90 protein-coding genes (1 of these 90 running past the window's edge) are annotated in these 115,343 nt (G+C 74.4%); 56 read left to right on the top strand and 34 right to left on the bottom strand.

Features of this window, described 5'->3' with window-relative positions; translation table 11 throughout:
* From GA0070558_RS00100 to GA0070558_RS00135, 8 genes are all read left to right on the top strand, one after another.
* Positions 1-5,921, top strand: a 5,921-nt coding sequence (locus tag GA0070558_RS00100) for a non-ribosomal peptide synthetase (protein ID WP_176734037.1), incomplete at its 5' end; no start/stop codon positions are given.
* The gene (locus tag GA0070558_RS00105) at positions 5,918-13,735 is read left to right on the top strand and encodes a non-ribosomal peptide synthetase (protein WP_091274099.1); all 7,818 of its coding nucleotides are present in this window, start codon (positions 5,918-5,920) and stop codon (positions 13,733-13,735) included. The genes GA0070558_RS00100 and GA0070558_RS00105, both read left to right, overlap by 4 nt.
* A 5-nt stretch (positions 13,736-13,740) precedes the next feature.
* The gene (locus GA0070558_RS00110; RefSeq protein WP_091274101.1) at positions 13,741-15,564 is read left to right on the top strand and encodes a carbamoyltransferase family protein; all 1,824 of its coding nucleotides are present in this window, start codon (positions 13,741-13,743) and stop codon (positions 15,562-15,564) included.
* A complete protein-coding gene (locus GA0070558_RS00115; protein WP_091274103.1) occupies positions 15,561-19,019 on the top strand; it encodes a non-ribosomal peptide synthetase in 3,459 nt (1,152 codons plus the stop codon). Before GA0070558_RS00110 ends, GA0070558_RS00115 begins: the two co-directional genes overlap by 4 nt.
* Positions 19,000-20,196 (top strand): cytochrome P450, encoded by a 1,197-nt coding sequence (locus GA0070558_RS00120; protein WP_091274106.1) that lies wholly within the window; start codon positions 19,000-19,002, stop codon positions 20,194-20,196. The genes GA0070558_RS00115 and GA0070558_RS00120 overlap by 20 nt, the downstream gene beginning before the upstream one ends.
* A gap of 5 nt (positions 20,197-20,201) precedes the next feature.
* Positions 20,202-21,425: an MFS transporter gene (locus tag GA0070558_RS00125; protein ID WP_091274109.1), complete on the top strand. Its 1,224-nt coding sequence runs from the start codon at positions 20,202-20,204 to the stop codon at positions 21,423-21,425.
* Entirely contained in the window at positions 21,422-23,143 is a 1,722-nt protein-coding gene (locus GA0070558_RS00130) for a condensation domain-containing protein (RefSeq protein ID WP_091274112.1), read from the top strand. Before GA0070558_RS00125 ends, GA0070558_RS00130 begins: the two co-directional genes overlap by 4 nt.
* A 62-nt stretch (positions 23,144-23,205) precedes the next feature.
* Positions 23,206-24,153, top strand: coding sequence for a lytic polysaccharide monooxygenase auxiliary activity family 9 protein (locus GA0070558_RS00135; protein ID WP_091274116.1), 948 nt, complete (start codon positions 23,206-23,208; stop codon positions 24,151-24,153).
* A gap of 6 nt (positions 24,154-24,159) precedes the next feature.
* Here GA0070558_RS00135 and GA0070558_RS00140 read toward each other — a convergent pair whose 3' ends face one another.
* The 3 genes from GA0070558_RS00140 to GA0070558_RS00150 all read right to left on the bottom strand — a co-directional run bounded on the left by GA0070558_RS00140 (position 24,160) and on the right by GA0070558_RS00150 (position 26,298).
* Positions 24,160-24,795: a hypothetical protein gene (locus GA0070558_RS00140; protein WP_091274119.1), complete on the bottom strand. Its 636-nt coding sequence runs from the start codon at positions 24,793-24,795 to the stop codon at positions 24,160-24,162.
* Positions 24,796-24,895: 100 nt separating this feature from the next.
* Complete coding sequence (locus GA0070558_RS00145) at positions 24,896-25,807, bottom strand: DNA-processing protein DprA (protein ID WP_091274711.1); 912 nt, start codon at positions 25,805-25,807, stop codon at positions 24,896-24,898.
* A 152-nt stretch (positions 25,808-25,959) separates the two neighbouring features.
* Complete coding sequence (locus GA0070558_RS00150; protein ID WP_091274123.1) at positions 25,960-26,298, bottom strand: hypothetical protein; 339 nt, start codon at positions 26,296-26,298, stop codon at positions 25,960-25,962.
* Between the two features lie 119 nt (positions 26,299-26,417).
* On the opposite strand from GA0070558_RS00150, the gene GA0070558_RS00155 reads away from it, so the two are divergent.
* Positions 26,418-27,326 (top strand): helix-turn-helix domain-containing protein, encoded by a 909-nt coding sequence (locus GA0070558_RS00155; RefSeq protein ID WP_091274714.1) that lies wholly within the window; start codon positions 26,418-26,420, stop codon positions 27,324-27,326.
* Entirely contained in the window at positions 27,323-27,523 is a 201-nt protein-coding gene (locus tag GA0070558_RS00160; protein ID WP_091274129.1) for a DUF397 domain-containing protein, read from the top strand. Before GA0070558_RS00155 ends, GA0070558_RS00160 begins: the two co-directional genes overlap by 4 nt.
* Before the next feature lie 213 nt (positions 27,524-27,736).
* On the opposite strand, the gene mgrA is transcribed toward GA0070558_RS00160, so the two are convergent.
* Both mgrA and GA0070558_RS00170 read right to left on the bottom strand, forming a co-directional pair.
* Positions 27,737-28,726, bottom strand: coding sequence for an L-glyceraldehyde 3-phosphate reductase (gene mgrA, locus GA0070558_RS00165; protein ID WP_091274133.1), 990 nt, complete (start codon positions 28,724-28,726; stop codon positions 27,737-27,739).
* A gap of 76 nt (positions 28,727-28,802) precedes the next feature.
* Positions 28,803-29,375, bottom strand: coding sequence for a cellulose binding domain-containing protein (locus tag GA0070558_RS00170; protein ID WP_141722145.1), 573 nt, complete (start codon positions 29,373-29,375; stop codon positions 28,803-28,805).
* Between the two features lie 192 nt (positions 29,376-29,567).
* Here GA0070558_RS00170 and GA0070558_RS00175 point away from each other — a divergent pair, with 192 nt between their 5' ends.
* The 3 genes from GA0070558_RS00175 (at position 29,568) to GA0070558_RS00185 (ending at position 33,631) form a co-directional block, all read left to right on the top strand.
* Positions 29,568-31,031: a magnesium chelatase ATPase subunit I gene (locus tag GA0070558_RS00175; RefSeq protein WP_176734038.1), complete on the top strand. Its 1,464-nt coding sequence runs from the start codon at positions 29,568-29,570 to the stop codon at positions 31,029-31,031.
* A gap of 1 nt (position 31,032) precedes the next feature.
* Complete coding sequence (locus tag GA0070558_RS00180; RefSeq protein ID WP_091274145.1) at positions 31,033-32,985, top strand: VWA domain-containing protein; 1,953 nt, start codon at positions 31,033-31,035, stop codon at positions 32,983-32,985.
* A 100-nt stretch (positions 32,986-33,085) separates the two neighbouring features.
* Positions 33,086-33,631 (top strand): hypothetical protein, encoded by a 546-nt coding sequence (locus GA0070558_RS00185; protein ID WP_091274148.1) that lies wholly within the window; start codon positions 33,086-33,088, stop codon positions 33,629-33,631.
* A gap of 424 nt (positions 33,632-34,055) precedes the next feature.
* Here GA0070558_RS00185 and GA0070558_RS00190 read toward each other — a convergent pair whose 3' ends face one another.
* Positions 34,056-35,030 (bottom strand): GlxA family transcriptional regulator, encoded by a 975-nt coding sequence (locus GA0070558_RS00190; protein ID WP_256091644.1) that lies wholly within the window; start codon positions 35,028-35,030, stop codon positions 34,056-34,058.
* Between the two features lie 70 nt (positions 35,031-35,100).
* Between GA0070558_RS00190 and GA0070558_RS00195 the strand changes: the two genes are divergently transcribed.
* Positions 35,101-36,420 carry an MFS transporter gene (locus GA0070558_RS00195; RefSeq protein ID WP_228986462.1) on the top strand — a complete coding sequence of 440 codons (1,320 nt, stop codon included), beginning with the start codon at positions 35,101-35,103 and terminating at the stop codon, positions 36,418-36,420.
* Here the strand turns inward: GA0070558_RS00195 and GA0070558_RS00200 are convergent.
* Positions 36,342-36,626 (bottom strand): DUF427 domain-containing protein, encoded by a 285-nt coding sequence (locus tag GA0070558_RS00200; RefSeq protein ID WP_077936429.1) that lies wholly within the window; start codon positions 36,624-36,626, stop codon positions 36,342-36,344. The two genes, GA0070558_RS00195 and GA0070558_RS00200, sit on opposite strands and share 79 nt — an antisense overlap.
* Before the next feature lie 54 nt (positions 36,627-36,680).
* On the opposite strand from GA0070558_RS00200, the gene GA0070558_RS00205 reads away from it, so the two are divergent.
* The 6 genes from GA0070558_RS00205 to GA0070558_RS00235 all read left to right on the top strand — a co-directional run bounded on the left by GA0070558_RS00205 (position 36,681) and on the right by GA0070558_RS00235 (position 44,172).
* Entirely contained in the window at positions 36,681-38,078 is a 1,398-nt protein-coding gene (locus tag GA0070558_RS00205) for an FAD-binding oxidoreductase (protein ID WP_091274152.1), read from the top strand.
* Positions 38,075-39,418: a class I SAM-dependent methyltransferase gene (locus tag GA0070558_RS00210; RefSeq protein WP_091274156.1), complete on the top strand. Its 1,344-nt coding sequence runs from the start codon at positions 38,075-38,077 to the stop codon at positions 39,416-39,418. The genes GA0070558_RS00205 and GA0070558_RS00210 overlap by 4 nt, the downstream gene beginning before the upstream one ends.
* Positions 39,419-39,529: 111 nt before the next feature.
* A complete protein-coding gene (locus GA0070558_RS00215; protein WP_091274160.1) occupies positions 39,530-39,763 on the top strand; it encodes a zinc-ribbon domain-containing protein in 234 nt (77 codons plus the stop codon).
* Positions 39,764-40,160: 397 nt separating this feature from the next.
* The gene (locus GA0070558_RS00225; RefSeq protein ID WP_439709551.1) at positions 40,161-41,501 is read left to right on the top strand and encodes an MFS transporter; all 1,341 of its coding nucleotides are present in this window, start codon (positions 40,161-40,163) and stop codon (positions 41,499-41,501) included.
* An 11-nt stretch (positions 41,502-41,512) separates the two neighbouring features.
* Positions 41,513-42,640: a hypothetical protein gene (locus tag GA0070558_RS00230; RefSeq protein WP_091274173.1), complete on the top strand. Its 1,128-nt coding sequence runs from the start codon at positions 41,513-41,515 to the stop codon at positions 42,638-42,640.
* Positions 42,637-44,172 (top strand): hypothetical protein, encoded by a 1,536-nt coding sequence (locus tag GA0070558_RS00235; RefSeq protein WP_091274177.1) that lies wholly within the window; start codon positions 42,637-42,639, stop codon positions 44,170-44,172. Before GA0070558_RS00230 ends, GA0070558_RS00235 begins: the two co-directional genes overlap by 4 nt.
* Before the next feature lie 81 nt (positions 44,173-44,253).
* Here GA0070558_RS00235 and GA0070558_RS00240 read toward each other — a convergent pair whose 3' ends face one another.
* Entirely contained in the window at positions 44,254-44,868 is a 615-nt protein-coding gene (locus tag GA0070558_RS00240; RefSeq protein WP_218106940.1) for a winged helix-turn-helix domain-containing protein, read from the bottom strand.
* Positions 44,869-44,925: 57 nt separating this feature from the next.
* Here GA0070558_RS00240 and def point away from each other — a divergent pair, with 57 nt between their 5' ends.
* Together def and GA0070558_RS00250 are read left to right on the top strand one after the other, a co-directional pair.
* Positions 44,926-45,474 carry a peptide deformylase gene (gene def / locus GA0070558_RS00245; RefSeq protein ID WP_091274183.1) on the top strand — a complete coding sequence of 183 codons (549 nt, stop codon included), beginning with the start codon at positions 44,926-44,928 and terminating at the stop codon, positions 45,472-45,474.
* A 146-nt stretch (positions 45,475-45,620) separates the two neighbouring features.
* Positions 45,621-47,915 carry a putative bifunctional diguanylate cyclase/phosphodiesterase gene (locus tag GA0070558_RS00250; protein ID WP_176734040.1) on the top strand — a complete coding sequence of 765 codons (2,295 nt, stop codon included), beginning with the start codon at positions 45,621-45,623 and terminating at the stop codon, positions 47,913-47,915.
* A 385-nt stretch (positions 47,916-48,300) separates the two neighbouring features.
* Here GA0070558_RS00250 and GA0070558_RS00255 read toward each other — a convergent pair whose 3' ends face one another.
* Both GA0070558_RS00255 and GA0070558_RS00260 read right to left on the bottom strand, forming a co-directional pair.
* On the bottom strand, positions 48,301-49,830 hold the full coding sequence (locus tag GA0070558_RS00255; RefSeq protein ID WP_091274187.1) for a GntT/GntP/DsdX family permease: 1,530 nt from the start codon (positions 49,828-49,830) through the stop codon (positions 48,301-48,303).
* 49 nt (positions 49,831-49,879) lie between these two features.
* Positions 49,880-51,433 carry a gluconokinase gene (locus GA0070558_RS00260; protein WP_256091648.1) on the bottom strand — a complete coding sequence of 518 codons (1,554 nt, stop codon included), beginning with the start codon at positions 51,431-51,433 and terminating at the stop codon, positions 49,880-49,882.
* A 247-nt stretch (positions 51,434-51,680) separates the two neighbouring features.
* Between GA0070558_RS00260 and GA0070558_RS00265 the strand changes: the two genes are divergently transcribed.
* Entirely contained in the window at positions 51,681-52,877 is a 1,197-nt protein-coding gene (locus tag GA0070558_RS00265; RefSeq protein WP_091274190.1) for a hypothetical protein, read from the top strand.
* Between the two features lie 45 nt (positions 52,878-52,922).
* Positions 52,923-53,297 carry a membrane protein insertion efficiency factor YidD gene (gene yidD, locus GA0070558_RS34015; RefSeq protein ID WP_077936442.1) on the top strand — a complete coding sequence of 125 codons (375 nt, stop codon included), beginning with the start codon at positions 52,923-52,925 and terminating at the stop codon, positions 53,295-53,297.
* A gap of 115 nt (positions 53,298-53,412) precedes the next feature.
* On the opposite strand, the gene GA0070558_RS00275 is transcribed toward yidD, so the two are convergent.
* Positions 53,413-53,790: a VOC family protein gene (locus GA0070558_RS00275; protein ID WP_091274193.1), complete on the bottom strand. Its 378-nt coding sequence runs from the start codon at positions 53,788-53,790 to the stop codon at positions 53,413-53,415.
* An 80-nt stretch (positions 53,791-53,870) separates the two neighbouring features.
* On the opposite strand from GA0070558_RS00275, the gene GA0070558_RS00280 reads away from it, so the two are divergent.
* Positions 53,871-54,875: a trypsin-like serine peptidase gene (locus tag GA0070558_RS00280; protein WP_091274196.1), complete on the top strand. Its 1,005-nt coding sequence runs from the start codon at positions 53,871-53,873 to the stop codon at positions 54,873-54,875.
* 3 nt (positions 54,876-54,878) lie between these two features.
* Here GA0070558_RS00280 and GA0070558_RS00285 read toward each other — a convergent pair whose 3' ends face one another.
* A complete protein-coding gene (locus GA0070558_RS00285; RefSeq protein WP_091274200.1) occupies positions 54,879-57,941 on the bottom strand; it encodes a DEAD/DEAH box helicase in 3,063 nt (1,020 codons plus the stop codon).
* Between the two features lie 77 nt (positions 57,942-58,018).
* On the bottom strand, positions 58,019-60,475 hold the full coding sequence (locus GA0070558_RS00290; protein WP_091274728.1) for a serine/threonine-protein kinase: 2,457 nt from the start codon (positions 60,473-60,475) through the stop codon (positions 58,019-58,021).
* Between the two features lie 545 nt (positions 60,476-61,020).
* Here GA0070558_RS00290 and GA0070558_RS00295 point away from each other — a divergent pair.
* The 4 genes from GA0070558_RS00295 to GA0070558_RS00310 all read left to right on the top strand — a co-directional run bounded on the left by GA0070558_RS00295 (position 61,021) and on the right by GA0070558_RS00310 (position 64,285).
* Positions 61,021-61,311: an HNH endonuclease gene (locus GA0070558_RS00295; RefSeq protein WP_256091693.1), complete on the top strand. Its 291-nt coding sequence runs from the start codon at positions 61,021-61,023 to the stop codon at positions 61,309-61,311.
* A gap of 136 nt (positions 61,312-61,447) precedes the next feature.
* Positions 61,448-62,050, top strand: a complete 603-nt coding sequence (locus tag GA0070558_RS00300) for a hypothetical protein (protein WP_141722146.1) — start codon at positions 61,448-61,450, stop codon at positions 62,048-62,050.
* Positions 62,051-62,105: 55 nt separating this feature from the next.
* The gene (locus tag GA0070558_RS00305) at positions 62,106-62,954 is read left to right on the top strand and encodes a sugar phosphate isomerase/epimerase family protein (RefSeq protein ID WP_091274209.1); all 849 of its coding nucleotides are present in this window, start codon (positions 62,106-62,108) and stop codon (positions 62,952-62,954) included.
* 17 nt (positions 62,955-62,971) lie between these two features.
* Complete coding sequence (locus tag GA0070558_RS00310; RefSeq protein WP_091274212.1) at positions 62,972-64,285, top strand: AAA domain-containing protein; 1,314 nt, start codon at positions 62,972-62,974, stop codon at positions 64,283-64,285.
* A gap of 293 nt (positions 64,286-64,578) precedes the next feature.
* Here the strand turns inward: GA0070558_RS00310 and GA0070558_RS00320 are convergent, their stop codons facing one another.
* Both GA0070558_RS00320 and GA0070558_RS00325 read right to left on the bottom strand, forming a co-directional pair.
* Complete coding sequence (locus GA0070558_RS00320; RefSeq protein ID WP_091274215.1) at positions 64,579-65,997, bottom strand: hypothetical protein; 1,419 nt, start codon at positions 65,995-65,997, stop codon at positions 64,579-64,581.
* Between the two features lie 142 nt (positions 65,998-66,139).
* Complete coding sequence (locus tag GA0070558_RS00325) at positions 66,140-67,048, bottom strand: cellulose binding domain-containing protein (RefSeq protein WP_256091650.1); 909 nt, start codon at positions 67,046-67,048, stop codon at positions 66,140-66,142.
* A 112-nt stretch (positions 67,049-67,160) separates the two neighbouring features.
* Between GA0070558_RS00325 and GA0070558_RS00330 the strand changes: the two genes are divergently transcribed.
* Positions 67,161-67,730, top strand: coding sequence for a GNAT family N-acetyltransferase (locus tag GA0070558_RS00330; RefSeq protein ID WP_091274221.1), 570 nt, complete (start codon positions 67,161-67,163; stop codon positions 67,728-67,730).
* A gap of 122 nt (positions 67,731-67,852) precedes the next feature.
* Positions 67,853-68,941, top strand: a complete 1,089-nt coding sequence (locus GA0070558_RS00335; RefSeq protein ID WP_091274731.1) for an FAD-binding oxidoreductase — start codon at positions 67,853-67,855, stop codon at positions 68,939-68,941.
* 63 nt (positions 68,942-69,004) lie between these two features.
* Here the strand turns inward: GA0070558_RS00335 and GA0070558_RS00340 are convergent, their stop codons facing one another.
* Positions 69,005-69,856: an aldo/keto reductase gene (locus tag GA0070558_RS00340; protein WP_077936463.1), complete on the bottom strand. Its 852-nt coding sequence runs from the start codon at positions 69,854-69,856 to the stop codon at positions 69,005-69,007.
* A 146-nt stretch (positions 69,857-70,002) separates the two neighbouring features.
* Positions 70,003-71,205 carry an endonuclease gene (locus tag GA0070558_RS00345; RefSeq protein ID WP_091274225.1) on the bottom strand — a complete coding sequence of 401 codons (1,203 nt, stop codon included), beginning with the start codon at positions 71,203-71,205 and terminating at the stop codon, positions 70,003-70,005.
* 271 nt (positions 71,206-71,476) lie between these two features.
* Between GA0070558_RS00345 and GA0070558_RS00350 the strand changes: the two genes are divergently transcribed.
* The 4 genes from GA0070558_RS00350 (at position 71,477) to GA0070558_RS00365 (ending at position 73,934) form a co-directional block, all read left to right on the top strand.
* The gene (locus GA0070558_RS00350; protein WP_369523362.1) at positions 71,477-71,800 is read left to right on the top strand and encodes a hypothetical protein; all 324 of its coding nucleotides are present in this window, start codon (positions 71,477-71,479) and stop codon (positions 71,798-71,800) included.
* A gap of 126 nt (positions 71,801-71,926) precedes the next feature.
* The gene (locus GA0070558_RS34020) at positions 71,927-72,550 is read left to right on the top strand and encodes a ribosomal eL19 family protein (protein ID WP_229403914.1); all 624 of its coding nucleotides are present in this window, start codon (positions 71,927-71,929) and stop codon (positions 72,548-72,550) included.
* A gap of 254 nt (positions 72,551-72,804) precedes the next feature.
* Entirely contained in the window at positions 72,805-73,446 is a 642-nt protein-coding gene (locus GA0070558_RS00360; RefSeq protein WP_091274228.1) for a DUF6642 family protein, read from the top strand.
* Positions 73,447-73,469: 23 nt separating this feature from the next.
* Positions 73,470-73,934, top strand: a complete 465-nt coding sequence (locus GA0070558_RS00365) for a PPOX class F420-dependent oxidoreductase (protein ID WP_091274231.1) — start codon at positions 73,470-73,472, stop codon at positions 73,932-73,934.
* An 11-nt stretch (positions 73,935-73,945) separates the two neighbouring features.
* Here GA0070558_RS00365 and GA0070558_RS00370 read toward each other — a convergent pair whose 3' ends face one another.
* A complete protein-coding gene (locus GA0070558_RS00370; RefSeq protein ID WP_077936466.1) occupies positions 73,946-74,590 on the bottom strand; it encodes an NAD(P)-dependent oxidoreductase in 645 nt (214 codons plus the stop codon).
* Positions 74,591-74,696: 106 nt separating this feature from the next.
* Complete coding sequence (locus GA0070558_RS00375; RefSeq protein ID WP_439709552.1) at positions 74,697-75,923, bottom strand: serine hydrolase domain-containing protein; 1,227 nt, start codon at positions 75,921-75,923, stop codon at positions 74,697-74,699.
* A gap of 72 nt (positions 75,924-75,995) precedes the next feature.
* Here GA0070558_RS00375 and GA0070558_RS00380 point away from each other — a divergent pair, with 72 nt between their 5' ends.
* From GA0070558_RS00380 to GA0070558_RS00390, 3 genes are all read left to right on the top strand, one after another.
* Positions 75,996-76,589, top strand: coding sequence for a pentapeptide repeat-containing protein (locus GA0070558_RS00380; protein ID WP_077936468.1), 594 nt, complete (start codon positions 75,996-75,998; stop codon positions 76,587-76,589).
* A 388-nt stretch (positions 76,590-76,977) separates the two neighbouring features.
* Positions 76,978-77,919: a hypothetical protein gene (locus GA0070558_RS00385; protein ID WP_256091654.1), complete on the top strand. Its 942-nt coding sequence runs from the start codon at positions 76,978-76,980 to the stop codon at positions 77,917-77,919.
* A gap of 121 nt (positions 77,920-78,040) precedes the next feature.
* Positions 78,041-78,379, top strand: coding sequence for a hypothetical protein (locus GA0070558_RS00390; RefSeq protein ID WP_256091655.1), 339 nt, complete (start codon positions 78,041-78,043; stop codon positions 78,377-78,379).
* Positions 78,380-78,635: 256 nt separating this feature from the next.
* Here the strand turns inward: GA0070558_RS00390 and GA0070558_RS00395 are convergent, their stop codons facing one another.
* Positions 78,636-79,361 (bottom strand): MIP/aquaporin family protein, encoded by a 726-nt coding sequence (locus GA0070558_RS00395; protein ID WP_077936470.1) that lies wholly within the window; start codon positions 79,359-79,361, stop codon positions 78,636-78,638.
* 238 nt (positions 79,362-79,599) lie between these two features.
* Between GA0070558_RS00395 and GA0070558_RS00400 the strand changes: the two genes are divergently transcribed.
* Positions 79,600-79,878, top strand: coding sequence for a HesB/IscA family protein (locus GA0070558_RS00400; protein ID WP_043962158.1), 279 nt, complete (start codon positions 79,600-79,602; stop codon positions 79,876-79,878).
* Here the strand turns inward: GA0070558_RS00400 and GA0070558_RS00405 are convergent.
* Positions 79,865-80,938, bottom strand: a complete 1,074-nt coding sequence (locus GA0070558_RS00405; RefSeq protein ID WP_176734042.1) for a beta family protein — start codon at positions 80,936-80,938, stop codon at positions 79,865-79,867. The genes GA0070558_RS00400 and GA0070558_RS00405 overlap by 14 nt on opposite strands.
* A gap of 87 nt (positions 80,939-81,025) precedes the next feature.
* Here GA0070558_RS00405 and GA0070558_RS00410 point away from each other — a divergent pair, with 87 nt between their 5' ends.
* From GA0070558_RS00410 to GA0070558_RS00420, 3 genes are all read left to right on the top strand, one after another.
* On the top strand, positions 81,026-81,919 hold the full coding sequence (locus GA0070558_RS00410) for a sulfotransferase domain-containing protein (RefSeq protein WP_091274237.1): 894 nt from the start codon (positions 81,026-81,028) through the stop codon (positions 81,917-81,919).
* A gap of 302 nt (positions 81,920-82,221) precedes the next feature.
* On the top strand, positions 82,222-82,614 hold the full coding sequence (locus GA0070558_RS00415) for a cupin domain-containing protein (protein WP_007075021.1): 393 nt from the start codon (positions 82,222-82,224) through the stop codon (positions 82,612-82,614).
* Between the two features lie 134 nt (positions 82,615-82,748).
* Entirely contained in the window at positions 82,749-84,533 is a 1,785-nt protein-coding gene (locus GA0070558_RS00420; RefSeq protein WP_091274240.1) for a glycoside hydrolase family 15 protein, read from the top strand.
* 25 nt (positions 84,534-84,558) lie between these two features.
* Here the strand turns inward: GA0070558_RS00420 and GA0070558_RS00425 are convergent, their stop codons facing one another.
* Complete coding sequence (locus GA0070558_RS00425; RefSeq protein ID WP_091274746.1) at positions 84,559-85,749, bottom strand: threonine synthase; 1,191 nt, start codon at positions 85,747-85,749, stop codon at positions 84,559-84,561.
* Positions 85,750-85,910: 161 nt separating this feature from the next.
* Here GA0070558_RS00425 and GA0070558_RS00430 point away from each other — a divergent pair, with 161 nt between their 5' ends.
* Positions 85,911-86,696, top strand: coding sequence for an aldo/keto reductase (locus GA0070558_RS00430; RefSeq protein WP_091274242.1), 786 nt, complete (start codon positions 85,911-85,913; stop codon positions 86,694-86,696).
* An 87-nt stretch (positions 86,697-86,783) separates the two neighbouring features.
* On the opposite strand, the gene GA0070558_RS00435 is transcribed toward GA0070558_RS00430, so the two are convergent.
* Positions 86,784-87,902, bottom strand: a complete 1,119-nt coding sequence (locus GA0070558_RS00435; protein ID WP_077936476.1) for a glycoside hydrolase family 12 protein — start codon at positions 87,900-87,902, stop codon at positions 86,784-86,786.
* Positions 87,903-88,032: 130 nt separating this feature from the next.
* Entirely contained in the window at positions 88,033-88,854 is an 822-nt protein-coding gene (locus GA0070558_RS00440; protein ID WP_256091658.1) for an IclR family transcriptional regulator, read from the bottom strand.
* 229 nt (positions 88,855-89,083) lie between these two features.
* Here GA0070558_RS00440 and GA0070558_RS00445 point away from each other — a divergent pair, with 229 nt between their 5' ends.
* Entirely contained in the window at positions 89,084-90,190 is a 1,107-nt protein-coding gene (locus tag GA0070558_RS00445; RefSeq protein ID WP_091274246.1) for an FAD-dependent monooxygenase, read from the top strand.
* A 204-nt stretch (positions 90,191-90,394) separates the two neighbouring features.
* The gene (gene ctaD / locus GA0070558_RS00450; protein ID WP_043962167.1) at positions 90,395-92,152 is read left to right on the top strand and encodes an aa3-type cytochrome oxidase subunit I; all 1,758 of its coding nucleotides are present in this window, start codon (positions 90,395-90,397) and stop codon (positions 92,150-92,152) included.
* A 527-nt stretch (positions 92,153-92,679) separates the two neighbouring features.
* Here the strand turns inward: ctaD and GA0070558_RS00455 are convergent.
* The 4 genes from GA0070558_RS00455 to GA0070558_RS00470 form a co-directional block, all read right to left on the bottom strand.
* Positions 92,680-94,050 (bottom strand): MFS transporter, encoded by a 1,371-nt coding sequence (locus GA0070558_RS00455; RefSeq protein WP_256091694.1) that lies wholly within the window; start codon positions 94,048-94,050, stop codon positions 92,680-92,682.
* A 72-nt stretch (positions 94,051-94,122) separates the two neighbouring features.
* Positions 94,123-94,704, bottom strand: coding sequence for an isochorismatase family protein (locus tag GA0070558_RS00460; protein WP_091274254.1), 582 nt, complete (start codon positions 94,702-94,704; stop codon positions 94,123-94,125).
* A gap of 44 nt (positions 94,705-94,748) precedes the next feature.
* The gene (locus GA0070558_RS00465; protein WP_091274258.1) at positions 94,749-96,035 is read right to left on the bottom strand and encodes a nicotinate phosphoribosyltransferase; all 1,287 of its coding nucleotides are present in this window, start codon (positions 96,033-96,035) and stop codon (positions 94,749-94,751) included.
* A gap of 16 nt (positions 96,036-96,051) precedes the next feature.
* Complete coding sequence (locus GA0070558_RS00470) at positions 96,052-98,808, bottom strand: LuxR C-terminal-related transcriptional regulator (protein WP_091274261.1); 2,757 nt, start codon at positions 98,806-98,808, stop codon at positions 96,052-96,054.
* Positions 98,809-99,006: 198 nt separating this feature from the next.
* On the opposite strand from GA0070558_RS00470, the gene GA0070558_RS00475 reads away from it, so the two are divergent.
* The 11 genes from GA0070558_RS00475 (at position 99,007) to GA0070558_RS00525 (ending at position 108,175) form a co-directional block, all read left to right on the top strand.
* Positions 99,007-100,566, top strand: a complete 1,560-nt coding sequence (locus GA0070558_RS00475) for a hypothetical protein (protein ID WP_091274266.1) — start codon at positions 99,007-99,009, stop codon at positions 100,564-100,566.
* 127 nt (positions 100,567-100,693) lie between these two features.
* On the top strand, positions 100,694-100,984 hold the full coding sequence (gene clpS / locus GA0070558_RS00480; RefSeq protein WP_043962170.1) for an ATP-dependent Clp protease adapter ClpS: 291 nt from the start codon (positions 100,694-100,696) through the stop codon (positions 100,982-100,984).
* A gap of 2 nt (positions 100,985-100,986) precedes the next feature.
* Positions 100,987-101,481: a DUF2017 domain-containing protein gene (locus tag GA0070558_RS00485; RefSeq protein ID WP_176734059.1), complete on the top strand. Its 495-nt coding sequence runs from the start codon at positions 100,987-100,989 to the stop codon at positions 101,479-101,481.
* A gap of 54 nt (positions 101,482-101,535) precedes the next feature.
* Complete coding sequence (locus GA0070558_RS00490; RefSeq protein WP_091274272.1) at positions 101,536-102,024, top strand: M67 family metallopeptidase; 489 nt, start codon at positions 101,536-101,538, stop codon at positions 102,022-102,024.
* A 76-nt stretch (positions 102,025-102,100) separates the two neighbouring features.
* Positions 102,101-102,469 carry a MoaD family protein gene (locus tag GA0070558_RS00495; RefSeq protein WP_091274276.1) on the top strand — a complete coding sequence of 123 codons (369 nt, stop codon included), beginning with the start codon at positions 102,101-102,103 and terminating at the stop codon, positions 102,467-102,469.
* Positions 102,470-102,480: 11 nt separating this feature from the next.
* Positions 102,481-103,446, top strand: coding sequence for a PLP-dependent cysteine synthase family protein (locus GA0070558_RS00500; protein WP_043962174.1), 966 nt, complete (start codon positions 102,481-102,483; stop codon positions 103,444-103,446).
* Between the two features lie 265 nt (positions 103,447-103,711).
* Positions 103,712-104,458, top strand: coding sequence for an MBL fold metallo-hydrolase (locus GA0070558_RS00505; RefSeq protein WP_091274279.1), 747 nt, complete (start codon positions 103,712-103,714; stop codon positions 104,456-104,458).
* Positions 104,459-104,556: 98 nt separating this feature from the next.
* Positions 104,557-105,705 (top strand): glycosyltransferase family 4 protein, encoded by a 1,149-nt coding sequence (locus GA0070558_RS00510; RefSeq protein ID WP_077936490.1) that lies wholly within the window; start codon positions 104,557-104,559, stop codon positions 105,703-105,705.
* Between the two features lie 175 nt (positions 105,706-105,880).
* A complete protein-coding gene (gene rph, locus GA0070558_RS00515) occupies positions 105,881-106,606 on the top strand; it encodes a ribonuclease PH (RefSeq protein ID WP_077936491.1) in 726 nt (241 codons plus the stop codon).
* Positions 106,603-107,220 carry an RdgB/HAM1 family non-canonical purine NTP pyrophosphatase gene (rdgB, locus tag GA0070558_RS00520; RefSeq protein WP_043962179.1) on the top strand — a complete coding sequence of 206 codons (618 nt, stop codon included), beginning with the start codon at positions 106,603-106,605 and terminating at the stop codon, positions 107,218-107,220. Before rph ends, rdgB begins: the two co-directional genes overlap by 4 nt.
* A 34-nt stretch (positions 107,221-107,254) precedes the next feature.
* Positions 107,255-108,175 carry an AEC family transporter gene (locus GA0070558_RS00525; RefSeq protein WP_091274283.1) on the top strand — a complete coding sequence of 307 codons (921 nt, stop codon included), beginning with the start codon at positions 107,255-107,257 and terminating at the stop codon, positions 108,173-108,175.
* Positions 108,176-108,271: 96 nt separating this feature from the next.
* Here GA0070558_RS00525 and hutH read toward each other — a convergent pair whose 3' ends face one another.
* The 6 genes in view from hutH to GA0070558_RS00555 are tightly spaced (at most 16 nt apart) and all read right to left on the bottom strand, a layout consistent with a single transcriptional unit that may run on beyond the window.
* Positions 108,272-109,810 (bottom strand): histidine ammonia-lyase, encoded by a 1,539-nt coding sequence (hutH, locus tag GA0070558_RS00530; RefSeq protein ID WP_091274285.1) that lies wholly within the window; start codon positions 109,808-109,810, stop codon positions 108,272-108,274.
* On the bottom strand, positions 109,798-110,976 hold the full coding sequence (hutI, locus tag GA0070558_RS00535) for an imidazolonepropionase (protein ID WP_091274749.1): 1,179 nt from the start codon (positions 110,974-110,976) through the stop codon (positions 109,798-109,800). The genes hutH and hutI overlap by 13 nt, the downstream gene beginning before the upstream one ends.
* Positions 110,976-112,364: a formimidoylglutamate deiminase gene (locus GA0070558_RS00540; protein ID WP_091274288.1), complete on the bottom strand. Its 1,389-nt coding sequence runs from the start codon at positions 112,362-112,364 to the stop codon at positions 110,976-110,978. The genes hutI and GA0070558_RS00540 overlap by 1 nt, the downstream gene beginning before the upstream one ends.
* A gap of 16 nt (positions 112,365-112,380) precedes the next feature.
* Complete coding sequence (locus GA0070558_RS00545) at positions 112,381-113,622, bottom strand: allantoate amidohydrolase (protein ID WP_091274291.1); 1,242 nt, start codon at positions 113,620-113,622, stop codon at positions 112,381-112,383.
* A complete protein-coding gene (hutU, locus tag GA0070558_RS00550) occupies positions 113,616-115,313 on the bottom strand; it encodes a urocanate hydratase (protein ID WP_091274293.1) in 1,698 nt (565 codons plus the stop codon). Before hutU ends, GA0070558_RS00545 begins: the two co-directional genes overlap by 7 nt.
* Before the next feature lie 13 nt (positions 115,314-115,326).
* A protein-coding gene (locus tag GA0070558_RS00555) for a MurR/RpiR family transcriptional regulator (RefSeq protein WP_091274296.1) crosses the window boundary here: on the bottom strand, positions 115,327-115,343 show its end. The gene runs 841 nt beyond the window's last position; 17 of the gene's 858 nt are visible here — the last part of the coding sequence; its start codon lies off the right edge, out of view; it ends in the stop codon at positions 115,327-115,329.

Genomic DNA, 115,343 nt, shown 5'->3' on the forward strand with positions numbered 1-115,343 from the left:
CGGTCGGCGAGGTCCCGTCGCCGGTAAAGGTGACTGCGGACAGTGCGGCGTATGTGATCTACACGTCGGGGTCGACCGGCCGCCCCAAGGGCGTCACCGTGACCCACCGCAACGCGGTCCGGCTGTTCGCCTCGGCCGCCCGCGACTTCAGCTTCGGCCCCGACGACGTCTGGTCCATGTTCCACAGCTCGTCGTTCGACGTCTGCGTCTGGGAGACGTGGGGCGCGCTGGGCACCGGCGGCCGGCTGGTCGTGGTGCCCTACTGGGTCTCCCGCAGCCCCGACGACCTGTACGCGCTCGTGCGGGACGCGGGCGTGACCGTGTTCAGCCAGACCCCGTCCGCGTTCGTCCAGTTCGAGGCCGCCGACGCCCGCCTCGCCGACCCGCACCTGCAGTCGCACCCGGAGCCGCTGGCGCTGCGCTACGTCGTCTTCGCCGGTGAGGCCCTGGACCACGGGTCGGTGCGCCGGTGGGCCGCCCGGCACGGCTGGGACCGCCCGCGACTGGTCAACATGTACGGGATCACCGAGACCACCGTGCACAACACGTTCCGCGAGGTCGGGCCGGACGACCTGACCCGCGCCCTCACCCAGATCGGCCGCCCGCTGGCGGACCTGGCGATCCACGTCCTCGACGGGAACCTGCGGCCCTGCCCGGTCGGCGTCACCGGCGAGATGTACGTCGGCGGGCCCGGGGTCGCCCGGGGCTACCTCGGCCAGCCCGGACTGACCGCCGGACGCTTCGTGGCGGACCCGGTCGGCGACGAGCCGGGCGCGCGCCTCTACCGCAGCGGTGACCTGGCCCGGTGGCGTCCCGACGGGACCCTGGAGTACGCCGGCCGCGCCGACAGCCAGATCAAGATCCGGGGCTTCCGGGTGGAGCTGACCGAGATCGAGGCCGTCGCCCACCAGTTCCCCGGCGTCACCGGCACGGCCGTCACCATCCGGCCCGACGACGCGGGGGCCCCACAGCTCATCGCGTACGTGGTGCCGGAGGCCGGGTCGACGGTGCCGGTCGCCGAGCTGCGGCAGTGGCTGGCCGACCGGCTGCCCGACTACATGGTGCCGGCGCGCTTCGTGGAGCTGGCGGCGATCCCGCTGACGCCGAGCGGCAAGACCGACCACCGGCGGCTGCCCGACCCCGTCGAGGAGGCCCGCCCCGCCGGCAGCGGCGACTACGTCCCGCCGCAGGGCCCGGTGGAGCGGCGGCTCGCCGAGATCTGGGTCGACGCGCTCGGCCCCGTCCAGGTGGGCCGGCACGACAACTTCTTCCACCTCGGCGGCGACTCGATCCGCAGCATCCGGGTGCTCGGCGCGGCCCGCGCCAGCGGCATCTCCTTCGAGCTGCAGGAGCTGTTCCACCGCCCCACGATCGCCGAACTCGCCGCCGCCTGCACGGTCGTCGACGTCCCCGACGCGCCGACGCGCCGCCCGTTCGAGCTGGTCGACGCCGCCGACCGGGCCCACCTGCCGGGCGGGCTCGTCGACGCGTACCCGATGACGGCGTTGCAGGTCGGCATGGTCTACGAGATGACCCGCGACCCGGAGCGGCTGCCGTACCACAACGTCGACAGCATGAAGGTGCGCGCGCCGTTCGAGGCCGACGCCTTCTCCCGGGCGGTCGCGCACGTCGTGCGCCGGCACCCGATCCTGCGTACGGCGCTGTCGCTCACCGACTACAGCGAACCGCTGCAGCTCGTGCACGCCGAGGCGGTCCTGCCGGTCGGCTGCGACGACCTGCGCGACCTCGACGAGGCGGCGCAGGACGAGATCGTCCGGGCCTACCTGGAGCACCAGCGGGTCACCCCGTTCGACCACGACCGCCCGCCGCTGCTGCGGATGCACGTGCACCGCCGCTCCGACGACGTGTTCCAGTGGACGCTCACCGAGCACCACGCCGTGTTCGACGGCTGGAGCCTGCACTCCACGCTCAGCGAGATCATGCGGGTCTACCAGGGCCTGCGCGACGGCGTCGAGCCGGCGGACCCGCCGCTGACCGCGCAGTACCGCGACTTCGTCGAGCTGGAACGCGCCGCCCTCACCTCGACCGAGACCGAACGGTTCTGGCGCGAGCGGCTGGCCGAACCGCCGGACACCCGGCTGCTGCGCTGGCCCGACGGGCCCGTGCCGGAGCTGCCCGGCGAGCAGCGCTTCCTGGGCGAGTGGTGGTATGCCACCGACGCCCGCCAGCGCTACGGCTCGGTGGAGACCGTGCTCAGCCCCGAGCTCTGCGCGGCGCTGGGGGACTTGGCCAACCGGTGCGGCACCCCGCTGAAGGCCCTCTTCGTCGCGGCCTGCCTGCGTACGGTCGGCTACGCCACCGGCGCGACGGACGTGCTGGTCGGCGTGACCGCCAACGGCCGGCCGGAGGAGGCCGGCGGCGACGACGTGCGGGGGCTGTTCCTCAACACGCTGCCGTTCCGGCTGGCGCTGCCCGACGGCAGGTGGACGGACCTGATCGCCGCGGTCTTCGCGGCCGAGCGCGACATGCTGCCGCACCGCCGCTTCCCCATGGCCGAGATGCAGCGCCGGCTCGGCATGGACCAGCCGGTCAACGTCAACTTCGTCTACAACCACTTCCACGTGATGGCCGAGATGCTCTCCGGCCGGGGCACCGAGATCCTCGACGGCAAGATCGGCAGCTTCTCCACCGTCCGCGCCGAGCCGACGAACTTCCCGCTCAACATCGGGGTCGTCCGCGACCCGGTCTCCGACCGGGTGCTGCTGGCCATGGACTTCCACACCGACGCCGTCCGGGCCGAGCAGGTCCGGCTGCTGCGCGACTGGTTCGTGGCCGCCCTGTGGGACATGGTGACCGCGCCGGACCGCCGGTACCTGCGCGAGCCGCTGGCCGGTGCGGCGGAGCGGTCCCTGCTCGCCTCCTGGTCGGCGGCGGCCGCGCCGCCCCCGGAGCCCGCCGACCGCGCGCTGCTGGTGCACGAGTTGGTGGGTCGGTGGGTGGATCGGTCGCCGGGTGCGGTGGCGGTGGTGTGTGGGGAGGTGGTGTTGACGTATGGGGAGTTGGGTGCGCGGTCAATCAATTCAGTCGTCCCGCACTCCGCCGTCGCCCGGCTGCTGCACTGGGGCGAGGAGTTCCTGACCGCCGGCCCCGACGACGTCTGGTCCATGTTCCACAGCTCGTCGTTCGACTTCTCCGTGTGGGAGATCTGGGGCGCGCTGAGCACCGGCGGCCGGGTCGTCGTGGTGCCCTACTGGGTCTCCCGCAACCCCGAGGACTTCCACCGCCTGGTCACCGACGCCGGGGTCACCGTGCTCAACCAGACCCCCTCCTCGTTCGCCCAGTTCGAGGACGTGGACTCCCGGTCCGACCGGCCCCACGCGCTGCGCTGGGTGGTCTTCGGCGGCGAGGCCCTGGAGCACGCCTCGGTGCGCCGGTGGGCCGCCCGGCACGGCTGGGACCGCCCGCGACTGGTCAACATGTACGGGATCACCGAGACCACCGTGCACGTCACCGCGCGTACCCTCGGGCCCGACGACGTCGGCGACGGCCTCAGCCGGATCGGCCGCGAGGTGGCCGGCCTGACCGCCCACGTCCTCGACCCGAGGCTCGTGCCCGTGCCGCTCGGCGCGGTCGGCGAACTCTACGTCGGCGGCGCGCGGCTGGCGCGCGGGTACGTGGGGCGGCCCGGACTCACGGCGGAGCGGTTCGTCGCCGACCCGTACGCCCGCCCGCCCGGCGGCCGGCTGTACCGCACCGGCGACCGGGTGCGGCTGCGCCCCGACGGCGACCTGGAGTACGCCGGCCGCGTCGACAACATGGTCAACATCCGGGGCTTCCGGGTCGAACCCGGCGAGGTCGAGGCGACGATCGCCCGGCACCCGGACGTCGGCGCGGCCGTCGTGGTGACCCGCCCCGACGAGGCGGGACGCGCCGGGCTCGTCGGCTACGTCACCCCCGCAGGCTCCGCCACCCTCACGGCGGCGCAGGTCCGCGAGTGGCTGCGCCACCAGCTTCCCGAGTACCTGCTGCCGGCGCGGCTCGTGGTGCTCGACGCGCTGCCGCTGACCCCGACCGGGAAGGTCGACCGGGTGGCGCTGCCCGAGCCCGAACTCGACGGGTCGCTCACCGGCCCGGCCCCCCGCACCCCGGCCGAACGCATCCTGTGCGAGCTGTTCGCCGAGCTGCTCGGCGTGCCCGAGCTGGGCATCGACGGCAGCTTCTTCGGCCTCGGCGGCGACAGCATCATGTCCATCCAGCTCGTCAGCCGGGCCCGGCGCGCCGGCCTGCAGCTCAAGCCGAAGGACGTCTACCAGCAGCGCACCGTGCGCGCCCTGGCCGCCGTGGCGACCACCGTGGACGGTGCCGACGCCGGCCCCGCCGACGACGGCACCGGCACCGTGCCGCTGACGCCGATCATGGCCTGGGCCCGGGAGGAACTCGGCGGCCCGCTGGACGCGTTCAGCCAGTCGATGCTGGTGCGGGTGCCCGCCGGGCAGACCGTCGAGCGGGTCCGCGAGGCCGTGCAGGCGCTGCTCGACCACCATCCCGCGCTGCGGATGCGGGCCCGCACCGGGCCGGGCGACGGGCCGTGGGAGCTGGAGATCCCGCCCGCCGGGGCGGTACGCGCCGACGACTGCCTGCGCGTCGTCGACCTCGCCGACGCCGACGCGGCCGACCGGCCGGCGCTCATCGCCGCGCAGGCGCGGGCCGCCCGCGAGCGGCTGCGCCCCGCCGACGGCGTACTCGTGCAGGCCGTCTGGTTCGCCGCCGGCCCGCCCGTCGGGAACCGGCTGCTGCTGGTCGTGCACCACTTCGCCGTCGACGGGGTGTCGTGGCGGATCCTGCTGACCGACCTGCGCGCGGCCTGCGCCGCGCTCGACGCGGGGCGGCGGCCGGAGCTGGAGCCGGCGGGCACCACGCTGCGCGCCTGGGCGCGGCAGGTCGCGGCGCTGGCCGGGGAGCCGACCCGCGACGGCGTGCCAGACCGCGACGGGGTGCCAGACCGCGACGGCGTGCCAGAGCGCGTCGGGGAGCCGACCCGCGCCGACGAGCTGGCCGCCTGGACGCGGCTGCTGGACCGGCCCGACCCGCCCCTGGGCGACCGGCCCCTCGACCGCCGCGTCGACGTCCACGGGCGGTTGCGCAGCGTCACCCGCACCGCGTCGCCGGCCTGCACCTCCGCCGCGCTCACCACCGCGCCGGCCGCGTACCGGACGGGGGTGGACGAGATCCTGCTCAGCGCGCTGGCGCTGGCGCTGCCGCCCTGGCTGGCCCGGCGGGGCCGGGGCGGCTCCGACGGGGTGCTGGTCGCCCTGGAGGGGCACGGCCGCGACGGGCTCGTGCCCGACGCCGACCTGTCCCGCACCGTCGGCTGGTTCACCCGCATCCACCCCGTCCGGCTCGACCCGGGCCCTGTCGACGGGGCGCAGGCGCGCACCGGCGGCCCGACCGTCAGCGCCGCCGTCAAGCGCGTCAAGGAGCAGCTCAACGCCCTGCCCCCGGCCGGCGGGTACGGCGTGCTGCGCTACCTCGACCCCCGGACCGGCCCCGTGCTCGCCCGGATGCCGGCCCCGCAGGTGGCCTTCAACTATCTCGGCCGGTTCCCCGCCGCCGAGCCGGACGACTGGGGACCGGCGGAGGAGGGCCTCGTGCTGCGGGGCGGGGCCGACCCGGGCGACCCCGTGCCACACGCCCTGGAGATCGGCGCCGTCACCGTCGACGGCCCGGCCGGGCCGCAGTTGCGTACCACCTGGTCGTGGCCGGCGGGGCTGCTGGCCGAGACCGACGTGGCCGACCTGGCCGACGACTGGCACGCCGCCCTGGAGGCCGTCGTGGCCAGCTCGGCGACACCGTCCGCCGGCGGTCACACGCCGGCGGACCTGCCGCTGGTCTCGCTGACCCAGGACGAGATCGACGACCTTGAGCAGGAACTCGCGGCGGAACAGGGAGCGGTGTCATGACGACGTCGAACATCGAGGACATCCTGCCGCTGGCGCCGTTGCAGGCCGGGATGATGTTCCACTCCTGGCAGCGCAGCGCCGGCCCGGAGGTGCAGACCGCGCAGCTCATCCTCGACCTGCACGGCCCCCTGGACGCCGCCGCCCTGCGCGCCGCGGCGGAAGGGCTGCTGCGCCGGCACCCCAACCTGCGGGCCAGCTTCCGGGAACGCCGCTCCGGCGCGCCCGTGCAGGTGATCACCACGGGGGCGGGCCTGTCGTGGACGGAGGTGACCGTCGAGCCGGGGGAGGACCCCGACGCCGCCCTCGCCCGGCACACCGAGGCCGACCAGGGCCGCCGCTTCGACCTGCGCCGGGCCCCGCTGATCGTGTTCCGGCTGATCCGCGTCGACGGCCACCGGCACCGGCTCGTCGTCACGTACCACCACATCCTGCTCGACGGCTGGTCCACGTCCCTGCTGATCCGCGAGCTGTGCGCCCTCTACGAGCACGGGGGCGACGGCGCGGCGCTGCCGCCGCCGGTGCCGTACCGGGACTTCCTCGCCTGGCTCGCCGCGCAGGACCGGCCGCGCGCCGAGGCGGCCTGGCGGGCGGCGCTGGCCGAGCTGGACGGGCCGACCCTCGTCGCCCCCGCCGACCCCACCCGCGCCCCCGTCTGGCCGGGCAGCCTGCCCGGCGAACTCGGGCCGCAGGACACGGCGGACCTCGTCGCGTTCGCCCGCCGGCACGACCTCACCGTCAACACCGTCGTCCAGGCCGCGTGGGCGCTGCTCGTCGGCCAGCTCACCGGGCGCTCCGACGTGACGTTCGGCGCGGCCGTGTCCGGGCGGCCCCCCGAGCTGGCCGGCGCGGAGAGCATGGTCGGCCTGCTGATGAACGTCGTGCCGGTGCGCGTGCGGCTGCGCCGCGACGAACCGCTGTCGGCGCTGCTGACGCGGATCCAGCACGAGCAGGCGCACCTCATCGAACACCACCACCTGGGCCTCGCCGACGTGCAGAAGGTCGCCGGGACGGGCGAGCTGTTCGACACCTGCGTCGCGTTCGAGAACTTCCCCGAGTCCGGGGAGCTGCGCTGCGGGCCCCTGCGCGTCGAGGCGGGCGCGGACGACGCCGCCCACTACCCGCTGAGCCTCAACGCGGCGGCCGGCACCCGGCTGCGGCTGCGGCTGTCGTACCGGCCGGACCTGTTCCCGGCGGCCTTCGCCCGGGGCCTGCTGCGCCGGTTCACCCGGCTGCTGACGGACCTGCCCGCCGCGACGGCGACCCGCACCGGGCGGCTCGACCTGCTCGGTGTCGAGGAGCGGCACCGGCTGTCGACCCAGTCCCGCAACCCCGACCCGGTGCCCGTGGCGACCCTGCCGGCCCTGGTGGAGGCGTGGGCCGCCCGCACCCCCGACGCGGTCGCCGTGCGCTGCGGCGCGCGCAGGCTGACGTACGCCGAACTGAACGCCGCCGCGAACCGGCTCGCCCACGCGCTCGTCGCCCGGGGCATCGGCCCGGAGCGGCTCGTCGCGCTCGCCCTGCCGCGCGGCACCGACCTCGTCACCGCGATCCTCGCCGTCACCAAGGCCGGCGGCGGCTACCTGCCGGTCGACCCGGAATATCCGCGCCCCCGCGTCGAGCAGATGCTCGCCGACGCCGAGCCGGCCTGCGTGGTGTTCGCCGGGGCGGACGCCGCGCCGGTGGCCCGCGCCGCCGCCGAGGCCGCCGGCCTGCCCCGCCTCGACCTGCGCGACCCGGCGCTGGCGGCGGAGCTGGCCGACCGCCCCGACCGCGACCCGACCGACCGGGACCGCCGCGTCCCCCTGCTGCCGACCCACCCCGCGTACGTGATCTTCACGTCGGGGTCCACCGGCCGCCCCAAGGGCGTCGTCGTCACCCACCGGGGCGTCAGCAGCCTCGCCGCCACCCAGGCCGCCCACCTCGGCGTCGACGGGCGGGCCCGGGTCCTCCAATTCGCCTCGCCCAGCTTCGACGCCTCCTTCTGGGAGCTGTGCATGGCGCTGACCTGCGGCGCGGCGCTGGTCGTGCCGACCGAGCGGCTGCTCGTCGGCGAGCCGCTCGCCGAGTGCGTCCGGGCGCACGGGGTCACCCACGCGACGCTGCCCCCGGCGGTGCTCACCCAGCTCGCCGTGCAGCCGCTGCCGACCCTGCGCTCGCTGGTGCTGGCCGGCGAGGCGCTGCCCGCCGAGCTGGTGACCCGCTGGGCGCCGGGCCGCCGCATGGTCAACGCGTACGGCCCGACGGAGACGACGGTGTGCGCCACCATCAGCGCCGACCTGCGCGCCGACCGGGTCGGGGCGGGGGCCGCCGTGCCCATCGGCCGCCCGGTGCGCAACTGCCAGGTGTACGTCCTCGACGACAGCCTCCGGCTCGTCCCCGCCGGGGTGGCCGGCGAGCTGTACGTGTCGGGGCGGGCGCTGGCCCGCGGCTACCTGCGCCGGCCGGGGCTGACCGCGACCCGGTTCGTCGCCGACCCGTACTCGGGGCCGGGCGAGCGGATGTACCGCACCGGCGACCTGGTGCGCTGGCGTCCCGACGGGGAGTTGGAGTTCGTCGGCCGGGTCGACGACCAGGTGAAGGTGCGGGGGCACCGGATCGAGCCCGGCGAGGTGGAGGCGGTGCTGACCCGCCACGACGCCGTCGCCCAGGCGGCGGTGGTCGTCCGCGAGGTCGGCACGGGCGGCCGGCAGCTGGTCGCGTACCTGGTCGGGACGGCGGGCGGACCCGCCCTCGACCCGGCGGCCGTGCGCGCCTTCGTCGCCGCCCACCTGCCCGAGTTCATGGTGCCGAACATCTTCGTGCGGCTCGCCGCCCTGCCGCTGACCCCCAACGGGAAGGTCGACCGGCTGGCCCTGCCCGCGCCCGGCCAGGAGCCCGCGCCCGGCGACGACCTGCCCGGCACGGTCACCGAGAAGCTGCTGTGCGACCTGTTCGCCGAGGTCCTCGGGGTGCCCACCGTCGGCGTGCGGGACAGCTTCTTCGGCCTCGGCGGCGACAGCATCTCGTCGATCCAGCTCGTGAGCCGGGCGCAGAGCGCGGGGCTGGCCATCCGGCCCCGGGACGTCGTCGCCCACCCGACCGTCGCGCGGCTGGCCGCCGCCGCCGACCTCGCCGCCGACGCCGCCGCCGACCGCACCCGCGACGCCGCCGTCGCCCGCGCCGACGACGGGGCCGGCGAGCTGGCCCCGACGCCGATCATGGAGTGGCTGCGGGCGGCCGGCGGGCCGGTGGACGGCTACTACCAGTCGATGGTGGTGCGCGTGCCGGCCGGGCTCACCGAGGCCGACCTGCGCGCCGCCGTGCAGGCGGTCCTCGACCGGCACGACACGCTGCGGATGCGGCTGGACCGGCCGTCCTGCCCCGACGGCCCGTGGCGGCTCGACGTGGCCGCGCCGGGCAGCGTGCCGGCCGCCTCGGTGCTGACCCGGGTGCCCGTCGACCCGGCCGATCCGGAGCCGGCCCTGCGGGCGGTCGTGGCCGCGCACGCCCGCGCGGCGCAGGCCCGGCTCGCGCCGGCCGCGCGGGTCATGCTCCAGGCCGTCTGGTTCGACGCCGGCCCGCACGCCCGGGGCCGGCTGCTGCTGGCCGCGCACCACCTCGCCGTCGACGCCACCTCCTGGGGGATCCTGCTGCCCGACCTGGCCGCCGCGTGGGCCGCCGCGTCGGCGGGCACCCGGCCCGAGCTGGCCCCGGTCACCACCTCGTACCGGCGGTGGTCGGCGCTGCTCGCCGAGGAGGCGACCCGGCCGGCGCGCACCGCCGAGCTGGACCTGTGGCGCGGGGCGCTCGCGACACCCCCGCCGCCCGTCGGCACCCGCCCGGCCGACCCGGCCCGGGACACCGCCCGCACCGCCCGCAGCCTGGCCCAGACCGTGCCGGCGGAGCTGTCGGCGGCGCTGCTGCGCCGCGTCCCCGACGCGTTCCACGCCGGGGTCGACGAGGTGCTGCTGGCCGCGCTGACCATCGCGGTCGCGTCCGCCCGGCCCGGCGGGCTGCTCGTCGACGTCGAGAGCCACGGCCGGCAGCCGCTGACCGAACACGTCGACCTTTCCCGCACCGTCGGCTGGTTCACCAGCCTGTTTCCGCTGCGGGTGGACCCGGCCGGCGTGGACTGGGCGGACGTGTGGGCGGCCGGGGCGGGCGTCGGCACCGTCGTCAGGGAGGTCAAACAGCGGCTGCGGGCCGTGCCCGACAACGGCATCGGGTACGGGCTGCTGCGCCACCTCAACCCGGCCACCGGCCCCGAGCTCGCCGGGCTGGGCCGCCCGCAGCTCGGCTTCAACTATCTCGGCCGGCTCGGCGGCGGCGCGGCGGAGGCCGACTGGACGCCCATCGCGCAGGACGCCCTCGGCGGCGACGTCGACGCGGACATGCCGCTGCCGCACGCCGTGTCGCTGAACGCCGTGACCGTGGACACCGCCGACGGTCCCCACCTGCGGGCCACCTGGACCTGGGCCGGCGACGCCGTGCCGGAGCACCGGGTCCGCGAGCTGGCCGACGCGTGGCTGCGCGCGCTACAGGTGCTGGCCGACAGCGCGGCGGCACCGGCGGCGGGCCGGATCCCGTCGGACTTCGACCTGGTCGACGTCGGGCAGGCCGAACTCGACGCCATCGGGGCCGAGTACCCGCGCCTGACGGACCTGCTGCCGCTCGCGCCGCTGCAGGAGGGCATCCTCTACCACGCCACGTACGCCGGGGCCGGCGCGGACGTCTACACCGCCCAGCTCACCCTGGAGCTGACCGGCCCGCTCGACGCGCAGGCGCTGCGCCGCGCCGCCGGGGACCTGCTCACCCGGCACCCGCACCTCGGCGCGGCGTTCCGGCAGCGGCTCGCCGGCCCGCCGGTGCAGGTCATCGGCGACGGCGTGGAGCTGCCGTGGCAGGAGACCGACCTGTCGGCGCTGCCCGACGCGGAACGCGACGCCGAGGCCGCCCGGATCGCCGACGCCGAACGGCGGCGGCGGTTCGACCCGGCCCGGCCGCCGCTGCTGCGGTTCAGCCTGGTCCGCCTCGACGCCGGGCGGCACCGCCTCGACTTCACCCACCACCACATCCTCCTCGACGGCTGGTCGCTGTCGCTGGTGGTGCGCGATCTCATCGCCGCCTACGAGCACCACCGGGGGGCCGCCGCCCCGCCGCCGCCCGTGCCGTTCCGCAGCTATCTGGCGTGGGTGGCCCGGCAGGACCGGTCCGCCGCCGAGGCGGCGTGGCGGGAGGCGCTGGGCGGGCTGGCCGAGCCGACCCTGCTGGCCGGGCCGGGCGCGGCGCACCCCACGGCGCTGCCGCGCGACGTCGACCTGGAGCTGGACGAGGAGCTGACGGCGGCGCTGACCGCCCTGGCCCGGACGCGCGGCGTGACCGTCAACACCGTGCTCCAGGGGGCCTGGGGCGTGCTGCTCGGCTACCTCACCGGCCGCGCCGACGTCGTGTTCGGCACGCCGGTGGCGGGACGCCCGCCGGACCTGCCGGGCGTCGAGCAGATGGTCGGGCTGTTCCTCAACACGCTGCCGGTGCGGGTGCGCACCGGCCCGGGGGAGACGTTCGGCGACCTGCTGACCCGGCTGCACGGCGAACAGTCGGCCCTCGTGCCGCACCAGCACCTCGGGCTGGGCGCGGTGCAGCGGCTCGCCGGCACCCAGGGCACCCTCTTCGACACCCTGTACGTCTTCGAGAACTACCCCGTCGCGCTCGACGGCGCCCCGGCCGTGGGCGAGGCCCGGATCACCGCCGTGGCGGGCCGCGACGCCACCCACTACCCGCTGGCCGTCGTCGTGCTGCCCGGCGCCCGGATGCGGGTCCGCGTCAGCCACCAGCCCGACCTGGTCGACGCGGCGACGGCGGCGGCGGTGCTGGAGCGGCTGACCGCGCTGCTGCGGGCGGTCGTCGCCGACCCGGGGATCCCGGTGGCCCGGCTCGCCCCGCTGACCGGCGCGGAACTGCGCCTGCTCGCGGACGCCAACGACACCGCCCACCCGGTCGGGGCCGCCGACGACCCGGCCGACCCGGCCGCGCCGCGCACCCTCGCCGGGCTGGTCGAGGCGCAGGCGCGGCGCACCCCCGACGCGGTCGCCGTCCGCTGCGGCGACGAGGAGCTGACCTACGCCGGCCTCGACGCCGCCGCCAACCGGCTGGCCCACCTGCTGATCGCGCGCGGTGCCGGCCCGGAGCGGGTGGTGGCCGTCGGGCTGCCCCGCTCCCCGGCCAGCCTCGTGGCGATCCTCGCCGCCGTGAAGGCGGGCGCGGCGTACCTGCCGGTGGACCCGGACTACCCGGCCGCGCGGCGGGCGCTGATGGTCCGCGACAGCGCGGCCGTCTGCGTCGTCGCGACCCGGGACACCGCCGGGCAGCTGGTCGCCGACGGCTGCCCCGCCGACCGCTGCGTCGCCGTCGACGATCCGGCCGTGGTGGACCTGCTCGACCGGCAACCCGCCACCGCGCCCACCGACCGGGAGCGGCGCGCCCCGCTGCGCCCTCAGCACCCCGCCTACGTCATCTACACGTCCGGCTCGACCGGGCGGCCCAAGGGGGTGGTCGTCCCGCACGCCGGCATCGTCAACCGGCTGCGGTGGATGCAACAGGAGTACGGGCTGACCGCCGCCGACCGGGTCCTGCACAAGACCAGCCTCAGCTTCGACGTGTCCGTGTGGGAGATGTTCTGGCCGCTGTCCACCGGCGCGGCGGTCGTCGTCGCCGACGCCGAGGAGCAGCGCGACCCGACCCGGCTGGCCCGGCTGATCGCCCGGCACGGGGTCACCACCGCACACTTCGTGCCGTCGGTGCTCGCCGCGTTCCTGGCCGAGCCGGTCGCCGCGCACTGCGCCGGCCTGCGCCGGGTGGTCTGCAGCGGCGAGGCCCTCGACCCCGACCTGGCGCACCGCTTCCACGCCACCTGCGGCGCGGAGCTGCACAACCTGTACGGGCCCACCGAGGCGTCCGTGGACGTCACGTACTGGCCCGTGCCGGCCGGCGCGCGCCCGGCGTACGTGCCGATCGGCCGGCCCATCTGGAACACCCGGGTGCACGTGCTCGACGGCTGCCTGCGCCCCGTACCGCCGGGCGTGGTGGGCGACCTCTACCTGTCAGGCGTCGGCCTGGCCCGGGGCTACCTGGGCCGGCCCGCCCTGACCGCCGGGCGGTTCCTGGCCGACCCGTTCGGCGGCCCGGGGGAGCGGATGTACCGCACCGGCGACCGGGCGGCCTGGGACGCCGCCGGCCAGGTGGTGTTCCACGGGCGCGACGACCAGCAGGTGAAGGTGCGGGGCTTCCGCGTCGAGCTGGGCGAGATCGACGCCGCGCTGGCCCGCTGCGCGGGCGTGGCCGCCGCGGCGACGACGGTCCGGGAGGACGTGCCGGGCATCCGCCGCGTCGTCGGCTACGTGGTGCCGCAGCCGGGGACCCCGTTCGACCCGGCCCGGCTGCGCGCCGAGCTGGCGGCGAGCCTGCCGGCGTACCTGGTGCCGGCGGCGCTCGTCGAACTCGCCGCGCTGCCGCTCGCGCCGAACGGCAAGCTCGACCGCGCCGCCCTGCCCGCGCCGCTGCCGCCGGCCCCCGAAGCCGACGCCGACGCCGACGCCGGGGCGGTCACCGCCTGGGAGGCCCGGCTGTGCGCGCTGTTCGGCGAGGTGCTCGGCGTGCCCGCCGGGGTCGACGACGACTTCTTCGACCTCGGCGGGGACTCGCTCACGGCGATGCGGCTGGTGCACGGCGTCGAGGCGCTCGGCGTCGACCTGGAGGTCCTGGAACTGATGCTGCACCCCACCCCCGGCCGACTGGCCGCGCACCTGCCCGAACCCACCCCTGCGAACGAAGGTTGACGACAATGCTGACGCTGGGATTCAGCGGCCTCGACCGCGGCACGGCGCTCAAGCGCGCGATACTCGGCGACGGGTGGCGGCGGGAACAACGGATCGTCCAGGGCCTGGACTCCGCGGCGGCCCTGGTCGACGAGACCGGGGTGATCGCCGCCGCCGCGCAGGAACGCTACGACGGCGACAAGGGCACCGGCCGCTTCCCCCACGACGCGATCGACGCCTGCCTGCGGGCGGCCGGGGCGACGATGCGCGACGTCGAGGTCGTCGCCCACGGCTTCCGGTACGAGCCGTCCCCCGTCTGGCGGCTCGACCACCTCGCCACCCGGTGGTACGAGGAGGTGTACGCCCAGCGCGTCCAGCGGGACACCTTCCGCGCCCACTACCCGCCCGCCGTCGCCGAACCCCGCTTCGTCCACGTGCGCCACCACGTGGCCCACGCCGCCAGCAGCTACTACCTCAGCGGCTTCGACGAGGCGCTGGTGGTCGTGGCCGACGGCATGGGCGAGCAGGAGTCGCTGACCGTGTTCGAGGGCCGGGGCGCGTCGCTCGACCAGTGCGGCAGCTACCCGATCATGAGTTCGCTGGGCATCCTCTACAGCGTCTTCACGCACTACCTGGGCTTCCAGCCCGGCATGGACGAATACAAGGTGATGGGCCTGGCCCCGTACGGGGACCGGCAGCGCTACCGCGGCCCGCTCGACGAGTTCGTCCGGCTCGACGCCGACGGCCGGTTCGCCGTGCCGCTGCTGTCGGCCAACAAGTCCCCGATGGAACGCGAGACGCACCAGGGCGTGCTGCGCCGGCTTGAGGAGAAGCTCGGCCCGGCGCGCGAGCCCGACGTCGAGCTGGCGCAGCACCACATGGACGTGGCCGCCGCCCTCCAGGACGCGCTGGAACGGACGCTGCTGCACGTGCTCACCGAGTACCGCCGCCGCACCGGGTTGCGCCGGCTCTGCCTGGCCGGTGGCGTCGCGCTCAACTGCTCCGCCAACGGGGTGATCCTGCGCAGCGGCCTCTTCGACGAGGTGTTCGTGCAGCCGGCCGCCGGTGACGACGGCACCGCCCTGGGCGCGGCCCTGGCCGCGCTGCGCGAGGCGCGGCCGGCGGCGCCGGCCGGCATGGACATGCCGTACTGGGGGGACGACCTCGCCGACGCCGACGTCGCGGCGGCGCTGCGCGACCTCGGCCCCGGCTTCGCCGTCGCGCGGCACGCCGAGGAGGACCTGGTCCGCGAGACCGTGGCGCTGATCGAGGGCGGTGCCACGGTGGCGCTGTGCCAGGGCCGGATGGAGTTCGGCCCGCGCGCCCTGGGCAACCGCAGCATCCTCGCCGACCCGCGCTCGCCGACGATGCGCGCCCACCTCAACACCGTGGTCAAGCAGCGCGAGGAGTTCCGCCCGTTCGCCCCGGCGGTGCCCGTGGAGGACGCCGCCACCTACTTCGACATCCCGCCGGGGACGCAGGCGGCGTTCCGGCACATGCTGATGGTCACCGGCGTGCGGGAGCCCTACCGGGACCGGCTGCCCGCCGTCACCCACGTCGACGGGTCCGCCCGGGTGCAGGTGGTGCAGCGCGAGTCCGCGCCGCTGTTCTGGGGGCTGCTGCGCGAGATGGGCCGCCGGACGGGGCTGCCGGTGCTGGTCAACACGTCGTTCAACCTGCGGGGCCAGCCGATCGTCCGCACCCCCGCCGAGGCGGTCGCCACGTTCGCCCGGTCCACCCTGGACGCGCTCGTCCTCGGCGACCACCTGGTCCGGCGCACCGGCACGGGTGCCGGGGCGGGTGCCGGCACCGGTGCCGACGCGGGTCACGACGCGGGGAGCGCCGCGTGAGCATCGACAACGAGCCGGCGACGGCCGACGCCGCGCCGTACGCCGAGATCGTGCACGCCGCCTTCGGGCAGGTGCTGCGGCGGGACCGGATCGACCCGTACGCCGACTTCTTCGACCTCGGCGGGCAGTCCCTCCAGGCCGTCGAGGTGGCCCTCGAACTGCGCCGGCGCACCGGCATCGCCGTCGACCTGGACCTGCTGTTCACCTGCCGGCGGCCCGTCGACGTGGCCGCGCACCTCGCCCGGCACGCGCCGTCGGCCCGCGAGACCCCGATGTCGCCCACCGAGGAGCGGCTGCTGTTCTCCGACCGGCTGCACCCGGGCTCGCCGCTGTACTGCGTCCCGGTGCGCTACCGGTTCGCCGGCGACGTCGACGCCGAGGCGCTGCGCGCCGCGCTGCAGGACCTGGTGGACCGGCACGAGGCGCTGCGCACCTGCTTCACGCCGGACGGCCGGCGGCTGGTCCGGTCGGCCGCCGCGCTGCCGTGGACGGTCGTGGACCTGTCCGGGGAGGAGCCCGCGCGGGCCGCCGCCGAGGCCCGCCGGTACGTCGCGGAGGAGGCCCGCCGGCCGGTGCCCACCGACGTGCCGCCCCTGGCGCGGGCCTGCCTCGTCACCGAGCCCGGGGACCGCGCGGTCCTGCTGCTCACCCTGCACCACCTGATCGCCGACCAGCACTCGCTGGACCTGCTCGACCGCCAGCTCCAGCAGTCGTACGGCGACCGCGTCGGCCTGGTCCGGGACCTGCCGCCGCTGCGCCGCCGGGGCCTGGCCGGACGCCCCGACGCGGCGGCGGCGCGCGCCCACTGGCGGGGGCAGCTCGCCGGGCTGGGCGGCCAGATGGCGCTGCCGGCCGACCGGCCGCGTCCCGACGTGGTGGGCCCGGCCGGCGAGGTGGTGACCGCGCCCGTCGACGCGGCGCTGGTGGCCCGCCTCACCGAACTCGCGGCGGCCTGCGCGGCGTCGGAGTTCATGGTGCTGCTCGCCGCGTACGCGGCGTTCCTCGCCCGGGTCGCCGCGCCCGGGGGCGCGGCGCATGCGCCGGAGGTCGTGGTCGGCGCGCCGCTGGGCGGGCGGACGGCCGACGACGAGGACACCGTCGGCATGTTCGTCAACGTCCTGCCGGTCCGGGTGCGCGTCGGGCCCGACACCACGTTCCGGCAGCTCGTCACGCAGGTGCGCGGGCAGGTCAGCGCGGCGCTGGCCTACCAGTGGACGCCCTTGCAGGAGCTGGTGGCCGACGCGACCGCCGCAGCCGGTGCCGCCGGGCACCCGCTGACCCAGGTCAGCATCTCGCACGTCGACGACCGCGCCTGGCACTGGGCCCCGGCCGGGGCCACCGCCGCCCGCGACGTGCTGTCGACCGGCACCGCCAAGTACGAGCTGCTGTGGACGGTCACCACCGGCGCGACGGCGGCGACGTCGGCGCTGGAGGCCGCCGCCGACCTGTTCACCCGGGGCCGGGCCGAGGAGCTGCACGGCCGGCTGCTGGCCGACCTCGCCCGGCTCAGCGCGGCCCCGGACGCCCCCGTCGCGGCGACGCTGTCCATCCCGGAGACCCCGCCCGCGCCGGTCGCGTCGGCCCCGTCGGCCGCGTCGGCCCCGTCCCGGCCCGTCGGCCGGGTCCCCGGCGGGCACACCCGCCAGCCCGCCGACCGGCCGGTGCACGAGCTGGTGGCGCAGCGGGCGCGCGCCTACCCGGAGGCGGTCGCCGTCCGGCACGGCGGAAAGAGCCTGCGCTACGGCGAGCTGGACGCCGCCGCCGCCGGGCTCGCGGGGCACCTGGTCGAGGCGGGTGTACGGCCGGGGGAGCGGGTCGCCGTGGCCGCCGAGCGGGGCGCGGACGCGGTCACCGCATTCCTGGCCGTGCTGCGCGCCGGGGCGGCGTACGTGCCCGTCGACGTCGCCCAGCCGCCCGCCCGCAGCCGGACGATCCTGCGTGACAGCGGCGTGCGGCTCGCCCTGTGCCAGCCCGGCGCGCAGGAGCACGTGCCGACCGGGGTGCCGACCGTCGACCTGGCCGCCGCGCTGGCCGGGGCCGCCGACCGGCCCGCCCCGCCGCCGGTGCCGGTGACCGTCCGGCATCCCGCGTACGTCATGTACACCTCCGGCTCCACCGGGACGCCGAAGGGCGTGGTAGTCCCGCACGAGGCGATCCTGCGGCTGGTGCCGCGCTCCAACTTCCTGAGCCTGCACCCGGAGGACGTCGTCGCGCACCTGTCGAACACCGCCTTCGACGCGGCCACCCTGGAGGTCTGGGGCGCGCTGTGCGCGGGCGCGACGCTGGCGGTGGTGCCCCGCGACGTGGCCCTGTCGCCGCACCGGATGGGGCGGTTCCTCGCCGACACCGGCGTCAGCGTCATGTTCACCACGAACGCCCTGCTCAACGCCATCGTCGCGCACGTGCCCGACGCGTTCGCCGGGCTGCGGGTGCTGCTCATCGGCGGCGACCAGTACGCGCTGGAGCCGGTGCGGCGGATGCTGGCCGCCGGCGCGCCCCAGCACCTCGTCAACGCGTACGGGCCGACGGAGAACACCACCTTCTCCGCCGCCCACGAGGTGACCGCCGCCGACCTGGACCGGGGCGTCCTGCCGATCGGCGGGGCCATCGACGGCACGTACCTGCGGGTCCTCGACGACCGGCTGGCCCCCGTCGCGCCCGGCGGCACCGGCGAGCTGTACGTCGGCGGCCAGGGGCTGGCCGACGGCTACGTGGGCGACCCGGGGCGCACCGGCGCCGCGTTCGTCGCCGACCCGTACGCCGTCGAGCCCGGGGCGCGGCTCTACCGCACCGGCGACCTGGTGCGGCTGCTGCCCGACGGCGGCGTCGTGTTCCTCGGCCGCCGCGACGACCAGGTCAAGGTCAGCGGGTTCCGGGTCGAGCTGGGCGAGGTGGAGCGGGTCCTCGGCGACTGCCCCGGGGTGGGCGAGGGCGCGGTGCTGGCGGTCGCCGGCGCCGACGCCGTGGAGCTGGTCGCCGTGCTGACCGGCCCGGCCGACCCCGGCGAGGTGCGGGAGTTCCTGCGGGCCAACCTGCCGGCGTACATGGTGCCGGCGCGGTGCCACCGGGTGCGGCGGCTGCCGACGACGAACAACGGCAAGGTGGACCGGCCGGCGCTGCTGGCGGAACTGGGCCGCGCCGCTGCCCCCGCCCCGGACCCTGCCCCGACACCCGCCGGGGTGGCGTCGGTCGACCCGGTCGCCGCCGGCCTCGCCGACATCTGGCGGGACCTGCTGGGGGTCGCCGACGTCGCCGCCGACAGCCACTTCTTCGCCCTGGGTGGCACCTCCATCAAGGCCCTGCACCTGGTCGGCGCGGTGCACCGGCGCTTCGGCGTGGACCTGCGGATCGTCACCGTGTTCCGCCGGCCCGCCTTCGCCGACCTGGCCCGGGAGATCGCCGGCCTGGCCGGGACCGAGCGGAGGGGGCACGGCGATGGACCTGGGCGACCCTGACCTCTACCTCGACCCCGACCGGTTCGCCCGCTGGCGCGACCACGCCGCCGCCGACGCCGTGCTGTGGAGCGAGGCCGGCACGTCGCCGGGCGGCTTCTGGTCGGTGTTCTCGCTGGCCGCGTGCCGGGCGATCCTCGCGCCGAAGGCGCCGTTCACCTCCGAGTACGGGATGATGATCGGCTTCGACCGCGACCACCCCGACAAGGCGGGCGGCGGGATGCTCGTGGTCGCCGACGGACCCCAGCACGGCCGGCTGCGCAGCGTGATCATGCCGTTCCTGTCCCGGGCGATGGCCGAGTCCCTCGACGACGTCGTCCGGCAGGAGGTGCGCCGGCTCGTCGCCGACGCCGTCTCGGCCGGCGGCGTCGACGTCGCCGCCTCGCTCGGGCCGGTGATCCCGGCGAGCGTCGTCTGCCGGATCCTCGGCGTGCCGGCGGACGACCGCGACATGCTCATCGAGCTGACCAACCACGCGTTCGGCGGCGCGGACGACACCTTCGACCGGATGTCGCCGGAGGCGGCCCACTCGGAGATGATCCTCTACCTCGCCGACCTGGTGGCCGACCGGCGGCGCAGCCCGGGCGACGACCTGATCAGCGCGCTGGCCGCCGACAGCCGGTTCGACCTGCGTGAGGTGCTCCTCAACTGCGACAACGTCCTCGTCGGCGGCAACGAGACGACCCGCCACGCGATCGCCGGCTGCTTCCACGCGCTCGCCACGTCCCCGGGCACCCTCGCCGGTCTGCGGGCCGACCCGGGCCTCGTCGGGCCGGTCGTCGAGGAGGTCATCCGGTGGACGTCGCCCGCGATGCACGTGCTGCGGGTCGCCACCGACGACGTCGACCTGCCCGGCCAGCGGGTGTCGACCGGCGACGCGGTCGTGGCGTGGCTGCCGGCGGCCAACCGGGACCCCCGCCACTTCGACGCCCCCGACGAGTTCCGCCCCGGCCGCACCGCCAACCACCTGGGCTTCGGGTACGGCTCGCACCACTGCCTGGGCGCGGCGCTGGCCCGGCTGGAACTGCGGGCGCTGCTGCTCGCCCTGGCCGAGTTCGCGGGGGCGGTGGCCGTGCTCGGGGAGCCGGTGCCGCTGCGCTCCAACCTGGTCCACGGCTATCGCCACCTTCAGGTGCGGCTGGAACCCGTCGGCCGCCCGCCAACCACCGAGAGGCGCTGAGTTGAGTGACCGCGTTCAGGGACGGCCGGTTTCGGCGGCTGTACATCGGCGACGCACTGTCGGGCTTCGGCGACACCGCGCTGCTGCTGGCCCTCGGCATCTGGGTCAAGGACCTCACCGGCAGCAACTCGGCCGCCGGGGTGGTCTTCCTGGCCATGGGCCTGCCGGTGCTGTTCGCCCCGCTGGCCGGGCGGCAGATCGACCGGGTACGCCGCAAGACGCTGCTGATGGCCACCAACGGCATCGCCGGGCTGGTGGTGCTGGCGCTGCTCGGGGTGCGCAGCGCCGAGGACACCTGGATCATCTACGCCGTCGCCATCGTGCACGGCTGCGTCGCCACGGTGCTCACGGCGGGGCGCAACGCCCTGCTCAAGGACCTGCTGCCCGACCGTGACCTGCCGTCGGCCAATGCGGCGTTCGGCACGCTGTTCGGGTTCACCCGCATCCTCGCGCCGCTGGTCGGCTCCGGCATCTACGCCGCGTTCGGCGGCCACCTGCTGGCGCTGATCGACGCGCTGACCTTCCTCGCCGCCATCACCGCGCTCGCGTCCGTACGCGTCGCCGAGTCGCCGCCGGAACCCACGGGCGAACGGTTCGGCACGGAGCTGCTCGCCGGCCTGCGGCACATCCGGTCGGTCCCGCTGCTGTCCCAGGTCACCCTGGTCAGCGCCGTCGCGTTCGGGGCGGTGGGCTTCCTGGAGCCGATCATCTTCGTGGTGGTCGAGGACGGGCTGCACCGGCCGGCGGCGTTCTTCGGGGTGATCGTCAGCGTCCAGGGCATCGGCTCCATCGCCGCCGGGTTCACCGGCGCGTGGCTGCTGCGCCGCGCCGGCGAGGCCCGGGCCATCGGCGGGGCGCTGGTCGGCCTGGGGCTCGGCTGCGCGGCACTGGCCGTCGGCGCGACCCCCGTCGTGCTGGGCGGGGCGATCGGGATCGGGCTCGCGGTCACCTGGTTCTCGATCGGCTGGAACACGCTGCTGCAGCGGCACACCCCCTCGCGGCTGCTGGGCCGGGTCTTCACCACGGCGGGCATGCTGGTGACGGTCCCGCAGACGGCGTGCATCGGGGTGGCCGCCGTCCTCATCGGCGTCGTGGACTACCGCGTCCTGCTGGCCGTCCTGTCGCTGGTGATCCTGCTGTCCGGGCTGCGGCTGCTGACCCGCCCGAAGCCGACGCCCGCGCCCGCCGAGGAGAAGACCGACCAGACCGAGCTGGAGGTGGCCCCGTGACCGCGGCCGAGACCCCGACCCTCCACCGGACGGTGCGGGTGCCCTTCGCGGGGCACCGCGCGGGCCGCTGGCCGATGCCCCACGGGCAGAGCAACGTCTTCGACTGGATGCCGCACGAGGGCACCGGCGCGGTGTTCGTCGTCCACGCCGACCTGCCCGCCGGTCGCACCGTCGACGACGTGCTCGACGCGGCCGGCGCGCTGGTGTCCCGCCACGAGGGGCTGCGGACGGTCTACGAGGTGGGTCCCGGCGTCGAGCGGGCCCAGGTGGTGTCCCGGTCCGGCCACGTCGAGGTGACGCTGCTCGAACTCGGGCCGCGGGCGCGCGACCGCACCTGGATCACCGATCCGCCCCGCCCGTTCGACCACGCCGCCGACTTCCCCGTCCGGATGGCGGTCACCACCGACGCCGGGGTGCCGGTGCGGGCCGTCTTCGAGTTCTCCCACACCGTCGCGGACCTGGTGGGGGCGAACATCGTGCTGGACGAGTTCGTCGGCCTCGTCGCCTCGCCCGCCGACCGCACGGCGGGCGGCCACGCTGACCAGCATCGAGCCGACCCGCCGGTCTGGCAGCCCGCCGACCAGGCCGAATACGAGCGGACCCCCGAGGCCCGCCGGCGGATGGCGAGGACGCTCGACTACTGGCGCAGGCAACTGCACACCCTGCCGCCGTGCCTCGTCTCCACCCCGGCCCGCCGCCAGGGGCCGCCGGAGCACCGGCTCGCGACGCTGCGCTCCACCCCCGTCGCCGCGGCCCTCGCCGAGATCGCCAAGCGGGCCAGGGTCACCCCGGCCAGCGTCCTCGTCACCACCACGGCGACGCTGCTGTGCTGGTGGACCGACACCGACCGGGCGATGCTGGAGGCCCTCTACAGCAACCGGGCGCTGCCCCGCATGCAAGACTTCGTCGGCAGCATCGCGCAGAGCGCGCTGGTCCCGTTCGCGCCGGCCCCCTCGTTCCACGAGACCCTGCGGCAGACGCACCTCAACATCTTCAACGCCTACCAGTACGCCTACTTCGACGCGACCGCCGTGGAGGAGCTGGTCCAGTCGATCGGCTCCCAGCGGGGCTGCCAACGGCACCGCGACCTCGTGATCAACGACATGAGCACCTCCCGGGGCGGCGTCTTCGACGGGCGGGCCGGGGTGCCGGTGCGGGGCACCGAGGTGGAAAGCGGCCTGGAGACGCAGACCACCGGCCCGGTGCAGCTCGTCATCCTGCGTACCCGGCCCACCGTCGTGGTCGGCCTCACCCACGACGTACGGCACGTCACCACCGACGAGGCGGCGGAGCTGCTGTGGTCGATGGAGCGGATCCTGCTGACCGCCGCCGAGGGGGACATCGACTACGGCCGGTTCGGCGACCTCGTCGGGCTCGACCGGGTCGAGCGCGGTGACACCTGGGTGGAGATCGACTCCGCCTGGATCGACCTCGCCCTCAGCGAGCGGGTGCTCCGGGAGGCGACCGGTGACCCGACCGCCAGGGTCGTGCTGCGGGACGGGCCCGTCGGCGCCCGGTCGCTCGTCGGGTACGCCGCCCCGGCCGACCCGCGCACGGGCCCGCGCGACGTGCACCGGGCGATCATGGCGACGCTCGGCGGCCGGCACGGCGCGACCGCCCCCGACTCGTACGTCCTCTGCGCCCACCCGCCCCGCCACCCCGAGGACCCGGCCGCCTGGCAGGCCCAGCCGTTCCGCGCGGCGGGCACCGGCAGGTAGGGGCAGCGCCCGTCGAACCTTTGCCGCCCCGCGTCCGTACCACTGCGCGGGAGGTCGACACCATGGCCGTACGCCGCACGTTCGCCGCCGCCGCGGTCGCCGCCGCGACCGTGGCGCTCGCCGCGCCCCCGGCGTACGCCCACGGGGCCCCCACCGACCCGCTGAGCCGCGCCGCCGCGTGCCGGCCCGGCGGCCCCCACGCCGCGACCCCCGCCTGCCGGGCGGCCGTGTCGGCCGGCGCGGCGGTCCGCGAGTGGGACAACATCCGGGTGGCCCGCATCGACGGGCGGGACCGGCAGCGCATCCCCGACGGGGAGCTGTGCAGCGGCGGGCTGTCCGCCTACCAGGGGCTGGACCTGGCACGCTCCGACTGGCCGGCGACCGAGCTGACGGCGGGCGCGAAGTTCACCTTCCGCTACCGCACGACGATCCCGCACCGGGGCACGTTCCGGCTCTACTCGACCGTCGACGACTACGACCCGAAGCGCCGGCTGACCTGGGTCGACCTGGAGGCCGAGCCGTTCCTCACGGCGACCGACCCGCCGATCCGCGACGGGGCGTACACGATGACGGGCCGGCTGCCGGCGGGCCGTGCCGGGCGGCACCTCATCTACACGATCTGGCAGAACTCCGACACCCAGGACACGTACTACTCCTGCTCCGACGTCATCTACCGCGAAGCTGCGGCCCCTCGCGGTGGCGCGGCGGCGGAGAAGCCGGCGACCACCGCCGCCGCCTCCGCGGGGGAGTCGGGGCCGGCCGACGCGCCCGAGGTGCTGGCCGCCGACGCGGGCACGCTGGGCGAGACCGTCGGGGGCGCGCCCGGGGTGCCGGTGTCGTCGGTGAGCCGGCTCGGCCCGGGCGGGTGGCCGGTCGCGGCGGGTGTGGCGGTCGCGCTGGTCGTGCTGCTGGCCGCCCTGGTCGTACGCCTGCGCCGGCCCGCCACCCCGCCACCCGGCCGCCCCTGCGGGGTACGCAACCACCGCGCGGGCCGCCGCCGGGTCTGGTGAGCCGCCTCAGCCGGTCTCCGTTGCGCATCGAATGGGGTCGAAGACGGGCTCGGCGATGGCATCCATCAGCCGCCTTGCCGGCGCGTATGTCGGATCCACGTGCCGGCCGAGAACGATCGCGGCGACGGTGGTGACACCCGTTACCTTCAGGGCGTAGGCCAGCGACTGCACGCGGGCGCCGGTCGTCCAGGTGTCCTCAAGGATCAGTGCGTGGATCGGCGAGGAGGACGAGGGGAGGGCCGGGGCGAACCAGTCGGCGTGGAAGTCGTGGTCGTCCGGCCCGTAGCTCGGGTTGACCGTGCTGTCGATCCAGGGCAGATGGAGCCGGCTGCCGACGAGGTCGGTGAGTGGGTGCACGCCAGGGCGGCGGGTGCTGGGGACGGTGATCACATGAGTTGGCGGTGCGCCGGTGCGGGTCGCCACACAGCCAAGATGGTCGCGCAGGAAGAGCAGCAGGACGGCGAGCAGGCTTCGTCGAGCCTGCTCGGAACGGGCCGTGCCCTTGTACGTCCTGAGGTTGTAATGGTGTTGCCAGGTGCGTGGCGAGTAGGAGATCGGTAGCACGAGGTCCGCGAGGGCGCCGGTCGAGCGGCTCAGGTGGGACTGGCAGCGGAAGCAGAGCGCGTAACCCTCGCTGCGCACCCCGCGGCATGTGGGACAGATCCAGGGGTACGCCGGCAGCGGGTTGCGCAGGTAACCGCGCTGGACTTCGACGTACCGGTGAATGGTGCTCCAGCGCTGGTCAGCGGAGGGCGAAGTCAGGGAAGTTCTCCAAGCCGGCTTCGGTGGGCTGATAGCTGAGGATGTCGTCGACGGCTTCCAGCAGTTGCGCGGTGCCGTGGACGACGTAGACCCCGGGGTTCTCGGCGAACGCCCTGGCCCAGTCGCACCGCATGACCTGACTGGTCAGGACGACGGGGCGGCCGTGCTGGAGGGCGAGCCGGGCCTGGATCCGTGCTCCGCTGGTCTCGCCCGCCTCGACGACGACGGTCGCGACCGCGTATCCGCTCATTACGGCGTTGCGCATGGGGAAGCTCTGCCGACTGGGCGGGGCATCGGGCCAGAACTGGGAGATCAGCAGCCCGACGTCGGCGATGTGGTCCTGTAGGCGCCGATTGTCCGGCGGATAGTACCGACGGATGCCGGTGCCGATGACGGCGACGGTGCGCCCCCCTGCCTCCAGCGCGGCGGAGTGAGCGGCGGTGTCGATGCCGCTGGCGAGCCCACTGACCACGGTCACCCCGCGCCCGGCGAGGGTGGTGGCGACGGCACGGGCGATCCGTAGCCCGTCCGCGCTTGCTCTGCGGCTGCCGACGACGGCCACCGCCCGGTCATGAAGGCGCAGGTCACCTCGACTGAACAGGAGCGGCGGCATCTCCCGGATGCCGAGCAGTTGGGCCGGGTAGGTGGCGTCGAAGAAGGCGTGGACGCCGATCCCGTCCGCCTGCCAGCCAACGATCTCGGTGGCGGCGGCGTCGATCAGGTCGGTGGTCGAATCGTCCGGAAAGAGCGTGTCGGAGTGGCCGACCGTGCGGTCCAGGACGGCCTTGGCGCTGCCGTTGTCCTGGATGTCCAGGGCCGTCTCCGACCAGTTCACGCGGGGGCGGCGAAGTAGGGCTACGAGTGCAGCCCGCTCGGTCATCGCCGTGTCCATGCGGACGATCGTAGGCCCCGGCCTGCCCTCCTGGCCCGGACCTCCCGGCCGTTGCCGCTGGTGGGAATTTCCGACGGGGATCATCGGTCGAACATATGTCCGACCGATGTCAGGGGTCAAGGCCAGGCTGTCGGCCGTCACGATGGAGCGGATCATGAGCCCGGCGGCTGATCGGCGGGGATCAGGATGCCGCTGCCGGACCAGTTGATGTCCTCGCTGGCGAGGGCCTTGTCCGGCTCGCCGTCCTCGTCCAGGGTGGAGTAGCCGGCGTGGTAGCGGCCGAAGCCGTATCCACCGGCCGCCAGGGTGGCCAGCGCCCAGGGCAGCAGCCCGTCGCGCAGCTTGTCCGGCACCTGCCGGTCGACAGGCACCCGGACGACCCCGAGCAGGTCGTACCACTCGTCGGGGGTGCCCGCTTCGCGCACCCGGCAGAGCGAGAACGCGTGCCGCACCTCCGGCTCCAGACCAATCCACCTGACCTCGTTCAACATGCATCCTCCTCTTACTCGTTCGTGCTTAGGGGCCATAGGTGAGGTTGCACTAGATCCTTCTTGCTATCAAGAGTGGTGATAGGAATACTTAGGGTGTTCTTCGAGGAGAGGTGGAGGCAATGCCCATCACGTCATCGAGTGCGCCGGGACCGCGCGGATCGTCGGCCCGTGTGGAGCCGTCGCCGGTCGTGCAAGCCTGGGAACTGGGACTGCGGCTGCGTCAGCGCCGCGAGGAGATCGGCTTGACCGCAGCGGCAGCCGGTCGCGCCATCGGCATCATCCAGACGTATGTCTCGGGAGTGGAAGCGGGCAGGGTGAAACTCCCCGCTGCCCGGCTGGCCCGAATCATCGATGTCTACGAGCTGGAGCCGGAGGAGGCGGCAGAGCTGGAGGAGCTGCGCATCGGCGCGAGCCGGCGCGGTTGGTGGCACGAGTATTCCCAGCTCTTTCCGGCCGAGTTCATCCGCTTCCTCGGCTACGAGGCCGGGGCCGAGAAGATCCGCTTCTACGACAGCGAGTTGGTGCCCGGCCTGTTGCAGACCGAGGGGTACGCCCGAGCGGTCATCGGGGGCGGGACCACCACCATTCGGCTCACCGAGGTGCAGCGGCGGGTAGCAGCCCGGATGGCCAGGCAGGCACGACTCCACACCGAGCACCCCATCCGAGTAGCGGCGTTGCTCGGCGAGGGCGCGTTACGCCAGCAGGTGGGCGGCCCGGCTGTGATGAGGGCACAGCTTGAGCACCTGGTCGAGATGGCGGCCGAGCGGCCTGGACAGATCGACATCCGGGTGCTGCCCTTCGCCGCCGGGGCGCATCCTGCGCTGGGCGGCTCCTTCCAGATCCTGTCGTTCCCGTCGCCAAGGCTGCCTGACCTGGTCTGGCAGGAGGTGTTGACCTCCATCGACATCATCGATCAATCCATGCGGGTAAACGACTACCAGGTGACCTTCGAGGAAGCGTGGGAGCGCGCGTTACGCTCCGAAGACTCGATTGACCTGATCCGCCAGATCGCCAAGGAGATGACGTGAGTCCGTCGTACAACTCCGGGGAGGGCTGGTTCAAGTCCTCTCGTAGCTCCAACAACGCCAACTGCGTGGAGGTGCGGTTCGTCGGCGGCGCGGTCGACGTCCGCGACACCAAGGACCGCACCGGCCCGACGCTCGCCTTCGACAGCCGCTCCTGGGCGAGCTTTGTCGCCGGGGTGAAGGCTGGCCCGGCGAGCTGACGAATCAGCTCCTGCCCGCACCCTGAGCCACCCCTCCTCCAGCCCTGGCTTCTTGTCCAGGTGCGGCAGAAGGGCAGGTGGTTCCCGGGACCCGCGAGCGCGCCGACGAGCGGCGACCAGGGTGAATCTTGGAAGAATTCGGCCCCCAGAGGGGCCCTTTGCTTCCAAGATCTCCCATTTCCGACCGCACCCCACCCTCTCGGGTGGTGACGCTCAGCCGAGGTGGCCGTCGATCTCGGCCAGCTCCTCGGCGGTGAAGTCCAGGTTGTCCAGGGCGGCGACGTTCGCCTCCAGTTGGGCGACGCTGCTCGCGCCGATGATCAGGCTGGTCATGCGCGGGTCGCGCAGCGCCCAGGCGAGCGCGAGCTGGGCCAGGGACTGCCCGCGCCGCGCCGCCACCCCGCCGAGCGCCCGGATGGTGGCCATCCTCTGCTCGTCGAGGTCGCTCTCGTTGAGGAAGACGCTCGTGCGCACCCGGGAGTCCTCGGGGATGCCGCCCAGGTAACGGTCGGTGAGCAGCCCCTGGGCGAGCGGGCTGAACGCGATGCAGCCGGCCCCCACCCGCTCCAGCGTGTCCAGCAGGCCGTCGCGCTCGGTCCAGCGGTCGAGCATCGAGTACGACGGCTGGTTGATCAGCAGCGGCGTGCCGAGGTCCCGCAGGATCGCGGCGGCCCGCTCGGTCTTCTCCGAGTCGTAGTTGGAGATGCCGACGTAGAGGGCCTTGCCGGAGCGGACGATCGCGTCCAGCGCGCCCATCGTCTCCTCCAGCGGGGTGTCCGGGTCGAACCGGTGCGAGTAGAAGATGTCGACGTAGTCCAGCCCCATCCGGCGCAGCGACTGGTCCAGCGAGGCGATCAGGTACTTGCGGGAGCCCCACTCGCCGTACGGGCCGGGCCACATGTCGTATCCGGCCTTGCTGGAGATCACCAGCTCGTCCCGGTAGGGCCTCAGGTCCGTGGCGAGCATCCGGCCGAAGTTCTCCTCCGCCGATCCGGGCGGGGGGCCGTAGTTGTTGGCCAGGTCGAAGTGGGTGATGCCGAGGTCGAAGGCGCGCCGGACGATGTCCCGCTGCCGCTCGTACGGCCGGTCCGGCCCGAAGTTGTGCCACAGCCCGAGCGATACGGCCGGCAGCCGCAGCCCGCTGCGCCCGCTGCGCCGGTAGGTCATCGTCTGGTAGCGCTCGTCCGAGGCAAGGTAGGTCACGGTTCCGACCCTATCGCCGGGCCGGTGGCCGGGACAGCGGCAGCTCGTCGGCGCTGCCCCGGCCATCGTGCGGCCGTCAGACGGCGATACAGCTCAGGGTGGGTGCGGTGGCGGGGCCCGTGCCGATCATCCCGAAGGCGGTGCTGGCCCCCGGGGCGATCCGGCCGTTCCACTCGGCGTTGCCGATGGTGACCACGCCGTCGATGGTCGAAGCGAGCGTGGCGCTCCAGATGTCGCTTACGCCCTGGCCCTCGGGGAGCGTCAGGCGCACCGCCCAGCGGGCCATCGGCGAGGTGCCGGTGTTGCGCACCGTCACCTCGGCGTGGAAGGCCCCCGGCCAGTCGCTGACCAGCCGCCACGTCGCCGAGCAGCGGAGCGCGGTCGTCGGCGTGGGGGTGGGGGTCGGGTAGTCGGTCGGGTACGGCGGGCCTGTGGTCGGCGTCGGCGTCGGGTTCATCGGCGTCGTGCTCGGCGTCGGGGGAGCCGGCGTCCAGGCCGGCACCACTGCGGGCGGGGCGGCGGCACCGGCTGCTCCCGCCGCCTCGGCGGCGGTGGCCGCCGAGGCGAGGCTCGGGGCGACGGGCGCGAGCAGCAGCGCGCCGGCCAGCACCAGCAGGCCGGGACGGAATCTGGGACGCGGACGGTTCATGGCGGCCTCCGGGACGGGAGCGGCGAGTGGTGTGGTTGGGAGCGCTCCAACCATCGATGTGCGCCAATCAATTTGTCAATCGGTGATCCGTCTCGTCGCGCCGGTCCCGCCGTTCACGGCGGTTAGGAAGGGGCCCTTCCTCTACAGAATGCGTTAACAGGGGGCCCTTCCTTGCAACACGGCCGCGCTAGCGTGGGTCGGGTGACTGAGCCCAACCAGGTTCTCCCGGTCCCGCCCGCCGACCTGCCCGCCACCCTCGGCGCGCTGCGGGCCGCCGGGCACCACTACCGCACGGTCAAGCAGGAACTCCGCGACAACCTCCTCGCCCGGCTGCGCGCCGGCGGGGACCGCTTCCCCGGCATCGTCGGCTACGACGACACGGTGCTGCCCGAGGTCGAGCGGGCGCTGCTCGCCGGCCATGACATGGTGCTGCTCGGCGAGCGCGGCCAGGGCAAGACCCGGCTGATCCGCTCCCTGGTGGCGCTGCTCGACGAGTGGACCCCGGTCATCGCCGGCTCGGTGCTCAACGAGCACCCGATGCACCCGCTCACCCCCGCGTCCCGCGCCCTGGCCGCCGAGGCCGGCGACGACCTGCCGGTGAACTGGCTGCACCGCAGCATGCGGTACGGCGAGAAGCTGGCCACCCCCGACACCAGCGTCGGCGACCTGATCGGCGACGTCGACCCGATCCGGATCGCCCAGGGGCGCACCCTCGGCGACCCGGAGACCATCCACTTCGGGCTGGTGCCGCGCACCAACCGGGGCATCTTCGCCGTCAACGAGCTGCCCGACCTCGCCGAGCGCATCCAGGTGGCGCTGCTCAACGTGCTGGAGGAGCGCGACATCCAGGTGCGCGGCTACCAGCTGCGGCTGCCGCTGGACCTGCTCCTGGTGGCCAGCGCCAACCCGGAGGACTACACCAACCGGGGCCGGATCATCACCCCGCTCAAGGACCGCTTCGGCGCGGAGATCCACACCCACTACCCGCTCGGCCTGGAGCTGGAGCTGGCCCTGATCCGGCAGGAGGCCGACCTGGTCGCCGACGTGCCGGAGCACGTGCTGGAGGTGCTGGCCCGGTTCGCCCGCGCGGTGCGCGACTCCCCGTCGGTCGACCAGCGCTCCGGCGTCTCGGCCCGGTTTGCGATCGCCGCCGCCGAGACCGTCGCCGCCGCCGCGCTGCGCCGCTCCGGCCTGCTCGCGGCCGACGCCACCACCGACGGGGTACGCGAGGAGACGCCCGTCGCGCGGGTCGGCGACGCGGTGTCGGTGACCTCCACGCTGCGCGGCAAGGTCGAGTTCGAGAGCGGCGAGGACGGGCGGGAGGTCGAGATCCTCGCCCACCTGCTGCGTACCGCGACCGCCGACACGTTCCGGGCCCGGCTCGCCGGGCTGGACCTGTCCGGCTTCACCGCGCTGGTGGACGACGGCCGGGTCGTGGAGACCGGCGAACTGGTCGCCTCGGCCGATCTGCTGCGCCAGGTCGGCACCGTGCCGGGGTTGGCCAAGGCCCTCGACCGGCTCGGGCTGGGCGACGCGCCGACGCCCGAGCAGGCGGCGGCCGGCGTCGAGTTCGTGCTGGAGGGGCTGCACCTGACTCGCCGGCTGGGCAAGGACGTCACCGAATCCGGGCGCACCGTCTACGGCGGCCGGGGCTGAGGTGGCCGGCAACCGGTTCCGGTACGGCCAGTGGCGCGGCGGCCCCGACCCGCTCGCCCCGCCGTACGACGTGCGGGCCGCCGTCGACTCGGTCGGCGCGGAGGTGCTGGCCGGCGGCAATCTCCGCGAGGCGCTGCGCGACCTGCTGCGGCGCGGCCCGCAGTGGCGCGGCGGCCTCGACGACCTCGCCGCCCGGGCCCGGCGGCTGCGCCGCGAGGCGCTGCGCCGGGGCGACCTCGACGGGGCGGTGACCCGCGCCCGGGCGCTGCTCGACCAGGCCCTCGCCGCCGAGCGGGACGAGCTGCGCGGGCGCGACGACGAGGCGGCCCGCTTCGCCGAGGCGGTGCTGGGCAACCTGCCCCGGTCGACCGCCCGCGCCGTGCGGGAGCTGGCGGGCTACGAGTGGGCCAGCGAGGAGGCCCGGCAGGCGTACCAGCGGATCCTCGACGGGCTGCGCGGCGACGTGCTGGAGCAGCGCTTCGCCGGCCTGCGCGACGCGGCGCGGGCCGCCGGCGACCCGCAGGTCCAGCGGCAGCTCGCGGAGATGATGCGCGACCTCAACGAGCTGCTGGCCCGGCACGCCCGGTCGGAGGACACCACCGACGCGTTCGCCGAGTTCATGCGCCGCCACGGCGAGTTCTTCCCGGAGCAGCCGAGGGACGTCGACGAGCTGGTCGACGTGCTGGCCCGGCGGGCGGCGGCCGGGGAACGGCTGATGCGGTCGCTGTCGGACCGGCAGCGCGAGGAGCTGGCCGGGCTGATGCGCGAGTCCCTCGGCGAGCGGCTGGCCGGCGAGCTGGCCGCGCTCGACGCGAACCTGCGGGCGTTGCGCCCCGACCTGCACCGGGGCGGCGGCGAGCGGGTCCGCGGCGAGCAGCCGCTCGGCTACGGCGAGGCGACCGGGGCGCTCGCCGAGATCGCCGAGCTGGACGAGCTGCTCGACGCCCTGGACCAGGAGCATCCTGGCGCGACCCTGGACGACGTGGACGTCGAGGCGGTGGCCCGGACGCTGGGCCGCGACGCGGCCGACGACGTGCGCCGGCTGCGGGAGCTGGAGCGGGAGCTGCGCCGGCAGGGCTGGGTGACCCGGGACGCCGACGGGCTGACGCTCAGCCCGAAGGCGCTGCGCCGGCTCGCCGGGACCGCGCTGCGCCAGGTCTTCGCCGACCTGACGGCCGGGCCGCGTGGCCAGCACGACCTGCGTACGGCGGGCGCGGCCGGCGAGGTCAGCGGGGCGTCGCGGCAGTGGGAGTACGGCGACGAGCAGCCGATCGACGTGGTGCGCACCCTGCACCGGGCGGTCCGTCGGGCGGGGCCGTCGGTGCCGGTCCAGCTCGCCGCCGAGGACTTCGAGGTGGCGGAGACGGAGCGCCGGGCGTCGGCGGCGGTGGCGCTGTGCGTGGACCTGTCGTACTCGATGATCTCGCAGGGGCGGTGGGGGCCGATGAAGCAGACGGCCCTGGCCCTGTCCCACCTGATGGCGACCCGCTTCCCGCAGGACGCGCTGCAGATCATCGGGTTCGGCCGGCAGGCCGCGCCGCTGACCCAGGCGGAGCTGGCGGCCGTCGAGCCGGACCTGCAGCAGGGCACCAACCTCCAGCACGCGTTGCGCCTGGCGGGGCGGCACCTGCGCCGGCACCCGGGCGCGGAGCCGGTGGTCCTGGTGGTCACCGACGGCGAGCCCACCGCCCACCTCGACCCGGACGACGGCCAGGCGTACTTCCACTGGCCGCCACTGGAGGAGACGATCGCGGCGACGATCCGGGAGGTGGACCGGCTGACCCGGGCCGGCGCGACGCTCAACCTGTTCATGCTCGGCGAGGATCCCGGCCTGCGCCGCTTCGTCGACGCGGTGGCCCGCCGGTCCCGGGGCCGGATGTTCACCCCCGACCTCGGCGACCTCGGCGAGTACGTGGTCAGCGACTACCTGCGCGCCCGCCGGGGCCGCCGCTGAGCGCCCGCCGGCCCGGCTGCGCCGGTGACCCGGTCCCGTCCGGGTGACCCCGGTGCGGTAGCGCTGCCCGGCCGGGCCGGCACCGGGGTTGACTGGGACGGTGGACAGCGAGGCTCTGCGGCGGGCGTACGACGAGGTTCTCGCCGAGGTGGCGGCCGGCGGGTTCGAGCCGCCCAGCGACGGGGAGCTGAGCGCCGAGCAGATCGTGGCGCACCTGGTGGCCAACGACGAGCTGATGAGCGAGGCGACCGAGGCGGTGCTCGCCGGCTCCCCGTTCGCGTACTACGACCTGGACGCCATCCACCGCCCGCAACTCGACGCCCTCGTCGCCGAGTACGCCGACCCGGGTGCGGGCGGTGGATGGCCGGCGGCGGGCGGGTCGGCTGCGCTGAGTGGGTCGGCTGCGCTGGGCGGGCTGGCCGACCGGCTGCGGGAGACCAGCCGGCGGCTCTGCGCGTTGGTCGACCGGCTGGGCCCGGCGGCGCAGACGCCGGTCGAGACCAGGCTGCACGAGGACGTCGACCTGCGGGTCGACGAGACCCTGCCCTGGGCCCGCACCCTCGACCTGCACGCCCGGGTCCACCTGCCGAAGCACCTCGCCCAGCTCCGGGCCCTGCGCCCGCAGCTCCACGCCCACCGCGCCTGACCCGGCGACGGCGACGGCGACGGCAACGGCGACGACGGCGGCGGCCCGGAGGCCCGGCAGCTCTGGCAGGCGCGGCTGGGCCGGGAGCCGCGCCCGAGCACCGAGCCGAATCGCCTTCGGCACGCGCCACCCCACCAACCGGCAGGTGACACGCTGCAACCGCAGCCGCCGGGGCCACACAACCGTGCGCCTCCCTTTGCTCTGCACCCGCATACGCAACACTTACGCTGCGCAATCGCCTCGCCCCCACCCGAAGGCTCGCGCCTTGGGTATCTGGCCAGTTCAACGGCGGTGCTGCGTGGGTGGGTGCAGAGCAAAGGGAAGGGGATCGGTGGGGCGAGGTGGAAGGAGGGTGACGCAGCGTCAGCTCGGCCGGGCGGGCGTACGCGGCGGTCAAGGAGTTACGCCGTGTCACCGAGCTGGGTCAGGCGCGGGTCCGGAAGGCCCTGCGGTATGCCGACGGGGAGACGCCGACCCGGCCGTGCAGGCGTTGGCGCAGTGCGGTGGCGGTGCCGAAGCCGGACCGGTGGGCCACCTGCTCGACGCTGAGGTCCGTCGTCTCCAGCAGCAGCCGGGCGTGGTCGGTGCGCTGCTGCAGCAGCCACTGGGCCGGGCTGAGCCCGGTCTCCGAGCGGAAGTGCCGGGTGAAGGTGCGCACGCTCATCCGGGCGTGTGCGGCCAGGTCGCGCAGGGCCACCGGCTCGTGCAGCCGCTGCCGGGCCCACTCGCGGGTGGCGGCGGTGCCGTTGGCCGGGTCGCGGGGCACCGGGCGCTCGATGTACTGGGCCTGCCCGCCGTCTCGCCACGGCGGCACCACGCAGCGCCGGGCCGCCCGGTTCGCCACGTCGCTGCCGTGGTCGGTGCGCACGACGTGCAGGCAGAGGTCGATGCCGGCGGCGACCCCGGCGGAGGTGAGCACGTCGCCGGAGTCGATGAAGAGCACCTCCGGGTCCAGCTCGATCGTGGGGTGCAGCCGGCGGAACAGCCCCGCGTACGCCCAGTGGGTGGTGGCCCGCCGGCCGTCGAGCAGGCCGGCGGCGGCGAGCACGAACGCGCCCGTGCAGATCGACATGACCCGGGCGCCCCGGGCGTGGGCGTCGCGCAGCGCCGCCGCCACGGCCGGGTCCACCGTGCCGTCGGTCATCGGCCCGCCGCCGTGCACCCCGGGCACGACCACCGTGTCGGCGGCGGCGACCAGCTCCAGCCCGTGGTCGGGCAGCACCTGGAAGCCGGCGGTGCTGCGGACCGGCTGGCCGCCTGCCGTGCAGGTGCCTACCGCGTAGAAGCGGTCGCCGTCGGGGGTGCGGGCCGCGCCGAGGACCTGGGCCGGGGTGCCGAGGTCGAGGCCGACCACCCCGTCCACGGCGAGCACCGCGACCCGGTGCGGGGCGAACGTCATGGCCCGATTATTGCGCACCATGGCATTCCGGCCACTCGTCGCCGGGCGGTCGGGGCCCGAGACTCGGTGCGTGACCCGTACCCGTCGTTTCCACCCGGCCTGGGCCGTGGCCGCCGTCGCCTTCGTCGCGCTGGTCGGCGCGGCCGGCTTCCGCGCCACCCCCTCGGTGCTGCTGCACCCGCTGCACGCCGAGTTCGGCTGGCCGCTGGCCACCGTCTCCGCCGCCGTCTCGGTCAACCTGCTGCTCTACGGGCTCACCGCACCCTTCGCCGCCGCCCTGATGGACCGCTTCGGCATCCGCCGGGTGGTGACCGTCGCCCTGGTGCTGGTGGCCCTCGGCAGCGGGCTGACGGTCTTCATGACGGCGAGCTGGCAGCTCGTCCTCTGCTGGGGCGTGCTGGTCGGGCTGGGCACCGGGTCGATGGCGCTGGCCTTCGTGGCGACCGTCACCGGGCGCTGGTTCGTCGCGCGGCGGGGCCTGGTGACCGGGGTGCTGACCGCAGGCGGGGCCGCCGGCCAGCTCGTCTTCCTCCCGCTGGTCGCCGTGCTCGTGCGCGACCACGGCTGGCGCGCGGCGGCGCTCGTCGTCGCCGGGGCCGCGCTGGCGGTCGTACCCCTGGTGGGGTGGCTGCTGCGGGAGCACCCGGCGGATCTCGGCGTGCCCGCCTACGGCGCGGCGGAGGTGGTCCCGCCCGCGCCGCCGACGGGCGGCGCGGCGGCGCGGGCGGTCGGCGTGCTGGCCGCCGCCGCGCGGACCCGGCCGTTCTGGCTGCTCGCGGGCGGCTTCGCGATCTGTGGCGCGACCACCAACGGCCTCGTCGGCACCCACTTCGTGCCGGCGGCCCACGACCACGGCATGGCCGAGACCACCGCCGCCGGGCTGCTCGCCCTGGTCGGGCTGTTCGACATCGTCGGTACGGTCGCGTCCGGCTGGCTCACCGACCGGTTCGACGCGCGGCTGCTGCTGGGCGCCTACTACGCGCTGCGCGGCGCGTCGCTGCTGGTGCTGCCGAGCCTCTTCGCGGGCACCGCCGAGCCGAGCATGCTGGTGTTCGTCGTCTTCTACGGCCTGGACTGGGTGGCCACCGTCCCGCCGACGGTGGCGCTGTGCCGGGAGTGGTTCGGCGCGTCCGGCGCGGTGGTCTTCGGCTGGGTCTTCGCGGCCCACCAACTCGGCGCGGCGTTCGCCGCGACCGGGGCGGGGCTGGTCCGCGACCGGCTCGGCGACTACGCCGTCGCCTGGTACGTCGCGGGCGCGCTGTCGATCGGCGCGGCCGGGCTCTCGCTGCTGCTGCGCCGGCGCGGGCCGGCTCAGTCGACGACCGAGACGTCCTTCCAGAACGCCACCCGGTCGCGGACCATCTCGGCCTCCGGCAGCGGGTCCGGGTAGTACCAGACGGCGTCGGCGCTGCTGCGCCCGTCGTGCTCCAGCGAGTAGTAGGAGGCGGTGCCCTTCCACGGGCAGAAGGTGTGCGTCGTGGACGCGCGGAGCACGTCGTCGCGCAGGGCGGCGCGGGGGAAGTAGTGGTTGCCCTCGACCACCACCGTGTCGTCGCTGTCGGCGATCACCAGGTCGTTCCAGACGGCTTTCGGCATGCGCCCCAGGTTAGCGTCCCCACCGGAACGATCGTTCGCGCGTACAGTGATCTCATGCGCGCAGGCCGTGTGGATCATGCAGTTGACCACGACGGAGCGGTGGACCTGCTGCGGCAGTCGTACGCCGCGGTGCCCGCCGGCGAGACCGTTCGACTGGCCAAACGCACCTCCAACCTGTTCCGCCCGAGATCCGCCCCGAGCGCCCCCGGCCTGGACGTCAGCGGCCTCGGCGGGGTGATCGGCGTCGACCCGGTCGCCCGCACCGCCGAGGTGCAGGGCATGTGCACCTACGAGCGGCTGGTCGCCGCGACCCTGCCGCACGGGCTGATGCCGCTGGTGGTGCCGCAGCTGCGCACCATCACCCTGGGCGGCGCGGTCACCGGCCTCGGCATCGAGTCCACCTCGTTTCGGCACGGCCTGCCGCACGAGTCCGTCCTGGAGCTGGACGTCCTCACCGGCGCGGGCGAGATCGTCACCGCCCGGCCCGACGGGCCGCACGCCGACCTCTTCGCGGCCTTCCCCAACTCGCTGGGCAGCCTCGGCTACGCCACCCGGCTGCGCATCGAGCTGGCCCCGGTCCGCACGTACGTGGCCCTGCGCAACGTCCGCTTCACCGACCTCGACGCGTTGACCGGGGCGATCGGCGAGGTGACCGCCACCGGCTCCTGGGCCGGCGAGCCGGTCGACGCGATGGACGGGGTGATGTTCAGCCCCGGCGAGGCGTACCTCGTGCTGGCGACCTTCACCGACGACGCGCCGCAGGTAAGCGACTACACCGGCCAGGGCATCTATTACCGCTCGCTGCCCCGGCGCACCCGCGACTGGCTGACCACCCACGACTACCTGTGGCGGTGGGACACCGACTGGTTCTGGTGTTCGGCGGCGTTCGGCGCGCAGCACCCGGTCGTGCGGAGGCTCTGGCCGGCCCGGTTGCGGCGCAGCGACGTCTACCACCGCCTCGTCCGGCTGGAGCACCGGCACCAGGTGGCGGCCCGCATCGACCGGCTGCGCGGCCAGCCGGCCCGCGAGCGGGTGGTGCAGGACGTGGAGATCCCCCTGGAGGGCACCGCCGGCTTCCTGCGCTGGTTCGCCGGCGAGGTGCGGATGTCCCCCGTCTGGCTCTGCCCGCTGCGGCTGCGCGAGCCGGCCGGCCCCGGTTCGGCGCGGGCCTGGCCGCTATATCCGCTGCGTCCCGGCCAGAACTACGTCAACATCGGCTTCTGGGGGACCGTGCCGATCACCGGGGGCGCCGCCGACGGCGACGTCAACCGGCTGGTCGAGCGCGCGGTGTCCGACGCGGGCGGCCACAAGTCGCTGTACTCGGACGCGTACTACGACCGCGAGGCGTTCGACCGGCTCTACGGCGGGGACACCTGGCGCGCGGTGAAGGACCGTTACGACCCGGACCACCGGCTCACCGGACTTTACGAGAAGGCGGTAGCGCGAAAATGAGCCTGATTGACCGAGAACAGGGGGCGGCCGACGTCCCGTCCGTCCCGCCGGCCGGGAGCCGGCGCGCGACCCCGACCGTGGCCGACGTGGTCCGTGCCGTCACGGCCGGGGCCCTGCCGGTCCGGATCACGGGGTACGACGGCAGCACCGTCGGCCCCGCCGACGCCGGGATCACCCTGGCCGTCCGCACCGAGCGGGGCCTGTCCTACCTGCTGACCGCCCCGGGCGACCTGGGCATGGCGCGGGCGTACGTCAGCGGCGACCTGGAGCTGGGCGGCGTGCACCCCGGCGACCCGTACGAGGCGCTGCGGGTGCTCAAGGACGAGCTGAAGCTGCGCCCGCCGTCGCTGGCCGAGGGGCTGGCCCTGGTGCGCGGGCTGGGCTGGGAGCGGCTGATGCCGCCGCCGCCCCCGCCGCAGGAGGCCGCGCCGCGCTGGAAGCGGATGGTCAACGGGCTGCGGCACTCCCGCATCCGGGACAGCACCGCCATCTCCCACCACTACGACGTGTCGAACGCCTTCTACGAGCTGGTGCTCGGGCCGTCGATGACGTACACGTGCGCGGTGTTCCGCAGCCCCGACGACACGCTGGAGCAGGCCCAGGCCGCGAAGTACGACCTGGTCGCCGGGAAGCTCGGGCTGAAGCCGGGGATGCGGCTGCTCGACGTCGGCTGCGGCTGGGGCGGCATGGTCCGGCACGCGGCCCGGGAATACGGCGTGAAGGCGCTGGGCGTGACCCTGTCCCGGGCACAGGCGCAGTGGGCGCAGGCGGCCATCGAGCGGGAGGGGCTGTCGGAGCTGGCCGAGGTGCGGCACCTGGACTACCGGGACGCCCCGCGTGAGCAGTTCGACGTGATCTCCTCGATCGGCCTGACCGAGCACATCGGGGTGCGCAACTATCCGGCCTACTTCCGGGCGCTGGGCGGCCGGCTGCGCGTCGGCGGGCGGCTGCTCAACCACTGCATCACCCGGGCCGACAACCGGGCCCCGCACCGTTCGGGCGCGTTCATCGACCGGTACGTCTTCCCCGACGGCGAGCTGGCCGGCCCCGGGCGGCTGATCAGCGAGATCCACGACGCGGGGCTGGAGGTGCACCACGAGGAGAACCTGCGCCAGCACTACGCGCTGACCCTCGCCGGCTGGTGCCGCAACCTGGTGGCGCACTGGGACGAGTGCGTGGCCGAGGTCGGCCAGGGCACCGCCCGGGTGTGGGGACTTTACATGGCGGGGTCGCGGCTGGCGTTCGAGCGCAACGAGATCCAGTTGCACCAGGTGCTGGCCACCCGCAACGGCCCGCGCGGGGCGAACGGCTACCCGCTGCGGCCGGACTGGTCCGCCTGACCGGCGGCGGTGGGTGGGGCGGCGCTGCGGCGCTGTGGTCCGCCCCACCCACCGCGGGGGAGATCCGGATCGGCAGGTGCAAGGAGTGCGGCGGGTGGGTACTGCGGGGCGATGTTCTTCATATTCGGGCTCCGCACCAAGGTCGACCGGTCGGGTGTGGCACAGCAGGTGTGCCGCAACTGCGGCAACCACGCCGCCCAGGTGATCAGTCGCCGGTCGACGAAGTTCACCCTCTTCTTCATCCCGCTGATCCCGATCCGCACCCGCCACGTCCAGCAGTGCACCTTCTGCGGCACCCAGTACGACATCTCCGCCGCCGAGGCCGCGCGCCTCCCGGTCGGCTGATCCGCAGATGGCCCGTTTCCTCTGCTGGCTGATCGGCCGTCACCTCCTGACCGACCGCGACCCCGTCCTGGTGCCCGAGGCTCCCGCACCCGCCATCTCCCGCCCGTCCTGCACTCCGGGCCGCCGGCCCCGCCGCGCCCGCCGCCCATTGGCCGGCACCGCCCTGCCCCGCTCGCCCTGGAACCGCTCCGCCGGCCGCTGACCGTCTCCATGATCAGCAGACGATCATGCCCTGTTGCCCTGTTGCCCTGTTGCCCTGTTGCCGCGTGCCACGAGAACGCCCCGCCATGCCGGAAGTGCCCGGCTGGTGATGTCTAGGCTGGGGCCGCCGCGAAGAACGGGGAGAATCGTGCGCAACCATCCGGCCGTCGTGCTGGTCGCCGTCCTGCTGTCCACCATGTCGTTGCCGATCTCGCTGACCGGCGCGTCGGTCGCGTTGCCCGACATCGGTCGCGACCTCGACGCCGGGCTGGCCGGGGTGCAGTGGGTGGTGAACGGCTACAACGCCACATTCGCCAGCTTCATGCTCGCCACCGGCGCGCTCGCCGACCTGCTCGGCCGCCGCCGCGTCTACGCCACCGGCCTGGCGCTCTTCGCCGTCGCCGGGCTGGCCGGCGCGTTCGCCGACGACATCGTGCTGCTCGACGCGGCCCGGGTGCTCGCCGGCGTCGGCGCGGCCGCCGCGGCGACCAGCGCCGCCGCCCTGCTGGCCAGCGCGTTTCAGGGGGCGGGGCGGGCCCGCGCGTTCAGCCTGTTCGGCACGGCGGTCGGCGCCGGCCTCGCGCTCGGCCCGTCGGTCGCGGGGCTGCTGATCGAGGCGTTCGGCTGGCGGGCCGTGTTCGCCGTCCCCGCGTTGGCCGCCTGCGCGGTCCTCGGCATCGTGCCGCTGCTGCCGGAGTCCCGCCAGCCGCACGCCGGGCGGGTCGACTGGCCCGGCACCATGTCGTTCACGGCCGCGCTGCTGCTGCTCACCTTCGGCTTCGTGCAGGGTCCCGAGTTCGGCTGGTCCGCCCCGGTGATCGTGGTGGCCTTCGTCGCGGCGGTCGCCCTGCTGACGCTCTTCGTCCGGGTGGAGCGCCGCCGTGCCGCGCCCATGTTCGACCTGGCCCTGCTGGCGAACCCCCGGTTCGTCGGCGTCTGCCTGGCGGCGGCCGCCACCGTCGCGGTGCTGGTGCCGCTGCTGGTCTACCTGCCGTCGTACCTGACGACCGTCGTCGGGCTGAGCCCCGGCGCGGCCGGCGGCACGCTGATCCTGCTCACCGCGCCGACCTTGGTGCTGCCCCTGCTCAGCGGCGCGCTGACCCGGCTGGTGCCGGCCCCGGTCGTCATCGTGTGCTCCGTGGTGGTGGTCGCGGGCGGGGCGGCCTGGGCCACCGTCATCGCCCCGGACAGCGGCACCGCGTCGCTGGCCGGGCCGCTGCTGACGATCGGGGTGGGCATCGGCCTGTCGATCGGGCTGCTGGACGCGATCGCGATCGGCAGCGTCGAGCCGGCGCGGGCGGCCACCGGCGCCGGCATGATCAACACCGCCCGGATGACGACCGAGACGATCGCCATCGCGGTGGTCGGGGCGGTGCTGGCCAGCACCACCGCCGGCCGGCTCGCCGACCCGGGCTTCACCTCCGGCCTGCGTACGGTGCTCTGGGCGATGGCCGGGGCGGCGCTGGCCGCCAGCTTCGCGGTGGCCGTGCTGGTCCGTCGCGGCGCGGCCCGCGCCGAACGGGCGCGGACCGCCTAAGGTGGCGTGTCGTGACGAGCACCGCGCGGCGACTGGCCGAGATCCGGGGCGGCGGTGCGCCGCGCCGGCACAACGCCCGGACGACCGCCGCGCTGACCGGCAACCCCGGCTGTGACCGCCGGGCCGTGCTGGACAGCGCGGGGGCCGACAAGCCGGGGCTGGCGGAGCGGGTCGGGTTCCCGGCCCGGTTCGGGCAGTCCCGCTTCGCGATCACCCGGGGCAACGCCTTCGAGGCGCTGGTCAAGGCCGACGGCGGGGCCGAGCTGCTGCGGCTGGTCGCCGAGCGGCTGGGCGTGGACTCGACCGGCCCGGCGACCTGGACGGACCTGGGCGCGGAGGACCGCGGCGATCCGCCCGACGCCACCGCCCAGTTCGGCCGGGCCGCGCGGTCCCGTGCCGCGCTGGCCGCCGCCGCGCCGGTCGGCGCCGACGACCCGGCCGCCCTGTTCGACCATCCGCTGCTCGGCCTCGACGTCGCAGGCCAGCGGGTGCACCTGGAGCCGGACCTGGTGGCGGCCCGCCTCGCCGGCCGGTTCCACGTCGTGGAGATCAAGTCGTTCCCGGTGATCGACGGGCAGGCCGACCCGGGCAAGGTGGCCGCCGCCGCGATCCAGTCGGCCGTCTACGTGCTCGCGCTGCGCGAGCTGCTCGCCGCCGAGGGGCACGACGCGGCGCTGGTCTCCTCCGACGTGGTGCTCGTCTGCCCGCGCGACTTCGCCAACCGGCCCGTCGCCAGCCTGGTGGACGTGCGCAAGCAACTACTGGTGCTGCGCCGCCAGCTCGACCGGATGGCCCGCGTCGACGACCTGCTGGCCAGGCTGCCCGCCGACTTCACCGCCGACCCGTCGACCGACCCCGAGCGGCTGCGCCGGTCGCTGACGTCGGTGCCGGCCCGCTACGCCCCCGACTGCCTCGCGGCCTGCGAGCTGGCGTACTTCTGCCGGCACGAGACCCGCGCCGAGACGGCCGCGCTGGGCCGGCCCGTCCGCGAGGCGCTCGGCGGGGTCGCGACGGTGGCCGAGGTCCTCGCGCTGGCCGCCGGCTCCGACCCGGGCGCGCCCGGGCAGGCGGAGGCCGCCGCGCTGCTGCGGGCCGCGGCCCGGCTGCGCGCCGACGCCCTGGCCGGTCAGCCCGCATGAGTACGCTGCGCGCGCTCGCGAAGGCCCAGGCGCTCGCCGCCGGGGTGGCGCAGCCGGTGGCCACCGTCCGGCACCTGCACCTGTCGGACCGGCCGCTGGTGCTGGTGCCGTTGACGATGGCGGGCGAGGCGAACGCCCCCCTCGCGGCGCTGGTCGGCGACGCCCCCGACGCGGCCCGGCTGCTGATCGTGCCGCAGCCGCGCAACCGCGACCAGCGGTTCGCGTTCGCCGCCGAGCTGGCCGGGATCGTGCTGCCCTACCTGGACTCGTTCCGGGGCGACACGGAGGCGGTCGCGGTCGACCGGGGGCGCGACGTCCGGCACCGGTACGTCGACGCGCCGCAGCTCGTCGTGCCGAACCCGGGCGGGGTGACGTTCCTGCGGCTGTTCGGCCGTTCCACCCGGTTCCGCCGCACCGACGGCGACTACCCGGTGCACCCGGCGGTGCCGCTGCTCGGGCGCTGGCTGACGTTCTTCGCCGAGCGGGCCGAGCAGCCCGGCTCGTCGGCGCTGCTGGCGCTGACCGACGCCCTGACCCTGCACTGGGCCACCGGGCAGAGCGCGGTGGAGGACCAGCACCTGCCGGCGGTGCTGGGCTGGCTCGACCCGCCGCCGGGGCTCACCGGGGCACAGGCGGCGGCCCGCGCCGAGGACCCGGCGCGCTGCCCGCCCGCCGGCCCGGCCACCGACCCGGAGTTCGACAACCGGGTGCTCGCCCCGGCCATCGCCGCGTACGCCGACGCGGCCGACGACGAGGCGGCGCGGTGGTCCGCGTACGCGGAGCTGGAGCTGGCGCTGCGCGGCCAGCTCGCGCCCACCTGGGAGCTGGTGTGGCGCGGCCTGGGGCTGCTGGCCGCCCTGCCGCCGGGGGCGCGGGTGGCGGGGCGGTGGGCCGGCGACCGGGACGCCTTCACCGGTTACGCGGAGCACGTCGACGCCGGCGGCGGGCCGCAGCCGCGCCGCGACGGCGCGGTGGCGGCGGCCGTGCGCCTGCACCGGCTGGAGCGGGCCGCGGCCTCGTACGCGGTGCAGCGCGCCTACGACGACCCGCTGGTGATGGCCGAGCACCGGCTCGCCGGGGAGGCATTCGTCGGGGACGTGACGCTCACCGACCCGGCGCGGGTCGACGACACCGGCAAGCGCCCGGTGCTGCGCCCCCGCATCCAGGTGGTGACCACCGAGCCGGTGGCCGTGCCGGTCGGCGCGACGCTGTACTCGCCGGCCCGGCCCGGGCAGAAGGCGCGGGTGGTGTTCCTGACCCCGGCGGCCGACGGCAAGACCGAGGTGGTGCTGGAGCTCTCCGGCGGGATGGGCCGGGGGCTGACCGCCCCGCCGGGCACGGTGCCGGAGGTGGGGGAGCGGCTCTGCCTCACCACCCTGTCGGACGGGTTCCTGCCGGCGGGGTCGTTCCCCACCCCGGAGGAGACGCCGTGGACGCACGGTGGCCCGCCGGCCGCCCCCGTCCTCTCCGATCCCGCCCCCGGCCCGGCTGTCGGGCCGGCGGACGGTGACCCGGCGGAGGAGTGGGCCTGACGGCTCTCCCGGCGGTGGCCGGCGGGTTCAGCCCTCCCGGCGGTGGCCGGCGCGTTAGCCCTCCCGGCGGTGCCGGCACGTTCAGCTCTGCGGGCCGGTGTCGCCGGAAGGGTCCCCGCCCGGCCCGGCGAGGTCCGGTTCGAGGAGCGGGAACAGGCGGGCCACGACCGCGACGGGCGCGGAGCCCGGTGGCCGGGTCAGCGGCCGGTGCTCCCGGTGCCGGTAGCGGTTGACGAGCTCCCGGACGGCGGCGCCGATCTCGGTCAGCTCGCGGGGCGTGAGGTAGAGGACCTGGCTGAACGCCTCGTCGTGCCGCCACCGCTGCGGTGCCCGGTCGCGCTGGGCGAGCCAGTTGCGGTAGGCCTCGTCCTCCAGCCCTCGGGCCAGGCCGGACAGCTCCTCCTGCGGCTCCGGCTCGGCGACGGGGGCGGCCAGCCGCCACGGGCGCACCCGGCCGGGGCCGTGCGGCGCCTCCTCGATGAACCCGTAGCGGGCGAGTTGCCGCAGGTGGAAGGAGTGCTGGCCGCTGTTGCCGCCCAGCTCGCGGGCAGCCTCGGTGGCGGTGAGGGTGCCGCGCCGGCGGACGAGGTCGAGCAGCGCCGCCCGCACGGGATGGCTCAGGGCCTCCTCGGCCACCCGGTCGAACCCGCCCTGCTGCGGCGCGTCGGTTTCGCCGGGGGTCTGCGCGTCGGTCACCTTGCAAAGTATCGTGCTTTGCAAACAGAGGGTCAAGCCAACCCGAGGGGAACCCCCATGGCCGTCCTGCCCGTACGCCTGCTCGGCGATCCGGTCCTCACCCAGCCGGCCGAGGAGGTGACCACCTTCGACAAGGAGCTGCACCGGCTCGTCCGCGACCTCACCGACACGCTGGACGACGAGCGGGGCGCCGGCCTCGCGGCCCCGCAACTCGGCATCGGGCTGCGCGTCTTCGTCTACCACGTCGAAAACCTGAAGGGGCACCTCGTCAACCCGGTGCTGCGCTTCCCCGACGAGGAGGAGCAGGACGGACCCGAGGGCTGCCTGTCGATGCCCGGTCTCTACTTCGACACCAGGCGCCGCATGAACGTGGTGGCCAAGGGATACAGCCGGCACGGCGACCCGGTGCAGGTCGTCGGCTCCGGCTACCTGGCCCGGTGCCTGCAACACGAGACCGACCACCTCGACGGTGTGCTGTTCATCGACCGGATGGACACCGAGCGGCGCAAGGCGGCGATGAAGGCGATCCGCGCCGCCCGGTGGTACGGCAAGCCCGAGCCCCGGGTCCAGATCAGTCCCCACCCGATCTTCGGTCGGCTCGCCTGACGGTCGCGCCGGCCGGAGCCGCGCCACCGTCCTCTGTGCACCCGCCTGGCGGCCCGCCCTGCCGCTGGCTACGCTTTCGTGGTTCGCCGTCAATCACCGGTCCTCGCCGTCGAGGGTGCGCGCAGGAGAGAGAGCCGGACGACACTGTGCTGCCCCACGACGCACGTCCCGCCTGCGCGGCTCCCGCCGGGGCGGCCCGGCCCGGCCGGGCCGGGCTCGCCGTGGCTGCGGCGATCCTGCTCGTCGAGCTGACCTGGCTGGTCGTCGCCCTGCCCGGCGCGGCCCTGGTCAGCGACCTCATCGCGATCGCCGTGGCGGGCTGGGCCGGCCACGCCTGCGTCCGGGCCGCCCGCCGGCACCCGGCGCCGCTGCGCCGGTTCTGGGTGCTGCTCGCCGTCACCATGGGCCTCGCCGCCCTCGGCCGGACGGTGTGGACGGTCCAGCGGCTCGGCGACGACGCCCTGCCGCACACGGTGCTCATCGGCGCGCTGTTCACCCTCGGCATCGGCACCGGCACCGCCGCGCTGCTCTGCTGCGCCGCCACGTCCCGCAACGCCGTCGGCCGGGCCCGCACCGTGCTCGACGGGGTGATCGTCGGGCTCGCCCTCATCCCGATCGGCTGGGTGGTGGTGTTCCGGGACATCGCCGACGCCGACCTGGCCGACCCGGTGCGCACCTTCGGGCTGCTCTACCCGATGCTCGACCTGATGCAGCTGACCATCCTCGTCGCGGTGGCCGGCCCGGCCCGCCCGATGTGGCGGCCGCTCGCCGCGATCGGGGCGAGCCTGGGCACCCGGGCGGTCGCCGACGCCGCGTACGTCTCCCTGTTCGCCCACGGCAGCTACGCCCCCGGCCATCCGATCGACGTGTGCTGGCCGCTGAGCTACCTGCTGATCGGCGTCGCCGCCCACTATCCGCCGCCCCCGGCCTGGGACGCCGCCGAGGAGGCCGTCGAGGCGCCGCTGCCGCCGTGGTGGCGCGTCGCCCTGCCCTACCTGCCGGTGGGCGGCGCGATCGTGGCGGTGGTGCTGGCCCGCCGGCCCACCGGACAGACCCCGCACCTGGTCTTCGTCGGCATGATGGCCCTGCTCGGGGTGCTCGCGCTGCGGCAGGGGCTGGCCGCCAACGAGAACCTGCGGCTCGTCGCCCGGCTGCGCCGCCTCGCCTACACCGACCAGCTCACCGGCCTGCCCAACCGGTTGACCTTCACCCGCCGGCTGCGCCGGGCGCTGCGCGACGGGCCCCCGGTCGCCGTCCTGCTGCTCGACCTGGACGGTTTCAAGCAGGTCAACGACCGGTTCGGGCACGTCACCGGCGACGACCTGCTGACCAGCATCGCCGGCCGGATGAAGGCGGCCGTGGCCGACGACGGCACCGTCGTCCGGCTCGGCGGCGACGAGTTCGCCGTCCTCGTCGACGGCGACCGGGAGGTCCGCCCCGAGCACCTGGCCGAACGGCTGCTCGACGCCCTGCAACCCTCCCCCGGCGAGGAGGAGGCCGGCGTGCACCCCTCGGCCAGCATCGGCATCGCCGAGTATGGCCCGCAGCACGCCTCCCACACCGACCTGCTCCGCGACGCCGACATCGCCATGTACGCGGCCAAGGCGGCCGGCAAGTCCGCGTACCGCACGTGCACGGCCGCGCTGCGGGAGGCGGCGGTGAGCCGCGCCGAGCTGATCGCCGACCTGCGCCGCGCCGTCGACGAGGAGCAGCTGCACCTGGAATACCAGCCGATCGTCGACCTGGCCACCGGCGAGGTGCGCAGCGCGGAGGCGCTGGTGCGCTGGCGGCACCCCCGGCTGGGGCTGCTCACCCCCGCCCGGTTCCTGCCGCTGGCCGAGGAGACCGGGCTGATCCTGCCGATCGACCGCTGGGTGATCCACGAGGCGTGCCGGGCCGCCGCCACCTGGCGGGACCGCAACCCGGACGCCACCGTCGCGGTCAACATCGCCGCCGCGCACCTGCGCCGACCCGACCTCATCGCCACCGTCACCTCGGCCACCGCCGGCGCCGGCCTCGCTCCCCGCGCGCTCACCCTGGAGCTGACCGAGTCTGCCCTGATCGAGGGCAGCGACGCCGTGCTCGACCGGCTGCGCCAGCTCCGCGAGCTGGGCATCCGCATCGCCATCGACGACTTCGGCACCGGCTACTCGTCGCTGAGCTACCTGCACCGCATCCCGGCCACAGAGCTCAAGATCGACCGGTCGTTCGTGGCCCGGCTCGGCGAGGACTCCCGCGCGTACGCCACGGTGGAGATGGTGACCCGGCTCGCCGACGCGTTCGACCTGACCGTGGTGGCCGAGGGGGTGGAGACCGACCGGCAGCACGAGGCGGTCACGGCGATCGGCTGCGTGCACGGCCAGGGCTGGCGGTACGGCCGCCCCACCGGCCTCGCCGGCCTGCGCGCCGCCCTCACCCCGGCGGCCCGCAACCGCACCTGACCCCCCGCCCGGCTTCCACCCGGCGCGCCCCGGCTTCCGTCACGCCACCGCCGGCCGTCGCCCGGCTGTCGGCCCGGCCGTCGCCCCACTGTTGGCTTGGTCATCGCCCGGCGCGGGCCCGCGCCGGCCGGGGCGGGGCGGGTCCACGGTGGTCCGGCCTCGGTCGTTCCGGCCTCGGTCCTTCCGGCCCCTAGGGAGCTGAGTCGTTTACGACATCACCGTCGGGCACCGGGCGTGCGCCTGGTCTGTTTGCGGCGCGCTCCCGGCCGGCAGCCTGTCTGGAGACCTCGATCTGAATCATCCACGACATCAGCTCCCTAGGGAGCGCGACGACCATCCCCACCTCCGGCAGGCACTGGCGAGCAGGCCGCCCACCGCCCGCAGGTCACAGCAGCAGGTCAAGCAGCAGCACGCCCGCGAAGCCGACCACTGAGATGATCGTCTCCAGCACCGACCAGCTCTTGATGGTCTGCCCGACGGTGAGTCCGAAGTACTCCTTCACCAGCCAGAAACCGGCGTCGTTCACGTGCGAGAAGAACAGCGACCCGCAGCCGATCGCCAGGGCCAGCAGGGCGACCCCCGGCCGGTCCATGGTCGTGGCGAGCGGGGCGACGATGCCGGCGGCGGTGATCGTGGCCACCGTCGCCGAACCCGTCGCGACCCGGATGCCGACGGCGACCAGCCAGCCCAGCAGCAGCGGCGACAGGCTGGCGTCCTTCGCCGCGTCGGCGACCAGGTTGCCCACGCCGGCGTCCACCAGCACCTGCTTGAACCCGCCGCCGGCCGCGACGATCAGCAGGATGCCCGCGATCGGCGGCAGCGACCCGCCGAGCACCGACGAGACCTGCTTGCGGCTGAAGCCGGCCTGGAAGCCGAGGGTGAACATGGCCACGATCACCCCGGCCAGCAGCGCCACGATCGGGGTGCCGATGATGTCGAGGACCCGGCGGCCCGCGGTGTCCTCGGCCAGGGTCAGCTCGCCGATGGCCCGCAGCAGCATCAGCACCACCGGCAGCAGCACCGTGATCACCGCCGGCCAGAACTTCGGGGCCCGCCGGGCGGTCTCGGTCCCGGAGTCGTCCACGGGCGCGCCGGGGCGGCCGGTGCCCGGGTTGACCAGGTCGTCCTCGGTGAGCAGCTCGCCGTCCACGTCGGCCTGCCGCCGCCCGGCAGCCCCCGGCCCGGCCGCCCCCCGCTCCGCCCCGCCGACGGCGGCCGGCGTGCGGGTCGGCAGGAGCGCCTCGGGGATGGTCGCGGGCACGTACCGGGAGATCATGTTGCCGAAGACCGGGCCGGCGACGATCACCGTCGGGATGGCGATCAGCAGGCCCAGCCCCAGCGTGAGGCCCAGGTCGGCGTTGAGCGACGAGATCGCCACCAGCGGCCCCGGGTGCGGCGGCACCAGGCCGTGCAGCACCGACAGGCCGGCCAGCGCCGGGATGCCGACCTTCATCAGCGACACGCCGGTACGCTTCGCGACCAGCAGCACGATCGGCACCAGCAGCACCACGCCGACCTCGAAGAACAGCGGCAGGCCGATCAGGGCGGCCACCCCGGCCATCGCCCACGGCAGCCCCCGGCCGGAGACCCGGTCGACGATGCGGGTGACGATGCCGTCCGCGCCGCCGGACTCGGCGAGCAGGCCGCCGATCATCGCACCCAGGGCGATCAGCAGTCCCACCCCGCCGACGGTGGAGCCGACGCCGCCGCTGAACGAGGTGACGATCGCCTCGGCACCCACCCCGGCGGCGACGCCGAGCACGCCCGCGCCGAGGATCAGCGCCAGGAACGGATGGACCTTGCCCCAGGCGATCAGGACCACCACCGCGGCGATGCCCAGGACGGCCGCGACGATCAGTTGGGCGTCACCGGCGTCGGTGAGGGGTTCCGCCGGTGCGGCGGGCAGTGTGACCACGGTTATCACGACCTTCGGACGGCGTCCGTGCCGGCGGCGGCACGGGCGATCACATGGGTGGGGCGGTGGGTGGCGGCTCCGGCGGGAGGCTCGGGGCCAGCCGCCGCAGCGACGTGAACGTCGGGACGAGCGCGTCGTACAGCTCGGCGTGCAGGGGGAGCAGCGCGGCGTACGTGGCAGCGGCGGCCGGGTCGGGGCGTACCGTCTCGTCGATGCGGACCAGGTCGGCGGCGACGTCGACGGACGCGATCAGGCCGAGGGCCTGCATGCCCAGCAGCGCCGCGCCGAAGCTGGACCCCTCGTGCCCGGCGGGGAAGCGCACCGGCATGCCGAGGGCGTCGGCGAGCAGCTGCCGCCACAGCGGGCTGCGGGCGAACCCGCCGCTGGCCCGCACCTCCCGCACCTCGTTGCCGGCGGACCGCACCGACGCGAGCACCAGGGCGAGCTGCTGGCAGACCCCCTCCAGGGCCGCCCGGACCAGGTGCTCGCGGCGGTGGCCGTGGGTCAGCCCCACGTACGCCCCGCGCGGCAGCGCGCTCCAGTGCGGCGCGCGCTCGCTGAGCAGGTACGGCAGCATGATCAGCCCGCCGGAGCCGACGGGGGCGCGGGCGGCCAGGGCGAGCAGCTCCTCCTCGGAGTCCTCGCCCAGCTCGGGGGCGAGGGCGTCGCCGGCCCACTGGAGCACGATCCCGCCGTTGTTGATCGCGCCCCCGACGACCCAGCGGTCCTCGGTCAGCGCGTAGCAGAACACCCCGCCGAGCGGGTCCACGGCGGGGCGTTCGACCATCACCCGCATCGCCCCGCTGGTGCCGATCGAGCAGGCCACGACGCCCGGATGCACCGCGCCGAGCCCCAGGTTGGCCAGCGGCCCGTCCCCGGCCCCGACCACGATCGGGGTGTCCGCGGGCAGGCCGGTGGCGGCGGCGTACTCGGCGGTGAGCCCCGGCAGGACCGTGGTGGTCGCCACGAGCTGCGGCAGCTGCTCCTCGGTGATGCCCGCGATGCGCAGCGCCTCGGCGTCCCAGGCGCCGGTCTGGATGTCCATCAGGCCACTGGCGGACGCGACCGAGTGGTCGGTGACCAGCGCCTCGCACAGCCGCAGCAGCACGTAGTCCTTGATGCCGACCCAGTGCGCGACCTGCTCGAAGAGCTTCGGCTCCTGCTCGGCGAACCAGACCAGCTTCGGCAGCGGCGCCATCGGGTGCACCGGGGTGCCGGTGCGCCGGTGCAGCGCCAGCCCCGACCGGGCGGCGCGCAGCCGTTCGGCCTGCCGGCTGGCGCGGGAGTCCGCCCACGTCACCGACGGGGTCAGCGGCTGCCCGTCGGGGTCCAGCCCGATCAGGCTGTGCATCGCGGTGCTGAACGACAGCCCCGCGACCGGCCCGGGCAGCTCGGCCACCACCGCGCGGACCGTCTCCACCACCGCGTCGAAGATCAGCAGCGGGTCCTGCTCGGCGTAGCCGGGCTGCGGCTCGTCCAGCGGGTAGCCCACCGAGTGGCTGGCGAGCTGTCGCCCGTCGGTGTCGTACGCGACGCTCTTGGTGCTGGTGGTGCCGATGTCGACCCCGATCACCACGCGCGGGTGCTGGTCCGGGTCGGCCACGGCTCCTCCTCGGCGTCGGCGGTGCCGGCACGCCCGCCGCGCCCGGCTGCGGAAGGCGATACCCAGTGATCCACCTCCCCACACGGTTCCCGGCGGGGAACGTGAATCGACGCGCTGTCATCCGCCTACCGTGCTGTTTGGTCCACCGATCGGGTGATTAGCCTGTTTTGGTGGGTCCGTCTGGTTTGTCGCTGCCGTTGATCCCGGTGACACCCCGGTTGGTGGCTCGCGCGGCGAAGGAGTCGGCGTGGCGAAGACTGATTCGACGGGTTCCACCTGGCGGCCTTCGGCGGCCCCCACGTGGCGGTACCGGTGGGCGCACCGGCAGAACGAGCGGCGGCAGCGGACGTACCGCGACGCCGAGCGGGCCTGGCGGCGACGCGACGACGAGCTGCGGCGGCTGCGCGCGGCGGCGGCCGACTTCGGCCGGCAGGCCACCGCCGGAGCCGGCCTGCCCCTGGAGCTCGCCCCCGGCGAGCGGGTGTTCTGGGCGCTGCCCGCCGTGCAACTGGTCGAGCTGCGGCACACCGCCGTGCTCCCCGCCCCCGACCTGTGCGTCGACCCCGGCCGGTCCGCGCTGCACCACCGCCGCCCCGACGGGGTCAAGGTCACCGACGCCGGCCTCGCCGTGCTCACCGACCGCCGCCTCGTCCTGCTCGGCGGGCGGGGCCGGCGCGACTGGGCGTACGGGAGGATGACCGGTCTGGCCCACGACCCGGCGGCGCCGGTCACGCTGATCCAGGTCCTCGACCGGCGGCGCACCTCCGGCCTGCTGCTGCCCGCCGACGCCGCCGCGGAGTTCCGGTTCACCCTCACCCTGGCCTTCGCCGAGGCCATCGAGCAGCGGGGCGCGGTCCTGGCGCAGCTCGACGAGCTGATCGCCGAACACGACCAGACGCGGCCGTTCCGCCCCGCCATCGCCACCCCCGCGCAGGCCCGGATCACCTCCCTCGTGCCGGGCGGTCGGCGTACCGTCGCGGTGGCCGCCGCCGTGGCGCTGCTGGTGCCCGTGGCGCTGTTCGAGTCGGACCCGCCGGTGCGGCCCGGCTCGGACGTCGCCGCCGCCGCCACCGCAGCGCCCACCCCCGGGGCGGCCGTGCTCCCCACCGCCCGGCCCGGCCCGACGGCGTCGCCGAGGCCGCGGCACGGCACCGCGTCGTCCACCGCCGCGTCGTCCGCCGCGCCGCCGCCCGCCGGCCCGCCGGCCGCGAAGCGCGACGGGCTCTGCGGCGCGCCGGCCAACCCCTTCGGGTACGACTACTGCGGCGGCTCCCGCATCCGCCGGCCCGACGTGCGGGTCTGCGACTACTTCGACTGCGGGCAGGACTTCTGGGCCGGCACGGGCTATCTGGTGCAGTGCCGCGACGGCGCGCTCACCCTCACCGGTGGGCGGCCCGACGTCTGCGCTGCCCACGAGGGGCTGCGCCGTACGGTCTGGTCCTGACTCCTCCGTTCGGTCAGGTGGCGCGCGTGCCGCACCATCGTCGGCATGCTCAACCTCAAGCGGGACCGCCACCGCAAGAAGAAGCGGCGCGGCGTCGACTCGTGCACCGACTGCGACTGCGACGGCCCGGACTGCTGCGACTTCGGGCTCTTCTCGTTCCTGCTCACCCTCGGCTCGGTGGCCGCCGGGGCGACCCGCGCGCCGGTCGTCGACCGGGCCGGCCGGGCCGCGATCCTCGGCTACCGACGGTGGCTGTCGCACCGCTGGCCGGGCCAGTGCCGCTACACCCCGACGTGCAGCGCGTACGGGCTGGCCGCCGTCGAGCGGCACGGCCTGGCCGTGGGCGGGCGGATGGCCGCCGAGCGGCTGCGCCGCTGCAAGCCGCACGTGCCCCGGGGCACCCACGACCCGGTCCGCTGACCGCTCCTACCCGGACCGTGGGCATCCGCCGACCGCCACTACCGGACCTTGGACAGTTGTCGTCCGCCGTGACTATTCAGTCCGCCCGTGACGACAACTGTCCAAGGTCTCGTCGTCACTCCGGGGCGTGGCAGACGGCCTCGACGTTGTTGCCGTCCGGGTCGCGGACGAACGCGCCGAAGTAGGTCGGGTGGTATTCCGGCCACACCCGGGGCGCGTGCAGCACCTCCGCCCCGACGGCGACCGCCGCCTCGTGGAACGCCCGCACGGCCGCCCGGTCAGGGGCGGTGAACGCGATGTGCGCCTCGTGCGCCGCGCCCGTGGCGCCCGTGGCGGTCGTGGGGCTCAGCCAGAAGTCGGGCTTGTCGCCGCCGTAGCCGAGCACGTCGCCGAACTCCATCAGCCGGCGCGCGCCCAGCGTCGCGAGGACGGCGTCGTAGAAGGCGGCGCTGGCCGGGACGTCGCGGACCTGGATGCCCAGGTGGTCGAGCATGGAAGGATCTCCTCGCGGGTGATGGGGCCGGTTCCACCAGCTCGAACCAGTTCCTGACATTCCGTTTCTACGCTCCCGCTATGACATCGAAGCCAGTTTTCGGCTGGCGCAGCCGCATCGGCGTCGCGGGCGCGGTCACCGTGCTCGTGACGGCCACCCTGGCCGGGACCGCCCCACAGCCCGTGGCCGCCAAGCCCGGTCCCGTCGCCACCCACGCCGTGGCCTTCACCGCGGCGGAGCAGCAGGCCGTGCTGGCGTACTGGACTCCGCAGCGGATCGCGGCGCTCAGGACCCCGTCGGCGGAGGTGCCGGCCGTCGCCAGGCCGGACGGCGCACCGTGGACGCGGGCGAACGCCGTCCCGCGTACCGTCGGGCGGCTCTTCTTCACCGACCACGGCGAGGACAGCAGCTGCACGGCGACCGTGCTCGACAGCGCCAACCGCAGCACCGTGGTGACCGCCGCCCACTGCATGAACAACACCGACCTGATCGGTGAGGACAACCAGTGGTCGAGCAACGTGCTGTTCGTCCCCGGCTACCGGGACGGCGGCGCGCCGTACGGCACGTTCGTCGGCCGTCTGTCGGTGGCCCCCTCGACGTGGCTGCGCAACGACCAGATCGACAGCCTCTACGACTCGTACGACCAGGCGTTCGTGGTGCTCCACCCGAACAGCGACGGACGCCGGGTGCAGGACGCCGTCGGCGCGGCCCAGCGGATCGGCTACGACGTGCCCGGCGCGCGGGTGGTGCACCAGTTCGGCTACCCACGGGCCAGCTCGGACAAGGCCCGCGAGGGCCTGCCCGAATACACGGGTGAACGCCTCGCCTACTGCACGGGCCCGGCGGTGGAGCAGCAGTCCACCGAGGAGTGGCCGGAGCCGCCCGGCCAGTGGGGCACCGAGTGCGTGATGGGCGGCGGCTCCAGCGGCGGCCCGCGGTTCGCGGACTTCGACCCGCGCACCGGGCTCGGCGTCGTGGTCGGCGACAACTCCCACGGCTGGCTCCCCGGGAAGCGCTACCTGGTGGGCCCGCAGTTCACCAGGGCGATCACCCAACCGGTCTTCCACCGGGCACAGCACAGCTGACGTTCATGCGGCGATGGCGCGGGCTGCCGCGTACAGGTCGGCCGGCAACGGATGCGCCAACTCCCAGACGATGCGCATCGGCCGGTCCCCGGTGTGCCGCCGGTACGCCATCGGCCCGGCGTACAGGTAGGCCGGCGCGCCCAGGTCCCGGTCCGGCACCCGCGTCTCCCGCACGAACAGGTGCACCGTCGAGCCACGCGAGGCGTGGTGGACGTAGCGCTGCCCGGTCGCCGACGCCGCCGACGTGGTGCTCTGCGACTCCCACTGGAACAGCCGGTCGGTGACGGCCCGGTCCGCGTACATGGTGGTGGGGGAGTAGTGCCGCTCCGACTTGACCAGGGTGACGAAGAACAGGTCCGCCCGCTCGGACTCCAGCCACTTCACCCCCTCCCGCAGCGACCCCGGGTTCGGCATCCCGAACGCGGCACACGCCTCGTTGCGGCTGTAGCGGGCGTGCACCCGCAGCGCGCCGACGGGCACGGTGACCCGGTGGATGCGGTCCCGCAGCACCCCGGCGAGCTGCCGCAGCTCGGCGCAGCGCGCCGGCTCCGCCCACAGCCGCGCGAGCCGTGCGTCCCGGTCGCTCAACGGTGCCTGCGGACCCCACAGGTCGAAGTGCAGCATGTCCCACAGCCGTCCCGGCTCCGGCCGCTCACCGGCGGCGACCCGGGCCAGCAGGTCCAGCCGGTCGGCGTCGTCCAGGTGCAGCATCCGCCCGATGGCCCGCCCCAACTCGCGGTCGTCCGGGCCGGGGGCCGGGGTGTCCAGCCCGGCGAGCCGCCGCAGCCCGGTCCACCCGCCGACCGAGGCCGACCGGTAGACGTCCTCGACATCGAGGCCGGTCTCCCGCAGGAACCCGGCGAGGTCGACGTCCCCGAGCTGCCGCAGCTCGGCCACCAGGCCTTTCCTCGACGTGGGCAGGGCGCTCTTGAGGTTGGCCAGCACCACCTCCTTCGCCACCCGGTCCAGCTCGACGTGGCAGCCGCTGGGCAGCATGGGGAAGTCCTGCTCGACCGCGTCCCTGACCGCCCGCCGGCTGACCCCGGTCAGGGCCCGCCAGCGCAGGTCGAACCGGAAGTTGGCGTGCTGCCCGCCGATGAAGTCCAGCACCGTGAGGCAGGGCTTGTCGTCGTCCAGGCGCAGGCCCCGGCCGAGCTGCTGGAGGAAGACCGTCGCGCTCTCGGTGGGCCGCAGCATCAGGATCGTGTCGACCATCGGCAGGTCGACGCCCTCGTTGAACAGGTCGACGGTGAACAGCACCCGCAGCTTCCCGGCCCGGAAGTCGCGCAGCAGGCCGTGCTGCGCCGCCCGGTCCGTCCGGGACGTCACCGCCGCCGACGGCACGCCGTGCCGAGTGAACCAGTCCGCCATGAACTCGGCGTGCCCGATGCTCACGCAGAAGCCGAGCGCCCGCATCCGCCCGACGTCCACGGTGTCCCGCACGGCCCGCAGGATCAGCCGCGCCCGCGCGTCGTCGCCGGTGTAGATCGCGCCCAGCTCGCCCGGGTCGTACCCCTGGCCGCGCCGCCACCGCAGGTGCGACAGGTCCACCTCGTCGTGCACCCCGAAATACTGGAACGGGGCCAGCAACTGCCGCTCCAGGGCCTCCCACAGGTGCAGCTCCACGGCGGCGCGGCCGTCGAACCACCGCCGCACGTCGCCGCCGTCGGCCCGGTCGGGGGTCGCCGTCAGCCCCAGCAGTACGCGCGGACGCAGCCGCTCCAGCAGCCGCGCGTACGTCGGCGCCTCCGCGTGGTGGAACTCGTCGACGATCACCATGTCGTACGCCCCAGGGTCGATCTCCCGGCGGTGCAGCGACTGGATCGAGGCGAAGACGTGCGTCCAGTTCCTCGGCTCGCTCCCGCCGACCAGCAGCTCGCCGAAGCTGCCGTCGCCCACCACCTGCCGGAACGTCGACAGGCTCTGCCGCAGGATCTGCTCCTGGTGGGCGACGAACAGCAGCGAGCCGACGGTCTTGTTCCTGTTTAGCCGCCGGTAGTCCAGCGCCGCCACCACCGTCTTGCCGGTCCCGGTCGCCATCACCACCAGGTTGCGGTGCCGGCCGTGCACCTGCCGCTCGGCGTCCAACTCGGCCAGGATCTCCGCCTGGTACGGGTACGGCCGCACGTCCAGGTTCGCGATCTGCGTCGGCGACTCCTCGCGCCGCTCCCCGCTGAGCGCCTGCCGCAGCCGCTCGCCGTCCCGCCCGGCGTCGTACGCCTCGAACGCCGGATCGTTCCAGTAGTCCTCGAACGTGGCGGTGAACGTGTCGATGACGTGCGGCTGCTCCACGTCGGAGATGCGGACGTTCCACTCCACCCCGTCGACCAGCGCCGCCTTCGACAGGTTGCTCGACCCGACGTACGCGGTGGTCAGGCCGTTGTCGCGGCGGAACAGCCACGCCTTGGCGTGCAGCCGGGTCGTCCTGGTCTCGTAGGAGACCTTGACCTCGGCGCCCAGCTCCGCGAGCCGGTCCAGCGCCCGCTGGTCGGTCGCGCCGAGATACGTGGTGGTGATGACGCGCAGCGTCCCGCCCCGGCCGATCAGCTCGCGGATGGCCGGCTCGACGATGCGCAGCCCGTGCCACTTGATGAACGCGCACAGCAGGTCGACCCGCTCGGCCGAGGCCATCTCGTGGGTGACCTCGTGGCCGATGCGCGGCTGGTGGCGGCCCTTGACCAGCAGCGCGCCGGTGGAGAGTGGGGTGGTCGGCCGGGCCGGGAAGGTCGGCTGCGCGGGTGGGGTGGGCGGGGCGGCGATGGCGTGCAGCAGGTTGCGGGCATCGGCGACCAGGTCGTGATGGTCGGTGGCGGTGGGGCTGAGGGTGGCGATGGCCTCGGCGATCCGGTTGGTCAGGTCGACCTGGCGGCGCAGCTTGTCGTCGCCGTTGGGGACGGCCTGGAGCGCGCGGCTGATGAGGGCGGCGAGGTGCCGGGTCAGGGGGTGGTGGGAGTCGGCGGGGTCCAGGGGGTGGTGCTGGACGTGGGCCGGGTCGAGCTGATGGAGCTGATTAGCGATTTTGTGAGTAAGTAAGTGTTCATAGATGCCAAATCTGAGATCCGCCACCGTGCGACTATAGTGTATCGAAACGAATTGATTGACGCGAGCTCTCGATTGTGAATAAATGGTAGCTTCTCATCGGGCTAGCTATTTCGAGATACTAGGTTCAAGGCTGTTCTCGCATCCCGGAGCGCATCACCCGTAAGTCGATACCCGTTGGGCTTTTGAAACGCAAGCAGCCGATCTACTAGCCCAAACGTCCGTCCGCTCAGAAGCTGTGCGGCGGTCAGCTTTAGATCTGCAATGGTTGCCTTGCCAATCTCTGCTCCTGCAGCGAGTTGCAAAAGTGTGACTCCGAGCTGGTAGAGATCGACCTCGTGAGTCCAGTTGCCTATGATGAAGCCGGGCGGCAAATAGTGTGGGGTGGCTGAAACCGTTTCGACGGGGGCGCCAGCTCGCACTGATAGATTAAAATCTATCAGGATGGGCCCACGGTTCGTGCTCAAGATTATATTAGCTGGTTTGATGTCTCGGTGCACAACTCCGTGTTGTGCTTCGAAGATTGCTTGGGCGACATCACCGTCAAGTTCATCATGGCGCTTCCGCAGATCATCAACGGCCGCCGGCCGCGGGTGCATTCGTTCCAGTGCTTCGAGTAATGCCACTGACCACTTAAGTAGCATGTGCTCAGAGGGGCGTGTGGATGCTTCGCAGAAGTTGCGAAGTGTCGGGCCCTCAATGTACTCCATTGCAATGTATGGGTCTCCTGTCTGAACGCTTCCGGCGTCGATTATCCGAACAATGTTCGGATGATTGAGTGTTTGTAGAATGTCCAGCTCTCGCTGCACCGTGCTAAGTTTTCCATTGCGCACGACCTTGAGCGCAACGAATTTTTCGGTACCTTCTTCCTGTGCCTTGTATACGGTAGCGAACCCTCCTGGAGATCCGACGGAGTGTAGTACGGTGTAGTCTCCGACTTTGTCGCCTGGGTCTAGGCGATTACTATATTGTGATGGTCTTGCGGGTCGGTTCGCGCTGCCGAGCTGTCTCTGAAGGTAGGTCTGCAATAGATCGATGCAAAGGCTAGGTGTAGTGTGGGGATCTCGACATATTCCATAGCCCACTAGATGGGCTACATCGCCAGGCACGATCCTTGCCCACTCTGCGAACTCGTGAACTTTACCCTCTGCCAGGAGAGTGAGTAGGTAATATTCGTCTCGGTATTCATCTTTAAGTGTTGAGACGAGTTGAGCGAGAAGGGAGGACCGTTCGATTAGTAGATCCTGTGCGAGCAGCCGAACATCCTGCTCAAGCACCCTCGTTGCTTGGTGTCGATTCATGTTCTTGTTATGGGCTGCGGATCCTAGTGCTCGCAGCAGGGCTGGATGACCGCCGGTTTGGGCATAACTAGCGGCGAGTGACGGGGTGTCCCATTGGAGTCCAATCCTCCCGCCGATAGTGGTTAATAGGTCGTAGGCTTCCTCCCTTCTCAGGGGCTTCAGATACTCCCGAGTGAAATAATTGTAAACTGGGTTGTCGTCCTCGCCAACTTTGGAATCCTCTACGCATTTCGGATTTGTTCCAGATATAATGAAAGACAACCTCCCTGGGAATTGTTGATCTAATCCGCGAAGTATGCGCCAAACCTTTACAAATGATTTCTGAACTGCGCTTGTTGCGCCTGGTGGAAGGATGCGTTCAATTTCGTCGAGGAAGACTGCAACCTTGCGTCGGCGCTGGCTAATTAGGAGGTTTAGGTCGTGGTCGAATAGTTCGCACACGGTATCGGTGTGAGAGATGTCTGAGAACAGCCCGTATTGGCCAAAGAGGCGATAGCCTCTAACGTCACGTACGTGTCGATGCGAGTCGTAGATGGCCTGGCCGATTGACCATAAGATGTAATTGGAGTCTGGCCTGATTGCGGCGGCTCGTTGCAGGTCGATTTGAGCGACGAAGCATCTTCCGTCTTCCCGTACTAGCTGTGCTAGGCGGTTTACGAGGGAAGTCTTGCCGATCTTTCGAAGGCCAAAGATTCCTTGATGGCCGGTACCCGAAGTAATCTCTTGGCGTAGCCTTTCAAGTAGCCGCCGCCTACCGAAGAAATCCTGAGTTTTTGTTACCGCGCCCGGCAGGTCATACAAGTCTCTAGCATATGATTGGGCTTGCAAGAGGGCGCGAAAATCCTGATCGCCATGAGGCTTGCATTTCCGGATTCGATCCAGACTGAATCCAACGAAGAGCGTCCCGCTTTCATCACTAATTTCGCGGACTTTGTCGCCAGTGCGGCGATCGTCTGTGATGATAATGCTCACTGATCGACTTAGCCGCGCTCCCTTGGCTTGGATGATTCTGGTAGCATTATCGATTTCACTTGCGTGCAAGAGGTCGTACTCTGCCACGAGTACAAGGACTTCTCTGGTTTCACCGAGAGTGGCTTGTAGTTGATCGGAAAGCTTCGTGAAATAGCCCCACACCTTCGGGTTGTTGGTGGTATGCACGTATTCAATGGAAAGTCCACCGGCCGCTAGTGCGGCAGCAATATCCTTCTTGACTCGATTCCCGCCAATAAACGTCTCTAGAATGCTGGATTTGATTGGCATACTCCAACTCTCTGTCGACTGGGGCGTGGCTGACTGCGTCGTGCAATTAGGCCGACGAGCCTAGCAATTAGGTCGCACTTGGGTTTGTCGGATCTTGGACAGCCGTAAGCGTTTAGGTGTCTTGCACGAATTGTCTGAGATTCAATTTTTGGGTGGATTGAGTCATCCAGGTGGACTGTGATGGCTCTTTGGACTCCTACTTCCAGCCGCAACCTCTGCCTTGGCTGGTCCACCGGCTGGGCTGGAACCCAGAAGTTTCCTTTGGATCCTGCAGGGGCGGCCGGCTCGCCACGTGATCTGTTAGGCGCCCGCCACAGCATGGTGCGGGTGGGCCCACACGGTTGCCAGTCTGCTCATCGACGTGCCGGGTTCGTGTAGACAGGCGGCCAATCCATTCGGCCTAGCTTGCACTAGGTTTGCGGCAGTGACGGGGGAGGCCGCCGATAGTTTCCCGGCATGCCGGACTCCACTCGGAGGTCACCGCCCGCCAGGGGCAGGCCGACTTTCGACGCAGGCTCATCGAGGCGTACGGGGGGCGCTGCGCGATCACCGGCTGCGACACCGAGGCTGCTCTCCAGGCCGCCCACATCTCGCCCTACGACGGGCCGACCACGAACCGGGTGACCAACGGTCTGCTGCTCCGGGCCGACGTGCACAACCTCTTCGACCGGGGCCTGATCTGGGTCGACGAGCAGTTCCGTGTCCGGGTCAAGGCGGAGGCGGGACACTACGCGAGCTGGCGCGGCGAGAAGCTGCGCCCACCGGCCCGCGCGGCGGACCACCCGGATGCCGCCGCGCTGCGGGCCCACCGTCAGGAGGTGGCCGGGATGCGGTGAGACCCTGGCCCGGCATCGACCTTCGTGAGACCGTCTATGTCGGAACGTGTGCGACAGGACACGAGGGGTGATCGGTGTGGGTGTTGCCGACGGGCCGTCGCGATGGTCGATCGAGAAGTTTGGGTTCGCTCAGGCGGTGGCGCTGCGCAAGCGCGTCCCGGCGGCCCTCAAGCGGGCGGTGGAGCGCGCCATGGATGCCCGGGAGGCGTCCGAGATGACCAGCGACCACGCCTTCGGTTCCGTGCGCTGGCTCGTGCAGTACGAGGAACTGCACCAGCACCTCCGGGAGTTGCCCGACGTGACGGACCTGCGGCCGCCGGGTGCCCAGTTCAGGATCACGGTCTGCGCAGGGCACCTGCTGCTGCCCTGGCACTACTCCACCAGGAGCGACGCCGATATCGCGCGGACCCGGCCGGAGCGCACCCTCAGCAGCTTCGCCCGCGCCCTGCTCGCCCTGTGCGGCCCGGAGCCGCGCTACCAGCAGGACACCCTGCCGCTCATGCCGCTCACCGATCAGGAGGCCGATGCTCGGTCGGAGCTGCGGGAGGCCGTCGAGCGGCTCCCTGTCGAGCCGAAGGTGCTGCTGATCGGGTACGCCTGCAACTCGGAGGCCGGCCTGCTCCGCGTGTGCTGGGGTGAGGCGGCGTTGCGGGGGAACGGCGACCTGGAGTGGCAGCACGTGGAGGAGCTGCCGATTCCGGGTGACGCGGCCCAGGGGCGGCGTGGCGTCGCCGCCTGACCGGCGGCCCTCTACAGTCGACGGGGTCTGTTGATCTTGCGGCGAGAGGGTGCGGATGCGGATCGGCATCAACACGTGGGCGTGGGCGGCCCCGCTGACCGACGGGGCGCTCGCCCGGCTTGCCCCCCGGATCAGGGCGTGGGGCTTCGACGCCATCGAGCTGACCGTCCAGGCGCCCGGCGACTGGGATCCCGCGTCAGCGGCCGACCTGCTCGCCGGTTTGGAGCTGACCCCCGCCGTCTGCGCGGGCCTGCTGCCCGAGCACGACCTGCTCGCCGACGACGAGGAGGTCGTGCGGCGTACGGAAGGATTCGTCCGGCACTGCGTGCGGGTCGCGGGGCGGGTGGGCGCCGCCGTGGTGGCGGGCCCGCTCTACGCCCCGGCCGGCCGGCGGTGGCTGCTCGACGCGGACGCCCGGCGGGCCGCCACCGCCCGCCTCGTGGCGCGGCTGCGGCCGCTCGCCGACGAGGCCGCCGGGCAGGGCGTGACGATCGCCCTCGAACCGCTCAACCGGTTCGAGACGAGCCTGCTCAACACCGTCGAGCAGGCGCTGGAGGTGGTGGACGGCGTCCCCGGGCTGGGCCTCGCGCTGGACACCTTCCACCTGAACATCGAGGAACGCGACCTGCCGGCCGCGATCCGGCTGGCGGGCGGCCACCTCGCGCACGTCCAGGTGTGCGGCAACGACCGGGGAGCGCCCGGCGGCGACCACCTCGACTGGCCGGGGATGTTCGACGCCCTGACCGGCATCGGCTACTCCGGCCAGGTGAACATCGAGTCGTTCACCGCCGAGGCCCTGGCCGTGCCGATGTCCGTGTGGCGGCCCCTCGCCGCCGGCCCCGACGCGCTCGCCGTCGAGGGGCTGGCGTTCCTGCGTGGCCTGACCGGGCGTAATCTCCGGTAACCACGGGGGGAGAGTCGATGCTCAGGCTGGAGGTGCCGCCGTCCGTCGAGGCGGAGCGGGTCGTCAACGCGGTGCTGGCCGACCTGCGCACCGGTGACCACCGGGGCGTCGTCGTCGACTCGCCGCCCGGTGCCGGCAAGTCGACCCTCGTCGTCCGCGCCGCCGTCGAGCTGGCCGCCGCCGGGGAGCCGCTGATCATCGTCGCGCAGACCAACGAGCAGGTCGACGACCTCATCGACCGGCTCGCCCGCAAGGCCCCCGGGCTGCGCATCGGCCGGCTCTCCGCCACGGAATACAAGCCGACCGACCGGGTGAAGGGCCACCCGACGGTCAAGGTGGCGGCGAAGGTCGCCGACCTCGGCGAGCCGGCCGTCGTCATCGGTACGGCCGCCAAGTGGGCCATGGTCACCGAGGGCTGCTGGCCGTGGGCGATCGTGGACGAGGCGTACCAGATGCGGTCTGACGCGTTGTTGCGCGTGGCCGGCAGGTTCGAGCGGGCCCTGTTCGTGGGGGATCCCGGGCAGCTCGACCCGTTCTCCACGGTCGAGACCATGCGCTGGACGGGCCTGACCTGGGACCCGATGCAGTCCGCGGTGGCGGTGCTGCTGCGGCACAACCCGCAGTTGCCGGTGCACCGGCTGCCGGTGTCGTGGCGGCTGCCTGCGTCGGCGGCGCCGGTGGTCGCTGCGGCGTTCTACCCGTTCACCGGGTTCCGGGCGGGCACTGGCAGCGACGACCGGGTGCTCGCGTTCACCGACGCCGGGCCGGGGGACGCCGTCGACGCGGCGGTGGAGCTGGCGGCGTCGACGGGCTGGGCGCTGTACGAGCTGCCGGAGCGGCACACCCCGCGTACCGACTCCGAGGCCGCCGCCGCGTGCGCCGCGCTGGCGCTGCGGGTGCTGGCGCGCGGCGCGGTCGCCGTCTCCGAGCACGCGCCGGCCGGCGCGCCGGTCACCGCCGACCGGATCGCCGTGGGGGCCGCGCACCGCGACCAGGTCGCCGCCATCCGCGCACACCTGGGCGCGGCCGGGGCGGGCATCACCGTGGACACCGCCAACCGGCTCCAGGGCCGCGAGTACGACGTGACGATTGTGCTGCACCCGTTGTCGGGCCGGCGGGACGCGACCGCCTTCCACCTGGAGTCGGGGCGGCTGTGCGTGCTGGCGTCCCGGCACCGGCACGCGTGTGTAGTGGTGGCGCGGGCGGGCATCGCGGAGCTGCTGGACGCGCACCCGTCGACCGAGCCGGTGCACCTCGACGTGCCGGTGAAGTTCCCCGACGGCTGGCAGGCCAACCAGGCGATCCTCGACCATCTGCACGGCCCTGCCTAGCCCGACCCGGCGGGCTTCAATGGGACGATCCGAGGTACGGGGTGCTCAGCGCCTTGTCTCTTACCTGGCCAGGAGCACGCCGTCGGGGAACGTCCGGGTCTCCATCACGGTCAGGTTCACCCAGTTGTCCAGGGCCGTGAAGAACGGCGTGCCGCCACCCATCAGGGCCTGCGGAGCGCCACACGCAGACGCGCAGAGAGCGCGCCATCCCCACCGCCACCCGGGCAGTTAAGAAGGGGCCCTTCCTCTACCGAATGCGTTAACAAGGTGCCCTTCCTTGCATCTGGGCGGGGTCAGGGCACACCGAGGGCCGCGGTTGCCCACAGCGCCATGCCGGCCAGGGCGAGCAGCGCTGCCGCGAGCAGGCACCAGAGGAGCACCTGGCGCGGTGACGCTCCCGGTGACCTCGTCCGGGCCGCCGGGACGGCGGGAGCACCGGCGTTCGGCGGGCTCACCGGCCACCTGCCCACGGCGGTGACCGGAGCGGCCGAGGCCGCGCACCCGATGGGGTTCTCGTCGAGGTGGGCCTGCATGGCCCGCGCCGCGAGCCGCAGACACCACAGGCCCCGGTCGGGCCGCAGGTCCTCGAAGGTGGTGCAGGTCAGGGCCTGGGCGATCAGGGAGACCCGGGCCTGCCTGCGCCACGTGGCCGTGCCACCGGGCCCCGCGTAGGCGGTCCCCACCTCGTCGGCGATCCGGACGAGTTCCGCGACGGGTCCGGGCAGCGCGCCCGGTCGCCCCCGCTGCGGGTGGACGAGGTAGTCGATCAGCGCCTCGGACTCGTCGCGGGTGAGTTCAGGGACGTACCGGAGCACGGTGGCCAGCAGCAGGGCGGCGACGTCGCGGGTCAGCGGGGCGTCCGCGTCGACGGCGCTCACCCCGACCAGCGAGAACCGTTCGGGGTGCGACCGGCCGTCTGCCCCGCAGGGCACGAGCACGTTGCCGCCGTGCAGGTCGCCGTGGGCGAAGCCGGCATGGAAGTCGACCGGCTGGCGGTGGTGCGGCGACGCGGGGTCGACGGGCCGCAGCGGGTTCGGCAGGGGCCGCGAGTCGATGAGCAGCGACTCGGCGCCGCTGTGGAACCCGAAGATGCTCAATGCGTGATGGATCTTCTCCCATGCGCCGGCCGCCCGCAGTTCCCGTTCGAGGTACGGGCCGAGCGTCGTCTGGCGCGTCGGCGGGCCGGCGGTCGGTGCGACCTTGTTCCACTCGTGCAGCACCGCCTCCAGCACGGCCCGGAAGGCGGCGAGCAGGTCGTCGCCGTCCAGCTCGTCCAGGCCCCGCACCCGGGCGTCGTCGTCGGTCGGCTCCTGGAAGTCGCTGGTCGGCTCCTGGAACATCAGCCGGCGGCCGTCGCGCAGGTCGATCGGCGGGAAGATCTGCTCGGCCAGGTGCTGCCGGGCGAAGTCGTTGACGGTGGCGCGCGCGGTGGCCCGTGACCACTGCGGGCCGCGCACCTCCCGGTGCCGCGAGCGGGCCGGCAGGACCTTGACGAAGACCTTCCGGCTGGGCTCCCGGCCCGGCGGCGCCGGCTCGGTGAGCCGCGCGACGAAGAGTGTGCCGCCGCCGTAGCCCCGGTCCAGGCGGGTCTGCGGCGGGACGCTGATCTCCCGGTCGCACTGCTGCCCGAAGTCCTCCAGCGCCGCCCTGAGCGTGGGGTCGGGTACGTAAGGTTCGAGGGGTTCGCCCATGTCCGCCGTCGGGCCCTTCACGAGTGAAAGTGAATGTGGACGATCGGGATGCGTCGTCCAAGAAGGGTGTCGCGCGCGGAGTAGAAGCTACCTCAGGGCGGGGCGAATCGGGGGGATACTCGCAGCGAGCTGCCAACGTACTTAAAAGTGGCTCCGGTCGGGCTCAGCCGGCGTACTGGTCGCCGAACTCGCGGACGCCGTCGACGTCGACGGTGATCCGGCTGTTGTCGGCCCAGGTGCCGGTGGCGGCCCGCCAGCTCGGGTCGTCCCGCTCGTCGACGGCGGTCCAGTTCTGCCGGTGGAAGCGGAGCTGGATCGGCCCGCTCGACTCGCCGGGGGCGAGGGTCCCGCCGGTGAAGGTGAGCCGGACGTATCCGGGTACGGGCGTGCCCGGCACCGGGTACCGCGTCGCGGTGGGGACCGGCGTGGGGCTGCTCCCCGGGGGCGGGGGCGGCGGCGCGGGCGGCGGGAAGTAGAACGGTTGCCGCTGGATCCTGTCGCAGCCCAGCGCCGCCCAGTCGCACTCCGTCACGAGGGACGTGTTGCCGCCCTCGAAGCGCACGTGGTAGTCCACCCGCACGGTGCGCAGGTCGAGCGGCTGCGTGCCGGTGTTGACGACCTGCGCGACGAACTGGACCTGGTTGTCCGTGGGTGCCCAGTCGAGGTTGAGGTAGCTGACCTTCGCCCGGCCGTACGCGGTGCGCAGGTCGGTGGTCGCCGACGTGTCGGAGTATCCGCCCAGGGTGTGGGCCTGGATGGCCACCTGGTATTCGGTGCCCGGCGGCAGGGCGGTCAGCGTGATCGAGGGCGTCTGCGTGCTGCCCAGTCCCCGGTACGTGTTGGGGCCCAGCGGCACCAGCACCTCGTACGTGATGGGTTCGGTGCCACCCGGCTCGCCCACCCACGCCGACGGCGCCCAGGTGAGGGTGAGCTGGTGCGGCTCGTTGGCCACGACGACCGGCGCGCCGGGCGTGGTGAGGGCCGGGCCGTCGTCGGCGCGGGCGGCGGTGACGGCGAGCAGGCTCAGCAGGCCGGCGACGGCGGCTGCGGCGGTGACGCGACGGGCACGCATGACCGGTAGCCTATTGGTCGATGGTCGTCGATGAACATGGCCGACCGGTCCGATGCCTCCGTCCGACCGTCCAGGGGCGGCGGGGCCGCGCCCACGCCCCTACGATCGGTCGATGTTCCGTCCGACCTATCCGATCCGCACCGCCCGGCTGGCCCTGCGCCCGGTCGCGCTGGACGACCTCGACGACGTGCACGCCTACCAGAGCCGACCCGACGTCACCCGCTGGATGCTCGACGCCGGGCCACGCACCCGCGCGCAGGCGCTCGCCTCGGTGACCGCCATGGCGGGCGAGGACGCGCTGCGCGCCGAGGGCGACTGCCTGGCCCTCGCCGTGGTCGCCGACGCGCGGGTGATCGGGACCGTCGAGCTGGTCTGGCGCAGCGCGGCCGACCGCACCGCCGAACTCGGGTACGTCCTGCACCCCGACCACCACGGGCGCGGGCTGGCCACGGAGGCCGCCACGGCCCTGCTGGACTGGGGGTTCGGCGAGTTCGGGCTGCACCGGGCCTACGCGCGGTGCCACGCCCGCAACGAGGCGTCGGCCCGGCTGATGGCGCGGCTCGGCATGCGCCAGGAGGCGCGCCACGTCGAGAGCTACCTGTTCCGCGGGGAGTGGGCCGACCGGCTCGTCTTCGCGATCCTGGCCCGGGAGTGGCGGGAGCGCCGACCGCCGCAGGAGTGATCGACTGATCACCCTCGGTCAACGGGGTGAACCATCGATGGTCACCGTCCGTACCCATCGCCGTGAAGACGACCGAGCTGCGAGCGGGGCCGACAGTCAGGGTGGCGGAGACGATCCGGGCGGTGAGCGCCGACCTCGGGCCGTCCTGGGCGGCGACCGCCGCCGCCGTCGACCGGGCCGCCGCCAACTTCCTGGACACCGTGAGTGACCGCCTGCCCGGCCTGCTGCCCGAGCGGGACCACACCGTGGTCTTCGCCGCGCTGGGCCGGCTTGCCGGCGGCGTCGACGACACGGCCGGGCGGGCCGCCGCGCTGGCGGTCCTGGCCCGGGCCCACCGCGGCGTCGGCCTGCTGCCGCAGCACGCCGACCTGCTCGGCGACGCCCTGCTCGCCGCCGTCGCCCGGGAGAACCGGGCACACTGGACGGCCGCCCTCGCCACCGGCTGGGAACGCGGGCTGCGTCGGGCGGTCACCGCCGTGCGCCGGGCCGCCGCCCGAGTCGGCGACGGGCCGGCGTGGTGGCGGGCCGAGGTGGTCGCCCACGACCGGGCCGCCGACGGCGTGGCCGTGCTCACCGTACGCCCGCGCCGGCCGCTGCCGTACCGGCCGGGGCAGGCGGTGCCGGTCTGCGCCCCGAGCCGGCCCGGCGCCTGGCGGTGGTACTCCCCGGCGAATGCGCCCCGCCCCGACGGCACGATGGAGTTGCACGTGCGCGCCGTCGCCGCCGGCACCGTCTCCGGCGCCCTCGTCGACGGGGTGCGCCCCGGCGAGCCGCTGCTGCTCGGCCCGCCGTGCGGGATCAGCCTGCTGCTCGACCCCAGCCCCTGGCACGACCTGCTGCTCGTCGCCGGCGGCACCGGACTGGCGCCCCTGCGCGCCCTCGTCGAGCAGCTCGCCGCCGCCCCGGACGGTCGGCGGGTGACCCTGGTCGCCGGGGCGCGCACCCCGGCCGACCTCTACGACCGGGCCACCCTCGCCGAGCTGGAGGCCGCCCACGGGTGGCTGACGGTGGTGCCCGCGTACTCCCACGACCCGGCGGCCGGCCCCGCCGAGCAGGGCGACGCGCTCACCATCGCCCTGCGCCACCACACGGGCGACCAGGAGGTGCACCTGTGCGGGCCGCCGCCGATGGTGGCCGGCGCGCGGCTGCGGCTGCTCGCCGCCGGGGTGCCCGCCGACCGCATCCACCTGCCCGACACCTTCGACCGCTGACGGCCCCGGCCGGACGCGCCGGCGGCGGGCCTGCCGTGGCAGCCCGCCGCCGGGTTCGCCCGCTCAGGCGGGCACGTAGTCGAACGTGTCGGGGTTCGGGCCCTGCCGGCCCGCCTCGCCCCGGTCCAGGCCGGTGACCCGCTCCATCGTCGCGTCGTCCAGCTCGAAGTCGAAGATCTGGAAGTTCTCCGCCATCCGCTTCGGGTTGACCGACTTGGGGAAGACGATGTCGCCGCGCTGCACGTGCCAGCGCAGCACCACCTGGGGCACGGTGCGCCCGACCTCCTCGGCGATGTCGACGAGGGTCGGGTCGTCGAGCACCGCGCCCTGGGCGATCGGCGACCACGCCTCGGTGAGGATGTTGTGCGCGTGGCCGTACGCCCGCACCTCCTCGTTGCCGAGGTAGGGGTGCACCTCGATCTGGTTGACCGCCGGCACCACGTCGGCCTCGGCGGCCAGCCGCTCCAGGTGCGGCACCTGGAAGTTGGACACGCCGATCGAGCGGGCCCGGCCGTCGCGCCGGAACTCCTCCAGCACCTTCCAGGTGGAGACGAAGTCGCCGTCGTAGAGGGTCGGCAGCGGCCAGTGGATCAGGAACAGGTCGATGTGGTCCATCTTCAGCGCGGCGAGGGTGGAGTCGAACGCGCGGCGGGCGTCGTCGGGGCGGTGGAAGCCGTTGTTCAGCTTGCTGGTGACGAAGACCTCGTCCCGGTCCAGGCCGGAGGCGCGCACCGCCTGGCCCACCTCGGCCTCGTTGCCGTACATCTCGGCGGTGTCGATGTGCCGGTAGCCGATCTCCAGGGCCCGCCCGACGGCCTCGGCGGTGTCCTCCGGCGCGATCTGGTAGACCCCGAAGCCGAGCTGGGGGATGGTGTTGCCGTCGTTGAGCGCGATGTCGGGAACCGTGTTCGCCATGTCGGCCGTCTCTCCCATCGTCAGGGGCCCGGGGCGCGCGGAGGTCGCGCGGCCGGGCCGTGCCACCCGGTTGTCCTACCCCGCCCCGGTCGCCATCTCACGACCGGGCGGGGTGATCCGCGACAACCGGGTGGCCCCGGGCGGGGTCAGCCCCAGATGGCGGTGGCCCACTCCGGGTGGTCGACGAACGGGTTGCGGTTGCCCTGCCAGCGATCGTAGATGACCTGGTTGCGGCGTTTCTCGAAGGTGTCCGGCGGGTCGGCCAGGTTCCAGGCGAGCAGCACCGACAGCTTCCCGTGGTACGGGGACGTGCCGTTGGACACCGAGTTGTTGATCTCCAGATTCGGCCAGCCGTCGTCACCCTCGTACCGGATCGCCATATACATGATCATCCGGGCGACGTCGCCCTTGACCGCGTTGCGCGGCTCGAACGAGTCGGCGTCGGAGTAGCAGCCGGTGCACTCGGACACCCCGCTGCCCCCGGCGTCGAAGTCCTTGTTGCCGCGCGTCGAGTTGACCGAGACGTCCTCGGGGCGCAGGTGGTGCACGTCGGTGCCGGGGCCGGTGGCGGTGCCGAAGTCGCCGTGCGACTTGGCCCAGACGTGCTCGCGGTTCCAGTCGTTGGCGTCGCCGCCGTTGCTGGTCTTGCTCTGCGAGCGGCCGCTGTAGAGCAGCAGCACGTTGTTGGCGTTGGCCGGGTCCTGGTCGGTGTCCTTCAACGCCTCCCACACCTGGTCGTAGTTGAGCTTCGTCTGCGTCCTGATGATGGCGTGCAGGGAGCTGCGCAGCGCGGTGCCGGTCTTGCCGATCGCGCTGGCGTAGTACGTCGAGTCGTACGGGCCACCGCCGCCGGTGGGGCTGGGCGACGGGTTGGGCGACGCGGTGGGCGTCGGCGTCGGGCCCGGGGTGGCGCCGCCGAGGCTCATCGCGGTCGGGTTCTTCAGCCCGCCGTGGCTGAAGTACGCGGTCAGCGTCCCGGTGGCGGTGACCTGCCGCCCGCGCAGCCCCGGGTTGGTCAGCAGCCCGAAGGTGCTGCGGTAGGCGGCCGTCACCTGGACGTAGAGCATCCTGCCCGTGCCGGTCTCGGCGGCGCTGTCGGCGAGGGCGATCGCCGTGTCCGCCGTGTAGCCGGAGGTGATCACCGTGGTCGTGGCCGTCGGCTGCCCGACGACGTACCCGGTGACGGTGGCCGTGCGGCCGTCCTGGGCGGCCAGCGCCTGTGCCACGGTCAGCGTGGTCGCCGCCGACGCGGAGGTGCTCGCCACGACGGGTGTCAGCACCGCGACGGCCAGTGCGAACGCCGTGATCAGCCGCCCGGATCGCGAGCGGGTGATGCTCTTTGTATTCATGGTCAGCGATGTTATCGGCGCTGGCGTGAACAGCGGGAGAGCGCCGGGAAACTTTACGGGGGTGAAACCGCTGCCCACGGCCGCGTGCCTGGGGCCCGCCCTCCACGCCCCGCTCTGGCACCGCCGCGCGCCCTTGATCGACTCCATGTCGGCGACATCGCGTGATCATTCGCCCTCGGATGCCGCCACCTGACCGTCATGGCCTTGGTATCGCCCCTGATGCCCTCAAGCTTGGCGGGGGCGGGCGATCGAACCCGCCGTCCGGGAGGCGTTGCGCCGGCTGCCCGCCGACCGGCTGCCGGAGGGAACGTCGGCCGTCGGCGGGTTCTGGACCCGGACGAACAACCCCGAGATCGACCTCGTCGGCGCGGACCGGGAGCCGGTGGCCCGGCGGGTGACCTTCGTAGGCTCGATCAAGTGGCTGGAGCGGCGTGCGTTCGACGGTCACGACCTCGGGCGGCTGGTGCTGCACCGGTCGCTGCTGCCCGGCGCGGACGAGCGGACGGAACTGGTCGCGGTGTCGCGCGCCGGGGTCGACGTGGACGGGGTGCGGGCGCTGTCGGCGGAGGATCTGCTGACCGCCTACCGCGATTGAACTCCTCGCCCCCGCGCGCCGTACCACTGCGCGAGGATGTGGTGCGGCGGGTCGGCCGCACCGCTGCCGAGCTGCGGGAGGCCTGCCGTGCGAGTTGGTGAGCAGTCGACGGATCCCATCGACCAAGTGCTGGGTGAGGTGCCGGTCCCGGCGTCCCTGACACCCGAGGACGTCCGGCTCGCGGTCCGGGCGGTGGTGGTGCACACCGCGGAGGAGTGGCCGTCGGGGGCGTTGTGCCGCAACGACGGAGCGTCGTACCCCTGCCGGTTGCACCGGTGGGGCCGGCGGGTGCTGGAGGCCCACGGCCTCAACGGGCGTCAGATCGACGCCCTGATCCGGCACGGGAACCCGTTCGTGCACGTGCCGTTCCCGTTCACGGCGACCGGTCCGTCGCGCGCCGACCGGCCCGCCGCCCACCCGGCGGCCACGCAGTCCGGGCGGGGCGCGACGCCCCCGGGCCGCGCCGCCAACCCGGGCGGTCGTACGCCCATGCCGCCGGGCCGGGTCTCCGCGTCCGGCGGACGGATGCCGACGCCGCCGGGGCGGATGCCGACGCCCCCGGGACGCATGCCGACACCGCCGGGGCGGGTGCCCACTCCGCCGGGGCGGGTGCCGACACCCCCTGGACGGGTGCCCCCTGCGCCTGGGCGGGTCTCCGTGCCCACCGGGCGGCCCGTGGTCCGGCCCGGCCTGCCCAGCCGGCCGGTGCCGCCCAACGCCGCCGCGCCGCGCTGGCCTCGGGCGAGCTGACGGCGAACGCGTCGCGTCGGCCCGGTCGTGGGTGCACCCCGCGACCGGGCCGACGTCGTGCGGGCAGGGGCCTGCTCGATCACGGATCGAGTGGCCTCCTGCGCCCCGCGAGGCCACTCGTTCCCCGATCGAGCGCGATCTTGCGCTGCGACGACGCGAGGGGGCGGCGAGCTCGCAGCCGACTCCTACGGAGGGTGATCCCCGAGGTGGCGGCGGCTGGCGGTAACGTCAGCGGGGGCTCGGGGAGGTGGCTGGTGGCGCGCGGTGGTGTCTTCTGTGTCGAGGGGCAGTGGCACCGTGACCTCAACGAGCGCGGTTCGGTCCTGCCTACCCTGGAACTCCTCGAACGGCTGGGCAAGATCCGCTTTATCCACAAGGACGCGGCGACCCGCGACGAACTGTTCTACTTCCTCGACCGCTGGCTGCTCAAGCAGTACGCCGACTACCGGGTCGGCTTCTTCGCCATGCACGGCGAGCCGAGCCGCCTCTGCCTCACCGACTGGGACTCGGTCGACCTCTCCGACGTCGCCGAGCGGATGGCCGGCCGCTGCGACGGCCGCCGGCTCTACTTCGGCAGCTGCTCGGTGCTGCGGGCGTCCGACGCCGCGCTGCGCGACTTCCTCGACGAGACCGGCGCGGCGCTGATCTGCGGGTTCACCCGGGAGGTCGACTGGGTGGAGTCGGCGGCGTTCGAGACCGTGCTGCTCGACGTGCTGGCCAACGGGCAGCGGCACAACGCCGCCGAGCTGCGGATGGGCTCGGCGCACTGGGCGCCGCTGGCGGCGTACCTGGGCTTCCGGGTGATCTACGCCAACGGCCGGGCCTGGCGGCCCACGGTGCGTCCCCGGGTGCCCGCCCAGCCGGCGGCCAGGCGGAGCACCGCCCGGCCCAGCTGACGGCGCTGCTGGTAGAAACGGGTATGGCACGCAGCATCGCGAGCAACACCCGGGTCGACCGGGCCGCCCTGATCGACTTCATCCGTCCCCGGCACCGGGTCCTGCTGATGACCACCCGGTCCGACGGCCGGCCCCAGTCCTCCCCGGTGGCGTGCGGGGTGGACCCCGAGGGCCGGCTGGTGATCTCGACCTACCCCGAGCGGGCGAAGGCCCGCAACGTCCGGCGGGACCCGCGCGTCTCGGCCTGCGTGCTCTCCGACGACTGGGACGGGCCGTGGGTGCAGGTGGACGGCACCGCCGAGGTGCTCGACCTGCCCGAGGCGCTGGAGCCGCTGGTCGCGTACTTCCGCGGCATCTCCGGCGAGCACCCCGACTGGGACGAGTACCGGGCGGCGATGGTCCGGCAGGGCAAGTCGCTGATCCGGGTCACCATCGACGGCTGGGGCCCGATCGCCACCGGCGGCTTCCCGGCCCGCCTCGCCGACTGAAGCCGGCGGGCTCAGTAGCCGGCGGTGAAGCGCATGTTCTCGAAGCGCGGGTTCTCGATCTCGTCGACGACGGCGACGGCCAGGTCCTCGTAGCTCAGGGCCGCGCGGCCCCGCTCGTCGGTCACCGGCTCGTCGAGGCCGGTGCGGTAGTGGCCGGTGCGCTCACCGGGGTGGAACTCCAGCGGCGGCGGGGAGACGTACGTCCAGGTGACCCCGTCGGCAGCCGAGCGGTACCAGGCCAGGGCGTCGGCCTGGCCCAGGGCGGGCTCCCGGTACTCCTCCGGGAAGTCCGGTTCCTCCAGGTACGGGGTGCCGCGGGGCGTCAGCAGGGTCGCCCCGCCGCCGACGTGGATGATCCGGGGCGGGTTCGGCACCTCCCGCAGCACGGTGACGAGGTTCTCGGCCGCGTCCCGCCACAGCGCCCGGCCCTCGTCGCCGCCCACGGCGACCACCATCACGTCGGCGGCCGGGGCCAGCTCCCGCACGCTGTGCGCCGAGGTGACGTCCCCGGTCACCAGGTCGACCCCGGCCGGCAGGTAGCTGGTCGCCTCGGGGCGGCGTACGGCTGCGGTCACCCGGTGGCCCCGGGCGACCGCCTCGGCGGTGATCCGCGACCCCGCCGTGCCCCCGGCGCCGAACACCACGACGTTGCTCATGGCCCCAGGCTAGGAGCCGGCCGGGCCCGGCGGTGCCGTTCCGGCGATCCCGGCCGCGCTTCCCCGGCGTCGACGACGGGGCGGGCGGCGGGCCCACGGGCCCGGCTCAGTCGACCAGGGCGGAGTAGACGAGCTGGCGCAGCTGGGGCCGCAGCGGATGGGTGCTCGACGGCATGAGCTGGGTGAACAGCATGGCGGTGACCTCCTCCGCCGGGTCGACCCAGAACGCGGTGCTGGCCATCCCGCCCCAGTAGTATTCGCCGGCGCTGCTCGGCACCCGGGACGGGACCGGGTTCTGCACCACGGCGAAGCCGAGGCCGAAGCCGATGCCGTCGAGGACCGTCTCGGCGAAGCCGGTCGGCGAGTATGAGGCCAGGTCGCGGCCGTCGGGCAGGTGGTTGCGGGTCATGAAGCGCACCGTGCGGGGCCCGAGCAGGCGTACGCCGTCCAGCTCCCCGCCGCGCAGCAGGAACTGGGTGAACCGGTGGTAGTCGGCGGCGGTGGAGACCAGCCCGCCGCCACCGGAGAGGAAGTCGGGTGCGGTCAGCGCGAGCCGGCCGAGCGCGTCGGCGCGGATGGCCTGCCCGGTCGCCGGATGCGGGAAGTAGAGCGCGGCGAGCCGCTTGGCGTCGGCCTCCTCGACCCACCAGCCTGTGTCGGTCATGCCCAGCGGCCGGAAGACGCGTGCGGCGAGGAACTCGTCGAGCCGCTGCCCGGAGACGACCTCGATCAGCCGGCCGAGCACGTCGGTGGAGACCCCGTAGTTCCAGCCGGTGCCGGGCTGGAACAGCAGCGGCAGCCGGGCCAGCCCCTGGCTGGCGGCGGCCAGGTCGGCCCCGACGGGCACGCCGAGGTCGAAGCCGGCCGCCCGGTAGAGGCCGTCGACGACGGAGACCTGGGCGAAGCCGTACGTCAGGCCGGACATGTGGGTCAGCAGGTGCCAGATCCGGATCGGCTCGACCGCCGGCACCGTGTGCGGCTTGGTCACCGGCCCCTTGTCGTAGACCCGGACGTCGGCGAACTCGGGCAGCCAGCGGCCGATCGGGTCGGTGAGCTCGAAGCGGCCCTCCTCCCAGAGCATCATCGCCGCGACGGAGGTGATCGGCTTGGTCATCGAGTAGACGCGCCAGATGGTGTCCGGTTCGACCGGCAGCCCGGCCTCCCGGTCGCGCATGCCGTAGGTGGCGGAGTGGGCGATCTCGCCCCGGCGGGTGACGACGATCTGCCAGCCGGCGAGCCGGCCGTCGTCGACGTACCTGCCGAAGTGTTCGTCGATCCGCGCCAGCCGGGCGGGGTCGAAGCCGATGCGGTCGGGGTCGGTGCGCAGGGCCAGGCTCACCCACCGAACCTACTAGCCGGTACGCGCCGCGCGGAAGACGTCGGTGGCCGCCGTTAGGCTGGCCGGGTGCCGGAGCCCACCGAGGACGCGACCTTCCGCCACGACGACTGGTACGCCGAGGATCTGGCCGACCGGCACTTCGTGCGCTGCGAGTTCTTCCACGTCGACCTGACCGAGGCGGTCAGCCGGGGTGCGGTCTTCACCGAGTGCGTCTTCGGCAACGTGGCGTTCAACGCCTCCCGCCACGTCGACTCGGCCTTCACCCGCTGCGTGTTCAAGCGGTGCAACCTGTTCGAGGCCGAGTTCACGGGCTGCAAGCTGGTCGGCAGCAGCTTCGAGCAGTGTGACCTGCGGCCGTTGCGGGTCGACGGCGGCGACTGGTCGTTCGTGGCGCTGCCCGGCGCCGACCTGCGCGGGGTGCGCTTGACCGACGTCCGGATGCGCGAGGCGGACCTGGCCGGCGCCGATCTGACCGACGCCACGGTGACCGGCGTCGACCTCTCCGGCGCCCAGTTGCACGGCTCCCGCCTGCTGCGCGCCGACCTGCGGGGCAGCGACCTGTCGGCGCTGGATCCGACGACGGTGCAGCGGGCCGGCGCGCTGATCGACGCCGAGCAGGCGGTGCTGCTGGCGCGGGCCCTCGGCTTCCAGGTGGGCTGACCGGCGGCTCAACCGGGGCCCGCCCCGGTTCGTGGACTTCGCCGCTTTCGCGCTTAACGTGACCTCCAGTACGCTCAGCGCAGCCGGCGGCGCCACCACCGCCTCGGCGCGTCGCGGTGCGCCCTGCCTGTCTCGCCACGACGTCGGCGCCCGTCCGGCTGACCCCCGCCGAGGTTCCCGCGCCCGTCCGGTGAACCGGCACCGTGGCGCAGTCCGCCCGGTCGCCGGTGACCCGGTCGTGCGCCGGTCCCTACCGGACGGTAACGAAGTGGAAACGCCCGGCGGGACACCCCTGGCGTCCGGGCGGGGGTGGTGCCAACGTGATACGGCTCACGCCGGTGTGCGGCGGTCGCCGGGACCGGGACACCGGGTGGGGAGTGGAGGCCAGGTGGCGCAGGAAGACCTCACGCGGGGCGTCGGCCCTGGTGGGCGCGGGGTGACCGACCCGCCGCACCGGGTCGGGGAGCTGGCCGACGGCCGGACGCGCTCGGAGCAGCGCCGGCTGGCCCGGGCCCGGCAGCGCCGACGGTGGGCGGTCGAGGGCCTGGTGGTGCTCGCCTGTCTCGTCGCCCTCGGGGTGTACGCCGCCGCGCCGGGCGGCCCCGCCGCCGGGCCGGACGACGAGGCCGTGCTGCCGGCCCCCGCGGGCCGGCCCAGCGGCGGGTTCCCGGTGGTGGACCGCCCGGGCTCGCCGGCCGACGCGGCCACTCCCGGCCTGCGTCCCCGGCAGCGGACCCCGACCGCCCCGCCGCCGTCGCCGTCGAGCCCGGTGGCGCCGCAGCCGGCGGCGGTCCACCTCGACGTCGCCCAGGCCGACGTGCCGGCCGACGTCGACCTGACCGCGGCGGGCACCCGGGACTGGGTCCACTGGGGACTGCGGGGGGCCGACTCGACGGTCCGCAAACGCGACGGCTCGGGGGAGATCGCCGACGAGGGCGGCCGTGGTGACCGGGTCGGCCACGACGTCAGCCCGGAGACGTTCAGCTGGCGCGACGGTTCGCCGGTGACGTCGTCCACGGCGACCACGACCGGCGTCTCCGCCTGCGGCGTCGGCAGCGGCTTCGCGCTCGCCGTGGACGGCGGGGGCGAGGCCCGCACCGTGCGCCTCTACGCCGGCCTGTGGATGGCGCGCGGCCGGCTGGAGGCGCGGCTGTCCAGCGGCGGCGAAACGACCGTCCGCCGGCTGGAGGATCCGCACACCACGCACACCGCCGAGTTCACCGTGCGGTTCCGGGCCCCGAAGGGGGCGAAGCTGCTGCTCACCTGGACCGTCGAGGCCACCTTCGGCGGTTGCGGCAACGTCAACCTGCAGGCGGTGGCGCTGCGCTGAGCCGGTTCCGGGTGGTCGGCGCCTACCCGGCGGTCGGGACAGTTTGTCCGTCATGCCGCCTCTGGACGGTCGTAGGTTGTCCGCTGACCTGGTCCGTCCGTCCTCTGTGGAGGCTTGCCCGATGAGCAGCACCGCCACCCCCACCCGTGCCGTCCGTTCCACCGCCGTCCCCGGCGCCCGCGAGGAGTCCGGGGAGGGGCTGTGGGACATTCCGCTGCCGCCGTACGTGACGGGGGAGGACGCCCAGTTCGCGGTGCGGGCGGTCGTGGTGCACGCCCCCCGGCGCTGGTCCGGCGGGACGGTCTGCCGCAACGACGCCAGCCCGCACCCCTGCCGGCTGCACCGCTGGGGCCGGCGGGTGCTCGCCCTGCGCGGCCTGCGGGCCGCCGAGATAGACCTGCTGATCGAGCGGGGCGACCCGGCCGCCACGGTGCGCCCGCCGGACCGCCCCGGCGCCTGACGCGCCCGTCGATCCGTGGGACGCCCGTGGGCCCGGGCCCCTTCCTCCGCACCCGGAAGGGGCCCGGGCCGGTCTGACAGGTGACGCCTGCACCCGTTCGGGGCCTACGGCGCAACGCTGCATGCGCTGATGCTGCCATGGAGAATTCTGCCGGCCAACCCCATCGGGCGAAGGTTAGTGCCGAATCGGCAGGTGCCGGGGGTTCCCGGCGGCGCAGGCGGGCGGGTTCGCCCCGGTCCTGCACCCGTCGGCCGGGTCAGGCGGTCCTCGGTGCGGGGCCGGTCGGCTCCTCCGGGTCGGCGCGGTAGTGCGGGTTGCGCCGCACCACGAGCGGCGCCGCGAGGGCGGCCAGCGCGCCGCCGAGCAGCGGGAAGACGACGAACACCCAGAGCTGCCGCAGGGCCGTGCCACCCTCGAACACCGCCGGGCCGAACGACCGGGCCGGGTTGACCGAGGCGCCGTCGAGGGTCAGGCCGACGGCGATGCAGGCCGCGAGGGCCAGCCCGATCGCCAGCCCCGCGAACCCGGCATGCTCGGCCCGACTGGTCACCACCAGCACGACGAGGACGAACAGGAAGCTCAGCACCGTCTCCAGCACCGCCGTGCCGCCCAGGTTGATGTGCGCGCCGTAGCCGTTGGTGCCGAGCGCGCCGGTCTGGTCCACCACGCCGCCCCACCGGGTCAGCCCCCAGATGATCAGGCCGGACACCGTGGCACCGGCGAACTGCGTGATCCAGTACGCCACCGCGCCGACCGGGGAGATCTTTCCCGACAGCAGCACCCCCAGGGTCACCGCCGGGTTGACGTGGCAGCCCGAGAGCGGGCCGATCGTGTAGACCAGCGCCAGCACGATGAAGCCGAAGGTCAGGGCGACCACCACCACGCCGCCCTGGACCTGGGCGAAGACCGCGCTGCCCACGCCGAAGAAGACCAGCAACAGGGTGCCGACGAACTCGGCCGCGTACCGCCTCGCGTCGTCCATGGCTTCAGCGTAGGGAGCATCCGGGCAGCTCGGAGCCGGTTCCGCCGCAAGGGGTGATCGAACTCGTTCCATTTGACGGATGCGGCCGCAGCGGGCACGGTGGGTGCAGGGGCGCGCTCCGAGCAGCCCCGTTCCGCCCGGTGACGGCCCTGCCGTCACCCGAGCTCCCCCGTGTGATCGTCCGCGGGCTGAGCCCGGTCTGCACCGACCGCGACCGAGAATCCACGAGGAGTGCCCCATGCTGACCATGACCGACAACGCCGTGCTGGTGATCCGCGACCTGGCCGCCCAGGAGGACGTCGCCGAGGGCGGCGGCCTGCGCATCGCCGCCGACACCGACGCGGGCTCGCTCACCATCGAACTGGTGCCCGAGCCCGTCCAGGGCGACCAGGTGGTCGACCACCAGGGCGCCCGGATCTTCCTCGACTCCGACGCCGCCGACCTGCTCACCGACACCTCGGTCGACGCCACCGTCGACGACGAGGGGGTCGTGCAGTTCGGCTTCACCGAGAAATAGCCGGCCCCTCGCCGCGCCGGCCCGCCGCGCGCGCGGGCCGTACGGTGGGGCGGCGTTCGCCGCCGTCCCGGAGCTGGTGCAGCACGTGGGCCAGGTGGTGCGAGGTGCTCCAGGCCGCCCAGTTCGTCGTCGAGCCGGCCCCGGCCACCCGCCGGGCCCGACGCAGGATCTCGTGGTCACCCCACGAGAAGGCCGCCCCGGCCGCCGGCCAGTGCGCCGCCGACACCAGCGTCCGGCACAGGTCGGCCACCCGCTCGTCGCCCCGGCCGCCCCGCCGCGACCAGCGGTAGAGCCACCACTCCCGGTCGGTGGTGTAGCGGACGGTCGGCAGGCGGTCGGAGAGCGGCTCGCCGCCGGGCACCGCGCAGCCGACCGCGTAGTCGCCGTACCGGACGCCGAGGTCGGCCAGCCGACGCCAGAGCAGCCAGTCCCAGCGTTCCAGGCGGACCGGCTCGTCGGTGGGAAACCCGGACCCGGTCGGCGGCAGCCCACCGGCCGCCACCGTCACCGACCGCCAGGCGTGCCGCCGCGCCCAGTCCACCAGCCGCCGGACGCGCGGCTCGGCCAGCCGGACGTCCGCCGGGCAGCAGACGTCCCCGGCGTCGACGAGGAGTTCGCACTGCTCGGGCACGAGCCGGGTGAGCCGCCAGATCCGTTCCACCGAGGCCGTCGCGGCGTCCGGACCGTGCCGGTCGCTGCGGGCCCGCAGCCGCACCACCAACCGCCCGGCGTACGCCCGGGCCGCCACGCCGTGCGCGGCCAGCCGCGCGTCGCTGTCCGCGAGCCCGGCCACCGGCACCAGCGGCACGTTCCACCGGGCCAGCTCGGCGTCGGGCCCGTCGGGCAGGGCGGTGACGTCGACCGCCGGCAGCAGCCCGGCCGGGAGCCGGGTGAACGCCTCCGCGAGGGCGCGGTCCAGGATGGACACGTCGAGGACCGGGGCGATCAGGGCGGCCGTGGCGCTGTCGAGGTGGCGGAGCGCCTCCAGTTCGCCGCGGTGGCAGGCGAGGATGGGATGGTAGACCGGTTCCGCCGCCCGGCTCCCGTGGGCGGGCACCATACTTCAATGTAGCGACACATCGGCGCTCGTCACAGGGTCAACGGCAAATGCCGGGCGTCCGGCCAGGGGCGATCGTACGATCCCCGGATGCCCGACCAGCCCTTTCGTTACCGATCGTCCGAAGAAGACAGCGCCCGCTGGGCCGGATTCCCGTTCCGCGACGGCGACATCGTCATCAGCACCCGGTCCAAGAGCGGCACCACCTGGATGCAGATGATCTGCGCCCTGCTGGTGTTCGGCACGCCCGACCTGCCGGCCCCGCTGTCGCAGCTCTCGCCCTGGCTGGACTGGCTGGCCGAACCCCGCGACGAGGTGTACGCCCGGCTCGCCGCCCAGCGGCACCGCCGGTTCGTCAAGACCCACACCCCGCTCGACGGGGTGCCCCTGGACGACCGGGCGCACTACGTGGTGGTGGCCCGGCACCCGCTGGACATGGCGGTCTCGCTCTGGCACCAGAGCGGCAACCTCGACCGGGCGCGGCTGGCGGAGCTGACCGGCCGGCCCGCCCCGGCGGGGCCGCCCGCCCCGCGTACCCCGTTGGTGGAGTCGTTGCGACGGTGGGTGGACCGCGAGGTCGACCCGCGCGCGGAGCTGGACTCGCTCCAGGGGGTGTTGTGGCACCTGGGCGACGCCTGGGGCCGTCGCGACCGGCCCAACGTGACCCTCGTGCACTACGACGACCTGGTGGCCGACCTGGCGGGGCAGATGCGCGCACTGGCCGGGCGGCTCGGCGTCGAGGTGGCGCAGCCGCGCTGGCCGGAGCTGGTCGAGGCGGCCACCTTCGACCGGATGCGCGAGCGGGCGGACCTGCTGGTCCCGGATCCGGCGGGCGTGCTGAAGGACCGGAACGCCTTCTTCCGGCGCGGCCGTTCGGGGCAGGGCCGGGAACTGCTGGACGCGGCGACGCTGGCCCGCTACCGGGCGCGGACCGTCGCCCTCGCCCCACCGGACCTGCTGGCCTGGCTGCACCGCGACCGCTGAGGCGCGCCGGGTGGCCGCGCGGGCGGCCCGAGTCCGTGATCGGAGGGCGCTCGGTGGCCGGCCCCGGACAGGAGCGCACGGCGCCGCCGCGACCCGGGGGTCGTAACGTCGCCGCGCTCCGGCCGTCTCCCACCACCGCAGCCGTACGGCGGTACGCCGGCGGGGACCTGGCTCGACCGAACGGGTGCGTCGGTCGAGGTGTCGATGCCCGGTCCGGGCGGGTCCAAACCTCGGATCAGTGGGAAATTCCACCATCCGTCGTTCCCGGCGTGACGCGGGGCGGGACGGGGTATGTGCGGGCCATGGAGCATTTCACGATCGCGACCGTCGCCGAGAAGAGCCCGGATTTCCGGCGGGTGCTGTGGACCGGTGAGCACACCCAACTGGTGATCATGACGATCCCGCCGGGCGGCGAGATCGGCGAGGAGGTCCACGAGGGCATCGACCAGATCCTCACCTTCGTCAGCGGCACCGGCGAGGCCCGCGTCGCCGGGGAGAAGAAGGAGGTCGCCCAGGGCGACCTCGTGGTGGTGCCGGCCGGCACGAAGCACAACTTCGTCAACACCGGCCCCAACCCGCTGGTGCTCTACACCGTCTACGGGCCGCCCGAGCACGCCGACCAGGCCGTTCACCACACCAAGGAGGAGGCCGACGCGGCGGAGGCGGCCGGCGAGGACGAGCCGCCCACCTCCTGAGCCGACGGCCGGGGCCGGCCCGCCCGCACGCCGCGCCGGCCCCGCCGCCCGGTCCGCGCCGTGCCGCCTGACCGGTCCGCCGCCCGGGTCGGGTCCCGCTGCCTGATCCGGGCCGGCGCGGGTACCCCGGCCGGGTGGAACAGCCGCCCATCTCCGACTACGCGTTCCTGTCCGACTGCCGCTCCGGCGCGCTGGTGGGCCGGGACGGCTCGGTCGACTGGTGGTGCCCGGACCGGTTCGACGGGTCCGCCGTCCTCGCCCGGGTGCTGGACCCGGCGGCCGGGCACTGGCGGCTCGCCCCGCTCGCGCCGTCACGCGTCGAGCGGGCGTACCGGCCGGACACGCTGGTGCTGCGCACCGTCCACCACACCCCCTCCGGCAGCGTCGCGGTCACCGACGCGCTCGCCGCCGAGGCCGGCGCGCGCGGCCACGAGCTGGGCATGAACTCCCCGGCCGTGCTGCTGCGGGTCGTCGAGGGGCTCACCGGCCGGGTCCGGATGGGCCTGGACCTCGCGCCCCGGCCGGAGCACGGCCTGCTCACGCCGTACCTGCACGAGCAGGCCGACGGCAGCGTGCTGGCCGCCGCCGGCCCGGCGGTGCTGGTGCTGGCCGGGACCGGGCCCGCCCTGCGCGCGGACCGCGACCGGGTCCGGCAGGAGTTCGCGGTCGCGGCCGGTGAGACCGTCGGCTTCACCCTCGCGTACGCCCCGGCGTACGGCGACCCGCCGGTGCGCCTCGACCCGGTCGCCGCGCTCACCGACACGACCCGGGCGTGGCAGGCGTTCCGCGAGTCCCACCACTACGAGGGCGAGTACGTCCCGCAGGTGCGGCACAGCGCGGTGGTGCTCACCGGCCTCACGTACGCGCGCAGTGGCGCGGTCGCCGCGGCCCTGACCACGTCGCTGCCGGAACGCCTCGGCGGCGACCGCAACTACGACTACCGGTTCTCCTGGCTGCGCGACTTCGCGGCGACGATGCGCGCCCTGTGGGTGGCGGCCTGCCCGGAGGAGGCGTCGCGCCTGTTCGCCTGGGCGGCCCGCTCGATCGGCCGCATCGGCGACGCGCCGGTGCCCGTGCTGTTCGGGCTGGAGGGGGAGCGGGACCTCTCCGAGCACGACTGCCCCCACCTGCGGGGATACGCCGACAGCCGGCCCGTCCGCCTCGGCAACGACGCCTGGCGGCAGCGGCAGCTCGACGTGCCCGGCGAGGTGATCTCGGCGGTCTGGCGGCTGCACGAGCAGCTCGGCGACACGCTCGCCGACGAGCTGGCGGAGATGGTGGTCGGCCTCGCCGACCAGGTGGCCGCGACGTGGCGGCTGCCGGACCGGGGGATGTGGGAGACCCGGGACGCCGACCGGCACTACCTGTCGTCCAAGGTGCTCTGCTGGGTGGCGCTGAACCGGGCGGTGGCGCTGGCCCCGCAGCTCGGCGGGCGGGCCGACCCGCGCCGCTGGGCGGCGACCCGCGACGAGATCCGCGCGACCGTGCTCCGGGAGGGCTGGAACGAGCGGGTCGGCGCGTACACGGGGGCTTTCGGCTCGCCGGAGCTGGACGCCTCGGCGCTGCTGCTGCCCCTGGTGCGCTTCGTCGACGCGACCGATCCCCGGATGCGCGCCACCATCGAGGCGGTCGAGCGCGAGCTGGGCGCCGGCAACGGCCTGGTGCGGCGCTGGTCCACCGACCCCGCCGGCTTCCTGCTGTGCTCGTTCTGGCTGGTCGAGTGCCTGGTGCTGACCGGCGAACGGGACCGGGCCCGGCGGCTGTTCGAGCAGCTCCTCGGGCACGCCAACGACGTGGGGCTGCTGCCCGAGCAGATCGACCCGGGCACCGGCGCCCACCTGGGCAACACGCCGCAGGCGCTGTCGCACATCGGGCTGGTCAACGCCGCGTGGCGGCTGACCGACCCGACCACGAGCTGACCCGGCCCGCCCTGCGGGTCGGCCGTCAGGCCACGACCGGGGCCGCCGAGACGTCCACCGTCTCCGGATACTTCAGCCCGGCGCCGGTGTTGAGCACCACCACCCGCTCGCCGGCCCGGATCCAGCCGCCCTCGCGCAGGTGCCGGGCGGCGGTCAGGCAGGCTGCCCCCTCCGGGCAGAGCAGCAGCCCCTCGTCCGCGCCGAAGTGCCGCAGGTCGGCCAGGAGTTCCGCGTCGTCCACCGCGATCGCGGTGCCGGCGCTGGCCCGCAGCGCGGCCAGGATCAGCTCGTCGCCGAGGGGCGCCGGCACGGTGATCCCGTACGCGACGGTGCGCGCGTCGGCCCACGGCCGCGCCCGGTCCTCCCCGGCGGCGAAGGCGCGCACGATCGGCGCGCAGCCGGTCGACTGCACGGCGACCAGCCGGGGCGGCCGGTCCGTGACCCAGCCCAGCCCGTGCAGCTCCTGCATCGCCTTGTGGATGCCGATCAGCCCCACCCCGCCGCCCGTCGGGTAGACGATCACGTCGGGCACCTGCCAGCCGAGCTGCTCGACGATCTCGTACCCCATGGTCTTCTTGCCCTCCAGCCGGTATGGCTCGCGCAGCGTGCCGGCGTCGAAGACCGCGCCGCCGGCCGACGCCACGAGCGCGGCCACGTGCCGGCCGGCGTCGCTGATCAGCCCGTCGACCAGGCGCAGGTCGCCCCCGGCGGCCAGCACCTCCCGCCGGCAGATGGCCGGCGCGTCCAGCGGCATCACGATGGTCGACGCGAGGCCGGCGCGGGCCGCGTACGTCGCCCAGGCCGCGCCCGCGTTGCCGTTGGTCGGCATGGCGATCCGTCGTACGCCCAGCTCCCGGGCCCGGCTCACGCCGACCGCGGCGCCCCGCGCCTTGAACGACCCCGTCGGGGTGAGCCCCTCGTCCTTGACGATCAGGTCGGGGATGCCGATCCGGGCCCCGTACGCCGGGGCGCGCAGCAGCGGCGTCCAGCCCTCGCCCAGCGTGGTGACGTGCCGGGGGTCGGCCACGGGCAGCAGCTCCCGGTAGCGCCATAGGTCGGCCGGGCGCAGCGCGAACCGCTCCGGGGTGACTGCGGCGGCCACGGCCGCGAGGTCGTAGCGCGCCAGCAGGGGCGACCCGCAGGCGCACAGGTTCTGCGGCTCCGTGGCCGGGTACGCCCGCCCGCAGCGCGGGCACTCCAGGTGCGTCAGGTACACGGTGCGCTCTCCCGCTGTCGGCTCGCGGCGCGAGCGGTAGTCCTCCAGGCGGTCGGCCACCCCCGCATTCTCCGCCGAACCGGGCGGTCGCGCAGCCGGTGCGCCGCGCCGCGCGGGCCGCGGCGGGCATGGCCGGCCCGATCAGGGGTAGGACAGCGGCCATGGATACCCTCGACCAGCCCACCGCTCTGCTTTCCGGCGACGTGCGGATGCCGCTGCTCGGCTTCGGCACCTGGCAGGCCACCGGCGAGGCCGGGCACGCGGCGGTGCTCGCGGCCCTCGACGCCGGCTACCGGCACGTCGACACCGCCACCATGTACGGCAACGAGGCGGAGGTGGGCCGGGCGGTCCGCGACAGCGGCCTGCGCCGGGAGGACGTCTTCGTCACCACGAAGCTGCCGCCCGACCGGGTGGGTCGGGAGCGCGAGACGATCGAGGCCAGCCTGCGCGCCCTGGGCCTCGACCACGTCGACCTCTGGCTGATTCACTGGCCGCCGTCGGCGGCGTCGGACAGCATCCCGGTGTGGCGGGAACTGCTCGCCGCGCGGGACGAGGGCCTGACCCGCGCCGTCGGGGTGAGCAACTACGGCACCGCGCAGCTCGACGAGCTGATCCAGGCCACCGGGGAGGTCCCGGCGGTCAACCAGATCCGTTGGGGTCCCGCGCTGTACGACCGGCGGCGGCACGCCGAGCACCGGGACCGGGGCGTGGTGCTGGAGGGGTACAGCCCGTTCAAGACCACCGACCTGTCCGACCCGGTGCTGACCCGGATCGCCGCCGCGCACGACGTGTCGCCGGCCCAGGTGGTGCTGCGCTGGCACGTCGACCACGGGATCGTGGTGATCCCGAAGTCGGCCACCCCGGAGCGGATCCGCGCCAACGCCGACATCTGGGGCTTCTCGCTGACCGCCGAGGAGATGCGCGACATCGACGCCCTCGGCGGCTGACGTCCACCACCCGGGGGCGGGGTTGGGGGCCGGCCCACGGCGCGGGGGCGGCCCGAGACCGGGCCGCCCCCGTCGTGCGGTGGCTGGTCAGGAGCGGGTGCAGGTCATGCCGTTGAGGGTGAAGCTGCTCGGCGACGAGTACGCGCCGCTCAGCGTGCCCTGGTAGCCGAAGGTGGCCGTGCCGCCCGGGGCGAGCGTGCCGTTGTGGCTGATGTTGCGGGCCGTCACGGCCGAGCCGCTCTGGGACACGGTGGCGTTCCACGAGCCGGTGATCTGCTGCCCGCCCGGCAGGTTGTAGTTGAGCGTCCAGCCGTTGAGCGTCGCCGTGCCCGTGTTGGTGATCTGCACGTCGGCGGTGAAGCCGTTGTTCCACGAGTTGGCCGTGTACTTCACCGCGCAGGCGCCGGTGCCCGGGGGAGGCGTCGGGTTGGTGGTGGGCGGGGTGCCGCCGGTGTTGACGCTCTGCGAGAAGTTCGTCACGGCCAGTCCGGCGCCGCCCTGCCAGGGCTCGAAGCCGGCCTGGATGCTGGTCAGGTACCAGGAGTTGGTGATCGCGCCGCGGTTGCGGGTGTCGTTGATGAAGTGCAGCACGTCGAAGCTCAGGCTGGGGATCGCCGACGACGCGACGTAGGAGATCACGTTGTTGCCGCCGTTGTTGCCGCGCCAGACCTCCCAGTTGCGGCCGGCGATGTTGGCGTTGCCCACCGGGGAGCCGATCGGCTGGATCGGGCCCTGCCGGTTGAGCCAGATCATGATCTCCATCTGGTTCACCCCGTCCCGCTTGGGGCTCGGGTCCAGCCAGATGTCGTACGAGGCGTTGTAGATGGCCCCGCTGACGTAGCGGTAGTTGATGCTGCCGGGGGCGCTGCTGATCTGGCTGACCTGCACCGGCAGGTTGGTCCCCGGCGAGCAGTTCGTGTAGTGGCAGCCGACGAAGATCGACGGGTACGCGGTCGGCGCGCCGTTGGTCGGGCTGCTGCCGTTGAGGGTGGTGATCTCGAAGCCCGTGCTGGTGGCGTTGATGCACTGCTGGGCGGTGGTGCCCCAGCGGTTGTTCTGCACGACGTACTTGCCGCCGATGACCGTCGAGCCGAACTGCTCGCAGATCTGGGTGTCGGCGGAGGCGGTGCCGCCGACGGCGACGGCGACGATCGAGGCGGCCGCGAGGAGGCCGGCGGCCGCGAGTGCGCGGAGTGGACGCTTCATGATGCTCCTTGCTGCGACGGCGAAACGCTCGGGACGGGTCGGGACGGGACGGGTCGGTGTGCGGTGCGGGAGCGCTCCCACGCTCCGCCGACACATTTACATGTTTGAAACCGTTGCGCAAATGAAACGGTTAAGCTAGCGGAGGATCGCCGTTCGGCCCGTCGAACGGCGGCCACGAATCCCCGGCCAGCAGGGGTCGCCCCGCGCCCACCCGCGCGGCCGCCTCGACCAGCGCGGCGGCCATCCGCGCCCGGGTCTGCGGCCCCAGCCGCGCGACCGGCGCGCAGAGCGCGATCGCCTCCGTCGCCGGCTGCTGCAGCGGCACCGCCACCGCGACGGCCGCCAGCCCCGGGTCGCACTCCTGCGCCTCCGCCGCCCAGCCCCGCTCGCGCACCGCCGCCAGCTCGGCGCGCAGCCACGCCGACCCCGTCGCCGTGCTCGCCGTCCGGGCCGGCAGCGGCCAGCTCAGCAGCCGGTCCACCGCGTCGTCCGGCCGCTGCGCGAGCAGCGCCCGGCCCGCCGCCGTGGCGTGCGCCGGCAGCCGGCAGCCGATCGGGTGGTACGCGCGCAGCGCGTGCGGCGACTCCCGCCGGGCCAGCAGCACCACCGACCCGCCGTCGAGCCGGAACAGCTGCGCGGTCTCGCCGAACCGGGCCGTCAGCCGGTCGAGCACGCCGCCCAGCAGGCCCGTCGCGCCGTCGCGCCCCAGGTACGCCGCGCCGACCTCCAGGGCCCGCAGGCCGAGCGCGAACCGGCCGCCGCCGTCGTCGGTCTCCACCCAACCCCGCGACAGCAGGGTGCGCAGGAGCGCGTGCAGGCTGCTCTTGGGGATGCCGAGCGTCCGGCTCAGCTCGCCCAGTGGGCGCGGGCCGCCGGCCGCCGCCAGCGCCTCCAGCACGTCCAGCGTGCGACCGGCCGACTTCACCGCCCGGTGCGCGTCGTCCGCCGTCACCCCCGACACTTTAGTGGTCGTCGATGGATCGGCGCACCGACGGAACGGCGTTCACCTCGCGGAACAACTTCTTCGCCCAGCCGGCCGGTCCGTGGGCCGTCCCCCGGCAATCGACGCAACCCGTCGAGGGTCGACCCGCCCGAGACGAACGGCCCTGGCGTGCGTCGATCGCACCGAGTAGTGTCTTGCCTCCAACGCGTGCCGCTACCCCCCGGAGGCGTACACCACGATGGGTGGCTCCCCCCTGCGCATCCTCGTCGTCGGTGCGGGCATCGCCGGTCTGGCCGTGGCCCGGGCACTGCGGAGGGTGGGCCTCCGGCCCGACGTCACCGAGCGCCTGCCGGCCTCGGCCCTCGTCGACACCGGTCTCTACCTGCCCGGCAACGCGGCCCGCGCCCTGCGCGGGCTCGACCTCGACGGCCCCGTGCGTCCCCTCGGGCAGGTCATCCGCCGGCAGTGCTTCCTCGACGCCGCCGGCGACCCGCTCTGCGAGGTCGACCTGGGCTCGCTCTGGGCGGACGTCGGCGAATGCCGCGCGCTGCCCTGGTCGGAGCTGCACCGGGTGCTGCTCACCGGGGCCGGCGGCGAGGTCCGCCACGACGTCGAGGTGCGGGAGGTCGAGCTGTTGCCGGCCGCCGTCGGCATCACCTTCGCCGACGGCACCACCGCCGAGTACGACCTGGTGATCGGCGCCGACGGCCCCCGCTCGGCGGTGCGCGCCCTCGCCGCGCTCGGCGGGCCGCCCCGCCCGGCCGGGCACGTCGTCTACCGCGGCGTCGTCCGGGGCGGCCCGCGCGTCGACGAGTGGACCGCCCTGCTCGGCCAGCAGGCCGGCTTCCTCGTCGTGCCGCTCGGGGCCGGCCGGCTCTACTGCTACGCCGACGAGGTGGGCACCGCCGCCCCCGCCGACCCCATCACGCGGCTGACCGAGCTGTTCGGCGCGTACGCCGGCCCGGTGCCCGAGGTGCTCGACGCCCTGGAGCAGGTGCACGTCGGCATCACCGAGGAGGTCGAGCTGGGCCGGTGGTCCCGGGGGCGGGTGCTGCTCGTCGGCGACGCCGCGCACGCCACCGCGCCCACCCTGTCGCAGGGCACCGCCATGGCCCTGGAGGACGCCGTCGTGCTGGCCGAGTCGCTGACCACCACCGACACGGTCGAGGAGGCGCTGGTCGCGTACGAGAGCCGCCGTCGGCCGCGTACCCAGTGGGTGCGGGACCGGACCCGGGACCGCAACCGCACCCGCGACGTGCCGCCGGCCCTGCGCGACCCGTTCCTGCGCCGGCGCGGGGCGGAGATCTTCGGCGCGCACTACGGGTTGCTGGTCAAGCCGGTGTGAGCGGGGCCGTGGGTCGCCCCGGCGCGCGCGGGGCGGTCGGTCGCGCCTCGGTCGCGCCCGCGCGAGCGCGCGCGAACGGGGCGTGATCGTAGCCGGCCACCCCACGCGGCACCCCCACCTGCCGGGGACTATCCTCCTTGCGGATGACGGCTCGCAGATAACCAGGGCGTGCCGAGCGGGACAACCCAGAACCGGAGGCCACTCGTGACCACCGTCGCACCCAAGCCGGTCGTGACCCGGCCCTGGCCGGTCCGAGAGCCGGTCAAGGGGTCGGCAATCGCGCGGCTGCTGCGCACCACGGACGCGAAGCAGATCGGGATCATGTACATGGTCACCGCGTTCGCGTTCTTCATGATCGGCGGCCTGATGGCGCTGATCATGCGGGCCGAGCTGGCCCGCCCGGGGCTGCAGTTCCTGTCGCCGGAGCAGTACAACCAGCTGTTCACGATGCACGGCACGATCATGCTGCTGTTCTTCGCGACGCCGATCGTGTTCGCCTTCGCGAACTACGTGGTGCCGCTGCAGATCGGCGCCCCGGACGTGTCGTTCCCGCGGCTGAACTCCTTCGCGTACTGGCTCTACCTGTTCGGCGGCACGATGGCGACCGCCGGCTTCATCACCCCGGGTGGCGCGGCCGACTTCGGCTGGACCGCGTACACCCCGCTGAGCACCGCCGAGCACTCGCCGGGCGTCGGCGCGAACATGTGGGTCGTCGGCCTGGCCATCTCCGGTCTGGGCACCATCCTCGGCGCGGTCAACCTGATCACCACGATCCTGACCCTGCGCGCCCCCGGCATGACGATGTTCCGGATGCCGATCTTCACCTGGAACATGCTGGTCACCAGCCTGCTGGCGATCCTGATCTTCCCGCTGCTGGCCGCCGCGCTCTTCGCGCTCGCCGCCGACCGGCTGCTCGGCGCGCACGTCTACGACCCGGCCACCGGCGGCCCGATGCTGTGGCAGCACCTCTTCTGGTTCTTCGGCCACCCCGAGGTGTACATCATCGCGCTGCCGTTCTTCGGCATCATCACCGAGGTCATCCCGGTCTTCTCCCGCAAGCCGATCTTCGGCTACAAGGGGCTGGTCGCCGCGACCATCGCCATCGCCGCCCTGTCGATGAGCGTCTGGGCGCACCACATGTTCTCCACCGGCCAGGTGCTGCTGCCGTTCTTCAGCTTCCTGAGCTACCTGATCGCCGTGCCGACCGGCATGAAGTTCTTCAACTGGATCGGCACCATGTGGCGGGGCCAGATCACTTTCGAGACGCCGATGCTCTTCGCCATCGGCTTCCTGGTGACCTTCCTCTTCGGCGGCCTCACCGGCGTGATCCTGGCCAGCCCGCCGCTGGACTTCCACGTGCACGACTCGTACTTCGTGGTGGCGCACTTCCACTACGTGCTCTTCGGCACGATCGTGTTCGCCGTCTTCGCCGGCATCTACTTCTGGTTCCCGAAGATGTTCGGCCGGATGCTCGACGAGCGCCTGGGTAAGATCCACTTCTGGCTGACGATGATCGGCTTCCACACCACGTTCCTGGTGCAGCACTGGCTGGGCAACGAGGGCATGCCCCGGCGGTACGTCGACTACGCGCCCCAGGACGGCTTCACCACGCTCAACATGATCTCCACGATCGGGGCGTTCATCACCGGCATCTCGACCCTGCCGTTCATCTGGAACTGCTGGAAGTCGTACAAGACCGGCCCGGTGGTCGAGGTCGACGACCCGTGGGGCCACGGCAACTCGCTGGAGTGGGCGACCACCTCGCCGCCCCCGCTGCGCAACTTCGACCGGATGCCCCGGATCCGCTCCGAGCGCCCCGCGTTCGACGCGAAGTTCCCCGAGCTGGCCGCCGGCCAGAGCCTCGCCGGCCCGCCGGAGGGCGGCTCCAAGCCGCTGACCAGCGAATCCGACAACGGGGCCAGCTACCAGGAGGACAAGGCGGGCAACCTCGACCAGCGCTGACCCGCCCCGGTCAACCCGTACGACGGGCGCCGCACCCCCAGGGGTGCGGCGTCCGTCGCCGTCCGGGCCCTTCCACCCGAGGCCAGGCGCTGCCCCGAACGCGCTGTCCCACCGCGCTGCCCCCACGGCCTGCCCCGCCGCGTGCCCTGCGGGCTGCGCGCGCCACCTCCCGCCACCCGCCTCCCACCACCCGCCTCCTGACGAGGGGCGAGCACTGGGCGCCCCCACTGCGGTGATCAAGAGGTTCACGTCACCGTTGAGATCAACTTTGACACTCTTCTCTTGATCACCGGGACGACTGGGCGGCGCGCGACGGCTGGAGCGTCCCGCCGGGATTAGGCCCGGCTAACCCGCCCCCGCCTGCCCCGTCCCGGCCAGCCCGCTTGGGCCGCTCGCCATGTCGGCGACATGGCGGGGTTGGAGGGGGTGGGATACCGCTATGTCGCCGACATGGCGGGGCGATCAGGCGCGGGGCGGCGGTGCCGACCGGCCCCCACCGTGCACGCCGTGTCACCGTGCCCAGCGGGTCAACCGGTGACGCCGGGGCCGGCGGAGGCCGATGCAGCAGGAGCCGGTGACGCGGGGACCGGTTCGGCCGGAAGCGGCGGGATCGGGTCCGACGCGGGAGCCGGGGCGGCCACCGTCGGAGTGGCCACGGTCGGGGTGGCCACGGTCGGGGTGGCCACGGTCGGGGTGGCCACGGTCGGGGTGGCCACGGTCGGAGTGGCCATCGTCCGAGTGGTGCGGCGGCGCAGTTCGGCGGGGAGCACGGCGGCGGCGACCAGCAGCCCGATCGCGCCGGTGACCACGAAGCCCCACGGCGGGGCGGAAGCGTCGATGACCGCGCCGGCCAGCGGCGCACCGAGGGCGATGCCGACCGTCACCGCCGAACCGTGCAGGCCCATCGCCTCGCCCCGCACGTCGGCGGGGACGAGCCGGCTGACCGTGTCGGCCGTCGCGGCGAGCGTCGGCGCGCAGAGCATCCCGGCCGGGACGAGGGCGAGGCAGAGCAGCCACCAGTGCGCCCCGCCGAGCCCGACGGGGATGGTGCACAGGCTGAGCACCGCGACCAGGGCCAGGGGCGAGACCGGGCGGCTGACCGCGCCGTACGCGAAGCCGCCGACCAGCGACGCGACCGCCCACGCGGCGAGCACCACCCCGGTCCAGCCGACCTCGCCGCCGGCACGCAGCACGGCGACCACCGCGACGTCGGTGCCCCCGAGCACCAGGGTCGTGGCGAGGCTCACGGCGAGGACGGCGACCAGCCTGCCGGTCAGCCACTCCCGGCCGGGCACCCGTCGCCGCTGCGTGGCGGGCTCGTCGGCGGCGCGGGTGGGCGGGTCGAGCAGCCAGAGGGTGACGCCGGCGGCGACGATGCCCGCGCCGACCGCGTAGAGGGTGACCCGGGCGGACACGGCGGTGGACATCGCCACGGCGAGGGCCGGGCCGACCATGAACGACAGCTCCATCGACATCGAGTCCAGCGCGTACGCTGGGCGGCGGTGCTCGGGCGGCGCGAGCGCGGCGATGGACTGCCGGATCACCGAGAAGATCGGCAGGGCGAGCAGGCCGGCGACGAACGCCGCCGGCAGCAGCACCGGGTACGGCAGCGTCGGCGCGGTGGACCAGAAGATCGCCTCGGCGACGGTGGTCAGCACGAGCACCGGCCGCAGGCCGCGCCGGTCGACGAGCCGGCCGAGCAGCGGGCCGCCGAGCGCCGCGCCGACGGTCATCGCCGCACCGACCAGGCCGGCCGCGCCGTAGCCCCGGCCGAGGTCGAGCACCACGTGGAAGGTGATGGTCACTCCGGTCGCGGTGAGCGGGACGCGGGCGAGCACGGACACCAGCAGCAGCGACCGGAGGCCGGGCAGGGCGAGCGCCTGCCGGTAGGGCGACATGTTCACGACGGTGGGACACCTCCGCCCGACATCCTCGACCGGGGGTGTGACACCCGCCAGCGGATTACCCGCTCAGGTGGCCGTGATCACCGGCGTGCCGGTCATCACCACCCCGGCGCCGTCCATCGCCCGGAGGGCGACGTCCAGGGTCGCGGGCGCCACGGCGGCGGTGAGGTCGAGCAGCACGGTGGTGGCGAACCCCTCCCGGGCGGCGTCCAGGGCGGTGGCCCGGACGCAGTGGTCGGTGGCGACGCCGACCACGTCGACCCGGGCGACCCCGCGGGCGCGCAGCCAGTCGGCGAGGCGCTCGCCGTCTGCGGCGTGCCCCTCGAAGCCGGAGTATGCCGCCGCGTGCTCGCCCTTGTGGAAGATCGCCTCGATCCGGTCGGTGGCCAGCTCGGGGTGGAACTCCGAGCCGGGCGTGCCGACGACGCAGTGCGCGGGCCAGGAGTCGACGTAGTCGGGCGGGTTGCCGAAGTGCGCGCCCGGGTCCACGTGGTAGTCCTTCGTCGCCACCACGTGGTCCCAGCGGTCGGGCTCGGTGGCCAGCAGCCGGGAGATCCCCGCCGCGACGCCGGCACCGCCGGCCACCGCGAGGGAGCCGCCCTCGCAGAAGTCGTTCTGCACGTCGACGATGATCAGCGCGTTCGCCATGCCAGGGGTGCTCCTTCGCGGTAGGTCGGTGGCGGGCGGGGCGGTCAGCCGGCGGGGACGACGGTCACCGGGACCGCCGGGTCGCCGGCGGAGAGCTTGAGGCCCTCCCAGGGGATCGAGATGAGGCACTGCCGCAGGTGTTCCCGCGACTCGTCCAGCGTGGGCGGCTCGACCGGCTCGCCGCCGGCCACGTACGTCCGCTGCAGCAGCCGGTCGTGCGGCTGCCGGTCGGGCACGCCCTGCGGCACGATGACCTCCTCGGTCGCCGTGCCGGTGGGCTTGTGCCGGCGTACCGCGACCTTCCGGCCGCCGATGGTGGCCTTGTGCTCGGAGCGCTTGACCACCGGCCGCCCGGCCACCTCGACCAGCTTGTAGACCAGCCCGGCGGTGGGCGCGCCGGAGCCGGTGACGACGGCCGTGCCCGCCCCGTACATGTCGACGGGCTCGGCGGCGAGCGCGGCGATGGCGTACTCGTCGAGGTCGCCGGAGACGATGATCTTCGTCTCGGTGGCGCCGAGCGAGTCGAGCAGCTCGCGGGACTGCTGGGCGATCACCGCGAGGTCGCCGGAGTCGATCCGGACGGCCCGCAGCTCGGGCCCGGCCACGGCGATGGCGTTGCGGATGCCCTGGCTGATGTCGTACGTGTCGACCAGCAGCGTGGTGTCCTCGCCCAGCGTGGCGACCTGCGAGGCGAACGCGGCCCGCTCGTCGTCGTGCAGCAGGGTGAACGCGTGCGCGGCGGTGCCGGCGGTCGGGATGCCGTAGCGCTGGCCGGCGGCCAGGTTGGAGGTGAACCGGAACCCGGCGAGGTAGGCGGCCCGCGCCGCGGCGACGGCCGCCTCCTCGTGGGCCCGCCGGGAGCCCATCTCGATCAGCGCGCGGCCCCGCGCGGCGGTGACCATCCGGGCGGCGGCCGCGGCGACCGCGCAGTCGTAGTTGAGCACCGACAGCACCAGCGTCTCCAGCACGACGCACTCGGCGAAGCCGCCGGAGACGGTGAGGATCGGCGAGCCGGGGAAGAACAGCTCGCCCTCGGCGTATCCGTCGATGTCGCCGGTGAAGCGGTAACGGGCCAGCCAGTCGGCGCCGGTGTCGTCGACGACGCCGGTGCGGCGCAGGAAGTCGACCTCGTCGGCGGAGAAGCGGAAGTCGCGGATCATGTCGATCAGCCGGGCGGTGCCTGCCACCACCCCGTAGCGGCGGCCGGTGGGCAGCCGACGGCTGAAGACCTCGAAGACGCACGGGCGGTCGGCGGTGCCGTCGGCCAGGGCGGCGCTGACCATGGTCAGCTCGTAGTGGTCGGTCAGCAGCGCGGGGCGAAAGGTGCTCACCTGCCCAGCCTAGAGTTCACCTCCCCGGCTCGCCCTCCTGGCCCGGGAAGGGCCGCCCACCGGCGGGGCCGGGGAGGGGCCGGCCGCCTGCGGAGCCCGGGGAGAGCCGCCCGCTGGCGGAGCCGGGCAGCCAGCGCAGGGCGGCACGGAGCTCGGCCCGGCCGGTCACGCCGAGCTTGTGGTAGATCCGGTGCAGGTGGTTGTCGACCGTGCGGCTGGACAGGAAGAGCCGCTCCCCGATGGCGCGGCTGGTGACCCCCTCGGCGGCGAGCCGGGCAACCTCCCACTCCCGGTCGGTCAGGGCGGGTTCCCCGAGCCGCAGCGCGGGGGTGTCGACCTGGTCACACAGCCCGAGCAGCTCGCCGAGGCGCTCGTGCGCGGCGAGCGCCGCGCCGGAGCGGCCCGCGCGCAGCCGGTGCACCGCGGTCGCGGCCGCCTCGGCGGCCCAGACCCGCAGGTCCAGCGCGGCGAGGCCGTCGGCGACCGCGAGCAGGTCGTCGGCCGGGCCGGCGACGGCGGCCCGGGCGTACCGGGCCAGCAGCGGCGGCAGCGGGCCGTCGACCCGTTCGCTGAGCTCGGCGAGCCGCTGGGCGACCGTCCGCCGGCCGCCGTCGGTGCAGGTCGGTCCCACGGGCGTGGCGGCGGCGTCCAGCCGCACCAGGTCGTGCAGGACGAGCAGCTCGTGGCCGGTGAGCCCGTCGTCGCGGAGCCGGTCGGCGAGGGCGGCGAGGTGCTTGGTCGCGCCGGCCGGGTCGCCGCACACGGCGAGCACCGCGCCCCGGGCCTGCTCCAGCCAGGGGTAGAGCACCGCCATCCCGGGGGCGTGGGTGCGGTCCGCCTCGGCCATCGCCTCGGCGGCGTGCGCGGCGTCGCCCCGCAGTACCGCCGCCTGCGCCCGCTCGGCGTGTGCCAGGCCCGCGTACACCCGGCTGGTGGCGAGCACCGCGCACGCCTCCAGGGCCGTCTTCAGCGCCGTGCCGCTGCTGCCGCGCAGCCGTGCCGCGTACGCCCGGAGGATGGCCAGGTAGCCGGTGCCGAGCCGGAAGTCACCCGCCCCGGCCAGGTCGGCGAACTCGTCGGCCACGATGGCGTCGATGCCGGCCAGGTCGCCGGCGAGCGCGAGCCGGGTGCCCCGGGCCAGCTCCAGCGCGAGCTGGAGGTAGGGCATGTCGCCGCGCCAGCGGGCCGCCTCGGCCTGCACCTGCTCGATGGCCGCGCCGCTGCGGGCGAACTGCCCCTGCGCGGCTTGGAGGTGGGCGAGGGTACAGCGGGCCAGCTCGCGGGCGGCCACGCCGGCGGCCGGGCGGTCCAGCACCGCCTGGGCCAGCCGCACCGCCTGCGCCGTGTCCAGCCGGTGCAGCCGCATGATCGCCTCGAAGGCGCGCACCCGGGCCCGGTCGGTGGCGTCGGTCAGCTCCGCGCCGCGCGCCGCGATCTCGTCGACGGTGGACTCCCGGCTGAGCCCCCAGTAGCTGACCATCCCGCGGACGGTCAGCCACCGCACGCACCTCGCCTGCTCCGTCGCGTCCGGCGCGACGGAGTCGAGCATCGCGATCGCCTCCTCCGGCCGGTCGGCGAACATCAGGAGGGTGGCCAGCAGCTCCGCGGCGTCGAAGCCGCCGTCGGCGTCCAGCGCCGCCCGGGCCAGCCGGGTCGCCAGGGGTACGTCGTACCGGGTGAACGCCTGCGCGGCCGCGCCGAGCAGCAGCGCCGGGTCCTGTGCGGTGCCGGAGTCGAGCCGCCAGACCGCCACCCGCAGCAGGTCGTCGCGGCGGCGGGCCCCCACCGCCTCCAGCAGCTCGGCCAGGCGGGCCTGCAGGCGGCGGGTGCGGCTGACGGGGCAGCGGCGGCGCATCATCTCCCCGTAGAGCGGGTGCGCCAGCCGCACGTCGATCCGGCGGTCGTTGTGCTCCACCGCGATCAGCCCGCGTTCCTCGGCGGTCTCCACGTCGGCCGGCTCCACCGCCTGGTCGAGCAGGTGCAGACCGAGCGGCTCGCCGAAGGCGACCAGCTCCAGCACCGCCCGCACGCCCGGCGTGAGCCGCCCGATGCGGGTGTCGATGAGGTCGGTGAGGCTGGGGGCCAGCGCCAGCCGCCCGGTCCACCGCCAGACGCCGTACGTGCGGGTCAGCTCGTCGGCCGGCGCGGCCATGACCAGCTCGCGCAGCAGCAGCGGGTTGCCGCCGGAGAGCCGCCACAGCCGGTCGGCGGAGCCCGCGTCGACGGGGCCGCCGAGGATGGCGGCGAGCAGCCCGACGGTGTCGGAGCGCCCCAGCGGGGCCAGCTCCACGTGGTCGACCAGGCCGTCGGTCCACAGCGCCCGGATGGGCAGCGGCAGTTGCTCGCCGTCGCGCAGCGTCCCGATCACCGTGGTGTTCTCGGCGCGGGCGACCAGGTGCACCAGCGCGGCCGAGGGCGGGTCGAGCAGGTGCGCGTCGTCGACGGCCAGGACGATGCGCCGCCCGGCGGCCTGCTGTTGCAGCTGGCCGACCGCCCAGCGCAGCACGCCGGCGGGGGAGAGCCCCTGCGGCGGCTCGGCGGGAAGCACCTGGACCATGCCGCCGAAGGGCAGGGCGGCGGTGGTGGCGCTGGCCGAGACCGACCAGACGGCGTGCCCGTCGGCGGGGACGGCGGCGAGCGCCTCGCGCAGCAGCCGGCTCTTGCCGACCCCGGCGGAGCCGCTGAGGAAGAGCCCGCGTTCGGCCGCGCCGGTCGCCGCGACCAGCAGGTGGTCGAGCTCGGCGCGGCGGCCGACGAATTCCCACCGACTCATCCGGGCAGCATATCGACCGTCATTCGTCCGTGCGGGCACCGTCACGCGGAGAGTTGAGTAACCGGTCGACTACCGGTGAGTATCCGACGGGTGCGAACAAGCTGTCCGAAAAGCGTAGCCTTTCTGCATCCGGGTGCCACCGCCGGATGATCCACGCGGCCGGGTCCCCCCGCGGCCGCCCGCACCGGGAGGCCGCTGATGAAGCCGGGCCCTATCCCCGGGGTCGACGTGCCCGACGAGCCGGGCGGTCCCGCCGCCCCGCCGCGTCGCGTCCCGCTGCCCACCCGGCTCGGGGTCACCGAGCCGCCGGCGGGCGAGCCCATCGCCGTGGTCGCCGCCGGCCCGGCCGGCGCCGCGCGCCGGGACGTGCTCGCCGCCCTGCTGGGGCTCGCCCCGGAGCGGCTCGCCGTGCCACCCGGGAGCTGGCTGCTGGTCGACCACGCCCGGGTGTCGACGCGGGCCGCGTACGTGCCGGGCTACCGGCAGCCGCACGCGTACGCGCCGGACGGCTCGGCGGCGGGCCCGGCGCTGGCCCGACCGCCGCGCCGGGTCGAGCTGACCGTCGCCGAGCCGCTGCTGCGGCGCTTCGCCGTGGTCGACACGCCCGACACCGGGACCCTCGGCCTCGCCGGCGGGCGGCTGCTGCTCGACGCGGTCGGCCGGGCCGGGGCGTTGCTCTTCGTGATCGCCGCCGACCAGGCGTTCACCGCCGCCGAGCGGCACCTGTTGGCCGAGGTCGCCGGCTCGTCGGCAGAGGTCTTCGTCGTCGTCACCCCGGGGCTGTCGGGCTGGGCCGCGCCGCCCGCGCCGGCTGACTCGCCCGAGTCGCCCGGGCCGCCCGAGCTGGCCGGGCCGCCGTCCGAGCTGGCCGGGGCGGTGGATCCGGCCGGGGCGGTGGTCGCCGCGCACCGCGCCGCGCTGCTCGCCGCCGTGCCCGGGCTGGCCCGCGCGCGGTGGTACCCGGCCCGCCCGGACGACACCGAGGCGCTGCGCCGGGCCATCGTGGGGTGGGCCGCCGACGAGGGGCTGCGCCGGGGCAGCGCCCAGCCGCCGGAGCCGCCCGGCGCGCACGACCGGGTGCCGGTGCTGCCCGGCGTGGAGGCGACCGACTGGGCCGGGCAGCTCGAGCGGCAGGCCCGGTCCTGCGCCCAGCGGATCCGGCAGGACGTCGCCCTGGAGCTGGCCGACATGCACCTGCGGGTGGTGCAGGAGATCGTCTTCGGGGTCGGGTGCGCCGGGCTGCCGCAACTGCTCGACCGGGAGCTTGAGGCGCTCTCCCTGCTCGCCACCGCCCTGTGCGACCAGGCCGTGCGGGGCATCTGCGACGATGCCGCCGAGCGGGTCCTCGGCGGCCCGGTCTCCGACGGCGTACGGCGGCGGATCGTCGAGGCCGTGCGGTTCGGGCTCGACGACCATCCGGCGGGCCAGGGCCTCGACCGGGTGCTGCTGGTCACCAGCACCGCCGGGGTGGCGGAGCTGGCCGGCCCCGGCGCGGCCGACGCGCTGCGCGGCTACCCGGGCGCGGAGCGCGCCGAGGTGCTCCCGCCGGTCGCCGTGGCGCTCTCCGGCCCGTGCTGGCAGCGCTGGCGCGGCCCCGGCAACGACGACCCGGGCGGTGCCCGGGCCTGGGCGCAGCGGGCGCTGCGCGAGGTCGAGCTGGAGCTGACCCGGGAGGTGTCCCGGCGGTTCGAGGCGGTCCGCCTCTCGCTCGGCACGGTGCTGGCCGATGCCCTCGACCACGGCATCCTGCTCGCCTGACGGCGGGCCCGCCGCGCGGCGGCGGTGCCCGGCCGGGCCGGCCCGGTGCGCCGGCGCGGCGGCGGATCCGGGCCCGTCCGGCGTTCCGGTTCATCGCTTCCCCGCGACCGGTGGCACGATGGGGGGCATGGCGGCTCCGCAGGTTGCGCCGGTCGAGACCCCGGACACCGAAGAGGTGCCGGTCTCCGACCGGCCATGGGTGACGATCGTGTGGGACGACCCGGTCAACCTGATGTCGTACGTGACCTGGGTCTTCCAGAAGCTGTTCGGCTACAGCCGGGAGAGGGCCGAGAAGCTCATGCTGGACGTGCACCACAAGGGGCGGGCGGTGGTCTCCAGCGGGGCCCGGGAGCGGATGGAGCACGACGCGGCGCAGCTGCACGCGTACGGGCTGTGGGCCACGGTGGAGAGGTCGTGAGCATGTTCCGTCGCCGGGGCGAGCGGTATGTCGCCACGCTGGCCGTGGACGAGGTCCGGGTGCTGCGCAAGGTGGCCTCCGAGGTGGTGGGACTGCTCACCGAGGGCTTCGACCACACCGACCCGGTGGTCGGCCGGCTCTTCCCCGAGGTCTACCCGGACGACTCGGCGGGCACGGCCGAGTTCCGCAAGTACACCGAGGGCGACCTGAAGACCGGCAAGATCGACCAGGCCGGGGCGGTCCTCGCCGCGCTGCCCGACTCCGCCGGTGGCGAGGTGCAGCTCGACGCCGAGGCGGCCGAGGCGTGGCTGCGGGCCCTCAACGACGCCCGCCTCGCGATGGGCGTCCGGCTGGAGATCAAGGACGGCACGGACCTCGGCGCGGAGCTGGACGAGGCGGTGGCCGCCGACCCGTCGTCGAGCCGGGTGTTCCAGCTTTCGGTCTACGCCTATCTCGGCTATCTCCAGGAATCCCTGCTCAACGCCATGATCGACTGACCGTGACCCGCGCCACCTCGCTGCGGGCGTCGGCGAGGGGCTACGCTGGGCGGCGTGCTGAGCATCGACCGGTCGATCATCGACGCGATCGTCGCCCACGCGCGTCGGGACCACCCGGACGAGGCGTGCGGCGTGGTCGCCGGCCCCGCCGGCCGTGACACCCCGACCCGGCACATCCCGATGGAGAACGCCGCCCGCTCCATGACGTTCTACGAGTTCGACTCGATGGAGCACCTGCGGGTGTGGCGGGAGATGGACGACCGTGACGAGGAGCCGGTGGTGATCTACCACTCGCACACCGCCACGGAGGCCTACCCCTCCCGCACCGACGTCGCCTTCGCCGGCGAGCCGGGGGCTCACTACCTGCTCGTCTCCACCCGCGAGCCCGACACCGAGGAGATCCGGTCCTTCCGGATCGTCGACGGCGTGGTGACCGAGGAGCCGGTGGAGATCGTGGACGCCGCCGTGGACCCGCACGCCGTCCAGTCCTACATGTTCGGGCAGAGCCCGGCGACGGTCGACTACGAGTGTTCCGACCGCTGACCCAGCGGCCCCGCGACATTCCCTCTCTTCCCGTCACCGTGCAGACCGCACACCCGAACAAGGAGTACGAGACACCATGGCCATCGAGGTTCGCATCCCCACCATCCTGCGCACGTACACCGGCGGCGCGAAGGTCGTCGAGGGCGCCGGCGACACCCTGGGCGACCTGCTGACCGACCTGGACTCCCGGCACGGCGGCCTGCGGGCCCGCCTGGTCACCGACGCCGGCGTGCTGCACCGGTTCGTCAACGTCTACGTCAACGACGAGGACGTCCGCTTCCTCGGCGCGCTCGACGCCAAGCTCAACGACGGCGACAGCGTCACCATCCTGCCGGCCGTGGCCGGCGGCGCGTTCGGCTTCGCGGCGGCGGCGGCGATCGCCTCGCACGGCGCCGCGGCGGCGGTCGTTCCGCCTTCGGTGACCCCGCGCGCCGTCGTCCGCTGAGGCGGCCGGCGATGGCGCGCTACGACAGCCTGCTGGACGCCTGCGGCGGCACGCCCCTGGTGGGGCTGCCGCGGCTGTCGCCGGTGGTGCCCGAGGGGGCACCGCCGGTGCGGCTGTGGGCGAAGCTGGAGGACCGGAACCCGACCGGCAGCATCAAGGACCGGGCGGCCCTGTTCATGGTCCGCCGGGCGGAGTCCGACGGCAGGCTGCGCCCCGGCGACACGATCCTGGAGCCGACCAGCGGCAACACCGGCATCTCCCTGGCCATGGTGGCCAAGCTGCGAGGCTACCGGCTGGTCTGCGTCATGCCGGAGAACGTCTCGACCGAGCGCGTCCAGCTGCTCCGGATGTACGGCGCGGAGATCATCTTCTCGCCTGCCGCCGGCGGCTCGAACCAGGCCGTCGCCACCGCCAAGCAGATCTCCGCCGAGCACCCCGACTGGGTGATGCTCTACCAGTACGGCAACGAGGCGAACGCCCGGGCGCACTTCGAGACCACCGGCCCCGAGCTGCTCCAGGACCTGCCCACGATCACCCACTTCGTGGCGGGGCTGGGCACCACCGGCACGCTCATGGGCACCGGCCGCTACCTGCGGGAGAAGGTCGACGGCATCCAGATCGTCGCCGCCGAGCCGCGCTACGGCGAGCTGGTCTACGGGCTGCGCAACATCGACGAGGGCTACGTCCCGGAGCTCTACGACGCCACGGTGCTGACCCGGCGGTTCTCCGTCGGCACCCGGGACGCCGTGCTGCGCACACGGCAGCTCGTCGAGGTGGAGGGGATCTTCGCGGGCTTCTCCACCGGGGCGATCCTGCACGCCGCCCTCGCGGTGGCGCACGAGGCGGTCCGCGACGGCCGCCGCGCCGACGTCGCGTTCGTGGTCTGCGACGGCGGCTGGAAATACCTGAGCACCGGCGCGTACGGCGGCACCCTCGCCGACGCCGAGGAGGCCCTGGAAGGGCAGCTCTGGGCGTGACGACGGGCCAGTCGACGGGCCCTGCGGGCCGCTGACGGGCGGGTCGACGCTGACGGGCCGTGACCGGGTGACCGGCGCGGCCCGTTCGTCGTCACTGACCCGGAGACGGGCCGGGGGTGTCACGTTCGTGACAACTTCCAGCAGATGATTCTTGCGCCGGGGTGCGTCAGCGTAGGCTGCGCAGCGTGTCGTACGCGTCGGTAAAGATCATCGACGGAGCGGCGGCCGACGTGACGACTACGGTATGTGACAGCGGGACGACTCCATGAGACTGACCGTCCTGGGCTGTGCCGGGAGCTTTCCCGGACCAGACTCCCCGTGCTCGGCCTACCTGGTCGAGGCCGAGGGTTTCCGGCTGCTGGTCGACTTCGGCTCCGGCGCGCTCTCCACCCTCCAGCGCTACGCCGGGCTGCACGCCCCGGACGCCATCATCCTCACCCACCTGCACTGCGACCACATGCTCGACGCCGCCTCGTACGTGGTGGTGCGGCGGTACGCCCCGGACGGCCCGTACCCGGCCCTGCCCGTCTACGCCCCCTCCGGCGCACCGGACCGGCTCGCCCTGGCCTACGGCCAGGAGGACAGCACCGTCGAGGACGTCTACCAGTTCTACGGCCTCCAGCCCGGCACCTTCCCGATCGGCCCGTTCACCGTCACCGTCGACCGGATGAACCACCCGATCGAGACGTACGGCGTGCGGCTGGAGCACGACGGCCGGGTGCTCTGCTACTCCTCCGACACCGCGCCCTGCGAGGCGCTGCTGCGGCTGGCCCAGGACGCCGATCTCTTCCTCTGCGAGGCCAGCTACCTCGACGGGGTGGAGAACCCGCCGGACCTGCACCTGACCGGCCGGGAAGCCGGCGAGGCGGCCACCAAGGCCGGCGTGGGGCGGCTGCTGCTGACCCACCTGGTCGCCGCGTGGGGCAGCGAGGCGCACACCGTCGAGGCGGCCGGCACGGCGTACGACGGGCCGCTGGAAGTGGTCCGCGCCGGCGCCTGCTACGACGTCTGACCCGCCGGGCGGCACCGCCGCCGGGTTGTGCCGTACTGTTCGCCGGGCCGTCAGCGGCCCGTCGCCTGGCGCATCCGTGCCGCCCGCACGGTGAGGCCATGCGGATCGCCCTCGTGACCGAGTCGTTTCCCCCGGACGTCAACGGCGTGGCGCACTCCGTCGTGCGCAGCGCCGAGCACCTGCTGCACCGGGGGCACCAGCCGCTGGTCATCGCGCCCGCCCCGCCGGCCGCGCGCCGGGCGGCGGCCGACCGCCAGCCGTACCCCGTGGTGCGCATCCCGAGCGTGCCGCTGCCCCGCTACCGGGGGTTCCGGGTCGGGGTGCCCGGCGGGCGGCTCGCGGAGGCGCTGCTGGCCCACCGGCCGGACGTGGTGCACCTCGCCAGCCCGTTCGTGCTGGGGGCCCGCGCCGCCACCCTGGCCGCCCGGCACGGGCTGCCCACCGTCGCCGTCTACCAGACCGACGTCGCCGCGTACGCCCGCGCGTACCGGGTCGGCTGGGGTGAGGCGGCGGCCTGGCGTCGGCTCCGGGAGATCCACAACGCGGCCGGGCGGACCCTCGCCCCGTCCACCCGGGCCGCCGCCGACCTCATCGCCAACGGCGTCGAGCGGATCTGGCTGTGGCGGCGCGGCGTCGACGCGGAGCGCTTCCGGCCGGACCACCGCTGCCCGGCGCTGCGCCGGTCGCTCGCCCCGGACGGCCGGGTCCTCGTCGGGTACGTCGGCCGGCTGGCCCCGGAGAAGCGGGTCGACCTGCTCGCGGCCACCGCGCGGCTGCCCGGCGTACGGGTGGTGGTGGCCGGCGACGGCCCGGCCCGCCGGCACCTCGAACGGGCCCTGCCCGGGGTGACCTTCCTCGGCGTGCAGCAGGGCGCGGCGCTGGCCCGCCTCTACGCCAGCCTCGACGTGTTCGTGCACACCGGGCCGCACGAGACCTTCGGCCAGACGATCCAGGAGGCGGCGGCCAGCGGGGTGCCGGTCGTCGCACCCGCCAGCGGCGGCCCGGTGGACCTCGTCCAGCCCGGCGTCACCGGCCTGCTGGTGTCGCCCGGCGACCCGGTGGCGCTGGCCGACGCCGTCGCGGAGCTGGCCGCGGACCCCGCCCGCCGGGCCGCGTACGGGGCCGCCGCGCGGGCCCTCGTCGCGCGGCGGAGCTGGTCGGCCGTCGGCGACGAGCTGATCGGCCACTACCGGGCGGTGCGGTCCGCCGGGGAGCCGGCCGACGTCCTGCCGGCCGCCTGGATGTAAGGAGGGGCCCCCTGTTAACGCATTCTGTTGTACAGGGGTCCCTTCCTAACCGCTGGGCCGGCGGGCGCGCCGATCGCGCTGGGCCGGCGGGCGCGCCGATCCGGCGTGCGCCGACGCGAGCGCGCAGGGCGGGACCCGCGGCGGCCCCGTCCGCCGCACCGCATAGGGTGCAGGGATGGCGCGACCTGACGGGCGGCGGCCCGACCAACTCCGACCGGTGACCCTGAGCCGGGGCTGGAGCACCCACCCGGAGGGCTCCGTGCTCGTCGAGTTCGGCGGGACGCGGGTGCTCTGCACCGCCAGCGTCACCGAGGGGGTGCCCCGCTGGCGCAAGGGCTCCGGGCTCGGCTGGGTGACCGCCGAGTACGCGATGCTGCCCCGCGCCACGAACACCCGCTCCGACCGGGAGAGCGTCCGGGGCAAGGTCGGCGGGCGCACCCACGAGATCTCCCGGCTGATCGGCCGCAGCCTGCGGGCCGCCATCGACCTCAAGGCCCTCGGCGAGAACTCCGTCGTCCTCGACTGCGACGTGCTCCAGGCCGACGGCGGCACCCGCACCGCGGCCATCACCGGGGCGTACGTGGCGCTGCACGACGCGGTGACCTGGCTGGCCGCCCGCAAGGCGCTGGCCGGCAAGCCGGAGAAGGTGATGCACCGCTCCGTCGCCGCCGTCAGCGTCGGCGTGATCGCCGGCGAGGCCCGGCTGGACCTCTGCTACGAAGAGGACGTGGCCGCCGAGGTCGACATGAACGTGGTCTGCACCGGGACCGGCGAGTTCGTCGAGGTGCAGGGCACGGGCGAGTCCGGCGTCTTCGCCCGCGACCAGCTCGACGCCCTGCTCGACCTGGCCGTCGCCGGCTGCGCGGAGTTGGCCGACGCCCAGCGGAAGGCACTCTCATGACGAAGGTCCTGCTCGCCACCCGTAACCGCAAGAAGCTCGTCGAGCTGCAGCGGATCCTCGACGGCGCGCTCGGCGCGCACCGGGTCGCCCTGCTCGGCCTCGACGACGTCGAGGAATACCCGGAGCTGCCCGAGACCGGCCTGACCTTCGGCGAGAACGCGCTGATCAAGGCGCGGGAGGGCTGCCGGCGCACGGGCCTGCCGACCATCGCCGACGACTCCGGCCTCGCCGTGGACGCGCTCAACGGCATGCCGGGGGTGTTCAGCGCCCGCTGGTCCGGCAAGCACGGCGACGACCGGGCCAACCTGGAGCTGGTGCTCGACCAGATCGCCGACCTGCCCGACGAGCACCGGGGCGCGTCCTTCGTCTGCACCGTGGCCCTGGTGCTGCCCGGCGGCAAGGAGCACCTGGTCGACGGCCGCCAGGCCGGTCGGCTGCTGCGCGCGCCGCGCGGCGAGGGCGGCTTCGGGTACGACCCGATCTTCCTCGGCGACGGCCAGGACCGCACCAACGCGGAGCTGACCCCGCAGGAGAAGGACGCGATCAGCCACCGGGGCAAGGCGCTGCGCGAGCTGGCGAAGCTGGTCGCGAAGGTGCTGCCGCCGGCGGCCTGACGGCGGGGCGGGCGGCGGTCGGCCGGGGAGCGACGTGCCTGGTGTGCTGACGGGCTTCGCCGTCATCGGTGCCGTCATCGGCGTCGGCTACCTGGTGGGCCGCCTCGGCGTGCTCGGGCCGGGGGCGTCCACCGTGCTGTCCCGGGTGGCGTTCTTCGTCGCGGCCCCGGCGCTGCTGTTCGACACGGTCGCCCACGCCGACCTGCGCGAGGTCTTCTCGGCCGCCCTGGTCGTCACGGTCGCGGGCACCACCGTCGTGGCGACGGTGTTCGTGCTGGTCGCGCGGCTGCTGTGGCGGCGTCCGGCGGCGGAGGCCACGATCGGGGCGCTCACGTCGTCGTACGTGAACGCGGCGAACATCGGCATCCCCGTCGCGGTGTACGTCCTCGGCGACGCGTCGTTCATCGCGCCGGTCATCATGTTCCAGCTCGTCGTGATGACACCGGTCGCCTTCGCCGTGCTGGACACGGCGGTCGGTGGTCGGCGGTCGGTGGCCCGGTCGGTGGTCGCGCCGCTGGCCAATCCGGTCACGGTGGGCTGCGCCCTGGGCCTGGCCGTCAACCTGACCGGCTGGCTGCCGCCGGAGCCCGTGCTGCGGCCGGTGGAGCTGGTGGCGGCGATGGCCGTGCCCGCCGCCCTGCTGTCGTACGGGCTGTCGCTGCACGGCGCGCCCCGGCCCGGCTCCGGGGACACCGGGCGGGACGTGTGGCTGGCCGTCGCGCTGAAGACCCTGGCCCAGCCCGTCGTCGCGTACCTCGTGGCGCGGTACGCGCTGGGGCTGCCGCAGCCGACGGTGCTGGCCTGCACGGTCACGGCCGCGCTGCCGACCGCGCAGAACGTCTTCGTCTACGCGGTCCGCTACGACCGGGGCGTCGTGCTGGCCCGGGACGCGGTGCTGCTGTCCACCGTGGCGGCGGTGCCGGTCCTTATCGGCGTGGCGATCCTCGGGAGCTGAGGCGGCGCGGGCGAGGCGGCGCGGGGCGGGGGCGGCCGGGCAAGGCGCGGGCCGGCGCGGCCAGGCGGGACGGGCGGCCGGGCGGGACGGCGACGCTCAGCCCAGCGGGCCGATCTGCCGCTCGATCGCCGCCCGCAGCTCCGGCCCGGCCACCACGGCGCGGGCGGCCTCCATCAGCGGGGCGAGGAAGACGTCCGGCCCCGGCTCACCTGCGGCTCCGCCGAGCGCCGCGAGGGCCGCCCGCCCGGCCGGGGACGGCGTGAGCGGGGCGCGCAGCTGGAGGCCCCGCACGGCGGCCAGCAGCTCCACGGCGAGCAGGCTGGTCAGGTTGTCCAGCACGGTGCGCAGCTTCTTGGTCGCCGCCCAGCCCATCGACACGTGGTCCTCCTGCATGCCGCTGGTCGGCAGCGAGTCCACCGAGGCGGGCGCGGCGAGCCGGCGGTTCTCCGCGACGATCCCGGCGGCCGTGTACTGGGCGATCATCAGCCCGGAGTTGACCCCGGCGTCGGGGGAGAGGAACGCCGGCAGGTCCCGGTTGCGGGTGACGTCGAGCAGCCGGTCGACCCGCCGCTCGGCGATCGCCCCCACCTCGGCGGCGGCGATGGCCAGGAAGTCGGCGGCGAAGCCGAGCGGCGCGCCGTGGAAGTTGCCGGTCGACTCGACCCGGCCGTCGGGCAGCACGACCGGGTTGTCCACCACGGACACCAGCTCCCGGTCGGCGACCGCGCGGACGAAGTCGAGCGTGTCGCGGGCGGCCCCGGCCACCTGCGGCGCGCAGCGCATCGAGTACGCGTCCTGCACGGCGTGCGCCAGGTCGTCGCGGTGCGAGTCCATCACGGCGGAGTCCTGGAGCAGCCGGTGGATGTTCGCGGCCGACACGGACTGGCCGGGGTGCGGCCGGATCGCGTGCAGCTCCGGCAGGAACGGCCGCTCCGAGCCGAGCATCGCCTCGATGGCCAGCGCGGCCGTCACGTCGGCCATGGTGAACAGGTGGGCCGCGTCGCGGATCGCCAGCAGCAGCATGCCGAGCATGCCGTCGGTGCCGTTGATCAGCGCGAGCCCCTCCTTCGCGGCCAGCTCGACCGGGGCCAGCCCGGCCGCGTCCAGCGCGTCGGCGGCGGGCAGGCGCTCGCCGGCCGGGCCGAGCACCCAGCCCTCGCCGAGCAGCACCAGCGCGCAGTGCGCGAGCGGGGCCAGGTCGCCGGACGCGCCGAGCGAGCCGTGCTCCGGCACCCACGGGGTGACGTCGGCGTTGAGCAGGTCCACCAGGGCCTCGGCGACGAGCGGGCGGACCCCGGAGCGGCCCAGCGCCAGCGAGCGGACCCGCAGCAGCATCATTGCCCGGACCACCTCGCGGGGCATCGGCGCGCCCACCCCGGCGGCGTGCGAGCGGATCAGCGCGTGCTGCAGCTCGGCCCGCCGATCGGGCGCGACGAACGTGTTGGCCAGGGCCCCGAACCCGGTGGAGACGCCGTACACGGGGCGGCCGGCGGCCTCGATGCCGTCCACGATGGACCGGCTGGTGGCCATCGCCGCCACGGTGGACGGGTCGAGGACGACCTTCGCGGCGCCGCGCGCCACGGCGAGCACGTCGGCGGGGGAGACCCCGGTGGGCTGGACGGTCACGATCGACATTGCGGCACTCCGTTGTGCAGGACCTGGCGGATCAGGGGAACACCGGGCCGGTAGGCCAGGTGCAGGTGGGACGGGGCGTCGAGGACGATCAGGTCGGCCCGCGCGCCGGGCCGCAGCACCCCGACGTCGTCGCGGCGCAGCGCCCGCGCGCCCCCGGCGGTCGCGGCCCACACGGCCTCCGCCGGGGTCATCCGCATCTCGCGTACGGCGAGCGCGACGCAGAACGGCATCGACGAGGTGTACGACGACCCGGGGTTGCAGTCGGTGGCCAGCGCCACGGTCGCGCCTGCGTCGAGCAGCCGCCGCGCGTCCGGGTACGGCGACCGGGTGGAGAACTCCGCCCCCGGCAGCAGGGTGGCCACGGTCGGCGAGCCGGCGAGCGCGTCGACGTCGGCGTCGGACAGGTGGGTGCAGTGGTCGACGCTGGCCGCGCCCAGCTCCACCCCGAGCTGCACCCCCGGGCCGGGGCCGAGCTGGTTGGCGTGCAGCCGCACCCCCAGCCCGGCGGCCTGCCCGACGGTGAGGATCGCCCGCGCGTGGTCGGCGTCGAACGCGCCCCGCTCGCAGAACACGTCGACCCAGCGGGCGTACGGCGCGGCCGCGGCGAGCATCGGCCCGCAGACCAGGCCCACGTAGTCGTCGGGGCGGCCCGCGTACTCGGCGGGGACGACGTGCGCGCCGAGGAACGTCGTCTCGGCGGTCACCTCGGCGGCGATCCGGAGCGACCGGGCCTCGTCGGCGACGGTGAGGCCGTACCCGCTCTTGGTCTCGATCGTGGTGGTGCCCTGCCGCATCGCCTCGCCGACCAGTCGGCGCACGGTGGCCCGCAGTTGGCCGTCGGAGGCGGCGCGGGTCGCGCCGACCGTGGCGCGGATGCCCCCGCCCGTGTACGGCTCGCCGGCCATCCGGGCGGCGAACTCGGCGGCCCGGTCCCCGGCGAAGACCAGGTGGGCGTGGCTGTCCACGAAGCCCGGCAGGACCGCGCCGCCCTGCGCGTCGACGCGGCGGTCGGCGGCGGGCGCGTAGCGCGCCGGCCCGACCCAGGCGACCCGCCCGTCCTCGATCAGCACGGCGGCGTCGCGGCGCAGGCCCAGCGGGCCGCCGTCGCCGGTGCCGGCCACGTTGGTGACCAGCTCGCCGATGTCGTCGACCAGCAGGCTGCCGATCACCGGGTCACCGCCCCGATGGCGGCGCGCAGCGCGGCCGGCACGTCCACGGTCAGGTGCCGCCCGTCGGCGACGACCTGCCGGCCGTCGACGACCACCGAGGCGACGTCGGCGGCGGTCGCCGCGAAGAACGCACCGACCGGCGGCACCCCGGCGGTGCGGACGCTGTCCAGGCGCACGGTCACCAGGTCGGCGCGGGCCCCGACGGCGAGCCGGCCGGCGTCGGCCCAGCCCAGCGCGGCGTGCCCGGCCACGGTCGCGGCGGTCAGCAGCTCCGCCGGGGCGAAGTGCCCCCGGCGGCGGGTGCGCAGCCGCTCGTCCAGCTCCACCGCCCGCGCCTCCTCGAACGGGTCGACGACGGCGTGGCTGTCGCTGCCCAGGCTCAGGGCGATGCCCGCGTCGGCGAGCCGCCGCGCCGGCCCGATCCCGTCGGCCAGGTCCCGTTCCGTGGTCGGGCAGAGGCAGACGCCGGTGCCGGCGTCGCCGAGCAGCGTCACGTCGGCGCTGGTGAGGTGGGTGGCGTGCACGGCGGTCGTGGCCGGGGTGAGCGCCCCCCGGTCGGCCAGCAGCCGGGTCGGGGTGACCCCGTGCGCGGCCCGGCAGGCGTCGTTCTCGGCCGGCTGCTCGGACAGGTGCACGTGCAGCGGCACCCCCTCGTTGCGGGCGGCGAAGGTGGCGATCTGGTCGGCCGGCACCGCCCGCACCGAGTGCAGCGCCGCCCCGATCCGGGCGTGCGGCCGGCCCTGTCGCGCGGCGGTCAGCCGGTCGTGCCGGTCGGACCACCCGTCGACGTCGCCGTCGCCGAAGCGCCGCTGTGGGCCGGCGAGCGGCGCGCCGTCCACGGTGGCGGTCAGGTAGAGCGTGTCGAGCAGGGTGAGCCGGACGCCGGCCTGGGCGGCGGCCTCGATCAGGGCCGCGCCCATCGCGTTCGGGTCGGCGTAGCGGGCCCCGTCGGGGCCGTGGTGCAGGTAGTGGAACTCGCCGACGCAGGTGATCCCCGCGAGGGCCATCTCGGCGTACGCGGCGCGGGCCAGGGCCAGGTAGCTGTCCGGGTCGAGGCGGGCGGCCACCTCGTACATCCGGTCGCGCCAGCTCCAGAAGTCGCCCCGCCCGCCCTGTCCGCCCGGCCCGCCGTCCGCGCCCTGGGTGCGCCCGCGCAGGGCGCGGTGGAACGCGTGCGAGTGGGCGTTGGCCAGGCCGGGCAGGGTCAGCCCGGGCAGCCGTACGGCGTCGGCCAGCACCTCGACCCCGGCGGTGGGCGCGCCGCCGGCCGACAGCGGGGCGACGGCGGTGAGCCGGCCGCCGTCGGCCTCGATCAGCACGTCGGCGGTGGGCCCGGGCCGGTCGGGCAGCCACGCGTACTCGGCGAGCCAGCGGGTGGCGGTCATCGTCGCGCCTGTCCGGTCATCGGCACGTCAGCTCCGTCAGCACCCGGGCCAGGGCGGTCACCCCGGCGGCGCAGTCGGCGTCGGTGGCCGCCTCGGCGGGGGAGTGCGACACCCCGGTCGGGTTGCGCACGAACAGCATCGCCGTGGGCAGGTGCCCGGCGAGGACGCCCGCGTCGTGGCCCGCCCCGGTGGGCAGCACCGGCGCGCCGAGCAGCGCGGCGAGCCGCCCGCCGAGGTCGCCGTCGAAGCCGACCAGCGGCGTCGCCGACTCCTCGGTCACCGTCACCTCCGTGCCGTCGCGGCCGGCCCGCTCGGCGGCCTTCGCCCGGACCGCCTCGACCAGGCCGGCGACGGTCTCCGGGTCGGCGGCGCGGGCGTCCAGCCAGCCGGTCACCCGCGCCGGGATCGCGTTGGTGGCGTTCGGCTCGACCCGGACCCGGCCCACCGTGGCGTGCGCGCCGCGCAGCCGGGCCTCCTTGTTGGCCGCGAGCACCGTGAACGCGTACGTGAGCATGGGGTCGCGGCGGTCGGCCATCCGGGTCGTACCGGCGTGGTTGCCCTCGCCGTGGAAGTCGAAGCGCCAGCGGCCGTGCGGCCAGATGGCGCTGGCGACCGCGACGGGCGCGCCCTGGTCGACCAGCGCGCGGCCCTGCTCGACGTGCAGCTCCACGAAGCACGACCAGCCGCCGAGCAGGTCGGGGCGGGGGCCCGCCGGCCGGTCGCCCAGCGCCTCGGCCAGGCTCACCCCGTCGGCGTCGCGCAGCCCGGCCGCGCGGTCGGCGTCGAGCGCGCCGGTGAGCAGCCTCGACCCCAGGCAGGGTACGCCGAACCGGGCCCCCTCCTCCTCGGCGAACGCGGCCACCACGAGGGGCCGGGACGGGGTGACCCCGGCGGCGCGCAGCTCGTCCACGGCGAGGAACGCGCTGACGATGCCGAGCGGCCCGTCGTACGCGCCGCCGTGCGGCACCGAGTCGAAGTGGCTGCCCGTCAGCACCGCCTGCGGCGCGTCGGGCTCGCCCCAGCGGGCGAAGAGGTTGCCGTTGCCGTCCACGGTCACCGGCATGCCCCGGCGGTCGGCCTGCGCCCGGAACCAGTCGCGCAGCGCCAGCTCGGGGGCCGTGAACGCGTACCGCAGGTAGCCGCCGCTGCCGGCGTCACGCCCGATCGGCGCGATCTCGTCCCACAGCTCCCGGAACCGCCGCTCGGTGCCGTGGTGGTGGTTAGGAAGGGGCCCTTCACCTGCAGAATGCGTTAACAAGGGGCCCCTCCTTGCGCCTCGGCCATCGGGACGCGGACGCCGGTGCGGTCGGCGACCTCGCGGGCGGCGTCGTAGCCGGCGTCGACGTGCCGGATGACGCCCATCGCCGGGTCGTTGGTGAGCACCCGTTCGATCTTCTGCCCGGCCAGGGCGGTGCCGTCGGCGACGCAGACCTGGCCGGCGTGGATGGACCGGCCGATGCCGACCCCGCCGCCGTGGTGGATGGACACCCAGGACGCCCCGCTGGCCGTGTTGACCAGCGCGTTGAGCAGCGGCCAGTCGGCGATCGCGTCGGAGCCGTCGGCCATCGCCTCGGTCTCCCGGTAGGGGCTGGCGACGCTGCCGCAGTCGAGGTGGTCGCGGCCGATCACCACCGGCGCGGACAGCTCGCCGGAAGCGACCATCTCGTTGAACCGCACCCCGGCGCGGTCGCGCTCGCCGTAGCCGAGCCAGCAGATCCGCGCCGGCAGGCCCTGGAACGCGACCCGCTCGCCGGCCAGCCGGATCCACCGGGCCAGCGACTCGTTCTCGGGGAACAGGTCGAGGATCGCCCGGTCGGTGGCGGCGATGTCGGCCGGGTCGCCGGAGAGCGCCGCCCAGCGGAACGGGCCCTTGCCCTCGCAGAACAGCGGCCGGATGTACGCCGGCACGAAGCCGGGGAAGTCGAACGCCCGCTCGTACCCGCCGAGGCGCGCCTCGCCCCGGATCGAGTTGCCGTAGTCGAAGACCTCCGCGCCGGCGTCGAGGAAGCCGACCATCGCCTCCACGTGCCTCGCCATCGACGCCCGTGCCCGGTCGGTGAACTCGGCCGGCTTCGCCTTCGCGTAGTCGGGCGCGTCGGCCAGCTCCACCCCCTCCGGCACGTACGACAGCGGGTCGTGCGCGCTGGTCTGGTCGGTGACGACGTCGATCGCCACGCCCCGGCGCAGCAGCTCGGGGAAGACCGTGGCCGCGTTGCCGACGACGCCGACCGACAGCGCCCGGCGGTCCCGCTTCGCGGCGAGCACCCGCTCGACGGCGTCGTCGAGGGAGTCGGCGACCTCGTCGAGGTAGCGGTCGCGCACCCGGCGGTCCAGCCGGGACCGGTCGACGTCGACGATCAGGCACGCGCCGCCGTTCATGGTGACCGCGAGGGGCTGCGCCCCGCCCATCCCCCCGCAGCCGGCGGTGAGGGTCAGCGTGCCGGCGAGGGTGCCGTCTCCGTGCTGCTGCCCGTCGCCGCGGGCGCCGGCGAACTTCGCGGCGACGGCGGCGAACGTCTCGTAGGTGCCCTGGAGGATGCCCTGGGTGCCGATGTAGATCCACGAGCCGGCCGTCATCTGCCCGTACATGGTCAGGCCGAGGGACTCCAGGCGGCGGAACTCCGGCCAGGTGGCCCAGTCGCCGACCAGGTTGGAGTTGGCCAGCAGCACCCGGGGGGCCCACTCGTGGGTGCGCAGGACCCCGACCGGTCGGCCGGACTGCACCAGCATCGTCTCGTCGTCGCGCAGGTCGGTGAGCGTGCGCACCAGCGCGTGGTACGACGGCCAGTCCCGCGCCGCCCGCCCGGTGCCGCCGTAGACGACCAGGTCGTCGGGGCACTCGGCCACCTCCGGGTCGAGGTTGTTCATCAGCATCCGCAGGGCGGCCTCCTGCGGCCACCCCCGGGCGGTGAGCGCGGCCCCCCGGGCGGCGCGGACGGGCTGGGGCATCTCGTCTCTCCTCTCAGCCGAGGAACAACT

Origin of the sequence: Micromonospora haikouensis, assembly GCF_900091595.1 — a bacterium.
Lineage (GTDB): Bacteria > Actinomycetota > Actinomycetes > Mycobacteriales > Micromonosporaceae > Micromonospora > Micromonospora haikouensis.

Excerpts from the sequence above, each read along its gene's own strand:
- GA0070558_RS00105 (WP_091274099.1), top strand. The coding sequence starts at position 5,918 with ATGACGACGTCGAACATCGAGGACATCCTGCCGCTGGCGCCGTTGCAG.
- GA0070558_RS00110 (WP_091274101.1), top strand. The coding sequence starts at position 13,741 with ATGCTGACGCTGGGATTCAGCGGCCTCGACCGCGGCACGGCGCTCAAG.
- GA0070558_RS00120 (WP_091274106.1), top strand. The coding sequence starts at position 19,000 with ATGGACCTGGGCGACCCTGACCTCTACCTCGACCCCGACCGGTTCGCC.
- GA0070558_RS00135 (WP_091274116.1), top strand. The coding sequence starts at position 23,206 with ATGGCCGTACGCCGCACGTTCGCCGCCGCCGCGGTCGCCGCCGCGACC.
- GA0070558_RS00145 (WP_091274711.1), bottom strand. The coding sequence starts at position 25,807 with ATGGACACGGCGATGACCGAGCGGGCTGCACTCGTAGCCCTACTTCGC.
- GA0070558_RS00150 (WP_091274123.1), bottom strand. The coding sequence starts at position 26,298 with ATGTTGAACGAGGTCAGGTGGATTGGTCTGGAGCCGGAGGTGCGGCAC.
- GA0070558_RS00155 (WP_091274714.1), top strand. The coding sequence starts at position 26,418 with ATGCCCATCACGTCATCGAGTGCGCCGGGACCGCGCGGATCGTCGGCC.
- GA0070558_RS00170 (WP_141722145.1), bottom strand. The coding sequence starts at position 29,375 with ATGAACCGTCCGCGTCCCAGATTCCGTCCCGGCCTGCTGGTGCTGGCC.
- GA0070558_RS00190 (WP_256091644.1), bottom strand. The coding sequence starts at position 35,030 with ATGACGTTCGCCCCGCACCGGGTCGCGGTGCTCGCCGTGGACGGGGTG.
- GA0070558_RS00200 (WP_077936429.1), bottom strand. The coding sequence starts at position 36,626 with ATGCCGAAAGCCGTCTGGAACGACCTGGTGATCGCCGACAGCGACGAC.
- GA0070558_RS00205 (WP_091274152.1), top strand. The coding sequence starts at position 36,681 with ATGCGCGCAGGCCGTGTGGATCATGCAGTTGACCACGACGGAGCGGTG.
- GA0070558_RS00210 (WP_091274156.1), top strand. The coding sequence starts at position 38,075 with ATGAGCCTGATTGACCGAGAACAGGGGGCGGCCGACGTCCCGTCCGTC.
- GA0070558_RS00215 (WP_091274160.1), top strand. The coding sequence starts at position 39,530 with ATGTTCTTCATATTCGGGCTCCGCACCAAGGTCGACCGGTCGGGTGTG.
- GA0070558_RS00225 (WP_439709551.1), top strand. The coding sequence starts at position 40,161 with ATGTCGTTGCCGATCTCGCTGACCGGCGCGTCGGTCGCGTTGCCCGAC.
- GA0070558_RS00235 (WP_091274177.1), top strand. The coding sequence starts at position 42,637 with ATGAGTACGCTGCGCGCGCTCGCGAAGGCCCAGGCGCTCGCCGCCGGG.
- def (WP_091274183.1), top strand. The coding sequence starts at position 44,926 with ATGGCCGTCCTGCCCGTACGCCTGCTCGGCGATCCGGTCCTCACCCAG.
- yidD (WP_077936442.1), top strand. The coding sequence starts at position 52,923 with ATGCTCAACCTCAAGCGGGACCGCCACCGCAAGAAGAAGCGGCGCGGC.
- GA0070558_RS00275 (WP_091274193.1), bottom strand. The coding sequence starts at position 53,790 with ATGCTCGACCACCTGGGCATCCAGGTCCGCGACGTCCCGGCCAGCGCC.
- GA0070558_RS00280 (WP_091274196.1), top strand. The coding sequence starts at position 53,871 with ATGACATCGAAGCCAGTTTTCGGCTGGCGCAGCCGCATCGGCGTCGCG.
- GA0070558_RS00290 (WP_091274728.1), bottom strand. The coding sequence starts at position 60,475 with ATGCCAATCAAATCCAGCATTCTAGAGACGTTTATTGGCGGGAATCGA.
- GA0070558_RS00305 (WP_091274209.1), top strand. The coding sequence starts at position 62,106 with ATGCGGATCGGCATCAACACGTGGGCGTGGGCGGCCCCGCTGACCGAC.
- GA0070558_RS00310 (WP_091274212.1), top strand. The coding sequence starts at position 62,972 with ATGCTCAGGCTGGAGGTGCCGCCGTCCGTCGAGGCGGAGCGGGTCGTC.
- GA0070558_RS00325 (WP_256091650.1), bottom strand. The coding sequence starts at position 67,048 with ATGCGTGCCCGTCGCGTCACCGCCGCAGCCGCCGTCGCCGGCCTGCTG.
- GA0070558_RS00330 (WP_091274221.1), top strand. The coding sequence starts at position 67,161 with ATGTTCCGTCCGACCTATCCGATCCGCACCGCCCGGCTGGCCCTGCGC.
- GA0070558_RS00340 (WP_077936463.1), bottom strand. The coding sequence starts at position 69,856 with ATGGCGAACACGGTTCCCGACATCGCGCTCAACGACGGCAACACCATC.
- GA0070558_RS00345 (WP_091274225.1), bottom strand. The coding sequence starts at position 71,205 with ATGAATACAAAGAGCATCACCCGCTCGCGATCCGGGCGGCTGATCACG.
- GA0070558_RS00365 (WP_091274231.1), top strand. The coding sequence starts at position 73,470 with ATGGCACGCAGCATCGCGAGCAACACCCGGGTCGACCGGGCCGCCCTG.
- GA0070558_RS00370 (WP_077936466.1), bottom strand. The coding sequence starts at position 74,590 with ATGAGCAACGTCGTGGTGTTCGGCGCCGGGGGCACGGCGGGGTCGCGG.
- GA0070558_RS00390 (WP_256091655.1), top strand. The coding sequence starts at position 78,041 with ATGAGCAGCACCGCCACCCCCACCCGTGCCGTCCGTTCCACCGCCGTC.
- GA0070558_RS00395 (WP_077936470.1), bottom strand. The coding sequence starts at position 79,361 with ATGGACGACGCGAGGCGGTACGCGGCCGAGTTCGTCGGCACCCTGTTG.
- GA0070558_RS00400 (WP_043962158.1), top strand. The coding sequence starts at position 79,600 with ATGCTGACCATGACCGACAACGCCGTGCTGGTGATCCGCGACCTGGCC.
- GA0070558_RS00405 (WP_176734042.1), bottom strand. The coding sequence starts at position 80,938 with ATGGTGCCCGCCCACGGGAGCCGGGCGGCGGAACCGGTCTACCATCCC.
- GA0070558_RS00410 (WP_091274237.1), top strand. The coding sequence starts at position 81,026 with ATGCCCGACCAGCCCTTTCGTTACCGATCGTCCGAAGAAGACAGCGCC.
- GA0070558_RS00415 (WP_007075021.1), top strand. The coding sequence starts at position 82,222 with ATGGAGCATTTCACGATCGCGACCGTCGCCGAGAAGAGCCCGGATTTC.
- GA0070558_RS00430 (WP_091274242.1), top strand. The coding sequence starts at position 85,911 with ATGGATACCCTCGACCAGCCCACCGCTCTGCTTTCCGGCGACGTGCGG.
- GA0070558_RS00435 (WP_077936476.1), bottom strand. The coding sequence starts at position 87,902 with ATGAAGCGTCCACTCCGCGCACTCGCGGCCGCCGGCCTCCTCGCGGCC.
- GA0070558_RS00445 (WP_091274246.1), top strand. The coding sequence starts at position 89,084 with ATGGGTGGCTCCCCCCTGCGCATCCTCGTCGTCGGTGCGGGCATCGCC.
- GA0070558_RS00455 (WP_256091694.1), bottom strand. The coding sequence starts at position 94,050 with ATGTCGCCCTACCGGCAGGCGCTCGCCCTGCCCGGCCTCCGGTCGCTG.
- GA0070558_RS00460 (WP_091274254.1), bottom strand. The coding sequence starts at position 94,704 with ATGGCGAACGCGCTGATCATCGTCGACGTGCAGAACGACTTCTGCGAG.
- GA0070558_RS00470 (WP_091274261.1), bottom strand. The coding sequence starts at position 98,808 with ATGAGTCGGTGGGAATTCGTCGGCCGCCGCGCCGAGCTCGACCACCTG.
- GA0070558_RS00475 (WP_091274266.1), top strand. The coding sequence starts at position 99,007 with ATGAAGCCGGGCCCTATCCCCGGGGTCGACGTGCCCGACGAGCCGGGC.
- clpS (WP_043962170.1), top strand. The coding sequence starts at position 100,694 with ATGGCGGCTCCGCAGGTTGCGCCGGTCGAGACCCCGGACACCGAAGAG.
- GA0070558_RS00485 (WP_176734059.1), top strand. The coding sequence starts at position 100,987 with ATGTTCCGTCGCCGGGGCGAGCGGTATGTCGCCACGCTGGCCGTGGAC.
- GA0070558_RS00495 (WP_091274276.1), top strand. The coding sequence starts at position 102,101 with ATGGCCATCGAGGTTCGCATCCCCACCATCCTGCGCACGTACACCGGC.
- GA0070558_RS00500 (WP_043962174.1), top strand. The coding sequence starts at position 102,481 with ATGGCGCGCTACGACAGCCTGCTGGACGCCTGCGGCGGCACGCCCCTG.
- GA0070558_RS00505 (WP_091274279.1), top strand. The coding sequence starts at position 103,712 with ATGAGACTGACCGTCCTGGGCTGTGCCGGGAGCTTTCCCGGACCAGAC.
- GA0070558_RS00510 (WP_077936490.1), top strand. The coding sequence starts at position 104,557 with ATGCGGATCGCCCTCGTGACCGAGTCGTTTCCCCCGGACGTCAACGGC.
- rph (WP_077936491.1), top strand. The coding sequence starts at position 105,881 with ATGGCGCGACCTGACGGGCGGCGGCCCGACCAACTCCGACCGGTGACC.
- rdgB (WP_043962179.1), top strand. The coding sequence starts at position 106,603 with ATGACGAAGGTCCTGCTCGCCACCCGTAACCGCAAGAAGCTCGTCGAG.
- hutH (WP_091274285.1), bottom strand. The coding sequence starts at position 109,810 with ATGTCGATCGTGACCGTCCAGCCCACCGGGGTCTCCCCCGCCGACGTG.
- GA0070558_RS00540 (WP_091274288.1), bottom strand. The coding sequence starts at position 112,364 with ATGACCGCCACCCGCTGGCTCGCCGAGTACGCGTGGCTGCCCGACCGG.
- hutU (WP_091274293.1), bottom strand. The coding sequence starts at position 115,313 with ATGCCCCAGCCCGTCCGCGCCGCCCGGGGGGCCGCGCTCACCGCCCGG.